This window comes from Salmonella sp. NW884 (assembly GCF_051700745.1).
In the GTDB taxonomy this organism is placed as follows: domain Bacteria; phylum Pseudomonadota; class Gammaproteobacteria; order Enterobacterales; family Enterobacteriaceae; genus Salmonella; species Salmonella enterica.
Window position 1 is genome coordinate 1 of record NZ_JAMMDE010000011.1, and the last position, 115343, is coordinate 115343.

The following is a 115343-nucleotide window of genomic DNA, read 5'->3' on the forward strand; positions in this document are numbered from 1 at the left end:
TAACGAAGTTTGATGCAAATGTCAGATCGTATGCGCCTGTTAGGGCGCGGCTGGTAAGAGAGCCTTACAGGCGCATCAGAAAAACCTCCGGCTATGCCGGAGGATATTTATTTATTTCGGCTGTTTCTGGATGACGACGATGGGACGGCGTCTCAACGGGATTTATACGGCGGTTTCTGTGGTCACGCAGGTGATGACCGGGCGAGTAAAAGACGTATAAAAAATGCCGGAATATCCCCGGCATGAGCGACTGATGAGTAACCCGGCGCTTGATGGCGCTACGCTTATCAGGCCTACAGGATATAGTGGCAACCTGGTGATATTGCATAACCTGTAGGCCCGGTAAGGCGTGAAAGGTTACCGCATAAATGCCGGTTGTTTATTTTCGTACTCGGCAATCGCGTCTTCGTGCTGCAGCGTCAGCCCAATGCTGTCCAGACCGTTCAACATGCAGTGGCGGCGGAAGCCGTCGATTTTAAAGCTATAGGTTTTATCGCCTGCTTTCACCACCTGTGCTTCCAGATCCACTTCAAAATGAATCCCCGGATTGGCTTTCACCAGAGCAAACAGCTCATCGACCTGTGCGTCGCTCAGGGTTACCGGCAGCAGTTGGTTATTGAAACTGTTGCCGTAGAAAATGTCGGCGAAGCTTGGCGCGATCACCACTTTAAAGCCGTAATCGGTCAGCGCCCACGGCGCGTGTTCGCGTGACGAGCCGCAGCCAAAGTTTTCCCGCGCCAACAGTATCGACGCGCCTTGATATTCCGGAAAGTTCAACACGAATTCCGGATTTGGCTGTTGACCCTTTTCGTCCAGGAAACGCCAGTCGTTAAACAGATGGGCGCCAAAACCGGTGCGCGTAACCTTCTGCAAAAACTGTTTAGGGATAATTGCATCGGTATCGACGTTGGCGGCATCCAGTGGGACAACCAGGCCGGTATGCTGGGTAAATTTCTCTGCCATGGTAGTTTCCTTATTTGATGCTGCGAATATCGGCGAAGTGGCCGGTAACGGCGGCAGCGGCGGCCATCGCCGGGCTGACTAAATGCGTGCGACCCCCGCGGCCCTGACGACCTTCAAAGTTACGGTTGCTGGTGGAGGCGCAGCGCTCGCCCGGGTTCAGGCGGTCATTATTCATGGCCAGGCACATGGAACAGCCTGGTAAGCGCCATTCAAATCCTGCTTCGATAAAGATCTTGTCCAGACCTTCCGCTTCCGCCTGCGCTTTCACCGGACCTGAACCCGGCACCACCAGCGCCTGCACGCCAGGCGCAACTTTGCGCCCTTTGGCGACTTCCGCCGCCGCGCGCAAATCTTCAATACGCGAATTGGTACAAGAGCCGATAAAGACTTTATCAATAGCAACGTCTGTTAACGGTACGCCCGGCTGTAAGCCCATATAAGCCAGCGCTTTTTCGGCGCTGGCGCGCTCAACCGGATCGCTAAAAGAGGCGGGATCGGGGATGATGTCGGTGACGGAAATCACCTGGCCCGGATTAGTGCCCCAGGTCACCTGCGGCGCGATCTCTTCTGCTCGCAGGGTGACGACAGTATCAAAGGTCGCGCCGTCATCGGTTTTCAGCGTTTTCCAGTACTCGACGGCTTCGTCAAAATCGCGGCCCTTCGGCGCGTGCAAACGCCCTTTTACGTAGTTGAAAGTGGTTTCATCCGGGGCGACCAGACCGGCTTTGGCGCCCATCTCAATCGCCATATTGCACAGCGTCATGCGGCCTTCCATACTCAGCGCGCGGATAGCGTCGCCGCAAAATTCAACCACGTGTCCGGTGCCGCCGGCGCTACCGGTTTTACCGATGATCGCCAGCACGATGTCTTTGGCGGTAATGCCCGGCGCGGCGTTGCCCGTGACTTCAATCTTCATGGTTTTAGCGCGCCCCTGTTTCAGGGTTTGCGTCGCCAGTACATGTTCTACCTCAGAAGTGCCGATGCCGAAGGCCAACGCGCCAAACGCGCCGTGGGTAGCGGTGTGGGAGTCGCCGCAGACGATGGTCATACCCGGCAGGGTAACGCCCTGTTCCGGCCCCATCACATGGACGATGCCCTGATATGGGTGATTCAGGTCATACAGCTCGACGCCGAACTCGTTACAGTTCTTAATCAGCTCCTGCATCTGGATACGCGCCATTTCACCGGAAGCATTAATGTCTTTAGTCTGCGTCGAGACGTTGTGATCCATCGTGGCGAAGGTTTTCCCCGGCTGACGTACCGGACGATGGTGCGCGCGCAGACCGTCAAACGCCTGCGGCGAGGTCACTTCGTGTACCAGGTGGCGATCGATGTACAGCAGCGGCGTTTCGTTTGGCGCCTCAAAGACCACGTGGGCATCAAATAATTTTTCGTATAACGTTTTGGCCATGATTACACCCCTTCTGCGACATAGCGGGCGATAATATCGCCCATCTCATCGGTACTGACTGCGGCAGCGCCCCTGGCTAAATCGCCGGTGCGAACGCCCTCTTCTAATGCGCGATTGATCGCCTGTTCAATGGCTGTTGCCGCATCGTTGGCATCCAGGCTGTAGCGCAGCAGCAGCGCCAGCGACAGGATCTGCGCAATTGGATTGGCGATATTTTTCCCGGCGATATCCGGCGCGGAGCCGCCAGCCGGTTCATACAGGCCAAATCCTTGCTCGTTCAGGCTGGCGGAGGGCAACATCCCCATTGAGCCGGTGATCATGGCGCATTCGTCGGACAGAATGTCGCCGAACAGGTTAGAGCACAGCAGTACGTCAAACTGCGACGGGTCTTTAATCAACTGCATGGTGGCGTTATCGATATACATGTGCGCGAGTTCCACATCGGGATACGTTTTCGCGACATCGTTGACGATCTCACGCCACAGGATAGAGCTTTGCAGTACGTTGGCTTTATCAATAGAGGTGACTTTACGGCGGCGTTTACGCGCCGATTCAAAGGCGATACGGGCAATGCGCTCGATCTCAAAGCGGTGATAAACTTCGGTATCAAAGGCTTTTTCGTACTGACCGCTGCCTTCACGGCCTTTTGGCTGTCCGAAATAGATCCCGCCGGTCAGCTCGCGCACGCACAGGATATCGAAACCGTTAGCGGCGATATCGGCGCGCAACGGGCAAAATGCTTCCAGTCCCTGATACAGTTTCGCCGGACGCAGGTTACTGAATAATTTGAAATGTTTGCGCAGCGGCAGCAGGGCGCCGCGCTCTGGCTGGCTTTCCGGGGGCAAATTTTCCCATTTCGGGCCGCCGACGGAGCCAAACAGAATGGCATCCGCCTGCTCGCACCCTTCAACGGTGGCTTTCGGCAGTGGATGACCATGATTGTCGATAGCAATACCGCCGACGTCATAGCGGCTGGTGGTGATACGCATATCAAAACGGCTGCGTACCGCATCCATAACTTTCAGGGCTTGCGCCATGACTTCCGGGCCGATACCGTCGCCCGGCAGTACGGCAATATGATAGTTCTTCGACATTACACGGTTTCCTTGTTGTTCTCTTTATTTTGAGCTTTGCGTTGCAATTCTTTTTCAACTTCGGCGGCGCGCCAGATATTGTTCAGTACGTGCACCATCGCTTTGGCGGAGGATTCGACGATATCCGTCGCCAGCCCGACGCCGTGGAAGCGGCGACCATGATGGTTTACGACGATATCGACCTGACCCAGCGCGTCTTTGCCCTGGCCTTTGGCGTTCAGGTCGTATTTAACCAACTCAACGTCGTAGCCAGTGATGCGGTTAATCGCCTGATAGATGGCGTCGACCGGGCCGTTGCCGTTCGCCGCCTCGGCCTTGATCTCTTCACCACAGGCCAGCTTCACGGAAGCGGTGGCGATATCGCTGGAGCCGGACTGCACGCTGAAGTAATCCAGACGGAAATGCTCTGGTTCTTCTTGCTGTTTATTAATAAACGCCAGCGCTTCCAGGTCATAGTCGAACACCTGGCCTTTTTTGTCCGCCAGCTTCAGGAACGCGTCGTACAGGTGGTCCATGTTGTAGTCTGTGTCCTTGTAACCCATCTCTTCCATGCGATGTTTCACGGCGGCACGGCCAGAGCGGGAGGTCAGGTTCAGCTGTATCTGGTTCAGACCGATGGACTCTGGCGTCATGATTTCATAGTTTTCGCGGTTCTTGAGGACGCCATCCTGGTGTATGCCGGAAGAGTGGGCGAAAGCGCCGCTGCCGACAATCGCTTTGTTGGCCGGGATCGGCATGTTACAGATCTGGCTGACGGTCTGGCTGGTGCGCCAGATTTCGTGGTGATTGATGTTGGTGTGTACGTTCATGATGTCTTTGCGCACTTTAATCGCCATGATCACCTCTTCCAGCGCGCAGTTACCGGCACGTTCTCCGATACCGTTCATCGCGCCTTCAACCTGACGCGCGCCCGCATGTACTGCCGCCAGCGAGTTGCCTACCGCTATCCCTAAATCGTCGTGGGTATGAACGGAGATGATAGCTTTGTCGATATTGGGGACACGTTCATACAGACCGGAAATGATTCCCGCGAACTCAAACGGCATGGTATAGCCCACGGTATCGGGAATATTAATGGTTCTCGCGCCGGCGTTTATAGCGGCTTCCACCACGCGCGCCAGATCGTCAACAGGCGTCCGGCCAGCATCTTCGCAGGAGAACTCCACGTCATCAGTGTAATTACGCGCCCGCTTAACCATGTATACCGCGCGTTCGATGACCTCATCCAGCGTGCTGCGCAGCTTGGTGGCGATGTGCATTGGCGAGGTGGCGATAAAAGTATGGATACGAAACGCGTCGGCGACCTTCAGCGCCTGTGCCGCGACGTCGATGTCTTTTTCTACACAACGCGCCAGGGCGCAAACGCGGCTGTTTTTGATGGTGCGGGCGATGGTTTGGACAGATTCAAAATCACCCGGAGAAGAGACCGGGAAGCCCACTTCCATGACATCAACACCCATGCGCTCAAGGGCCAGGGCAATCTGCAGCTTCTCTTTCGCGCTCAGGCTGGCCTGTAACGCTTGTTCGCCGTCGCGTAAGGTCGTATCAAAAATAATGACTTGCTGGCTCATGATGTGGTCCTTGTCTCCAGGGGCGCCTTGCGTCAGGCATAAAAAAACCCGCGCAACGGCGCGGGTTTTGTTTGACTTCGAGCTGACTTAATGTTGAATGCCGCCCACCGGTCTACCGCGCACAATAAATGCGTTGAGTAGTAGTAGCCCAGTGAAACGAACGATATGTGACATTAATTCAGCTCCAGCGAATGCGATATGCTTTTAGTGGTACTGGATATGCCGTTTAATGTCAACTCTGATTTCTGTCGCCATTGCATTTTGTTGACGATATCCGGATACGTACTTTAGCTAATTGTGCTGGGCTGCGTGTCCAATAAAGGATAAAAGAACGAGTAGACATTCATACTTTTCATTGTTTGAAATATTTAGGCATTTTTGTTTGCAAATTGGTTAGGGGAATGGCCTGCTAAAGGTATGCAAAAGGTTTGGTTTATCTTTTTGATTTGTTTTATATTTTAACAAATAACCTTGTTTACTTAATGGATAAGGATAAAGTTATTGATAAATTAATGTTAACTTTTTAGCTATTAATAATATAAACATTTAATTAAAACTTAAATGATCATTCACTTGGTGTATGATTGTGTATTCGCCACAGTTATGGTTATATTGCTTGCGTAATTTAAACATTATGAATCGCAATGGTGTGACTCAGGACACATTACGCTTGCGCTGGCATTCTATTTGTCTCTGTCAGCGTCTTTATGTTTTCCGAATTTTAACGCTTTCCCTTTTTCTTATTTTATATGCATGGTAAATCATATTTTCAGGAATTATTTCTGCCTTCAGCCAGAAAAAGGGAGTTAAGCGTGACAGTGGAGTTAAATATGCCAGAGGTCAAAACCGAAAAGCCGCATCTTTTAGATATGGGCAAACCACAGCTTCGCATGGTTGATTTGAACCTATTGACCGTGTTCGATGCGGTAATGCAAGAGCAGAATATTACGCGCGCCGCCCACACGCTGGGAATGTCGCAGCCTGCGGTCAGTAACGCCGTAGCGCGTCTGAAGGTTATGTTTAATGACGAACTTTTTGTTCGATATGGACGAGGAATTCAGCCGACTGCCCGTGCATTTCAGTTATTTGGTTCAGTCCGTCAGGCGTTGCAATTGGTACAAAATGAATTGCCGGGATCGGGGTTTGAGCCGACCAGCAGCGAACGTGTATTCAATCTTTGCGTGTGCAGTCCGCTGGATAATATCCTGACGTCACAGATTTATAATCGTGTAGAAAAAATTGCGCCAAATATTCATGTCGTTTTTAAAGCGTCGTTGAATCAGAATACTGAGCATCAGCTACGCTATCAGGAAACCGAGTTCGTTATTAGTTATGAAGAATTCCGTCGTCCTGAGTTTACCAGCGTACCGCTATTTAAAGATGAAATGGTTTTAGTCGCCAGCCGAAAACACCCGCGTATTAGCGGCCCGCTACTGGAAGGCGATGTTTATAATGAACAACATGCGGTGGTTTCTCTCGATCGTTATGCGTCATTTAGTCAGCCGTGGTATGACACGCCGGATAAACAGTCGAGCGTGGCTTATCAGGGCATGGCGCTTATCAGCGTTCTGAACGTGGTTTCGCAGACGCATTTGGTCGCTATTGCCCCGCGCTGGCTGGCGGAAGAGTTTGCGGAGTCGCTGGAGCTACAAATACTACCGTTGCCTTTAAAACTGAATAGCCGGACATGCTACCTTTCCTGGCATGAAGCGGCTGGGCGTGATAAAGGGCATCAATGGATGGAAGATTTATTAGTTTCTGTTTGTAAGCGATAAAACCGGGCAGAATAAATCAGAAACAAATTCTGGTTTATTCTGCTTTTTAGCGTATATCAAAAATTTTATGCTGAATTAACGGTGAGCGATTCTTTTCGTCGTTGTGAAAAATAGATGAATTGCTGTAAGTCTGCATTTATAAGCGATTATTTATTACCTGGTGTGATTCAGACGGAGTATTTCTCCATTTCTTCTCTTCTTGCCTCCTGATTATTCTAACCTTCCCCATCTTTACGTCATTCCACCCAATTGCCAGGCGTGATAGCGAGCGGTTAAGGTGTCCGTCAAACCGTGATGACAGGTATAAAGTGGAGGCAAGCCGTGGAGATGTTGTCTGGAGCCGAGATGGTCGTCCGATCGCTTATCGATCAAGGCGTAAAGCAGGTGTTCGGCTATCCTGGAGGCGCAGTGCTTGATATTTATGATGCGCTACATACCGTTGGAGGGATCGATCATGTGCTGGTGCGTCATGAGCAGGCCGCGGTGCATATGGCGGATGGCCTGGCGCGAGCCACTGGCGACGTTGGCGTGGTGCTGGTGACTTCCGGACCGGGAGCGACCAATGCGATTACCGGGATTGCTACGGCCTATATGGATTCCATTCCGCTGGTGATTCTTTCCGGCCAGGTCGCCACCTCATTGATTGGCTATGATGCCTTTCAGGAGTGCGACATGGTGGGGATTTCCCGACCGGTGGTCAAACATAGCTTCCTGGTCAAACAGACGGAAGATATACCCCAGGTGCTTAAAAAGGCCTTCTGGCTGGCGGCAAGCGGACGTCCTGGGCCGGTGGTCGTGGATTTGCCGAAAGATATTTTGAATCCGGCGAAAAAAATGCCGTATGCCTGGCCGGAGACAGTCAGTATGCGCTCTTACAATCCCACAACATCAGGACATAAAGGACAAATTAAGCGTGCCTTGCAAACGCTGGCGTCGGCAAAAAAGCCGGTGGTCTACGTTGGGGGAGGGGCGATAAGCGCGGCCTGCTATGCGCCGCTGCGCCACATCATTGAAACCTTTAACCTGCCGGTGGTCTCTTCATTAATGGGACTGGGCGCGTTTCCTGCTACTCATCGCCAGTCGTTAGGAATGCTGGGAATGCATGGCACTTATGAAGCCAATATGACCATGCATAACGCCGACGTGATTTTCGCTGTTGGCGTACGATTTGACGACCGCACGACGAATAATCTCGCTAAATATTGTCCGAACGCGACGGTATTACACATCGACATTGACCCGACGTCCATATCCAAAACGGTTAACGCTGATATCCCGGTGGTGGGCGATGCCCGCCTGGTACTGGAACAAATGCTGGAGCTACTGGCGCAGGATGCGCCGTCTCAGCCGCAGGATGATATTCGCGACTGGTGGCAGCAGATAGAGAGCTGGCGCGCCCGTCAGTGCCTGAAATATGACGCGGAAAGCGAAAGCATTAAACCCCAGGCGGTGATTGAAACCCTCTGGCGTCTGACGAAGGGCGACGCGTACGTGACGTCCGATGTAGGACAACATCAGATGTTTGCCGCCCTCTATTACCCGTTCGATAAACCACGTCGCTGGATTAATTCCGGCGGGCTCGGCACGATGGGTTTTGGCCTACCGGCTGCGCTGGGCGTTAAAATGGCCCTGCCGAAAGAAATGGTGGTCTGCGTGACCGGCGATGGCAGCATACAGATGAACATTCAGGAGCTGTCGACAGCCTTACAGTATGAACTGCCGGTACTGGTTTTGAACCTGAACAACCGTTATCTGGGGATGGTGAAACAGTGGCAGGATATGATCTATTCCGGTCGCCATTCTCAGTCTTATATGCAGTCGTTACCGGATTTTGTGCGCCTGGCGGAAGCATATGGTCATGTCGGGCTGCAGATTAACCGTCCGGATGAGCTGGAAAGTAAACTCAGCGAAGCCCTTGAGCATGTGCGTAATAACCGACTGGTGTTCGTCGATGTCACCGTTGATGGCAGCGAGCATGTCTATCCGATGCAGATTCGCGGGGGCGGGATGGACGAAATGTGGTTAAGCAAAACGGAGAGGACCTGATGATGCGCCGGATTTTATCGGTATTACTGGAAAACGAATCTGGGGCGTTATCGCGGGTTATCGGCCTCTTTTCGCAACGCGGATATAATATTGAAAGCCTGACCGTCGCGCCGACAGACGATCCGACGTTGTCGCGCATGACTATCCAGACGGTAGGCGATGAAAAAGTGCTTGAGCAAATTGAAAAGCAACTGCACAAGCTGGTTGATGTGCTGCGCGTCAGCGAGCTGGGTCAGGGAGCGCACGTTGAGCGGGAAATCATGCTGGTGAAAATCCAGGCCAGCGGCTACGGACGGGAAGAGGTGAAGCGTAATACGGAAATTTTCCGTGGTCAGATTATTGACGTTACGCCAACGTTGTATACCGTTCAACTGGCGGGCACCAGCGATAAACTGGATGCTTTTCTGGCCTCGCTGCGCGACGTGGCGAAAATTGTTGAAGTGGCGCGTTCAGGCGTCGTCGGGCTTTCGCGCGGCGATAAGATTATGCGCTGAGCAGATTCGCCGGATGACGACGCGCTTGCGTTTTATCCGGTCTACAGGCTGATATCTGGCCCAGGTCCGATAAGCGTAGCGCCATCAGGCAGGTTTGCCGGATATCAGCCAACAGGAATTATCGCCCAACCCAATATCACCGGTTGGGCTTTTTTTTGCGAAATCCGTGGTAACCCGGAATAAAAGCGGTTGCCGGAGTGATCAAACTGCGCTTAGATGTTAACGATTTTAACCCATGCCGACATAAAGGTTATGGTTTGTACAATTTACACAAGGGGCAATTGTGAAACTGGATGAAATCGCTCGGCTGGCCGGTGTCTCGCGCACAACTGCAAGCTACGTTATAAACGGTAAAGCAAAGCAATACCGCGTGAGCGACAAAACCGTAGAAAAAGTCATGGCGGTAGTGCGTGAGCACAATTACCATCCTAACGCTGTGGCTGCCGGGCTGCGTGCTGGACGCACACGTTCCATTGGTCTGGTGATCCCGGACCTTGAAAACACGAGCTACACCCGTATCGCAAACTATCTTGAGCGCCAGGCACGCCAGCGTGGCTACCAACTGCTGATCGCCTGTTCTGAAGATCAGCCGGATAACGAAATGCGCTGCATTGAGCACCTTTTGCAACGCCAGGTGGATGCAATCATTGTTTCAACTTCGTTACCGCCGGAGCATCCCTTCTATCAGCGCTGGGCCAACGATCCGTTCCCCATCGTCGCGCTCGACCGCGCGCTGGATCGCGAACATTTCACCAGCGTGGTCGGCGCCGATCAGGATGATGCCGAGATGTTGGCGGAAGAGCTGCGTAAATTCCCGGCGGAAACGGTGCTTTATTTGGGCGCGCTGCCGGAGTTGTCCGTCAGTTTCCTGCGCGAGCAGGGGTTCCGCACCGCATGGAAAGACGATCCGCGGGAGGTGAATTTCTTATATGCCAACAGCTATGAGCGCGAAGCCGCCGCGCAGTTGTTTGAGAAATGGCTGGAAACGCATCCTATGCCGCAGGCGCTCTTTACGACATCGTTCGCGCTATTACAGGGCGTGATGGACGTAACGCTGCGGCGCGATGGAAAACTGCCTTCGGATTTAGCGATTGCGACCTTCGGCGATCATGAGCTGCTGGATTTTCTGCAATGCCCGGTACTGGCGGTGGCGCAGCGTCATCGTGATGTCGCGGAACGCGTGCTGGAGATTGTGCTGGCAAGTCTTGATGAACCGCGTAAACCGAAACCCGGCTTAACGCGTATTCGGCGAAACCTGTATCGTCGCGGCATTCTGAGCCGTAGCTAAAGGACCGGCGGTAAAAGACTCTCTCTTCTGCCGCCGTCAAACAAATGCGTATCAGTAAAAATATCCCTTAAATAATTAAGATTATTCCTTAAAATTATCCGAAAATTCTTTTTTATTACCTTTCTTTTGTCCGAAATCGTCCACATTCCACTAATTAAGACGTAACGAGTCTTTTCCTTTGTATTGTTTTGTTACAAGCAGGCAAGAAATCGTCGAATTAACAGCCACTTTTTGTCTTTGGCGCGACAGTCGCTCGTAGGCGCTGGTATAGCAGGCACCGCACACGTTAAACAGGCACTGTTAACACGGTGCAATATGTCCTAAAATGCCGCTCGCGTCGCAAACTGACACTTTATATTTTTCTCGGATTATATTGAGTCCGTTTTAAACGGCGGTGGGCCTTTGGTTTTTTTCTTACAAATATTCATAACGTTAATTTGGCTTGCACGCTGGGCGGAAATTAATCAACGCAGATATTCGCCGTAAACATTGGCTTTTTTACTTAGGTAAGCGTTGTGACTTGCTTGACAAGCTTTTCCTCCGCTCCGTAAACTCCTTCGAGTGGGAATTTGTGGGATAAAGTGGTAAGAAGGGGTGAGACTGGCATGTTCCGGGGGGCAACGTTAGTCAATCTCGACAGTAAAGGGCGCCTGACCGTGCCGACCCGTTATCGGGAGCAACTGATCGAGAGCGCTACCGGTCAAATGGTATGTACCATTGACATCCATCACCCATGCCTGCTGCTTTACCCCCTGCCTGAATGGGAAATTATTGAGCAAAAGTTATCTCGTCTGTCGAGCATGAACCCGGTAGAACGTCGCGTACAGCGTTTACTGTTGGGCCATGCCAGCGAATGTCAGATGGATGGTGCAGGTCGATTACTGATCGCGCCAGTTCTGCGGCAACATGCCGGACTGACGAAAGAAGTGATGCTGGTTGGACAGTTCAACAAATTTGAGCTGTGGGATGAAACGACCTGGTATCAACAGGTCAAGGAAGATATCGACGCTGAACAGTCAGCTACCGAAACGTTATCGGAGCGGCTGCAGGACTTGTCTCTATAAGATGATGGAAAATTTTAAACACACTACGGTACTGTTGGATGAAGCCGTTAATGGGCTGAATATTCGTCCGGATGGTATCTATATTGATGGCACATTTGGTCGCGGCGGCCACTCGCGCCTGATCCTCGCGCAGCTGGGCGAAGAGGGGCGCTTGCTGGCGATCGATCGCGATCCGCAGGCGATCGCCGTTGCGCAGTCCATTAATGATCCTCGCTTCTCCATCATTCATGGACCTTTTTCCGCGTTGGCTGATTATGTAGCCGAGCGCGAGCTTACCGGCAAGATTGACGGGATCCTTCTCGATCTTGGCGTCTCTTCTCCGCAGCTTGACGATGCGGAGCGCGGTTTTTCATTTATGCGCGACGGTCCGCTGGATATGCGAATGGACCCGACGCGCGGCCAGTCTGCCGCCGAGTGGTTACAAACGGCGGAGGAGGCGGATATCGCTTGGGTGCTGAAAACATTCGGCGAGGAGCGTTTTGCCAAACGTATTGCTCGCGCCATTGTTGAGCGCAATCGCGAACAGCCGATGACCCGCACCAAAGAGCTGGCGGAGGTGGTTGCGGCGGCGACCCCGGTAAAAGACAAATTCAAACATCCCGCGACCCGTACCTTCCAGGCGGTGCGCATCTGGGTAAACAGTGAACTGGAGGAGATAGAGCAGGCGCTAAAAAGCTCGCTCAGCGTACTGGCCCCAGGCGGGCGGCTTTCAATCATCAGTTTCCACTCGCTGGAAGACCGTATTGTGAAACGCTTTATGCGTGAGCAAAGCCGCGGTCCGCAGGTACCGGCTGGATTACCGATGACGGAAGCGCAGCTCAAAAAACTGGGCGGTCGTGAGTTACGAGCGTTAGGCAAGTTGATGCCGGGTGAAAAAGAGGTCGCTGAAAATCCTCGGGCCCGTAGTTCAGTTCTGCGTATCGCAGAGAGGACGAACGCATGATCAGCAGAGTGACAGAAGCCCTAAGCAAAGTTAAGGGATCGATAGGAAGCAACGAGCGCCATGCCTTGCCTGGCGTGATCGGTGACGATCTTTTGCGGTTCGGGAAGCTGCCACTCTGCTTGTTCATTTGCATCATTTTAACGGCGGTGACGGTGGTCACGACGGCGCACCATACTCGTTTACTCACCGCGCAGCGTGAACAACTGGTTCTGGAGCGCGATGCATTGGACATTGAATGGCGCAACCTGATCCTTGAAGAAAATGCGCTCGGCGATCACAGCCGGGTAGAGCGGATCGCAACGGAAAAGCTGCAAATGCAGCATGTTGATCCGTCCCAAGAAAATATCGTAGTGCAAAAATAAGGATAAACGCGACGCATGAAAGCAGCGGCAAAAACGCAAAAATCGAAACGCCAGGAAGAACAGACCAACTTCATCAGTTGGCGTTTTGCGTTGCTGTGCGGCTGTATTTTACTGGCGCTGGTTTTTTTACTTGGACGCGCGGCGTGGCTACAGATTATCGCCCCGGATATGCTGGTGCGTCAGGGTGATATGCGTTCGCTGCGTGTTCAGGAAGTCTCCACCTCACGCGGTATGATTACCGACCGTTCCGGGCGTCCACTGGCGGTCAGCGTACCGGTTAAGGCGATCTGGGCCGACCCGAAAGAAGTTCATGACGCCGGCGGCATCAGCGTTGGCGATCGCTGGAAAGCGCTTTCTACTGCGCTCAATATTCCGCTCGATCAGCTCTCCGCCCGTATCAACGCCAACCCGAAAGGGCGTTTTATTTATCTGGCGCGCCAGGTAAATCCTGACATGGCGGACTACATCAAAAAACTCAAACTGCCGGGCATTCATTTGCGTGAAGAGTCCCGCCGCTACTACCCGTCAGGAGAAGTAACCGCTCACCTCATCGGTTTTACCAACGTCGACAGTCAGGGGATTGAAGGCGTTGAAAAGAGCTTTGATAAGTGGCTTACCGGTCAGCCTGGCGAGCGAATCGTGCGTAAAGACCGCTATGGCCGCGTGATTGAGGATATCTCCTCCACTGACAGTCAGGCAGCGCACAACCTGGCGTTAAGCATTGATGAACGCTTACAGGCGCTGGTTTACCGCGAACTGAACAACGCGGTGGCGTTTAACAAGGCGGAATCCGGTAGCGCGGTGCTGGTCGATGTCAATACCGGTGAAGTACTGGCGATGGCGAATAGCCCTTCCTATAACCCCAACAACCTTGCCGGTACGCCGAAAGACGCGATGCGTAACCGTACCATCACCGACGTGTTTGAACCGGGTTCTACGGTTAAGCCGATGGTGGTAATGACTGCGCTTCAGCGCGGTATCGTCAACGAAAATACGGTGTTGAATACCGTTCCATACCGAATTAACGGCCACGAAATTAAAGACGTGGCGCGCTACAGCGAATTAACCCTGACCGGGGTTCTACAGAAGTCGAGTAACGTCGGTGTATCCAAACTGGCGTTAGCGATGCCGTCCTCAGCGTTAGTAGATACTTACTCACGTTTTGGGCTAGGAAAGGCGACCAATTTGGGGTTGGTCGGAGAACGCAGTGGCTTATATCCTCAAAAACAACGGTGGTCCGACATAGAGAGGGCCACCTTCTCTTTCGGCTACGGGCTAATGGTAACGCCGTTACAGTTAGCGCGAGTCTATGCAACGATCGGCAGCTATGGCATTTATCGCCCGCTGTCGATTACCAAAGTTGATCCGCCTGTACCCGGCGAACGCATCTTCCCTGAATCCACCGTACGCACCGTGGTGCATATGATGGAAAGCGTGGCGCTGCCGGGCGGCGGCGGCGTGAAGGCGGCAATTAAAGGCTACCGTATCGCGATTAAAACCGGTACGGCGAAAAAAGTGGGGCCGGACGGTCGCTACATCAACAAATACATTGCTTACACCGCAGGCGTCGCGCCTGCGAGTCAGCCGCGCTTCGCGCTGGTGGTTGTCATCAACGATCCGCAGGCGGGTAAATACTACGGCGGCGCCGTTTCCGCGCCGGTATTTGGTGCCATCATGGGCGGCGTTCTGCGCACCATGAACATCGAACCGGACGCGCTGGCAACGGGCGAAAAAAATGAATTCGTAATTAATCAAGGCGAGGGAACAGGTGGCAGATCGTAATTTGCGCGACCTTCTTGCTCCGTGGGTGGCTGGACTACCCGCGCGAGAACTGCGAGAGATGACGCTCGACAGCCGTGTGGCTGCGGCGGGCGATCTCTTTGTGGCAGTGGTGGGTCATCAGGCGGACGGGCGTCGATATATCCCGCAGGCGATAGCGCAAGGCGTAGCTGCCATTATTGCAGAGGCGAAAGACGAGGCGACCGACGGTGAGATTCGCGAAATGCACGGCGTACCGGTCGTCTATCTCAGCCAGCTCAATGAGCGTTTATCTGCGCTGGCGGGCCGCTTTTACCATGAGCCATCTGAAAACATGCGTCTGGTGGCGGTGACCGGCACCAATGGCAAGACCACCACCACCCAACTACTGGCGCAGTGGAGCCAGTTGCTCGGCGAAACCAGCGCAGTGATGGGGACGGTAGGTAACGGACTGTTGGGTAAAGTGATCCCGACGGAGAACACAACCGGTTCCGCAGTGGATGTTCAGCATGTGCTGGCCAATCTGGTTGCGCAGGGCGCGACCTTCGGCGCGATGGAAGTCTCTTCTCACGGCCTGGTGCAGCATCGCGTGGCGGCGCTGAAATTTGCCGCCTCCGTGTTTACTAATTTGAGCCGCGACCATCTCGACTATCATGGCGATATGGCGCATTACGAGGCGGCAAAATGGATGCTTTATTCCACCCACCATCACGGTCAGGCAATCGTCAACGCCGATGATGAAGTTGGACGCCGCTGGCTGGCGTCGCTACCCGATGCGGTCGCAGTATCGATGGAAGGGCATATCAACCCTAACTGTCACGGTCGTTGGCTGAAAGCGGAGGCGGTGGAGTACCACGACCGCGGAGCGACGATTCGTTTTGCTTCAAGTTGGGGTGAAGGCGAAATCGAAAGCCGCCTGATGGGCGCGTTTAACGTCAGCAACTTACTGCTGGCATTGGCGACGCTGCTGGCGCTGGGCTATCCGTTAACGGATTTGCTGAAAACCGCCGCGCGTTTGCAGCCGGTTTGCGGGCGTATGGAAGTGTTCACTGCGCCAGGCAAACCGACGGTGGTGGTGGATTACGCGCACACGCCGGATGCGCTGGAAAAAGCGTTGCAGGCGGCGCGCCTGCACTGCGCCGGAAAATTGTGGTGCGTCTTTGGCTGTGGCGGGGATCGTGACAAAGGTAAGCGCCCACTCATGGGGGCCATTGCCGAAGAATTCGCGGATATCGTCGTGGTGACTGACGATAACCCGCGTACCGAGGAGCCGCGCGCCATTATCAACGATATTCTGGCCGGAATGCTGGACGCCGGGCAGGTCAGGGTAATGGAAGGCCGCGCTGAGGCGGTAACCAATGCCATTATGCAGGCAAAAGACAATGACGTCGTGCTGATTGCAGGTAAAGGGCACGAGGATTACCAGATTGTCGGCACGCAGCGTCTTGATTATTCAGACCGCGTGACCGCAGCGCGTTTGCTGGGGGTGATCGCATGATTAGCGTAACGCTCAGCAAAATTGCCGATGTCCTTGGCGCCGAACACCGCGGGGCGGATCTCACGCTCGATACGGTCATTACCGACACACGGAAAGTGACGCCGGGATGCCTGTTCGTGGCGCTGAAAGGGGAACGCTTTGATGCGCATGATTTTGCTGATAAAGCAAAAGCGAACGGCGCTGGCGCCCTGCTGGTCAGTCGTCCTCTGGATATCGATCTTCCGCAGGTGATTGTAAAAGACACGCGTCAGGCATTTGGCCAACTGGCCGCCTGGGTACGTATGCAGGTACCGGCGCGGGTGGTGGCGTTAACCGGTTCGTCCGGCAAAACCTCGGTCAAAGAGATGACCGCCGCGATTCTTAGCCAGTGCGGAAATACTCTGTATACCGCAGGCAATTTTAACAACGACATCGGCGTGCCGATAACGCTGCTGCGCTTAAACCATGATTATGACTATGCGGTAATCGAGTTAGGCGCTAATCACCAGGGAGAAATCGCCTGGACCGTTAGCCTGACGCGCCCGGAAGCGGCGCTGGTCAATAACCTGGCGGCGGCGCATCTGGAAGGTTTCGGCTCGCTGGCCGGCGTGGCGAAAGCGAAAGGCGAAATCTATACCGGTTTGCCTGAGAACGGTATCGCGATTATGAATGCCGATAATAATGACTGGCTGAACTGGCAAAGCATTATTGGCGATCGTCAGGTGTGGCGCTTTTCGCCGAATGCGGCAAACAGCGACTTTACCGCTGCGAATATTCACGTGACGTCACACGGTACTGAATTTACCCTGCAAACGCCGATGGGCAGCATTGATGTGCTGCTGCCGTTGCCGGGGCGGCACAATATTGCCAACGCGCTGGCGGCCGCTGCTTTATCAATGGCGGTGGGGGCTACGCTGACGGCGATTAAAGCAGGGCTGGCGGCGTTAAAAGCCGTACCCGGGCGTCTGTTCCCGATTCAGCTAAGTGAAAACCAACTGGTACTGGATGACGCTTATAACGCCAACGTCGGTTCGATGACCGCCGCAGTGCAGGTCCTTTCTGAAATGCCCGGCTACCGTGTGCTGGTGGTAGGCGATATGGCCGAGCTGGGCGCAGAAAGCGAAGCGTGCCACATCCAGGTTGGCGAGGCCGCAAAAGCGGCGGGTATTGATCGCGTGTTAAGCACCGGAAAACTCAGTCAGGCTATCAGCCACGCCAGCGGCGTCGGCGAACATTTTGCCGATAAAGCCGCGCTCATTGCGCGTTTACACGCTCTGCTTCAGGAGCAACCAATGATGACTATTTTAGTGAAAGGATCACGCAGCGCCGCGATGGAAGATGTGGTTCATGCGTTACAGGAGAAAGGTTCATGTTAGTTTGGCTGGCCGAGCATTTGGTCAAATATTATTCCGGCTTTAACGTCTTTTCTTATCTGACGTTTCGCGCCATCGTCAGCCTGTTGACCGCGCTGTTCATCTCTTTATGGATGGGCCCGCGTATGATCGCTCGTCTGCAAAAACTCTCTTTTGGCCAGGTGGTACGTAACGATGGCCCGGAATCGCACTTCAGTAAACGCGGTACGCCGACGATGGGCGGCATCATGATCCTGACGGCGATTGTGATTTCCGTTCTGTTATGGGCTTACCCGTCTAATCCGTACGTCTGGTGCGTGCTGGTGGTATTGATTGGCTACGGCATTATCGGTTTTGTCGATGACTACCGCAAAGTGGTGCGGAAAGATACCAAAGGGCTGATTGCGCGCTGGAAATATTTCTGGATGTCGGTTATCGCGCTCGGCGTGGCCTTTGCGCTTTATCTCGTCGGGAAAGACACGCCCGCGACCCAACTGGTGGTGCCGTTCTTTAAAGATGTTATGCCGCAATTGGGGCTGTTTTACATTCTGCTGTCCTACTTTGTCATCGTCGGTACGGGTAACGCCGTGAACCTGACCGACGGGCTTGATGGTCTGGCGATTATGCCGACTGTCTTCGTTGCCGCCGGCTTTGCGCTGGTGGCCTGGGCGACCGGGAACATGAACTTCGCCAATTACCTGCATATTCCGTATTTACGCCATGCGGGCGAGCTGGTGATTGTCTGTACGGCGATTGTCGGCGCGGGATTAGGATTCTTGTGGTTTAACACCTATCCGGCGCAGGTTTTTATGGGCGATGTCGGATCGCTGGCGTTGGGCGGCGCGTTGGGCATTATCGCCGTGCTGCTGCGTCAGGAATTTCTGCTGGTGATCATGGGCGGCGTCTTTGTGGTGGAAACTCTGTCGGTCATCCTGCAGGTGGGTTCCTTTAAACTACGCGGACAGCGTATTTTCCGTATGGCGCCTATCCATCACCACTATGAACTGAAAGGCTGGCCGGAACCGCGCGTGATTGTGCGCTTCTGGATTATTTCGCTGATGCTGGTGCTGATTGGCCTGGCAACGCTGAAGGTACGTTAATCATGGCTGATTACCAGGACAAAAACGTCGTCATTATTGGTCTGGGCTTAACCGGACTCTCTTGCGTGGACTTTTTTCTCGCTCGCGGCGTGACGCCGCGGGTGATGGATACTCGCGTGACGCCGCCGGGTCTGGATAAGCTGCCGCAAGAGGTTGAGCGTCACGTTGGCGGCCTGAACGACGAGTGGCTCTTAGCGGCGGATTTAATCGTCGCCAGCCCTGGTATTGCTCTGGCACATCCCTCTCTTAGCGCTGCCGCCAGCGCTGGAGTGGAAATTGTCGGCGATATCGAACTGTTTTGCCGCGAAGCGCAGGCGCCGATTGTGGCCATCACCGGCTCGAACGGCAAAAGCACCGTGACCACCTTAGTGGGCGAGATGGCGAAAGCGGCGGGCGTCAATGTCGGCGTTGGCGGCAATATCGGTCTTCCGGCGCTGATGCTGCTGGATGCCGATCGCGAATTGTACGTGCTGGAATTATCCAGTTTCCAACTGGAAACTACCTCAAGTTTGCAAGCGGCGGCGGCAACGGTGCTCAACGTCACTGAAGATCATATGGACCGGTATCCGTTTGGTTTGCAACAGTACCGGGCGGCGAAACTGCGCGTCTACGAGAAGGCGAAAGTGTGCGTAGTGAATGCCGATGACGCGTTGACGATGCCGGTACGCGGGGCCGATGAACGATGCGTCAGCTTTGGCGTCAATATGGGCGATTATCACCTTAATCGTCAGCAGGGCGAAACCTGGCTGCGAGTCAAAGGCGAGAAGGTGCTGAACGTGAAAGAGATGAAGCTTTCCGGTCAGCATAACTATACCAATGCGTTAGCGGCGCTGGCGCTGGCGGATGCCGTAGGTCTGCCGCGCGCCAGCAGTTTGAAGGCGTTGACGACATTTACCGGTCTGGCGCATCGCTTCCAGCTGGCGTTGGAGCATAACGGCGTACGTTGGATCAACGACTCGAAAGCGACCAACGTCGGCAGTACCGAAGCGGCGCTAAACGGTTTGCATGTGGACGGTACGCTACATCTGCTGCTGGGCGGCGACGGTAAGTCGGCAGACTTTTCTCCGCTGACACGCTATCTGACCGGCGATCGTATCCGCCTGTATTGCTTTGGGCGCGATGGCGCGCAGCTTGCCGCGCTGCGTCCGGAAATCGCCCAACAGACTGAGACGATGGAAGAGGCGATGCGTTTGCTGGCGCCGCGCGTTCAGCCGGGTGATATGGTGCTGCTGTCGCCCGCCTGCGCCAGCCTCGATCAGTTTAAAAATTTTGAGCAACGGGGCGATGTCTTTACCCGTCTGGCGAAGGAGTTAGGTTGATGCGTTTATCTCTCCCCCGTCTGAGAATGCCGCGCGTACCAGGCTTTGGCCTCCTGGCCTGGCTGTTTGCGGCGCTTAAAGGCTGGGTGATGGCTTCGCGCGATAAAGACGCCGACAGTCTGATCATGTATGACCGCACGCTGCTATGGCTGACCTTCGGGCTGGCGGCGATTGGTTTTGTCATGGTGACGTCGGCCTCCATGCCAGTCGGGCAGCGCCTGGCGAACGATCCGTTTTTGTTTGCCAAACGTGATGCGCTCTATATCTTCCTGGCATTTTGTCTGGCGATGGTCACGCTGCGTTTGCCCATGACCTTCTGGCAAAAATACAGCACGACGATGCTGATTGCGTCGATCATTATGCTGCTTATCGTGCTGGTCGTCGGGAGCTCGGTTAACGGGGCGTCGCGCTGGATTGCGCTGGGGCCGCTGCGTATTCAGCCTGCGGAGTTTACCAAGCTGTCGCTGTTCTGCTACCTCGCGAACTATCTGGTGCGTAAGGTTGATGAAGTGCGAAATAACCTGCGCGGCTTTTTAAAACCAATGGGCGTGATTCTGGTGCTGGCGGTGTTACTGCTGGCGCAGCCTGACCTCGGGACGGTGGTCGTACTGTTTGTCACCACGCTGGCGATGCTGTTTCTTGCCGGGGCGAAATTATGGCAGTTCATCGCCATTATCGGGATGGGCATCTCGGCGGTGATTCTGTTAATCCTCGCCGAACCGTATCGTATTCGCCGCGTTACCTCGTTCTGGAACCCCTGGGAAGATCCGTTCGGCAGCGGTTATCAGCTGACGCAGTCGCTGATGGCTTTTGGTCGCGGTGAGATATGGGGGCAAGGGCTGGGGAATTCGGTGCAGAAACTGGAGTATTTGCCGGAGGCGCACACCGATTTCATCTTCGCCATTATTGGGGAAGAACTGGGTTATATCGGTGTGGTATTGGCGCTTTTAATGGTATTCTTCGTCGCTTTTCGCGCGATGTCGATTGGCCGTAAGGCATTGGAGATTGACCACCGTTTTTCCGGATTTTTAGCGTGTTCTATCGGTATCTGGTTTAGTTTCCAGGCGCTGGTAAACGTTGGCGCGGCCGCGGGGATGCTGCCGACCAAAGGTCTTACGCTGCCGCTGATCAGTTATGGCGGGTCGAGTCTGTTGATTATGTCGACGGCCATTATGTTTTTATTACGTATTGATTATGAAACGCGTCTGGAAAAAGCGCAGGCGTTTACACGAGGTTCTCGATGAATGGTCAACCGAAGCGGTTAATGGTGATGGCGGGCGGTACCGGCGGGCACGTGTTCCCGGGACTGGCCGTTGCGCATCATTTAATGGCCCAGGGCTGGCAGGTTCGCTGGCTGGGTACCGCCGATCGTATGGAAGCGGATTTAGTGCCGAAGCATGGCATCGACATTGACTTTATTCGGATCTCCGGTCTGCGCGGTAAAGGCGTAAAAGCGCTTCTGGCGGCGCCGCTGCGGATTTTTAACGCCTGGCGGCAGGCGCGGGCGATCATGAAGCGGTTTAAGCCGGATGTCGTGCTGGGAATGGGCGGTTATGTTTCCGGCCCCGGCGGTCTTGCCGCCTGGTCATTGGGTATTCCGGTCGTCCTGCATGAGCAAAACGGTATCGCCGGACTAACCAATCAGTGGCTGGCCAAAATCGCGACCACGGTGATGCAGGCGTTTCCCGGTGCGTTTCCGAACGCGGAAGTGGTGGGTAACCCGGTGCGTACCGACGTACTGGCGTTGCCGTTGCCGCAGGTGCGTCTGGCCGGTCGTGACGGCCCGATTCGCGTGTTGGTGGTCGGCGGTTCTCAGGGGGCGCGAGTCCTGAACCAGACGATGCCGCAGGTTGCCGCCAGACTGGGCGATACGGTTACAATCTGGCATCAAAGCGGAAAAGGCGCGCAGCTCACGGTAGAGCAGGCGTATGCCGGGGCGGGACAACCGCAGCATAAGGTGACGGAATTTATCGATGACATGGCCGCCGCCTATGCGTGGGCGGATGTAGTGGTATGTCGTTCCGGCGCTTTAACGGTGAGCGAGATCGCCGCCGCCGGGTTACCGGCGATATTCGTGCCGTTTCAGCATAAAGACAGGCAGCAGTACTGGAATGCGCTGCCGTTAGAAAACGCCGGCGCAGCTAAGATTTTTGAGCAGCCGCAGTTTACTGTAGAGGCTGTCGCCGACACCCTGGCGGGGTGGTCGCGCGAGGCGTTGTTAACCATGGCGGAGCGTGCCCGCGCGGTATCCATTCCGGATGCTACCGAGCGCGTCGCCAGTGAAGTCAGCCGGGTTGCCCGGACATAATTTGTGGCGGTGCCTTTTGCATCGCAGGGTTTTTCTACCCTCAATAATTTGGGTTGCAGGCAAGCCAACGCATCTGCAATTTGAAGTATGGCGGGTATTGGAGTTAATGGCGTAAAGAATGAATACACAACAACTGGCAAAACTGCGTTCCATCGTGCCCGAAATGCGTCGCGTTCGGCACATTCACTTTGTCGGCATCGGTGGTGCTGGTATGGGCGGTATTGCCGAAGTTCTGGCCAATGAAGGGTATCAGATCAGTGGTTCCGATTTAGCGCCGAATCCGGTGACCCAGCAGTTGACGAGCCTGGGGGCGACGATTTTCTTTAATCATCGTCCGGAAAATGTGCGTGATGCCAGCGTGGTCGTTGTTTCCAGCGCAATTTCCGCGGATAACCCGGAAATTGTCGCGGCGCATGAAGCGCGTATTCCGGTTATTCGCCGTGCGGAAATGCTGGCGGAACTGATGCGTTTTCGCCACGGCATCGCCATTGCCGGGACGCACGGAAAAACCACAACGACCGCGATGGTGTCCAGTATTTATGCCGAAGCGGGGCTGGACCCGACTTTCGTGAATGGCGGACTGGTGAAAGCCGCAGGCGTTCATGCGCGTCTGGGCCATAGTCGTTACCTGATTGCCGAGGCAGATGAGAGCGACGCGTCCTTCCTGCATTTGCAGCCGATGGTCGCGATCGTCACCAACATCGAAGCCGACCATATGGATACCTATCATGGCGACTTTGAAAATTTAAAGCAGACGTTTATTAATTTCCTGCATAACCTGCCGTTCTACGGTCGCGCGGTAATGTGCGTCGACGATCCGGTCATCCGCGAGTTGCTGCCGCGGGTGGGGCGTCAGACCACGACGTATGGCTTTAGCGAGGATGCTGACGTCCGCGTAGAAGATTATCAGCAGATAGGGCCGCAGGGGCACTTTACGCTGTTGCGCCAGGGAATGCCGGATCTGCATGTCACGTTGAATGCGCCGGGTCGCCACAATGCCCTGAATGCCGCTGCGGCAGTGGCGGTAGCGACCGAAGAAGGCATCGCCGATGACGCTATCCTGCGCGCGCTGGAAAGCTTCCAGGGGACCGGGCGTCGTTTTGACTTCCTCGGCGAGTTCCCGCTTGAGCCGGTGAATGGTAAAGCCGGGACGGCGATGCTGGTGGATGACTATGGTCATCATCCGACCGAAGTGGACGCCACCATTAAAGCTGCGCGAGCAGGGTGGCCGGATAAAAACCTGGTGATGCTGTTTCAGCCGCATCGTTACACGCGCACGCGCGATCTGTATGACGATTTCGCCAATGTGCTGACCCAGGTTGATGCGCTGCTGATGCTGGACGTTTACCCGGCGGGCGAAGCGCCGATTCCGGGCGCGGATAGCCGTTCTTTATGTCGTACGATTCGTAATCGGGGAAAAATTGACCCGATTCTGGTTTCCGATCCGGCTCAGGTTGCGACAATGTTAGCGCCGGTGCTGACGGGTAACGACTTGATATTAGTGCAAGGCGCAGGAAATGTTGGCAAAATTGCGCGTTACTTATCTGAAATCAAGCTGAAGCCGCAAATCCAGGAGGAAGAGCAACATGGCTGATAAAATCGCGGTCCTGTTGGGCGGAACCTCTGCGGAGCGGGACGTTTCGTTAAATTCCGGCGCGGCAGTGTTGGCCGGGTTACGTGAAGGCGGCATTGATGCGCATCCCGTCGATCCGCAAGAGGTCGATGTCGCGCAGCTTAAAGCAATGGGCTTTCAGAAGGTCTTTATTGCGTTGCATGGCCGTGGCGGTGAAGATGGCACCTTACAGGGAATGCTTGAACTGCTCGGCCTGCCTTATACCGGCAGCGGCGTGATGGCCTCGGCGCTTTCAATGGATAAACTGCGCAGTAAATTGCTGTGGCAGGGCGCAGGCTTACCGGTTGCCCCGTGGGTCGCGCTGACGCGCGCTGAGTTTGAAAAAGGCCTTAGCGAAGAACAAAAAGCGCGAATTTCGGCGCTGGGTTTACCGCTGATCGTCAAACCCAGCCGTGAAGGCTCCAGCGTCGGTATGACGAAAGTAGTAGAAGAAAATGCTTTACAGGGTGCGTTATCATTGGCTTTTCAGCATGATGACGAAATACTGATTGAGAAATGGCTGTGCGGTCCGGAATTTACGGTGGCGATAGTTGGCGAAGAAATTTTACCGTCAATTCGTATCCAACCGGCAGGAACCTTCTATGATTATGAGGCGAAGTATCTCTCTGATGAGACTCAGTATTTCTGCCCTGCCGGTTTAGAAGCGTCCCAGGAAGCCGCGCTACAGTCTCTCGTCCTGCAGGCATGGAAAGCTTTAGGCTGCACGGGATGGGGGCGTATTGACGTCATGCTGGACAGCGATGGTCAGTTTTATCTGCTGGAAGCCAATACTTCTCCGGGGATGACCAGCCATAGTCTGGTGCCGATGGCGGCGCGTCAGGCGGGAATGAGCTTCTCGCAGTTAGTGGTACGAATTCTGGAGTTGGCGGACTGATATGTCGCAGGCTGCGCTGAACACGCGAAACAGTGATGAAGAGACGCCTTCTTCACGCCGCAATAATGGAACGCGTCTTGCAGGAATTTTATTCCTGCTGACGGTACTGTGCACCGTGTTTGTTAGCGGGTGGGTCGTGTTAGGGTGGATGGAAGATGCGCAGCGTTTACCGTTATCAAAGCTGGTATTAACCGGCGAGCGTCACTACACGCGTAACGATGATATCCGTCAGGCGATACTGGCTCTGGGCGCGCCGGGAACCTTCATGACGCAGGATGTGAACATTATCCAGAGCCAGATTGAGCGTTTGCCGTGGATTAAACAGGCCAGCGTCAGAAAACAGTGGCCTGATGAATTGAAGATTCATCTGGTTGAATATGTGCCGATTGCGCGTTGGAATGATCAACATATGGTCGATGCTGAAGGGAATACCTTCAGCGTGCCGTCAGACCGCATCGGCAAACAGGTTTTACCCATGTTGTATGGCCCGGAAGGCAGCGCGAGTGAAGTGTTGCAGGGATACCGCGAGATGGGGCAGGTGCTGGCTAAGGATAAATTCACTCTGAAGGAAGCGGCGATGACCGCACGTCGCTCCTGGCAATTGACGCTTAATAACGGTATTAAGCTCAATCTCGGCAGGGGCGATACGATGAAAAGGTTGGCTCGCTTTGTAGAACTCTATCCGGTTTTACAGCAGCAGGCGCAAACCGATGGCAAACGGATTAGCTACGTTGATTTGCGTTATGACTCAGGTGCGGCAGTTGGCTGGGCGCCGCTCCCCCCTGAGGAATCTAATCAGCAACAGAATCAGGCACAGGCAGAACAACAATGATCAAGGCGACGGACAGAAAACTGGTAGTAGGACTGGAGATTGGCACCGCGAAGGTTGCCGCTTTAGTAGGGGAAGTTCTGCCCGACGGTATGGTCAATATCATTGGCGTGGGCAGTTGCCCATCGCGGGGTATGGATAAAGGCGGGGTGAATGACCTTGAGTCAGTGGTGAAATGCGTTCAGCGCGCCATTGACCAGGCGGAATTGATGGCTGATTGCCAGATCTCCTCGGTATATCTGGCGCTTTCCGGCAAACATATTAGCTGTCAGAATGAAATTGGTATGGTGCCCATTTCCGAAGAGGAAGTGACGCAGGAAGATGTGGAAAACGTCGTGCATACTGCGAAGTCAGTGCGCGTGCGCGATGAACATCGCGTGCTGCATGTGATTCCTCAGGAGTACGCCATTGACTACCAGGAAGGCATTAAAAATCCGGTCGGTCTTTCCGGCGTGCGTATGCAGGCGAAAGTACATTTGATTACCTGCCACAACGATATGGCAAAAAACATTGTCAAAGCTGTTGAACGTTGTGGTCTGAAAGTTGACCAACTGATATTTGCCGGACTGGCGGCCAGTTATTCCGTGTTAACGGAAGATGAACGTGAACTGGGCGTCTGTGTCGTGGATATCGGCGGTGGTACAATGGATATCGCCGTTTATACTGGCGGCGCGCTGCGTCATACCAAAGTGATCCCTTACGCGGGGAACGTGGTGACCAGCGATATCGCTTATGCCTTTGGTACGCCGCCGAGCGATGCTGAAGCCATTAAAGTTCGCCACGGTTGCGCGCTGGGTTCCATTGTCGGTAAAGACGAAAGCGTTGAAGTACCGAGCGTAGGCGGGCGTCCGCCGCGCAGCCTGCAACGTCAGACGCTGGCGGAAGTGATTGAGCCGCGTTACACCGAGCTGCTCAATCTGGTCAACGAAGAGATATTGCAATTACAGGAACAGCTTCGCCAACAAGGGGTAAAACATCACCTGGCGGCGGGGATTGTGTTAACCGGCGGCGCGGCGCAAATCGAAGGGCTTGCTGCTTGCGCTCAGCGCGTGTTTCATACGCAGGTGCGTATCGGCGCGCCGCTGAATATCACCGGTCTGACGGATTATGCCCAGGAGCCGTATTACTCAACGGCGGTGGGATTGCTTCACTACGGGAAAGAGTCCCACTTAAACGGTGAAGCAGAAGTGGAAAAACGTGTTACGGCATCAGTTGGCTCGTGGATCAAGCGACTTAATAGCTGGCTGCGAAAAGAGTTTTAATTTTTATGAGGCCGCCAGATATTACGGCCTCAGGCGACAGGCACATGACGGAGAGAGATTATGTTTGAACCTATGGAACTAACCAACGACGCGGTGATTAAAGTCATCGGCGTCGGTGGTGGCGGCGGTAACGCTGTTGAACACATGGTGCGCGAGCGCATCGAAGGTGTTGAATTCTTCGCGGTGAATACCGACGCTCAGGCGTTGCGTAAAACGGCGGTTGGCCAGACCATTCAAATTGGTAGCGGCATTACCAAAGGTCTGGGCGCTGGCGCTAACCCGGAAGTCGGTCGTAACGCGGCGGACGAAGACCGTGAAGCGCTGCGTGCGGCGCTTGAAGGCGCAGACATGGTATTTATCGCGGCAGGCATGGGCGGCGGTACCGGAACCGGCGCGGCGCCAGTGGTTGCTGAAGTGGCAAAAGATTTAGGTATTCTGACCGTTGCCGTGGTGACTAAGCCTTTCAATTTTGAAGGCAAAAAGCGCATGGCATTTGCGGAGCAGGGTATCACCGAGCTGTCCAAGCATGTGGACTCGTTGATCACCATCCCGAACGACAAGCTGCTGAAAGTGCTGGGCCGTGGTATCTCCCTGCTCGACGCGTTCGGCGCGGCTAACGACGTGCTGAAAGGCGCGGTTCAGGGCATCGCAGAGCTGATCACCCGCCCGGGCCTGATGAACGTCGACTTTGCTGACGTGCGTACCGTGATGTCTGAAATGGGCTACGCAATGATGGGCTCCGGCGTGGCGAGCGGTGAAGACCGTGCGGAAGAAGCGGCTGAAATGGCTATTTCTTCTCCGCTGCTGGAAGATATCGACCTGTCCGGCGCGCGCGGCGTGTTGGTCAACATTACTGCGGGCTTCGACCTGCGTCTGGATGAGTTCGAAACCGTCGGTAACACCATCCGTGCCTTTGCGTCGGATAACGCCACCGTGGTTATCGGTACCTCTCTGGACCCGGATATGAACGACGAACTGCGCGTGACCGTTGTTGCCACTGGAATTGGTATGGACAAGCGTCCTGAAATCACTCTGGTCACCAATAAACAGGTGCAGCAGCCGGTGTTGGATCGTTATCAGCAGCACGGTATGGCGCCGCTGACGCAGGAGCAAAAAACGGTCGCGAAAGTGGTTAATGACAATACACCACAGGCGGCGAAAGAGCCGGATTATCTGGATATCCCCGCATTCCTGCGTAAGCAAGCTGATTAAGAATTAGCTGGAATTTGGGATTCTGGGCTCTTTGTGCTAAACTGGCCCGCCGAATGTATAGTACACTTCGGTTGGATAGGTAATTTGGCGAGATTATACGATGATCAAACAAAGGACACTTAAACGTATCGTTCAGGCGACTGGCGTCGGTTTACACACCGGCAAAAAAGTCACCCTGACATTACGCCCTGCGCCGGCCAATACCGGGGTCATCTATCGTCGCACCGACTTGAATCCACCGGTAGATTTCCCGGCCGATGCCAAATCTGTGCGTGATACCATGCTCTGTACGTGTCTGGTGAATGAGCATGATGTACGGATTTCAACCGTTGAGCACCTGAACGCTGCTCTGGCGGGCTTAGGTATCGATAACATCGTTATTGAGGTTAATGCCCCGGAAATCCCGATCATGGATGGCAGTGCCGCTCCGTTTGTCTACCTGCTGCTTGATGCCGGTATTGATGAACTGAACTGCGCCAAAAAATTCGTACGCATCAAAGAGACTGTTCGGGTTGAAGATGGCGATAAATGGGCTGAATTCAGACCGTACAATGGTTTTACGTTGGATTTCACCATCGACTTTAACCATCCGGCGATCGATTCCAGCAGCCAGCGCTACGCGATGAACTTCTCTGCGGATGCGTTCATGCGCCAGATCAGCCGTGCGCGTACCTTCGGTTTTATGCGTGATATCGAATATCTGCAGTCCCGCGGCCTGTGCCTGGGCGGCAGCTTCGATTGTGCCATCGTTGTTGACGATTATCGCGTATTGAACGAAGACGGCCTGCGTTTTGAAGATGAATTCGTTCGTCACAAAATGCTCGACGCGATCGGTGACTTGTTCATGTGTGGTCACAATATTATTGGTGCGTTTACCGCGTATAAATCCGGTCACGCATTGAATAACAAATTGTTACAGGCAGTCCTGGCAAAACAGGAAGCCTGGGAATTTGTGACCTTCCAGGACGACGCAGAACTGCCGTTGGCTTTCAAAGCGCCTTCGACGGTACTGGCATAACGACATACGCTGTCGTATAAAATTCGACTGGTTAACCTGGCACTCTCTCCGGCCAGGCGAGCCAGTCGTTTTTTTTACTATCCTTTATCTGCGCTTTCCTTAATACAGCCATTTTGACAGGGTTAAATGGAAACACGGCGCGTTCGCTGTTTTCTTAGCCGATTTTCACCTTAGCTTCTCGTCATTACTGCTGTAGCGCGTACGCTTTAATGATAAGATTTGTGCGCAAATTGTTTTGATTCCGTAAGCCCATGAGGGGCATATCAGGTGGCAATGACGTGAGTGGAATACTGACGCGCTGGCGACAGTTAGGCAGACGATACTTCTGGCCGCATCTCTTATTAGGGATGGTCGCGGCGAGTTTTGGTTTGCCCGCGCTCAGTAACGCCGCTGAAACCAATACGCCTGCAAGGACGACCGCCAGCACCGCGTCTAAAGTTAACTTTAGCCATCTTGCGCTGTTAGAAGCCTCTAACCGTCGTCCCAATTTCACCGTAGATTACTGGCATCAGCACGCTATTCGCACGGTGATTCGCCACCTTTCTTTTGCAATGGCGCCGCAAACGCTGCCCGTTGCCGACGCGCCGTCGCCATTACAGGCGCATCATATCGCCTTACTGAATACGCTCAGCGCGATGCTCACGCAGGAGGGCACGCCGCCGGCGATTGTTCGTCGCCTCTCCCTGGCGTATTTTGCGCCACAAACCGCATTTAGCATCCCGGCCTGGATAAGTCAGGCGCAGGGTATCCGCGCCGGTCCGCAACGTCTCAGCTAACGAAAAAAGACCCTTTTACTTTATTTGTAGCTCCGCGGCGCGGGGCATTTGAGACTTTATTATGCTAATCAAATTATTAACCAAAGTATTCGGTAGCCGTAACGATCGTACGCTGCGTCGTATGCGTAAGGCCGTCAGCCTTATTAATGCGATGGAACCGGAGATGGAAAAACTCTCCGATGACGAACTGAAAGCGAAAACCAACGAATTTCGCTCCCGTATTGAAAAAGGCGAAAGCGTAGAGAGCCTGATTCCGGAAGCGTTCGCGGTGGTGCGTGAAGCCAGTAAACGCGTCTTTGGGATGCGTCACTTCGACGTTCAGCTATTGGGTGGTATGGTGCTCAACGATCGCTGTATCGCCGAAATGCGTACTGGTGAAGGTAAAACGCTGACCGCAACGCTGCCAGCCTACCTGAACGCGTTGTCCGGCAAAGGCGTTCATGTGGTAACCGTGAACGACTATCTGGCGCAGCGTGACGCCGAAAACAACCGTCCGCTATTCGAATTCCTCGGTATGTCCGTTGGTATCAACCTGCCAGGTATGCCTGCGCCAGCCAAACGTGAAGCTTACGCTGCCGACATCACTTACGGCACTAACAACGAATACGGTTTTGACTACCTGCGCGACAACATGGCGTTCAGCCCGGAAGAGCGCGTGCAGCGTAAACTGCATTATGCGCTGGTGGATGAGGTCGACTCCATCCTGATCGATGAAGCGCGTACGCCGCTGATCATTTCCGGCCCGGCGGAAGATAGCTCGGAAATGTACAAAAAAGTGAACAAAATCATTCCGCACCTGATTCGTCAGGAGAAAGAAGATTCTGACACTTTCCAGGGCGAAGGCCACTTCTCCGTTGATGAGAAAGCGCGCCAGGTTAACCTGACCGAACGCGGTCTGGTGCTGATTGAAGAGCTCTTGGTGCAAGAAGGCATTATGGATGAGGGCGAGTCGCTCTACTCGCCTGGCAATATTATGCTGATGCATCACGTCACTGCCGCGCTGCGCGCGCACGCGCTGTTTACCCGTGACGTGGATTACATTGTGAAAGACGGCGAAGTCATCATTGTTGATGAACATACCGGTCGTACCATGCAGGGGCGTCGCTGGTCTGACGGTCTGCACCAGGCGGTAGAAGCGAAAGAAGGCGTTGAAATTCAGAATGAAAACCAGACGCTGGCCTCTATCACCTTCCAGAACTACTTCCGTCTGTATGAAAAACTGGCCGGTATGACCGGTACGGCGGATACTGAAGCCTTCGAATTTAGCTCTATCTATAAGCTGGACACCGTCGTTGTTCCGACCAACCGTCCGATGATCCGTAAAGATTTGCCGGATCTGGTCTACATGACCGAAGCGGAAAAAATCCAGGCCATTATCGAAGATATTAAAGAACGTACCGCGAACGGTCAGCCAGTGCTGGTCGGGACGATTTCTATCGAGAAATCTGAAGTGGTCTCCAGAGAGCTGACCAAAGCGGGCATCAAACATAACGTCCTGAACGCAAAATTCCACGCCAACGAAGCAGGCATCGTTGCGCAGGCTGGTTATCCAGCGGCGGTCACTATCGCTACTAACATGGCGGGTCGTGGTACCGATATTATGCTGGGCGGTAGCTGGCAGGCGGAAGTCGCCGCGCTGGAAGCGCCGACGGAAGAACAGATTGCGCAGATTAAAGCAGACTGGCAGGTACGCCATGACGCGGTTCTGGCTGCCGGCGGTCTGCATATCATTGGCACCGAGCGCCATGAATCCCGCCGTATCGACAACCAGCTGCGTGGCCGTTCCGGTCGCCAGGGCGATCCGGGTTCTTCCCGTTTCTACCTGTCGATGGAAGATGCGCTGATGCGTATTTTCGCCTCCGATCGTGTCTCCGGTATGATGCGTAAACTGGGGATGAAGCCGGGCGAAGCGATTGAGCACCCGTGGGTGACGAAAGCTATCGCTAACGCGCAGCGTAAAGTAGAAAGCCGTAACTTCGATATTCGTAAGCAACTGCTGGAATATGATGATGTGGCGAACGATCAGCGCCGTGCAATTTATACCCAGCGTAACGAACTGCTGGATGTGTCTGACGTGAGCGACACCATTAACAGCATTCGCGAAGATGTCTTTAAGGCGACTATCGACGCCTACATTCCGCCGCAGTCGCTGGAAGAGATGTGGGATATCCCGGGTTTGCAGGAACGCCTGAAAAACGACTTCGACCTGGAGATGCCGATTGCCGAATGGCTGGATAAAGAGCCGGAGCTGCATGAGGAGACGCTGCGTGAGCGCATCCTGGCGCAGTCCATCGAGGTGTATCAGCGTAAAGAAGAGGTGGTTGGCGCTGAAATGATGCGTCATTTCGAAAAAGGCGTGATGCTGCAAACGCTCGATTCCCTGTGGAAAGAGCACCTGGCGGCGATGGATTACCTGCGTCAGGGTATTCATCTGCGCGGCTATGCGCAAAAAGATCCGAAGCAGGAATACAAGCGCGAATCCTTCGCTATGTTCGCCGCGATGCTGGAATCGCTGAAATATGAAGTGATCAGTACCCTGAGCAAAGTCCAGGTACGTATGCCGGAAGAGGTCGAAGCGATGGAAATGCAGCGTCGCGAAGAGGCGGAGCGCCTGGCGCAGATGCAGCAGCTAAGCCATCAGGATGACGATGCCGCCGTGGCTGCCGATCTGGCCGCCCAAACCGGCGAACGTAAGATTGGACGTAACGATCCTTGCCCTTGTGGTTCCGGTAAGAAATACAAACAGTGTCACGGTCGCCTGAGCTAATGCGATAACCTTACCGGCCTGATAAGACATAATGTGTTGCCATCAGGTCGGTGCTGGCATTATTGCCGAAGGGCGCTACGCTTATTCGGCCTGGCATTGAACACAGATAAAAAGGCGCAGGCGACTGCGCCTTTTTTATGGATGCAACAAGATGAAAAAACTGCAAATCGCGGTTGGGATTATCCGCAACCCGAACGACGAAATTTTTATTACCCGACGCGCCGCTGATGCGCATATGGCGAACAAGCTGGAATTTCCCGGCGGAAAAATTGAAGCCGACGAAACACCAGAGCAGGCGTTGATCCGGGAGCTACAGGAAGAGGTGGGGATTACGCCAACACAGGTGACATTATTCGACACTCTGGAATATCAATTCCCGGATAGACACATTACGCTGTGGTTTTGGCTGGTTGAACGCTGGGAGGGCGAACCGTGGGGGAAAGAAGGACAGCCGGGACGGTGGATCGCGCAAAACGCGTTGAATACGGACGATTTTCCGCCGGCCAATGAACCGATTATTCGTAAATTACGCCAATTTGCGCCTTAGTGGGGGATCGCAACACGATCCCCATCGATCTTATTAGCGATTTAATGTCGACATAATTTCCGGCCAGTAGCGGGGGCCGGCCGCGGCGTCGTGAGGAAAAACCGCCTCAATTGCCGCCAGCTCCTGCGGGCTTAGGGTCAGTGATAACGCGCCGAGGTTTTCATCCACCCTGGCGCAGTGGCGGGTGCCGGGAATGGGAACGATGTGCCTGTTGCGGGCCAGCAGCCAGGCCAGCGCTAATTGTGCGGGGGTACACTCTTTTTCGCGTGCCATTTGTTTTATTGCTTCAGCCAGACGTAAATTGCGCGAGAAGTTCTCACCCATGAACCTGGGATTTGTGCGACGGAAGTCATTCGCAGCAAAATCTTCTGGCGTTTTAATCGTACCGGTCAGAAATCCGCGTCCCAGCGGGCTGTAAGCGACGAATCCTATACCCAACCGTTCACAGGTGGAAAGTGCTGAAATTTCCGCTTCGCGGGACCAAAGCGAATACTCACTTTGCAGCGCGGTAATAGGGTGAACGTTATGGGCGCGTTCCAGCGTTTGCGTTGATGCTTCGGATAGCCCGAGATAACGCACTTTTCCCTCGCGCACCAGGTCCGCCATTGCACCGACAGTCTCTTCTATGGGAACTGATGGATCAACGCGATGTTGATAGTACAGATCGATATGATCAACCCCCAGGCGTTGCAGGCTTTGCTCACAACTACGGCGAACGTACTCCGGTCTGCCATTGACGCCACGCGCCATAGGGTTAGCAGGGTCGAGAACGATACCAAATTTCGTCGCTAAAAATACCCGATCGCGACGATCGGCGATGGCTCTTCCGACTAACCTTTCATTGGTATAAGGGCCATACATATCTGCGGTATCGAGCAGTGTTACCCCCTGATCTAACGCATAATGTAGCGTCTTAATTGAGGTGCTGTCGTCATGAGCGCCGTAAAATGCGCTCATGCCCATACATCCCAGTCCGATGGCTGACACTCGCGGTCCGTTTGCGCCTAATGTACGATATTGCATACTACCTCCATGAGGTTATTTTGAGCATGGCAGGCAGTCTATACCTGGCGTATAAGATGAAAAATAGGGGGAATAAGCATGGTTTATGAAGGCTGGCTTAATAATGCGTCATGATGTGATGTCCATATTGCATGCTTTTTGCATGATTGCTGAAAACCATAGCTTCACGCGGGCAGCGGCGCAGTTACATATTTCCACGTCGGCGTTAAGTCAGAATATGCGTCAACTGGAGGATGAACTTGGCGTGAAATTGTTGAACCGAACCACCCGGCGTGTCGGTTTGACAGAAGCAGGACATGCCTTTCTTGCCAGTATCAGGCCCGCATTGAACCATATTGATGAGGCGATGGAACATGCCCGCCAGAGCCGCGATATACCCGGAGGGACATTACGCCTGACCGTACCGCGCACGGCGGCTACGCTTCTGTTACAACCTAATCTCGCCGGTTTCATGCGCGATTATCCCGATATTCGGCTGGATATCGATGTGAATGACGGTTTTGTGGATTTAATTAACGAACGCTTTGATGCCGGTATTCGCTTTGGCGATGCGGTACAACTTGATATGAATGTCGTTCCGCTCGGTGATGTTTTACGCCCGGCGATCGTAGCATCCCCTGCATACCTTGCGCGTTTTGGCACGCCGCTGCACCCTCAGGAACTCATCAATCACCGCTGCCTTTGCCATCGTTTTACGCGTGAGAGCGGGCTATATCGGTGGGAGTTTGTTCATGGAGCGCAACGGCTGGAAATTACGCCGGAAGCCGCGTTAATGGTGAATGATAAAGCGTTGCGTCTCTCCGCCGCGCGTGATGGGGCAGGGCTAACCTATGTTTTTGAACAGGATGTCCATGAAGACTTACAGGATGGGCGGTTGTGTTCCGTACTTGAGGAGTGGCTGCCTGCGGCGGACCGGTTTTATTTGTATTATCCCGGCCGCGCGCATATGGCGCCAAAACTACGCGTATTTATTGATTATTTTTGTCATAAGGCGATATTGCCGTCTCAACAGAGCCATCACCGTTAGCGCTCTTCGCTCCAGTCGTCGCTATCAGACTGATCGCCGCTGCTGGCGATTCGTTTCTCTTCGGCGGCCCATTCGCCCAAATCAATTAACTGACAGCGTTTAGAACAAAATGGGCGGAAGGGGCTAATTTCCCCCCAGACGACCGGTTTACCGCAGGTCGGACAGTTTACGACGGTCACGTCAGACATTTTTACTCCTTAGCAACAGGCCAGTTCAAAATCAAGACGCTCCGGCACCAGACCATTTTCACTATCCAGCGGCATAAAGCGAATGGCAAAACGGCTCTTATGGCCGGAAATTTGCGGATAAAGTTGTGAATCGAGCGTCAGCATAAGACGCAGCAAATCGGCGTCGTCCCCGTTATCCTGATAAAAACCGTTCAGGCTGGTTTGCTTACGGAAAGGCGCTGAATTTCGGATCAGATCAAGCACCAAAGTCAGCGCCTGGGTGAGGGGATTCAGGCTGGCAAGCCAGCTTTCAATCTGGGCGTCGCGCTGCGCCTGTTGTAGGTGCAACCAGATATGCAGAGTGGGTAAATCGAAACTGCAACAGCCGCCAGGAATACTTAAGCGTTGACGCACAAGGGCAATCAAGCGATCTTCGCGTAGCTGCTGGCCAATCCTCGGGGCGGAGATCAGCACGCTGCCCGCCGATTTTAACTGCTGGCGCAGGGCTTCAATACGGTCTTGATCGACGCCGGGAACCTCAACCCAGGCCTGTAATTTACGCTGCTGGCGCTCCAGTTCTTTCAGCAGTTCGGTACGGACTTCACCCCGTTCGAACACATCCAGTAGATCGCTGATGTTACGGAAAAAATGCAGTGCGCCAGCATGGTCTGCAATTGGCAGGTTGATGGAGAGCTGTTGGATCAAAAACTCTATGCGCAGCCACGTACGCATCTTCTCATTGAGAGGGTGTTCAAATAGGACCTGGGTGTGCATTACGGTTTTTCCTGTGAGACAAACTGCGACGCGAGCTTAAGATAACTGGCGTGCAGGCGGGCCACATCTGATGCGATAGCATCCGGTGCGCCGTTATTATCAATAACATCGTCCGCCACGGCAAGGCGCGCTTCACGCGTCGCCTGCGCAGCGAGAATGTGTTCAACATGCTCGCGCGTAACATCATCACGCTGCATTGTGCGTATGAGCTGCGTTTCGGGCGTCACGTCAACCACCAGTACGCGGTTGGCTTTTTGATACAGCCTGTTTTCAACCAGCAGAGGCACAACCCATAACACATAGGGCGACGTAGCCTGTTGAAACTGTCGTTGGGTTTCCTGCTGAATTAAGGGATGAAGCAGAGCGTTAAGCCAGGCTTTTTCTTCCGGATGCGAAAAAATACGCTCACGCAGCGCCCGGCGACGTAACGTGCCGTCGGCGGCGATAAGTTCACAACCAAAATGTTCCGCTATTGCGTTCAGGGCGGGCTGCCCTGGCTCAACCATCTGGCGCGCGATAATATCCGCGTCGATGACGGTTATTCCGAGGTCAGCGAAGGCATCAGCGACGGTACTTTTACCGCTGCCAATACCGCCGGTTAAGGCTACGGTATACCTCATATCTCCAGCTTCCGGAATTTTAGTTTGACAATCAAAAGGTTAAATTTTAAGCATACAAAGACGATACGCTCTGAGCATTAACCTACTATTCGCCAGGTAAATTTATGGGATTGTAACGTAAAAAAAGAGAATTTCGCAGTCTTGTACGGCCATGATTAGTGCGTATGATAGCGTCACTGGAGTTGTGAGTTTCGATTTTTCGCCATTAACCCCAGGAATCCGCACATGCGTATTGAAGAAGATCTGAAGTTAGGTTTCAAAGACGTTCTTATCCGTCCTAAGCGTTCTACCCTCAAAAGCCGTTCCGATGTCGAACTGGAACGTCAATTCACCTTTAAACACTCAGGTCAGACCTGGTCTGGCGTACCGATTATTGCGGCCAATATGGATACCGTCGGGACGTTTGAAATGGCGCAAGCATTGGCCGGGTTTGATATTCTGACTGCTGTACATAAACATTATACCGTTGAAGAGTGGGCAGCTTTTATCAACACGGCTTCGGCTGATGTTCTGAAGCATGTGATGGTTTCCACCGGGACCTCTGATGCTGATTTCGAAAAAACCGTGCAGATTCTGGCGCTGAATCCTGCGCTGAACTTTGTCTGTATTGATGTGGCCAATGGCTATTCAGAACATTTTGTGCAGTTCGTCGCGAAAGCACGTGAAGCATGGCCGACAAAAACAATCTGCGCAGGCAATGTGGTAACGGGCGAGATGTGCGAAGAGCTTATCCTCTCCGGCGCCGATATCGTGAAAGTGGGAATTGGTCCCGGCTCCGTATGCACGACGCGTGTAAAAACCGGCGTTGGTTATCCGCAACTGTCGGCGGTTATCGAATGCGCTGACGCGGCGCATGGCCTGGGCGGCATGATCGTCAGCGATGGCGGCTGCACTATGCCAGGCGACGTAGCAAAAGCCTTCGGCGGCGGCGCGGATTTCGTTATGTTGGGCGGCATGCTGGCGGGGCACGAAGAGAGCGGCGGCAGCGTGGTAGAAGAGAACGGCGAGAAATTTATGCTGTTCTACGGCATGAGTTCGGAGTCTGCGATGAACCGTCATGTCGGCGGCGTTGCGAAATACCGCGCGGCAGAAGGTAAAACGGTTAAATTGCCGCTGCGTGGGCCGGTGGGCAATACCGCCCGCGATATCCTGGGCGGCCTACGCTCAGCCTGCACTTATGTCGGCGCGTCTCGCCTGAAAGAGTTGACCAAACGCACCACCTTTATTCGGGTGCAGGAACAAGAAAACCGCATTTTCAATAGCCTCTAATATTCTGGCTGGCGTAAATGTGCGCCAGCCTTATCCCATCCCGCTCATCGCGTCTCCCAGATGAAAAATCGGCAAATACATCGCCACCACCAGCGTACCGATAATTAAGCCGGTGATGATCAATAACGCCGGTTCCAACAGCGACGCCAGATTATCGGCCAGCGCCAGCGTAGTTTCACTGTGGTGACGGGCAAGGTTATGCAGCATGATATCGAGTGAACCGGACGCTTCGCCCGTTCTGACCAGTTGCAGGCATAGCGGACTAAATTCCTGGGTATTTTTTAGCGCCAACCAGACCGGATTGCCCGCGGCGATCTCCTGATGTACCTGCGTTAAACGCTGTGACCAGTAAGGGCAGCCGAGACTATCGATAGCGCTTTCCAGTCCCTGAAGAAAAGGAATGCCTGCGCTTTGGGTCAATGCCAGTACGGTGAATATTTGCGCTAGTTTCTGGCCTCTTATCAGGCGACCCATAACGGGAAGCCGTAGCAGAAGACGCTGCCGCTGCGCTTGCCAGGACGGCTTTTGTTTTACCCTGCGGTGAGCGATAGCAATGAGCATCGTCAGGAACAAGATGAGCCAACCCCATGCCGACCCCCATTGCGCTATCGCGATAATACCGCGCGTCAGAAGAGGGAGCGGGGTATTGAAGCTACGGTAAATGGCGGCAAATTCCGGCAGGACAAAGTGCAGCATGGCGAAAACGACCAGGGCGGCCATTGTCAGAATAATGGCGGGATAGCGCAGAGCCTTTTTCACGCTAACCGTAATCTGCCGTTGCGCTTTTTGCTGACGGGCCAGTTCAAAGCAGCAGTCGGCCAGTTTGCCGGTCAGTTCTCCGGTGCGGATCATCGTCTGGTAGAGCGGCGGAAATACCTGCGGCCAGGAGACTAATGCGCTGGAAAAAGGGACGCCCTGTTCAAGCTCGTGAGCCAGCGTGCGCAACAGCGCTTGCCATTGTCGGTGGGGATGCTGTTTCGCAAGGAGTTCCAGCCCTTCAGAAAGCGTCAGTCCGGCATGAATGAGCGTGGCCAACTGATGAATAATTTCAGCGCTTTGCTCTTCTTTCCACAGTGCGGCGTTAACGCCCATGCGCTTGATGCGAAGCGGCATAATGCGCTGATGTTGCAGGGTGATGATCAGCGCCAGACGATTGTCCACCCATACAACGTCTTGTTCCAGTTGACCTTTATCGTTAACGCCTTGCCAGCGCCAGAGCTGTTTAACGCTCATGGGGCATTCCCAGAACGCGCAGTATCTCTTCAAAGGACGTCATGCCTTGCTCAACGGCGCGACAGCCATTTTCAAAAAGCGTCCCTGTACCGGTCTGTTGGAGGTGGGCTTCCAGTGCTTGCGCCGATGCGCCGCTCGCAATTAACTGACGTAATGCCGGGGTAACGGTTAACACTTCGAATAACGCGGTTCGGCCATAAAAGCCGTGGTAGCAATGCTGACAGCCGTTTGCCTGCCAGCGCGGTAGCGCGCTGGGCCAAAGATTGGGCGATAGCACTACGGGATCGCTCAGGCGCTGTTTGCAGTGCGGGCAAAGCTTCCTTACCAGGCGTTGCGCTACCACCAGCGTAAGCGCCGATGAGATCATCCAGCGTGCTACGCCCATTTGCTGCAAACGTATCAGGGTTTCACTGGTGGAGTTCGTATGGAGCGTTGAAAGTACCAGATGGCCCGTTTGTGCCGCCTTAATGGCGATTTCTGCAGTGTCGCCGTCACGAATTTCACCTACCATGATGATGTCAGGGTCCTGGCGTAAAAGCGCACGCAGCACATTTTGAAAGGTGAGCCCGGCGCGGGGATGGATCTGCGTCTGGTTAATCCCATCCAGTGGAATTTCTATCGGATCCTCAACGCTACAGAGGTTGATACCCGGCGTATTCCGGGTTTGTAGCGCGCTGTATAGCGTGACCGTTTTTCCGCTACCGGTGGGGCCAGTCACCAGTACCAGCCCCTGAGGTTGCTGTAGGGCTTGTCTAAAAGCGGTAAGTTGTGCCCCGTACATGCCCAGCGTGTCCAGATCCAGCGTTTGTTCAACCTGATGCAATAACCGTAAGACGACTTTTTCGCCTTCTTTACAGGGAAGCGTGGCGATACGAAAAGAGACGCTGTCGCCCGTCAGGTCAACGGTAAATTGCCCGTCCTGCGGCAGTCGATGTTCAGCGATGTCCAAATTTCCCAGGACTTTCAATCTGGCCGTCAGCGCAAGCCCCGTCTCTTTGGCGATGTCCTGCAGAATATGAAGAACGCCATCGATGCGGAGCCTTATCCGGTAGCGGCTGGCGCCGGGTTCGAGATGGATATCAGAGGCGCGTTTCGCCATCGCCGAGCGTAATGTCTGATTGAGAAGCTGGGCCGCGGTTTCTCCGCCTTTCGCGGCGTTTGTCGAGGGAGCCTGATCCGGCTTATGCCGATGATTTTCCATTTGCTGGCGAGTCCAGCACACAATATCAATCTGTTTTTGCGTGGCGAAATGCAGAGCGTCCAGTAACGCATGAGAGGGCGCGTCGACCACCGCAACAGTGATACTGTTGCTGGCGCTATTGATCAGTACAGCCTGATGACGTTGACACAAGGTGTTGAGCTGAGCGTCTTTCATCTTGTCTCCTTAGTTGGCGTCAAAACGGAAGACATCTTCACAAGCCTGTTGTAACGCGCTGTCGCTTTGAATATTGCAGTTACGCGTCCAACCAGTAATGCCGTTAGCATTGTCCCAGGCGGGCGTCATGATGACGTTAAGCCCGCTCAGACTCTCCTGGCCGGTAAGCGTGATGACGCCTTTTTCCACGCTCATGCCCGAAACATAACGGGTGATGACGGGCGAGGGGATACCGTTGACGCCCGCATCGCATGTGCTCGTCCCACCATGTTCCAGAGCGCAGAGTTCGACGGCGGTACGGTAGGGGACAAACGTTTGCAACATATCCGTCAGCGCCGCTTTACGCAGATAGTTCTGGTAAGCCGGAATGCCAATGGCGCTTAAAATGGCGATGATGCCAATAACGACCATCAGTTCGATAAGCGTGAAACCGCGTTGTTTTTCCATTGTTCGCTCCTTGAGTTAGCTGGCGCTACTGTGGCAAACGAGGAAAGAGCGGGCGAGCGGCAAAAGGTAAAACGGGAAGGCGGATTCTGAAGATTTTCGCTGCGTTACATGACACGGCAACGTTATTGCGAGGCGCTACGAATATTTTACCGAATCACGACGCGGATCTACGGACAGGTGATTTATAGACCCGACGGCGCAGCGCCATCGGGCGGAGAGGATCAGCGAAAACGCATGGAGAGATCGAGCGCGCGTACGTGCTTGGTCAGCGCGCCAACGGAGATGAAATCCACCCCGGTTTCAGCAAATTCGCGTAAGGTTTCCGCGGTGACGTTGCCGGATACTTCCAGCCGCGCCTGGCCGTTGACGCGTTTCACCGCCTCGCGCATCTGGTCGGTGTTGAAATTATCCAGCATGATAATATCCGCGCCTGCTTTCAGCGCATCGTCCAGTTCATCCAGATTTTCGACCTCGACTTCTACCGGCACGTCCGGATGTAGCCAGAACGCTTTTTCCACCGCCTGACGAACAGAACCGGAGGCGATGATATGGTTTTCTTTAATCAGGAACGCGTCAGTGAGGCCCAGACGATGATTGGCGCCGCCGCCGCATAAAACTGCATATTTGAGCGCGGTGCGCAGACCCGGCAGCGTTTTACGCGTGTCGAGCAACTGGGTTTGGGTGCCAGCCAGCAGTCCAACGTAGCGGCGTACTTCACTGGCGACGCCGGAAAGGGTCTGGACAAAGTTTAGCGCCGTGCGCTCGCCGGTCAGCAATACGCGAGCCGGGCCGTTCAGTTCAAACACTGTTTGGTTGGCGTGAATGGCGTCGCCGTCATCGACATGCCAGGTGAGGCGCACATCATCGCCCGCCAGTTGGATGAAGACCTCTTCAACCCAGCGCTTGCCGCAGAAAACGCCGTCTTCACGAGTGATCACCGTGGCATGGGCTTGCGTATCTGCCGGCAAAAGTTGCGCGGTGATATCGTTGCCAGCATCGACTTCTCCACCTAAATCTTCACGCAGCGCCTGAGCAACGGCGGCAGGGATATCGAGATTAATGCGTTCCAGTAGCGCGTCACGTCGGTCGTCTGGGTTATAACGGCGAGGCGGCATGATAAAACTCCAAATTGCTAACGAATCATAAGGTAGAAACATGCTACTCTGAAGCAGCTATAAGCACCACTCAAAAGGAGACTACGCATGTTGCCAGATAAGGGTTGGTTGGTAGAGGCGCGACGCGTCCCTTCTCCGCATTACGATTGCCGTCCGGATGACGAAAAACCGTCCTTGCTGGTGGTGCATAATATTAGCCTGCCCCCCGGCGAGTTTGGCGGTCCGTGGATCGATGCATTATTCACCGGAACGATAGATCCAGACGCCCATCCTTTTTTTGCAGAAATCGCTCATCTTCGTGTTTCGGCCCATTGTCTGATTCGTCGCGACGGTGAAATCGTCCAGTATGTGCCTTTTGATAAGCGTGCGTGGCATGCGGGCGTATCAAACTATCAGGGGCGGGAACGTTGTAATGATTTCTCCATTGGTATTGAGCTGGAGGGGACGGATACGCTGGCTTATACCGATGCGCAGTATCAGCAGCTAGCCGCCGTGACGCGCACGCTTATCGCTTGCTATCCGGCGATCGCCGACAATATGACCGGACACTGCAACATTGCGCCTGACCGCAAAACGGACCCTGGCCCTGCCTTTGACTGGCCGCGCTTTCGCGCTTTGGTAGCCCTCTCGTCGCACAAGGAGATGACATGACGCTGTTTACGACATTACTGGTGCTGATTGTCGAGCGCCTGTTTAAGCTGGGCGAGCACTGGCAGCTCGATCATCGGCTGGAGGCGCTATTCCGTCGGATTACGCATTTTTCGATGTTGCGCACGATGGGAATGACGGCGATCGCGATGGTGGTGACTTTTCTACTGCTCCAGGCGTTAAAAGGGCTGCTATTTAACGTGCCGACGCTGGTGGTGTGGATTCTCCTGGGCGTGCTGTGTATCGGCGCGGGCAAAGTGCGAGTACATTATCACGCCTGGCTGAAAGCGGCGTCCCGTAACGATCCGCATCCTTGCGAGGCGATGGCCAGCGAGCTTACGCTGATTCACGGCGTGCCGCCGGATTGTAATGAGCGTGAGTTTTTGCGTGAGCTGCAAAATGCGTTGTTATGGATAAATTTCCGTTTTTACCTCGCACCGCTATTTTGGTTTATCGTTGGCGGTCCATGGGGGCCGGTAACGCTGGTGGGCTATGCGTTTTTACGGGCCTGGCAGACCTGGCTGGCGCGCTATCAGACGCCGCACCAACGTTTGCAATCCGGCATTGACGCTATTCTTCATGTGCTGGACTGGATTCCGGTACGTCTGGCGGGCGTAGTGTATGCATTACTGGGGCATGGCGAGAAAGCGTTGCCGGCCTGGTTTGCCTCGCTGGCGGATCTGCATACTTCGCAATATCAGGTGCTCACACGTCTGGCGCAGTTCTCACTGGCGCGCGAACCGCATACTGACAAAGTAGAAACCCCCAAAGCGGCGGTGTCGATGGCGAAGAAGGCCTCGTTTGTGGTGGTGGTGATTATTGCGTTGCTCACCATTTATGGGGCATTAGTGTAATGTTGTGCCGATAGCGCTAACGCTTATGCTGCCTACAATGGAAAAATCTGTAGGCCCGGTAAGCGTTAGCGCCACCGGGCAGTGCAACGGCTTAGATCGTATCGGCTGGCGGCACGCCAAAATCAGGCATCCCGTTTTCGTCCCAGCGCACCCGTTTCAGACGCGTATGGCGGTTGGGATCGTACAACGGATCGCCTTCAATTTCGGTGTAATTTCTCGCGTGGTACACCAGTACATCTTCACCTTCCGGCGTTTGCGTAAAGCTGTTGTGTCCCGGCCCATACTGGCGATTTTCATAGCTGGTGGTAAAGACCGGGCGCGGTGATTTATGCCAGTTGGCCGGATCGCGCGGATCGTCGTTTACGTTAATCCACAGTAACCCCATACAGTAGTTTTCATCGGTGGCGCTGGCTGAATAGCTGATAAACAGCTTGTCGCCGTGCGCCAGTACGGCCGGACCTTCGTTAACCCAAAAACCCCGACACTCCCAGTCGTACTCTGGCTTACTGAGTCTTACCGGCTCGCCTTTAATCGTCCACGGATTTTCCAGTTCAGCCAGATAAATATTTGAGTTACCGGCAATATCCGGCGCTTTTTGCGCCCACAGATACCACTGCTTTCCCTGATGATAAAAAGTGGTGGCATCGAGGGCGAAGGTATCAAACGGTGTTTTAATTTGACCTTTCTCCGTCCACTTGCCGGTGAGTGGGTCGGCATCGGCGCACTCCAGGGCAAACATGCGGTGCTGGAACATTCCCAGCTTATCAAGCGCTTGAGTATGGGTAGCGGCAAAATAGATGTACCACTTGCCGTTGATGCGGTGCATTTCCGGTGCCCAGATGAGCTGGCTCATCGGGCCACTTTCCGGTTTGCGCCAGACGACAACGGGGTCGGCGGCGCGCAACCCTTCCAGCGAATCAGCCCGGCGGATTTCCAGCCTGTCATATTCCGGTACGGAGGCAATAAAGTAGTAATCGCTGCCGTCGCGTAAAATAAACGGATCGGCACGTTGTTCAATAAACGGGTTTGGCCAGTTTGCCATCAGGCTTTCCTTACGCTTTCAGCGGCTTTGAGCTCCTGCAACTCACTCAATTCGCGGTAATTAGTGCGACGTTTTTCCAAATCGTCCTGGATTTTTTTCATCAGTTCACGGTCAACTTTCAGCAGACGTACCACGCCTGCGGTAATCAGATAGCCAACGCCGGGGATAACGGTAAACAACAGCATAATACCGTTCATCGCCGAGGCGCTTTGCGCTTTGGCGCTGGCGTCATAACCGTACCAGGAGAGCAAAAAGCCGACCATCGCCCCGGCAATCGCCAGGCCCAGTTTGAGGAAGAACAGGTTACCGGAGAAGCTAATACCGGTAATGCGTTTGCCGGTTTTCCATTCGCCGTAATCATCGACGTCCGCCATCAGCGACCAGTGCAACGGGGAAGGGATCTGATGCAGAATATTGAGCAGGAAGTAGAGCGCCACTATCATCACGGTAGCTTTCGGATCAAAGAAATAGAACGCGCAGGAGAAAATCGCCAGCGCGATATTGGTCCAGAAAAATACCTTCAATTTACACCAGCGATCGGTTAAGACTTTTGCCAGCATACTGCCGATCATCATACCGACCACGCCAAGGCTAATAAAAAGCGTAGCGAAATGGGTGCTTTGTCCCATCACCCAGGTGACGTAATACATGGTCGCCGCCATACGGATAAACCCCGGGCAGACGTTACATAAGGTCAATAGCAGAATGCGTACCCATTGATCGTTTTTCCACACGTCTTTGAAATCATTCTTCATATCATCGTGCGTCGGAACGGCAGGGCGAACGCGTTCGCGGACGCTGGCAAAGCAGAACAGAAACATACCCATGCCGATAATCGCCAGCACGGTCATCGCCAACTGATAGCCTTTGGCTTTGTCGCCGCCGCCAAACCAGTCCACCATCGGCAATAGCGTTAACGATAGCAACAGCGTCGCGATGCCGACTAACACGAAGCGATAAGCCTGACAGGCCACGCGCTCTTTTGGATCGTTGGTGATCACGCCGCCCAGTGAGCAATAGGGAATATTGATGGCGGTGTAGGTCACGGAAAGCAGAAAATAGGTGACGAAAGCATAGACAACTTTGCTGTTATAGCCCCAGTCCGGCGTCGTGAACATCAGCACGCTGAACAGCGCGTAGGGAAATGCAATCCACAGTAGCCAGGGGCGGAAACGACCATATTTACTTTGGGTACGATCGGCAAGCGCGCCCATCACCGGATCGGTAACGGCATCGATAACGCGTACTGAAAGGAGTAAAACACCGACTAACGCCGGGGCAAGACCAAAAATATCCGTATAAAAGTAATTAACAAACAGCATGATAGCGCCAAAAATAATGTTACATCCGGCGTCACCCATGCCATACCCGATTTTCTCTCTTACCGAAAGTCTGCCCTTATCCATTGAGACTTCTCCCCATCAGATGATGGCGGTAATTATTCGCCTGCGAGCTTTTTTTTGCGTAGCAGGATCACGCCGCTGATATGGATAAAATGGTTATACGTGGGAAACTGTGAGGCAGATAACACCCTCCCCGGACGGGGAGGGCGGAAAAGTAACGCCACGATCAGTGGGCTTTCACCGTTTTTGCCGTTTTTTCTTTACACAGGTAGCCGACGCCCAGGATGAGCAGCCATACCGGAATCAGCCACACGGAGATCGCCATACCTGGCGTCATCAGCATAATGATCAATACCGCCGCCATAAACAGCAGGCAGAGAACATTGCCGAACGGATAAAACAGGGCCGGGAAGCGGGTTTTCACGCCCTGCTGCTGTTTCGCGCGACGGAACATCATATGGGCAAGGCTAATCATCGCCCAGTTAATGACCAGCGCGGAGACCACCAGCGCCATCAGCAGTCCGAATGCGGACTCTGGGGCCAGGTAGTTGAGCAGCACGCACAACGCCGTCACGACGGCGGAAACCAAAATGGAGCTCACCGGCACGCCGCGTTTGTCGACGTTCAGCAGCGCTTTCGGCGCATTTCCCTGCTGGGCCAGACCGAACAGCATACGGCTGTTGCAGTAAACGCAGCTGTTATAAACCGATAGCGCGGCGGTGAGAACCACGATATTCAGCGCATTGGCGACAAACGTATCGCCCAGCTCATGGAAGATAAGGACAAATGGGCTGGTATCGGCGGTGACGCGAGTCCATGGCAGCAGCGAAAGCAGAACCGCCAGCGAGCCGATATAAAAAATCAGGATGCGATAGATAACCTGATTAGTGGCTTTGGGGATGCTCTGTTCCGGGTTATCGGCTTCAGCGGCGGTGATCCCTACCAGCTCCAGTCCGCCGAACGAAAACATAATAATGGCCATCATCATCACCAGCCCGGTCCAGCCATGCGGCAGAAAGCCGCCCTGTTCCCACAGGTTGCGCACGGTGGCCTGCGGACCAGCGGTATCGCTGAAGAGTAACCACGCGCCGAACAGAATCATAGCGATGACGGCGATCACTTTAATAATGGCGAACCAAAACTCCATCTCACCGAACACTTTAACGTTGGTCAGGTTGATGGCGTTGATAATCACAAAGAAGGCTGCCGCAGAAGCCCAGGTGGGGATCTCCGGATACCAGAACTGGATATATTTACCCACTGCGGTCAGTTCCGCCATGGCAACTAATACGTACAGCACCCAGTAGTTCCAGCCGGAAGCGAATCCGGCAAAGCCGCCCCAGTATTTATAGGCGAAGTGGCTAAAAGAGCCGGCGACCGGTTCTTCAACCACCATCTCCCCCAGCTGGCGCATAATCAGAAAGGCAATAAAGCCTGCAATCGCATAGCCCAGGATAATTCCTGGCCCCGCCGACTGAATAACGGAGGCGCTTCCCAGGAACAAGCCTGTCCCTATCGCGCCGCCCAATGCGATAAGCTGAATATGGCGGTTTTTCAGGCCGCGCTTGAGCTGCTCGCCGTGCTGCTGACTGTCCATTATAAAACCTCGTGTATCGGGCGCGGTTTATTCATAACGCGCTTATTTTGAACGATGCAGTAGTGCGTGTGTAAGTTTGCAATTCCGATTTTTGTATTGATTTATTTACAAGCTCGTTTTTTAAAATGTCACTTCAACTCTTTCGTCTTGATCAGAATAATGGTATGTGGCCGCGAATGCACCTGCTTTGTGCAGGGGTGATGACGAGTTGCGTAAAAAGAAAGCACTTGTAAATACCTCCTTTTATTTTCCCTTACAGATGTTAATTTGTTTTTATTCATTATTTATGCATAAAAATGCATTTAATCTACTGTTGAATCGGTTCAGATGAGATTTTTTATCGTTTCAAATACGTTAAATCTACCTCCAGGTGGGTAAATTTAACATTTGTGCACAGTTACAGTTTTGAAACATGATTTCTGTAAAATTGTTAAAATGTGCCTCCTTTACTGATTTCAATCAAAACCTGTATGGACAGAAGGTGAATACTTTGTTACTTTAGCGTCACAGACATGAAATTGGTAAGACCAATTGACTCCGGGCAAATGGCTTAAGACAGGAAATCATGGCCTACAGCAAAATCCGCCAACCAAAACTCTCCGATGTGATCGAGCAGCAGCTGGAGTTTTTAATCCTTGAGGGAACATTGCGTCCCGGAGAAAAACTCCCACCGGAACGTGAACTGGCAAAACAGTTCGACGTCTCCCGTCCCTCCTTGCGCGAGGCGATTCAACGTCTCGAAGCGAAGGGATTGTTGCTTCGTCGCCAGGGCGGCGGAACCTTCGTGCAGAGCAGCCTGTGGCAGAGCTTTAGCGACCCGCTGGTGGAACTGCTCTCCGATCACCCTGAATCCCAGTTTGACCTGCTCGAAACGCGCCATGCTCTGGAAGGCATTGCGGCTTATTACGCGGCGCTGCGCAGCACCGATGAAGATAAAGACCGTATTCGCGAGCTGCACCATGCTATTGAGCTGGCGCAAGAGTCCGGCGATCTGGATGCCGAGTCCGAAGCCGTGCTCCAGTATCAAATCGCCGTCACCGAAGCGGCGCACAACGTGGTATTGCTTCATCTGCTAAGGTGTATGGAGCCGATGCTGGCGCAAAACGTGCGGCAGAACTTCGAATTGCTGTATGCGCGTCGGGAGATGCTGCCGCTGGTGAGTACGCATCGCACCCGTATATTTGAAGCCATTATGGCCGGAAAACCAGAAGAAGCGCGTGAAGCGTCACACCGCCATCTGGCGTTTATCGAAGAGATTATGCTGGACAGAAGCCGTGAGGAGAGCCGTCGTGAACGCGCTTTACGCCGCCTGGAACAGCGCAAGAATTAGTTTTTTCTGGCAGAACGTTAACCAGAAGATGTTGTGAATAAAGCGCAAAAATGTGCGCGGCAACTAAATGCCAGGCCCATAAGGCTATTTTATTTGCCATTTTGGTCCTGGGCAGTGCTCACAATCCTCACGTACTACGTGTACGTTCCGGTTGTTCCGCGCTGTCCGTGACCAAACTGGCTGCAACAATTACACCTTATGGGCCAGGCAATAAACGCAGAACCTGTCTTATTAAGCTTTCTGACGAAAGTTTAATGGGACAGGTTCCAGATAACTCAACGTATTAGATAGATAAGGAATACCCCCATGTCAGAACGTTTCCAAAATGACGTGGATCCGATCGAAACTCGCGACTGGCTACAGGCGATCGAATCGGTCATCCGTGAAGAAGGTGTTGAGCGCGCTCAGTATCTGATTGACCAACTGCTTTCTGAAGCTCGTAAAGGCGGCGTGAAAGTCGCGGCAGGCGCAGGGGCCAGTAATTACATCAACACTATTGCCGTTGAAGACGAACCGGAATACCCGGGTAATCTGGAGCTGGAACGTCGCATTCGTTCTGCGATCCGCTGGAACGCCATCATGACCGTGCTGCGCGCGTCTAAAAAAGACCTTGAGTTGGGCGGCCACATGGCGTCCTTCCAGTCTTCCGCCACGATCTATGATGTCTGTTTTAACCATTTCTTCCGTGCGCGCAACGAACAGGATGGCGGCGACCTGGTGTACTTCCAGGGCCACATCTCTCCGGGCATCTACGCTCGCGCGTTCCTGGAAGGTCGTCTGACCCAGGAACAGATGGATAACTTCCGTCAGGAAGTTCACGGCAATGGCCTCTCTTCCTATCCGCACCCGAAACTGATGCCGGAATTCTGGCAGTTCCCGACCGTCTCTATGGGTCTGGGCCCAATCGGTGCTATCTACCAGGCGAAATTCCTGAAATATCTGGAACACCGCGGCCTGAAAGATACCTCTAAACAAACCGTTTACGCCTTCCTCGGCGACGGCGAGATGGATGAGCCGGAATCCAAAGGCGCGATCACCATCGCCACCCGTGAAAAACTGGACAACCTGGTCTTTGTTATCAACTGTAACCTGCAGCGTCTTGACGGCCCGGTCACCGGTAACGGCAAGATTGTTAACGAACTGGAAGGCATCTTTGCAGGTGCTGGCTGGAACGTTATCAAAGTCATGTGGGGCGGTCGTTGGGATGAACTGCTGCGTAAAGACACCAGCGGTAAGCTTATCCAGCTGATGAACGAAACCGTTGACGGCGACTACCAGACCTTCAAATCCAAAGACGGCGCTTACGTACGTGAGCACTTCTTCGGTAAATACCCGGAAACCGCCGCGCTGGTGGCCGACTGGACCGATGAGCAGATTTGGGCGCTGAACCGCGGTGGTCACGATCCGAAGAAAGTCTATGCTGCACTGAAAAAAGCGCAGGAAACCAAAGGCAAAGCGACGGTAATCCTGGCCCATACCATTAAAGGTTACGGCATGGGCGACACCGCGGAAGGTAAAAACATCGCTCACCAGGTTAAGAAAATGAACATGGACGGCGTGCGTTACGTCCGCGATCGTTTCAACGTGCCGGTTGCCGATGCTGATCTCGAAAAACTGCCGTACATTACCTTCCCGGAAGGTTCTGAAGAACACAAGTACCTGCATGAACGCCGTCAGGCGCTGCATGGCTACCTGCCAAGCCGTCAGCCGAACTTCACCGAGAAGTTAGAGCTGCCTCAACTTTCAGATTTCGGCGCGCTGCTGGAAGAGCAAAGCAAAGAGATTTCCACTACGATCGCTTTCGTGCGTGCCCTGAACGTGATGCTGAAGAACAAGTCGATCAAAGATCGCCTGGTACCGATCATCGCCGACGAAGCGCGTACTTTCGGTATGGAAGGTCTGTTCCGTCAGATTGGTATCTACAGCCCGAACGGCCAGCAGTACACCCCGCAGGACCGTGAGCAGGTTGCTTACTACAAAGAAGACGAGAAAGGCCAGATTCTGCAGGAAGGGATCAACGAGCTGGGCGCAGGCGCATCCTGGCTGGCTGCGGCGACCTCTTATAGCACCAACGATCTGCCGATGATCCCGTTCTATATTTACTACTCTATGTTCGGGTTCCAGCGTATCGGCGACCTGTGCTGGCAGGCTGGCGACCAGCAGGCTCGCGGCTTCCTGATCGGCGGGACTTCCGGTCGTACAACGCTGAACGGCGAAGGTCTGCAGCACGAAGATGGTCACAGCCACATTCAGTCGCTGACTATCCCGAACTGTATCTCTTACGACCCGGCTTACGCCTATGAAGTGGCTGTCATCATGCATGATGGTCTGGAGCGTATGTACGGTGAGAAACAAGAGAACGTTTACTACTACATCACCACCCTGAACGAAAACTACCACATGCCGGCCATGCCAGCAGGTGCCGAGGAAGGTATCCGTAAAGGTATCTACAAACTCGAAACCCTTGAAGGTAGCAAAGGTAAAGTTCAGCTGCTGGGCTCCGGTTCTATCCTGCGTCACGTGCGTGAAGCGGCAGAGATCCTGGCGAAAGACTACGGCGTAGGTTCTGACGTGTACAGCGTAACCTCCTTCACCGAACTGGCGCGTGATGGTCAGGATTGTGAGCGCTGGAACATGCTGCACCCGCTGGAAACCCCGCGCGTACCGTACATCGCTCAGGTGATGAACGACGCTCCGGCAGTGGCATCTACTGACTATATGAAACTGTTCGCCGAGCAGGTTCGTACTTACGTACCGGCTGACGACTATCGCGTACTGGGTACGGATGGCTTCGGTCGTTCCGACAGCCGTGAGAACCTGCGTCACCACTTCGAAGTTGATGCTTCTTATGTGGTTGTTGCAGCGCTGGGCGAACTGGCTAAACGTGGCGAAATCGACAAGAAAGTGGTAGCGGATGCGATTACCAAATTCAACATCGATGCAGATAAAGTTAACCCGCGTCTGGCGTAAGAGGTAAAAGAATAATGGCTATCGAAATCAAAGTACCGGACATCGGGACAGATGAAGTTGAAATCACCGAGATTCTGGTCAAAGTGGGCGACAAAGTGGAAGCTGAACAGTCGCTGATCACCGTAGAAGGCGACAAAGCCTCTATGGAAGTCCCGTCTCCGCAGGCTGGCGTCGTGAAAGAGATCAAAGTCTCTGTCGGCGACAAAACTGAGACCGGTGCACTTATCATGATTTTCGATTCCGCCGACGGTGCAGCTGACGCTGCGCCTGCTAAGGCAGAAGAGAAGAAAGAAGCGGCTCCGGCAGCAGCACCTGCTGCGGCAGCGGCGAAAGACGTTCACGTACCGGATATCGGCAGTGACGAAGTTGAAGTGACTGAAGTGATGGTGAAAGTGGGCGACACCGTAGAAGCTGAACAGTCGCTGATCACCGTCGAAGGCGACAAGGCCTCTATGGAAGTGCCGGCGCCGTTCGCGGGCACCGTGAAAGAGATCAAAGTGAACACCGGTGATAAAGTGTCTACCGGCTCACTGATTATGGTCTTCGAAGTGGCGGGCGCAGCGCCTGCCGCAGCAGCACCAGCGAAAGCGGAAGCCGCTCCGGCTGCGGCTGCTCCAGCAGCAGCGACGGGCGTGAAAGACGTTAACGTACCGGACATCGGCGGCGACGAAGTTGAAGTCACCGAAGTGATGGTCAAAGTCGGCGATAAAGTTACCGCTGAACAATCACTGATCACCGTAGAAGGCGACAAAGCCTCTATGGAAGTTCCGGCTCCGTTCGCGGGTACCGTGAAAGAAATCAAGATCAGCACCGGCGATAAAGTGAAAACCGGTTCTCTGATTATGGTCTTCGAAGTAGAAGGCGCAGCGCCTGCGGCCGCTCCGGCTAAACAGGAAGCGGCGGCGCCGGCTCCGGCGGCGAAAGCTGAGAAGCCTGCTGCCCCGGCTGCCAAAGCGGAAGGCAAATCTGAGTTCGCTGAAAACGACGCGTACGTTCACGCTACTCCGCTGATTCGCCGCCTGGCGCGCGAGTTTGGCGTCAACCTGGCGAAAGTGAAAGGCACCGGTCGTAAAGGCCGTATTCTGCGCGAAGACGTTCAGGCTTACGTGAAAGACGCTATCAAACGCGCGGAAGCTGCGCCGGCTGCTGCGGGCGGTGGTATCCCGGGTATGCTGCCGTGGCCGAAAGTGGACTTCAGCAAGTTTGGTGAAGTTGAAGAAGTGGAACTGGGCCGTATCCAGAAAATCTCTGGCGCGAACCTGAGCCGTAACTGGGTGATGATCCCGCACGTTACGCACTTCGACAAAACCGATATCACCGATCTGGAAGCGTTCCGTAAACAGCAGAACGCCGAAGCTGAGAAGCGCAAACTGGATGTGAAATACACGCCAGTGGTCTTCATCATGAAAGCGGTTGCCGCGGCTCTGGAACAGATGCCGCGCTTCAACAGCTCTCTGTCCGAAGACGGTCAGCGTCTGACCCTGAAAAAATACATCAACATCGGCGTGGCGGTTGATACCCCGAATGGCCTGGTGGTTCCGGTCTTTAAAGACGTGAATAAGAAGAGCGTGACCGAGCTGTCTCGTGAACTGACCACCATCTCCAAAAAAGCGCGTGATGGTAAGCTGACCGCTGGTGAAATGCAGGGTGGTTGCTTCACTATCTCCAGCATCGGCGGCCTGGGAACTACCCATTTTGCGCCGATTGTTAACGCGCCGGAAGTGGCTATCCTCGGCGTTTCTAAGTCGGCGATGGAGCCGGTGTGGAATGGGAAAGAGTTTGTGCCGCGTCTGATGATGCCTATCTCTCTTTCCTTCGACCACCGTGTGATCGATGGTGCTGATGGTGCGCGTTTCATTACCATTATCAACAATATGTTGTCTGACATTCGCCGTCTGGTGATGTAAGCGAAAAAGCCGGCCCGACGGCCGGCTTTTTTTTGATAATCTCATGTGTTTTGTGAGGTTATTAGCGAAAGCGATAATTCGTGATCCGTTTGTTGTTTCAAAATTGTTAACAATTTTGTAAGATACGGGCGGATAGAACGACCCGGTGGATGATGGGCGATCAAGTACCCCGGACCGCCGGATACAAATAAAGAGGTCATGATGAGTACTGAAATCAAAACTCAGGTCGTGGTACTTGGGGCGGGCCCGGCAGGCTATTCTGCCGCTTTCCGTTGCGCTGATTTAGGTCTGGAAACCGTAATTGTAGAACGCTACAACACCCTTGGCGGTGTTTGTCTGAACGTCGGCTGTATCCCTTCTAAAGCGCTGCTGCACGTAGCAAAAGTTATCGAAGAAGCCAAAGCGCTGGCTGAACACGGTATCGTCTTCGGCGAGCCGAAAACCGATATCGACAAGATTCGTACCTGGAAAGAGAAAGTGATCACGCAGCTGACCGGCGGTCTGGCGGGTATGGCCAAAGGCCGTAAAGTGAAAGTGGTCAACGGTCTGGGTAAATTCACCGGGGCGAACACCCTGGAAGTGGAAGGCGAAAATGGCAAAACCGTGATCAACTTCGACAACGCGATCATCGCGGCGGGTTCTCGTCCGATCCAATTACCGTTTATTCCGCATGAAGACCCGCGCGTATGGGATTCTACCGACGCTCTGGAACTGAAAGAAGTACCGAAGCGTATGCTGGTCATGGGCGGCGGTATCATCGGTCTGGAAATGGGTACCGTATACCACGCGCTGGGTTCAGAGATCGACGTGGTTGAAATGTTCGACCAGGTTATCCCGGCGGCTGATAAAGATATCGTTAAAGTCTTCACCAAGCGCATCAGCAAGAAATTCAACCTGATGCTGGAAACCAAAGTGACTGCCGTTGAAGCGAAAGAAGACGGTATCTACGTTTCGATGGAAGGCAAAAAAGCCCCGGCTGAAGCGCAGCGTTATGATGCGGTTCTGGTGGCGATCGGTCGTGTGCCGAACGGTAAAAACCTCGACGCGGGCAAAGCAGGCGTGGAAGTTGACGACCGTGGCTTTATCCGCGTGGACAAACAGCTGCGCACCAACGTGCCGCACATCTTCGCTATCGGCGATATCGTCGGTCAGCCGATGCTGGCGCACAAAGGCGTTCACGAAGGTCACGTTGCCGCTGAAGTTATCGCCGGGAAGAAACACTACTTCGATCCGAAAGTTATCCCGTCTATCGCGTACACCGAGCCAGAAGTGGCATGGGTTGGCCTGACCGAGAAAGAAGCGAAAGAAAAAGGCATCAGCTATGAAACCGCCACCTTCCCGTGGGCAGCTTCTGGCCGTGCTATCGCTTCTGACTGCGCAGACGGTATGACCAAACTGATTTTCGACAAAGAATCTCACCGCGTGATCGGCGGGGCGATTGTCGGTACCAACGGCGGCGAGCTGCTGGGTGAAATCGGTCTGGCGATCGAAATGGGCTGTGACGCGGAAGACATCGCGCTGACCATTCATGCGCACCCGACGTTGCACGAGTCCGTCGGTCTGGCTGCTGAAGTGTTCGAAGGTAGTATTACCGACCTGCCGAACCCGAAAGCGAAGAAGAAATAATCTTCTGTAGGTGGCAATGCGCCACCCGATACAAAAAAGCGGCTTTACAGCCGCTTTTTTTATGCATGGCAAATCAGATGTGTCAAATGATGGCGAAGGATAACGAAACCGCAAAATTTATCTTTTCCGCAGCAGTACGTTTTTCAAAGCTTATGCCGTCGGTAGTGCCTTTGTCTGTCATTTTCGACCAACTAATTGTTTCATAAGAAATACCTCTCCTTACTTTGTCATCATCCTGAAATTGGTAACGCTATAAAATAATAGCGAGCTAATTATGAGGTTTGATATATGAAACTTTTTCTGACAACAGCAGCGCTAACTGCGACGTTGATTTCCGGCATGGCATTTGCCAGCGATCCCGTCATCCCCTGGGCGACTAACAGCGGCGGTACGGAAAGCACGCATATTGCGGCAATGGGCGAGGATTTGAATGCGCAGCATCAGCAGATCACCCACACGCATGAAGGCGTATGGGCGGCTAATTCCGGCAGCATTCAGGCTGATGAAGCCGCGCTGACCAGCAACAAGCCGCCGGTACAAGGCCACCCGGAATTAATGCCGCATCAGGGCTAATGATCACGGCCTGGCGATAACGCCAGGCGCTTACGGGTTATTCGGCGACCTGCCATTGCGCGTCTGGCGCAAAACGCGTGATAGCCTGAACTTTACTCTCCGTCTCCTTGCCTAAATCCGCCTGATAAATACGATCGTCCTGGTTGACCATAAAACTCATCACCCCGGTTTCGCCGTAATGCATCGGCCAGGCCAGAAGCGCCGCGCCGTGACCGTCGTTATCGCTGATAGTACGGAAATGGTAGCCGTGATAGCCCTCGTCTGGCGCTGCGGGGCTAAAGTTTGGGCCTAACGGACTGGGGACGTCGCCTGCTTTGGTTGGCCAGTACAGGCCATCTTTTTGGCCTTCGCTACTGATTATCCTGTGCGCCCAGCGATGGTTTTGTAAGTAATAATCCTGCTGCGCATCAACGTAAGCATGCATGGCCTGTAAGGTAGAAAGTTCATTTCGCCCAATAGTACGGGTGAGGATCTCATTCCTGGCTGCCGCCATATCAAAGCGCCAGCCGCCAGTCTCTTTCACCATGGGCACCGGGAGCTGCCAGTCTTCTCGTCCGACATTCAGGTACGCCGTATTGTCTTTTTGTACAATGCGATGGCCTTCGCGCCAGTCACGATTGAAGCGGGCCACGGCCTCGGGATCGGCACCTTCCGGCGGCAGAAATTGCCGCCAGTCATCGCCCAGTAGCGCGGTAAGCTGCGTTTCGTTTTTTCCGGCTACCGCCGCGGCGAAGGCGCTGGCGGCCGCTTCCGGGGAGGGGAACCGTTCCTGCGCGTAGCCCAGCAAGGGTAACGACAGTAACAGAGCGCTTAACATAACCTTTTTCATTATCTGCTCCGGTTAACGGCGATGAAATTCATGATGTTCAGAAAAATGTTCCCGCGCGGCGGCGCGTTGCTCGGTGTTTAAGTGACTGCCGCGACGGCTTTCCAGGCCGCGTAGCTGTTGCGATTGCCATGACGGCGATCGACTGTCGTTCCCGCTAAACACATTGGCGTGCATATTCTGGCGAAATGCCTGACGCTGCTGCGGCGTAGAGGATTCAATACGCTGGCGGGCGGTGTCTCTCTGCTGTTGTGAAACAGGGTGCTGCTGGGCTTTAGCCTTCAGCTCGGAACGATGCTGCTGCGTGGTGGATTTATTCAGTGTCTGCTGCGCCGCCTCGCGACGACTGCTGTTTTGTGTTCCGTCATAGCCACGGTAATTATTACGCTGGGCAATTTGATTTAACTGCTGCGATGCCGCTTTGCGCTGTCTATCGCGGGATGTCTCGCCTGACAGGTTAGCGGGTGATGTATGGCTGCGCTGTTGGAATTGCGTCATGGCCGCCTGGCGCTGACTGTCGCGAGACACTGGCGCTTGCTGCGTTGCGCTTAACCCGCCGCTAACATTGGTGGGATGGAACCGTTGCGCAACGGTATTATTCGGATAGGGGACGCCATTACGCCAGGCGGGATTATGCTGCCAGCCCATCGTTTGGCCCGGCAGGTTTTGCCCGGATATCCGGTTGAAATTATTGACATTGATGTTGATATTATCGCCATTATGTTGATAACCGTTACCACCATGATGGTAATCATCATCATGATGGTCGTCGTCATGGTGGTGATGATCGTCGTCATCCCAGTCTATGCTGCTGAACAACGCATAGGTGGTGGCGACGCCCAGACTATAACCAAAACCTTTAACAAAACTATCGGCAAACTGCTGCCCCGGAGGGGGCGGTAAATACACCGGCGGATAAGCGGTATTGGGCCAGGCGCCATACACCGTCGCGGGGTTATAGTTCGGCACGTACACCACCTGCGGATTCGCGGGTTCAATTTTGATGACGGTCGACGGTGTTGCTGGCGTACTGGCGGATGTGGTGGTGGTTGTTGTCGTGACGGCGGTAGAAGCGCTGGACTTCGGCACGCTGGTGACGGTTTGCTGCGGCGTTGATTTTAGCGAACCGGTTTGTTGAGCGAGCAGACGCAACCTTTGCACCGCATCCATCACATCCTGTGGCTGGGCTAAGAACGCATCGCCCAGGTTTTGCACCCATTGCGGATTCTCGCCCATAAGCGCCATCAACTGGGGAAAGGCGACCAGCGATTTGACGCTGGGGTCCCACGGTTGGCTGGCCACCGCCTGAATAGCGGCATCGCCCTGCAGCGTGGGGTTATCTCGCGACCACTGGACGGCCTGAACCACGTTCGCTGGGTAGGTGGAGGCCATGAGCACCTGAGAAAGCAGGGCATCGGGATAAAGCGCGACAGGCGCGACCCATTGATCAATTTGCGCAGTGGTAAAGGTTGTTTTCGCGACAGGCGCGGGCACAGCGGTCTGCGTTTGCTCAGGGGCGGGAGTCGCCGCCTGCGCGGGCGCTTCGGGAGCGCGGCTTTTAACATACAGTACGCCCGAAGCGGCAAATAACCCGGCACTGCACACAAGGGCAATGAGATGGGGTTTAAAGGGCAACGTCATTTTATCTCTCCCGATTCCCGAGAATCGCTATGGTCATTATGCCTGCCGCCGACGGGGTGCAGTTTCGCGTGAGTATAAAGGGACGATAGTTTAATTTTTAGCTAATGTTGGGATCGGTAACGTTACGTGACGATCTAAGCACGAAATGAGGTAAGCATTTATGGCTGCAGCTCCCGTCTCAGTAGAGCATTAGACCATCCTTAACGATTCAGCCACTTTTTTATGTTGCTTTTTTGTAAACAGATTAACACTTAAAGAAAATCCTGTTATTGTGCCCTATGCGGTACCGGGCATTTACCCTACTAACTACTGTCTCACAGGAGCGTGAAGAGAATCGCCCATCAACAAAAGCGCCGCATTATGACAATGAGAGCGAGGAGATATCGTCGTGCTAGAAGAATACCGTAAGCACGTAGCTGAGCGTGCTGCCCAGGGGATTGTGCCGAAACCTTTAGACGCAACCCAAATGGCTGCGCTTGTCGAGCTGCTGAAGACCCCGCCTGTGGGCGAAGAAGAATTCCTGTTAGACCTGTTGATCAACCGCGTTCCTCCTGGCGTAGATGAAGCCGCTTATGTTAAAGCCGGTTTTCTCGCTGCTGTCGCGAAAGGCGACACCACCTCCCCGCTGGTCTCCCCAGAAAAAGCCATTGAACTGCTGGGCACCATGCAGGGTGGTTACAACATTCATCCGCTGATTGATGCGCTGGACGATGCGAAACTGGCGCCGATTGCTGCCAAAGCGCTGTCCCACACTCTGCTGATGTTCGATAACTTCTACGACGTAGAAGAGAAAGCCAAAGCGGGCAATGAATATGCCAAACAGGTGATGCAATCCTGGGCCGACGCCGAATGGTTCCTGAGCCGTCCGCCGCTGGCGGAAAAAATCACCGTCACCGTTTTCAAAGTGACCGGCGAAACGAATACCGACGATCTCTCTCCGGCGCCGGATGCGTGGTCGAGACCGGATATTCCGTTACATGCGCAGGCGATGTTAAAAAACGCCCGTGAAGGCATTGAGCCGGATCAGCCAGGCGTTGTCGGCCCGATCAAACAAATCGAAGCATTGCAGAAAAAAGGCTACCCGCTGGCTTACGTGGGTGACGTGGTGGGCACCGGTTCTTCCCGTAAATCCGCGACCAACTCCGTGCTATGGTTCATGGGCGATGACATCCCGAACGTGCCGAATAAGCGCGGCGGCGGTTTGTGCCTTGGCGGCAAAATTGCGCCTATCTTCTTTAACACCATGGAAGATGCGGGCGCGCTGCCGATTGAAGTTGACGTTTCTAACCTGAACATGGGCGATGTGATTGACGTCTACCCGTACAAAGGCGAAGTGCGCAATCATGAAACTGGCGAACTGCTGGCAACCTTCGAACTGAAAACCGACGTGCTGATCGACGAAGTGCGTGCCGGTGGTCGTATTCCGCTGATTATCGGCCGTGGCCTGACCACCAAAGCGCGTGAAGCGCTGGGTCTGCCGCACTCTGATGTATTCCGTCAGGCAAAAGACGTGGCAGAAAGCAGCCGTGGCTTCTCTCTGGCGCAGAAAATGGTCGGTCGCGCCTGTGGTGTGAAAGGTATCCGTCCGGGCGCGTACTGCGAACCGAAAATGACCTCCGTCGGTTCTCAGGATACTACCGGCCCGATGACCCGCGACGAGCTGAAAGACCTGGCCTGTCTGGGATTCTCCGCCGATCTGGTCATGCAGTCGTTCTGTCACACCGCAGCCTATCCGAAGCCGGTTGACGTCACCACGCACCACACGCTGCCAGACTTCATTATGAACCGCGGCGGTGTCTCTCTGCGTCCGGGCGACGGCGTGATTCACTCCTGGCTGAACCGTATGCTGCTGCCGGATACCGTCGGTACCGGCGGTGACTCCCATACCCGTTTCCCGATCGGTATCTCCTTCCCGGCGGGCTCAGGCCTGGTGGCGTTTGCCGCCGCGACCGGCGTGATGCCGCTGGATATGCCGGAATCCGTGCTGGTGCGCTTCAAAGGCAAAATGCAGCCGGGCATCACCCTGCGCGATCTGGTACACGCCATCCCGCTGTACGCCATCAAACAGGGCCTGCTGACCGTTGAGAAGAAAGGCAAGAAAAACATCTTCTCTGGCCGCATCCTGGAAATCGAAGGTCTGCCGGATCTGAAAGTCGAGCAGGCGTTTGAGCTGACCGATGCTTCCGCCGAGCGTTCCGCTGCGGGTTGTACCATCAAGTTGAACAAAGAGCCTATCATTGAATACCTGACCTCCAACATCGTCCTGCTGAAGTGGATGATTGCGGAAGGCTACGGCGACCGTCGTACGCTGGAACGCCGTATCCAGGGCATGGAAAAATGGCTGGCGGATCCGCAACTGCTGGAAGCCGATGCTGACGCAGAGTACGCGGCGGTGATCGACATCGATCTGGCGGATATCAAAGAGCCAATCCTCTGTGCGCCGAACGATCCGGACGACGCGCGCCTGCTGTCTGACGTGCAGGGCGAGAAGATCGACGAAGTGTTCATCGGTTCCTGCATGACCAACATCGGCCACTTCCGCGCGGCTGGTAAGCTGCTGGATAGCCACAAAGGCCAGTTGCCAACCCGCCTGTGGGTGGCGCCGCCAACCCGTATGGACGCCGCGCAGCTCACCGAAGAAGGCTACTACAGCGTGTTTGGTAAGAGCGGGGCGCGTATCGAGATCCCGGGCTGTTCCCTGTGTATGGGTAACCAGGCGCGTGTAGCCGACGGTGCGACGGTCGTCTCTACCTCTACCCGTAACTTCCCGAACCGTTTAGGTACCGGTGCGAACGTCTTCCTGGCCTCTGCGGAGCTGGCGGCGGTGGCAGCGCTGATCGGCAAACTGCCGACGCCGGAAGAGTACCAGACCTTTGTGGCGCAGGTGGATAAGACGGCGGTGGATACTTACCGTTACCTGAACTTCGACCAGCTTTCTCAGTACACTGAGAAAGCAGATGGCGTGATTTTCCAGACTGCGGTTTAATTTACATTTTAAGGGGGCTAATTGCCCCCTTTTTATTCATATTATATGTTTCTGTATTTTCTATCTTTTTAAGATGTTGCGTATTTTTATTTTAGCTTCTTCATATTGTAGGTTTTCCTCTCTTAAGTATATATGAACAGCTTTGTGACAATTTGGGCAAAGTAATGCAAAGTCAGTTTTCAATATTCTGTGCTCACCGGTAAAAGTATGTATTGGTATTTTGTGGTGGGCCTCAATATAGTTTTTACCATATTTATCTAAGAATTTAATCTCACAAATATCACAAACCCATTGCGAGTTATCTTTTATTTCATCTATTATTTTTCTATTCCGCTCAGATAACATATGAGTTATGTATTTAATTTTTCCTTCAGTGTGCTCGTTTTTATACAAAATGACGTCATCATTGTCACTATTCTTATCATTTAGACTTGGGAAACTTATCATTTTTTCTAAGATGACTGCTTTTTCTAGTATGTCTATGATTTTAAAGCATCCCTGAAATTCCCATTTGTTAGATGAATCAGTAAATAACAAAATTGGATAGTTGCTTATCGGTTGGTTAATTAGAACCCGGTTCGCAGAATCATTAAAGTTAATGATGCCTTTTGCTGCTTTAAATGAGTAAGAGTATATGGTTTTTTCATTATTTTTCCAGCCATCATCAGCGTAAGAACCATCCTTTGTTTTTATTATTACTGCTTTGATATTGGGATGTTCTCCTATCCAATTTATTCCTTGTTGAGGTGTGTTTTTAATTATCCAATCCTTGCCTTCCCAATTTTCACTGTCATCTTTTTTAGATTTTTGGATGAGCTGGGATAAATTTTGTTTGTTAATTATATCTGAGATAGTTAATGAAAGAAGTTGAGATGGATATTGAATAAGCTTTAAGGTTCCCATTATATTCCTATACTATAAAGTGTATAATAATTATCATTATACATGCTAGCAGTGTAAATTTACTACATTCATAATGATAGCATGGGACGATGCTACTTGTGGAACCAGAATGCAGATAACCCGATCTTCTTATTGATAAATTTACGACAATTAGACGTATCCACTTTTTTTCCTCTACATAGCTGCGATAATTACCCATAGGTACAATGCAGCGGTGACGCATTGCCTTTGTAGAGGAACAGATCATGGATTACGAATTTCTGCGCGACGTTACCGGAGGGGTAAAAGTACGAATGTCGATGGGCCACGAGGTGGTCGGTCACTGGTTTAATGAAGAGGTTAAAGACAATCTCTCGCTACTGGATGAAGTAGAACAAGCCGCGCGTACGGTCAAAGGCAGCGAACGCTCCTGGCAACGAGCAGGGCATGAGTACACGATCTGGATGGACGGCGAAGAAGTGATGATTCGCGCCAATCAGCTGGATTTTTCCGGCGATGAGATGGAAGAGGGGATGAGTTATTACGATGAAGAGAGTTTATCCCTGTGCGGCATGGAGGATTTTCTGCGGGTCGTCGCCGCGTATCGGGAATTCGTCAGTAAAGCCTGACCCTCTCTTCGTTATTGTCCCACAACGCCAGTCGACGGACAGTTGGGGGCGGTAGCGGAAACGAAATCACCACACATTCCAGCCGGGAGTATCCCGGCTTTTTTATAGCAGAATGATTTTTTGATTTTTATTAATCATTTTAAAACTGTGATCTGACGCGTTTTTGATCTTAATTTGATTGAATATAATCGTTATGATTTTATTCAATCACAACAAGCAACAGGCGGTAAGACCATGAACATCAAAAAAGCAATAGAGCGCGTACCCGGCGGCATGATGGTCGTACCGCTCGTTATTGGCGCAGTCATTAACACCTTCGCTCCACAGGCGCTTGAGATCGGCGGTTTTACCACCGCCTTATTTAAAAACGGCGCGGCGCCGCTGATTGGCGCTTTTCTGCTGTGTATGGGAGCCGGTATCAGTGTGAAAGCCGCGCCCCAGGCGTTATTGCAGGGCGGGACGATTACGCTCACTAAGTTGCTTGTCGCCATCGGGATTGGCCTGGGCGTGGAGCATCTTTTCGGCGCGGAGGGTATTTTTGGCCTGAGCGGCGTGGCGATTATCGCGGCGATGAGCAATTCAAATGGCGGACTTTATGCTGCGCTGGTAGGCGAATTCGGCAATGAGCGCGACGTCGGCGCTATCTCTATTTTGTCTCTTAATGATGGCCCTTTCTTTACGATGATTGCGCTGGGCGCGGCAGGGATGGCGAACATTCCCATTATGGCGCTGGTGGCGGTGCTGGTTCCGCTGGTTGTCGGCATGATCCTCGGCAATCTTGATCCTCATATGCGCGATTTTTTGACCAAAGGCGGCCCGCTGCTCATTCCTTTCTTTGCTTTTGCGCTGGGGGCGGGCATCAACCTGGAAATGTTACTGCAAGGCGGACTTGCCGGAATTCTGCTCGGCGTGCTGACAACGTTCGTTGGCGGTTTCTTTAATATTCGCGCAGATCGTCTGGTTGGCGGAACTGGCATTGCCGGGGCGGCGGCCTCCAGCACCGCGGGTAATGCCGTTGCGACGCCGCTGGCTATTGCGCAGGCCGACCCTTCGCTCGCCGAGGTGGCCGCTGCTGCCGCTCCGCTGATTGCCGCCTCGGTGATCACCACGGCAATCCTGACGCCAGTGTTGACCTCCTGGGTTGCGAAAAAACAGGCGCGTCAGGCTTCTTTGGAGAAAAACGCATGAAAATGATAGTTATCGCCGATGATTTTACCGGATCGAATGATACCGGCGTCCAGTTGGCGAAGAAGGGGGCGAGAACGGAAGTTATGTTGAGCGCGTCGCAAAAACCGTCCCGCCGCGCCGATGTGTTAGTCATTAACACCGAAAGCCGGGCGATGCCCGCAGATCAGGCGGCATCTGCCGTTTATGCCGCGCTTTCCCCGTGGTGTGAGACATCGCCAGCGCCGCTGGTGTACAAAAAAATCGACTCCACATTTCGCGGCAATATCGGCGCCGAAGTGACGGCGGCCATGCGCGCCAGTCAGCGAAAACTGGCCGTTATCGCCGCCGCGATCCCTGCGGCCGGACGCACGACGCTTGAAGGAAAATGTCTGGTTAATGGCGTCCCGCTACTGGAAACCGAATTTGCCAGCGATCCGAAAACGCCCATTGTCTCTTCCCGTATTGCCGAGATAGTGGCGTTGCAAAGTGAGATCCCTGTGTATGAAGTCTTTTTGCAGGATGTCCGACGCGGTGGGTTAAGCGCCTTACTTACGGCTTATGCGGCTGAGGGCGAAGGGATTATCGTCGTGGATGCGGTAGAAGAGCGGGACCTGACGTTGATTGCGCAAGCGGCGTGCGAACAACCGTCGATGCCGCTGCTCGTCGGCGCAGCTGGTCTGGCGAATGCGTTGCCGGTTGAACTTTTTATGCAAGACCGGCAGCGGCTACCGGTACTGGTGGTAGCCGGTTCGATGAGCGAAGCCACGCGACGTCAGGTGGATAATGCGCTGTGCCGGGGACGTGCGGAGGTCGTGGATATCGATGCCGCGCGCATGGTGTCGGATAGCGCGGAGCAGGAAATCGCATCTGTCGTAGAGCAGGCCTGCGCGCTGTTAAGTCAGCATCGACATACGATTTTACGCACCAGCCGTCGCGCAGAAGATCGACAGCTAATCGACGCGCTATGCGAAAAATCCGCGATGAGCCGTCAGCAATTGGGCGAGCGACTGAGCCAGCGGCTTGGCGTCGTCACGTTAAACATTATCGAGCAGGCGCGGATTGGCGGGTTGTTTCTGACCGGCGGCGATATCGCTACCGCCGTCGCCGGCGCGCTTGGCGCTGAAGGTTATCGCATTCAGAGCGAGGTGGCGCCCTGTATTCCCTGTGGAACGTTTGTAAACAGCGAAATTGACGATCTGCCGGTCATTACCAAAGCGGGCGGATTCGGTTCAGACAGTACGTTGTGTGACGCGCTTTATTATATTGAGGAGATGTATTGTGGAGACTAAAACCGTTGCCATTACCATGGGCGATCCAGCGGGCATTGGGCCGGAAATTATTGTTAAAGCGCTAAGCGAAGACGGTCTCAACGGCGCGCCGCTGGTGGTTATTGGATGCCTCGCAACGTTGAAACGTTTACAGGCGAAGGGCATCACGCCGAACGTCGAGTTACGGGCCATTGAACGGGTCGCCGAAGCGCGTTTTGCGCCCGGCATCATTCATGTGATTGATGAGCCGCTGGCGCAGCCGGAGGCGCTGGAGGCTGGGAAAGTTCAGGCGCAGGCGGGGGATTTAGCGTATCGCTGCGTGAAGCGCGCCACCGAGTTAGCGTTACGAGGCGACGTACAGGCTATCGCTACCGCGCCGCTGAATAAAGAGGCGCTGCACCTGGCGGGGCACAACTATCCGGGCCATACCGAGCTGCTCGCGACCCTGACCCATAGCCGCGATTACGCGATGGTACTTTACACCGATAAACTAAAAGTGATTCACGTTTCAACGCATATCGCGCTGCGTAAATTCCTTGATACGTTAAGTACAACGCGTGTCGAAACGGTGATTGGTATTGCTGATACTTTCCTCAAGCGTGTGGGTTACGTTAAACCGCGTATCGCCGTGGCAGGCGTGAACCCTCATGCGGGCGAGAATGGCCTGTTTGGCGATGAAGAGACGCGTATCCTGACGCCAGCCATTACCGATGCCCGCGCAAAAGGTATGGACGTTTATGGGCCGTGCCCGCCGGATACTGTATTTCTCCAGGCTTATGAGGGACAGTATGATATGGTGGTGGCGATGTATCATGATCAGGGGCATATTCCGTTGAAATTGCTTGGCTTTTATGATGGCGTGAATATCACCGCAGGGCTGCCGTTTATCCGGACTTCTGCCGATCATGGCACCGCATTTGATATCGCCTGGACGGGAAAAGCAAAATCTGAGAGCATGGCCGTATCGATCAAACTGGCAATGCAACTGGCATAATTCCCTGTTATGAAAGGACAACACCGTCTGGATCTCATTGTGGCGTATCTGAAAAACCATACGCTGGTTACGGTAGAACAGCTGGTTGAGGCGGTTGACGCATCGCCAGCCACTATCCGTCGCGATTTGATCAAGCTGGATGAGCAGGGCGTGATCAGCCGTAGTCATGGCGGCGTGGCGCTGCGGCGTTTTGAACCCGCTCAGCCCACCACCAATGAAAAACAACTGCGATCGCCCGCTGAAAAACGGGCGATCGCACGCGTTGCCGCATCGCTGGTGAATGCTGGCGATGCCGTCGTGCTGGATGCCGGTACGACAATGATGGAGCTGGCGAAATGCTTAACCCATCTTCCGCTGCGGGTCATCACCGTCGATCTGCATATTGCGCTGTTTTTAGCTGAGTTCCGGCAAATTGAAGTGACGATTGTCGGCGGTCGTATCGATGACAGCAGTCAGTCCTGTATCGGTGAGCATGGGCGTAAGCTGTTGCGCAGCGTTTACCCGAACATCGCGTTTATGAGCTGTAATTCATGGGGGGTAAAAACGGGCGTGACGACCCCAACGGAAGATAAGGCCGGGCTTAAACAGGAGATTATTGCTAATGCGCAGCGCAAAGTGTTGCTGGCGGACAGCAGTAAGTATGGCGCGCATTCGCTCTTTAATGTGGTGCCGCTTGAGCGCTTTAATGATGTGATTACTGACGTCAATCTGCCGCCGTCAGCGCAGGTTGAACTGAAAGGGCGCGCTTTTGCGCTAATGCTGGTGCAGCCGGAGTGACAGCGCCGTCAGGCGCTGCCAGTGGTGAATCAGACCGCAGAAATATTGCGGCCGTAGTAAATCTCGCGCATCTCTTTCCACAGCGCGGCGGTGATCTCCTGGCGTTCGGTTTCAGTGAGATCTTCCGGTTTGGTGTGAAACATGTAGTGCTTAAGATCGAACTCTTTAAGCAGCATCTTGGTATGGAAAATATTTTCCTGATACACGTTTACATCCACCATGTCATACAGCGACTTCATATCTTCCGACATAAAATTCTGAATGGAATTAATCTCATGATCGATAAAGTGTTTCATACCGTTGACATCGCGCGTAAAGCCGCGCACGCGGTAATCGATGGTGACGATATCAGACTCTAGCTGGTGGATCAGGTAATTGAGCGCTTTTAGCGGTGAAATCACCCCGCAGGTTGACACTTCGATGTCGGCGCGAAAGGTGCAAAGCCCGCCTTCCGGATGGCTTTCCGGATAGGTATGCACACAGATATGGCTCTTATCGAGGTGCGCCACCACGGTTTCCGGCAGCGGGCCGGGATGTTCGGTTTGATCGATAAGTTTCGGGTCGACTGGCTCTTCGCTCACCAGAATCGTGACGCTGGCGCCCTGGGGTTCATAATCCTGACGGGCGATGTTCAGGATGTTCGCGCCGATAATGGAGCATGTCTCCGACAGGATCTCGGTCAGTCGGTTGGCGTTATAGAGTTCATCGATATAGGCGATATAGCCATCGCGCTCTTCTGCGGTTTTGGCGTAGCAGATATCGTAAATACAAAAACTCAGGCTTTTCGTCAGATTGTTAAAGCCATGCAGTTTCAGCTTTTTCAATTTTTATCACCTCCTTAACGTCACTGTGCGGACAGTGCGTCATGTAGATATTGCGGTAGCGCAAATGCAGCGGCATGAATAGCCGGGTTGTAATAGCGGCATTTGAGGCCAGCGGCATGAAAACGCGCCTGAATAATTTCGCTCGACAGGTGGCGAAGAGCGTCGTTGTCCGTCGCCCAGGCGAAGGTCATAATGCCGCCGTAATAGGTCGGAATCGCCGCCTGGTAGAAGCCGACATCGCTGAAGTAATGACTCAGCTTGCGGTGGCTGTCGAGCGCTTCATCCTGTTGCAGGAAGCACACGCCGTTCTGGGAGACAAAAATGCCGCCCGGATTCAGGCAACGCTTACAGCCTTCATAAAAGGCGGAGGTAAACAGGCTTTCGCCGGGGCCTATCGGATCGGTACAGTCGGAAATGATCACATCAAAGGTCTGATGGGTCTGATTGACGAAATTCACGCCGTCGTCGATCACCAGCGTAAAGCGCGGATCGTCGTAGCTGCCGGCATTGTGGTTGGGTAAATACTGGCGGCAAAACGAGACTACGCCAGCGTCTATCTCTACCATGGTGATGGTTTCGACGTTTTTATGCCGGGTAACTTCACGTAGCATTGCGCCGTCGCCGCCGCCGATAATCAGAACGTGTTTCGCATGACCGTGCGCCAGCAGCGGGACGTGGGTCATCATTTCATGATAAATAAACTCGTCGCGTTCGGTGGTCTGTACCACGCCGTCCAGCGCCATCACGCGGCCAAAAGCGGCGTTTTCAAAGATGATTAAATCCTGGTGATCGGTTTTTTCATGATACAGAACGTTGTCTACGGCAAAGTACTGACCAAACTGGTCGTGTAGCGTTTCATGCCACATCGTATTTTCGGCCATTGGCTGATACCTCCATTGTTAACACCCGTAAAAAAAGGGCGCAACATCATAGCTAACAATGACCGTGGATGCACGGTCATTATTTCAGCAATAGGATCGCGGAGGATTATTTAACGTAGGCTAACAGGCTCAGAGAATCGCGGGCCAGAGCTTTGCATTTTTTAGCGACCGGAATACCGATGCCGCTAAGATCGCGGTAGCTGTCTTCGCCCAACGATTTCATATCGAAGGTGTCGTAGTTACTCAGGTCCCACTGATTTTGCTGGGCAAAAAAGACCAGCGCACGGCGAATCTGACTGTTGGGTAAATTTTGGTAACCACAGTCATTTTTCAGAAAAACGAAAACCGCCGTTAAATCGGCCATATCTTCAGCTTCGGATTCAGTAAGCGCATAGCTATTTGCGCATAAGGCCATCAGGCTGCCAAACAACACGGGTCTGAAAAACGTCTTCATTGCTTCTACCACGGCATCAGGGAAAGTCAACGTTAGCATACTGAGAACGTAGCGACGACTTTTATTATCAGGATTGGTCGCGGCGTTTTCATTCTTATTGTATTGCTGTCAGGAATGGTAAAGACGTGTTGCTGGCTTGACCTTCCCGTTAGGGCAGGGTCTAAGCTTAGACACCCGCCTGTTCATTATAAGGAAATGATTATGTTACGCCGTGATTTCTTAAAATATTCAGTGGCGCTGGGGGTTGCATCAGCGCTGCCGCTGTGGAGCCGCGCCGCTTTTGCCGCCGAACGTCCCGCGTTGCCTATTCCTGACCTGTTAACGGCAGATGCGAGCAACCGTATGCAGTTAATTGTTAAAGCCGGACAGTCGACATTCGCCGGTAAGAACGCAACAACCTGGGGCTACAACGGTAATTTGCTGGGGCCAGCGGTACAGCTTCACAAAGGAAAAAGCGTGACCGTTGATATCCATAACCAACTGGCCGAAGACACGACGCTTCACTGGCATGGTCTGGAGATTCCAGGCATCGTCGACGGCGGTCCGCAGGGGATTATTCCCGCAGGCGGAACCCGCACGGTGACGTTTACGCCGCAGCAACGCGCCGCGACCTGCTGGATTCATCCGCACAAACACGGCAAAACCGGGCGCCAGGTGGCGATGGGCCTTGCCGGACTGGTGCTGATTGAAGATGACGAGATTCGCAAATTGCGCCTGCCGAAACAGTGGGGCATCGACGATGTACCGGTGATCATTCAGGACAAACGTTTCTCCGCCGATGGCCAGATTGATTATCAACTGGATATTATGACCGCCGCCGTCGGCTGGTTTGGCGATACGCTGCTGACCAATGGCGCTATCTATCCGCAGCATTCCGCGCCGAAAGGCTGGCTACGTCTGCGCTTGCTAAATGGCTGTAATGCGCGTTCTCTGAATATCGCCGCCAGCGATAATCGCCCGCTTTATGTGATCGCCAGCGACGGCGGCCTGCTGGCGGAGCCGGTGAAAGTCACCGAACTGCCGTTATTAATGGGCGAGCGTTTTGAAGTGCTGGTGGATATCAGTGACGGGAAAGCCTTTGATCTGGTGACCCTGCCGGTCAGCCAGATGGGAATGGCGATCGCTCCGTTTGATAAACCGCATCCGGTAATGCGTATCCAGCCGCTGCGGATTACCGCCTCCGGTACGCTGCCGGATACGTTGACGAAGATGCCGGCGTTGCCGTTGCTGGAAGGGCTGACGGTGCGCAACCTGAAACTGTCGATGGACCCGCGTCTTGATATGATGGGGATGCAAATGCTGATGAAGAAATATGGCGCTCAGGCGATGAGCGGCATGGATCATGACAGCATGAACGCGCATATGCAGGACGGCAATATGGGGCATGGCGAAATGGATCATGGCAACATGGATCACAGCGGGATGAATCATGGCGCGATGGGCAATATGAATCACGGCGGAAAATTCGACTTCCATAACGCTAACTTTATCAACGGCCAGGTCTTCGATATGAACAAACCGATGTTCGCGGCGCAAAAAGGCCGACATGAACGTTGGGTGATTTCCGGCGTGGGTGACATGATGCTGCATCCTTTCCATATTCACGGCACCCAGTTCCGTATTTTGTCAGAGAACGGCAAAGCGCCAGCGGCGCACAGAACGGGCTGGAAGGATACGGTACGCGTTGAGGGGGGGATCAGCGAAGTGCTGGTCAAGTTCGATCACGACGCGCCGAAGGAACATGCCTATATGGCGCACTGTCATCTGTTAGAACATGAAGATACGGGAATGATGTTAGGATTTACGGTCTGACCGATGTCTGCGACGCAGGCCGGGTAAGGCGAAACCGCCACCCGGCACAATGCCCGGCATACGCCGGGCATTAATGGTTATTTCGCGTCGTCAGGCAAAGCATAGGCCACGATATAGTCGCCCATCTTCGTACCAAACGAACCGTGGCCTCCGGCAGAAACGACCACGTACTGCTTACCGTTTACCTCATAGGTCATCGGCGTTGCCTGGCCTCCGGCGGGTAAACGTCCCTGCCACAGTTTTTCCCCGTTGCTCATGTTATAAGCGCGCAGGTAGTTGTCGGCGGTCGCGGCGATAAACAACACGTTACCGGCGGTTGAGATTGGCCCGCCCAGCATTGGCATCCCCATGTTGAACGGCACCGGAACCGGCATCGGGAACGGCATACTGTCGCGCGGCGTCCCTATACGTTTCTTCCACACGATTTCATTGGTCTTCAGATCCAACGCGGAAATATAGCCCCAGGCCGGTTGTTTACACGGCAGGCCAAACGGCGAAAGGAACGGATTCAGCGTGACGCCGAATGGTACGCCGTACTGTGGCTGAATACCCGCTTCTGTACCAGTACCTTTCGCGTCTTTCGGCGGCTCCATCGGATTACCCGGGCCGCGTGGGATCAGCTTCGAGACAAACGGCAGCGCCATCGGGTTAGCGATAGCGACCTGACGGTCTGGATCGACGGAAATACCGCCCCATTCAAACATCCCCAGGTTGCCAGGGAATACCAATGTTCCCTGCTCGGACGGCGGGGTGAAGATACCTTCATAGCGCAACTGGTGGAACATGACGCGGCACACCAGTTGGTCGAACATGGTCGCGCCCCACATATCCGCGCCGGAGAGATCTTTTTTCGGGCGGAAGGTTAAATCAGAGAACGGCTGAGTTTTGGCGACGTAATCGCCTTTTGCCGCGCCCTGCGGGACCGGTTTTTCCGGGGCGGGCACGACCAGCTCGCCATTACGTCTGTCCAGCACAAAGATATTACCGGTTTTCGCTGGCGCATAGATAACCGGAACGGTAGTACCGTCAACGGTAATATCCGCCAGCGTCGGCTGTGCCGGCAGGTCCATATCCCACAGATCGTGATGGACGGTCTGATAACTCCAGGCCAGTTTCCCGGTGGTGGCATTCAGCGCCAGGATGGAGCTGGCATAACGTTCCTGCTCCGGCGTGCGGTTACCGCCCCAGATATCCGGCGTGGTCACGCCCATCGGCAGATAGACCAGATCCAGTTTCGCATCATAGGCGGCAGGCGCCCAGGAGTTCGGCGAGTTAAAGGTAAAAGCGTGCTCATCGGCTGGAATCGCGTTCGGATCTTTCGCCCCAGGATCGAAGGCCCACAGTAGTTTACCGCTATTAACATCAAAACCACGGATAACGCCGGACGTTTCGCGGGTAGAGAAGTTATCCGTGACCGAACCGGCAATGACAATTGTTTTATCGGTGATAATCGGCGGCGACGTCGGTTCATACAGTCCCGGCGTGGTATCCGGCATATTGGTTTGCAGATTCAGGACGCCTTTGTTGGCGAAGGTTTCACACAGCTTGCCGGTTTCGGCATTCACCGCGAAAAGGCGACCGTCGTTGACCGGGAGGATAATACGGCGCGGACAGTCGGCGATGACCTCCGGCGAGGCGGTATCCGCTTTGGCCTCATGATAAGAGACGCCGCGGCAGGTCACATGCTGGAAAGACGAATCGGTCTTCAACTGAGGATCAAAATGCCACTTCTCTTTACCGCTGGCGGCGTCCAGCGCGAACAGACGCTGGTGAGCTGTACACAGATAAAGCGTATCGCCGACTTTAATCGGGGTCACTTCGTTGGTGATTTCACCCGGATCGTTGGGTTGTTTCAGATCGCCGGTGCGGAAGACCCACGCTTCTTTCAGTTGGTGAACGTTATCCGCAGTGATCTGTTTCAGCGGTGAATAGCGTTGGCCTTCCTGATTGCGCCCATAGGCCGGCCAGTCTTCGTCGGCGATCGACGAGCTTGTTGCGGCGGGTGTGGCGTCGGCGCGAAGCGTACCGTTGATCTCCTGCGGGTCGTTGAAGCCGGCCCAGGTCAGAATGCCGCCGCTAATCAGCAGCGCCACGACCAGCGCCGCCACTGCGCCGCTGGAAGGAACCACCAGCCGATGCCAGACAAACGGCAATATTAGCCAGATGCCGAAAAACACCAGAATATCGCTACGCGGCGTGAGCGCCCAGAAGTCGAACCCGACTTCCCACACGCCCCAAATCATTGTCGCCAGCAGCAGGGCGGCATACAGCCACAGTGCGGCACGTTTACTGCGCCATAGCAATCCGGCCACAACCAGCATCACGAGGCCCGCGATGGGGTAGTACCAGGAACCGCCAATAGCAACCAGCCAGACACCTCCGATAAGAAGATACAGCCCACAAAGTGCTGCAAAGAGGGCCGTCAGCGTCACGAGTAATCGTGGCGATCGTGCGTTATTTTCTGCCATAAAAAGACACCATCCCAAATTGTTAATTTTTTAGTAGCAATTAAGTATAGGAATTAACATGTGTGATCGTCATCACAAAATGAGCTTTCTTATCAAATGCCGCGAATGAATACGTTTGCTGTTATACTGCGTGCCTTGCGCGTCAATGCGGCGTTATTAGTCACCGGCATTGAGTGATTTGTTTTTAAATCATATGGTTATAAATATGAAACATACTGTTGAAGTCATGATCCCCGAAGCGGAGATCAAAGCACGTATTGCCGAGCTGGGTCGTCAGATTACCGAACGTTATAAAGACAGCGGCAGTGAAATGGTGCTGGTAGGTCTGTTGCGTGGCTCATTTATGTTTATGGCGGACCTGTGCCGTGAAGTTCAGGTTCCTCATGAAGTCGATTTTATGACCGCCTCCAGCTATGGTAGCGGCATGTCCACCACCCGCGACGTGAAAATCCTCAAAGATCTGGATGAGGATATTCGTGGTAAAGACGTGCTGATTGTCGAAGACATTATTGATTCCGGTAATACGCTGTCGAAGGTCCGTGAAATCCTGGGCCTGCGCGAGCCGAAATCGCTGGCGATTTGTACGCTGCTGGATAAACCTTCTCGCCGCGAAGTGGACGTGCCGGTTGAGTTCGTTGGCTTTTCGATTCCGGACGAATTTGTAGTCGGTTACGGTATCGACTACGCTCAGCGTTATCGCCATCTACCGTATGTTGGTAAAGTGGTGCTGCTGGACGAGTAAGCGCAGAAATGCCGGATGGCGTCGCTAAAGCGACTTATCCGGCCTATAGCTAATGGCTTATTGGTGGGGAATGTATTTCAGACTTAGGGCGGAAATACCCTTATGATAGCCGTTCTCCAGCGTTTCTCTGTTGGTGGCGGTGACGTCAAGATCGCGCAGCAGGCCATCATTGATACTGTACGCCCAGCCGTGAATGGTCACATTCTGCCCGCGTTTCCACGCTGACTGCATAATGGTGGAATGCCCCAGGTTATAGACCTGCTCCATGACGTTCAATTCATAGAGCGCGTCCAGACGTTGCTCTTCGGGCATTTTTCCCAACAGCGAGCTATGTTTAAGCCAGATGTCGCGGATATGCAGCAGCCAGTTATTAATCAAGCCCAGCTCAGGGTTTTCTACCGCAGCCTTGATACCGCCGCAACCGGAGTGGCCGCAAATGATAATATGCTCAACTTCCAGAACATCTACCGCATACTGAACCACGGAGAGACAGTTCAGATCGGTGTGAATAACCAGGTTAGCCACATTACGGTGAACAAACAATTCGCCCGGTTCAAGCCCGGTTAAACGCTCTGCGGGAACGCGGCTGTCGGAACATCCAATCCATAGAAAGCGCGGTTTTTGCGCTTGCGCCAGTTTCTCAAAAAATCCGGGGTCCTCTTCCACCAGCATTTTTGACCATAGTGCATTGTTGCTGATGAGTGTATCTATGTCTTTCATGGAAGTTAACGACCTGTAACCAAATAAGTGCGTTGGGCTAATATAGGGCAACTCCGTAATTATTTAAACCATATATAAAGTGTAAGAACGTAAAGTAAGTGAGAATTTATGACCATTGCGCTGGAACTTCAACAACTTAAAAAAACCTATCCCGGCGGCGTTCAGGCGCTGCGCGGCATAGATTTGCAGGTCGAAGCGGGGGATTTTTACGCGCTTCTGGGGCCAAATGGAGCAGGGAAATCGACCACCATCGGTATTATCAGCTCATTGGTTAATAAAACGTCCGGGCGCGTTAACATTTTTGGTTACGACCTGGAAAAAGACGTGGTTAACGCCAAGCGACAGCTTGGACTGGTGCCACAGGAGTTTAACTTTAACCCGTTTGAAACGGTGCAACAGATCGTAGTGAATCAGGCCGGTTATTACGGCGTGGAGCATAAAGAGGCGGTTTTACGTAGCGAAAAGTATTTAAAACAGCTCGATCTGTGGGAAAAACGTCATGAACGCGCGCGGATGCTCTCCGGTGGGATGAAGCGCCGCCTGATGATCGCCCGCGCATTGATGCATGAGCCTAAACTATTGATTCTCGACGAGCCGACGGCGGGCGTCGATATCGAATTGCGTCGCTCGATGTGGGGGTTCCTGAAAGACTTAAACGCCAAAGGCACCACGATTATTCTTACCACCCACTATCTGGAAGAGGCAGAAATGCTGTGCCGCAATATCGGTATTATTCAGCACGGCGAGCTGGTGGAAAATACTTCCATGAAAAATCTGCTTTCAAAGCTGAAATCGGAGACATTTATTCTGGATTTAGCGCCAAAAAGCCCGCTACCTAAGCTTGCAGGTTATCAATATCGTCTGGTGGATACCTCGACTCTGGAGGTGGAAGTGTTACGCGAGCAGGGGGTTAACAGTGTCTTTAGCCAACTGAGCGAGCAGGGGGTTCAGGTATTAAGTATGCGTAATAAAGCCAACCGTCTGGAAGAACTGTTTGTGTCGCTGGTGCATGAAAAACAAGGAGATCGCGCATGATGCAGCTTTACTGGGTTGCCCTTAAAAGCATCTGGGCGAAAGAGATCCACCGCTTTATGCGGATCTGGGTGCAAACGCTGGTGCCGCCTGTCATCACCATGACGCTCTATTTTATTATTTTCGGTAACCTGATCGGTTCGCGCATCGGCGAAATGCATGGCTTTAGCTATATGCAATTTATTGTGCCGGGCCTGATTATGATGGCGGTCATTACTAACTCCTACGCCAATGTGGCCTCCTCGTTCTTTAGCGCCAAGTTTCAGCGCAATATTGAGGAACTGCTGGTCGCGCCGGTGCCAACGCACGTGATCATCGCCGGATTTGTCGGCGGCGGCGTGGCGCGCGGGCTGTGCGTGGGGATTCTGGTGACGGCGATTTCGCTCTTTTTCGTGCCTTTCCAGGTGCATTCCTGGGTATTTGTCGCGCTAACGCTGATTCTGACCGCGATTCTGTTCTCGCTGGCCGGACTGCTGAACGCCGTGTTTGCGAAAACCTTTGACGATATCAGTCTGATCCCGACCTTTGTGCTGACGCCGCTGACCTACCTCGGCGGGGTATTTTACTCGCTGACGCTGCTGCCGCCGTTCTGGCAAGGGTTGTCGCACCTGAACCCGATCGTCTACATGATCAGCGGTTTCCGTTATGGTTTTCTGGGTATCCATGATGTGCCGCTGGTGACAACGTTTGGCGTACTGGTGATCTTTATCGCTGCTTTCTATCTGCTGTGTTGGTCGCTGATCCAGCGCGGACGCGGTTTGCGTAGCTGATACGATTCTCCTCTTCTCCTGGAGGGAAGAGGAGACTTTTGACGGCTGTCATCATTCCTGATTGGTAACCCTGATAAACTACTTGCCTGCTAAGGAGGTAGGCTATGTTAGGTTGGGTGATTACCTGCCATGACGATCGTGCACAGGATATGCTTGATCGCCTGGAGAGAAAAAATGGTCCGCTGGCGCAATGCCGGGCGGTCAATTTTTGGCGCGGTCTGAGCTCAAACATGCTGAGCCGCATGATGTGTGATGCCCTCCATGCCACCGATTCCGGTGAAGGCGTGATATTTTTAACCGACATTTCCGGCGCGGCGCCTTATCGTGTAGCGTCGCTGATGAGCCATAAACATCCTCAATGTGAAGTTATTTCAGGCATTAGCTATTCATTGATAGAGGAAATGATTCCTTTGCGAGAGTCGATGAGCAGTTCAGCATTTCGCGACCAGATTGTCGCGCTTGGCGCGCCGGATGTCACCAGTCTCTGGCATCAGCAGCAGAAAAATCCGCCTTTTGTATTGCTGCATGATTTGTATGAGTTTTGATCAATACCATTGACGACGCTTTTGCTACAATAACGGCGTTTTTTCGCCTCGGTTATGATATATGGTTATGCGCGTTGTTCTTATCTTGCTGTTCTTTTTCGCCGGTAATGTGTTGGCTGCCTTGCCCGCTCGTTATATGCAAACGACGAAAGATGCCGCCATCTGGTCGCAGATTGGCGACAAAATGGTGACCGTAGGGAATATCCGCGCCGGACAAATTCTTTCCGTAACGCCTGTTGCGGTTGATTATTATGCCTTTAAATTTGGCTTCGGTGTGGGGTTTATCGATAAAGGCCATCTGGAACCCGTGCAGGGAAAACAAAAAGTGGAAGATGGGCTGGGCGATCTTAACAAGCCGCTCAGCAATCAGAATCTGGTGACCTGGAAGGACACGCCGGTGTATAACGCGCCGGACATCAGTAGCGCCCCGTTTGGCGTATTGGTGGATAATTTGCGTTACCCCATTATTAGCAAGCTGAAAGGCCGGCTACATCAAACCTGGTATCAGATCCGTATTGGCGACAGGCTGGCTTATGTCAACGCCATGGATGCGCAGGAAGACAACGGCATTCCGATTTTGACCTATCATCACATTTTACGTGATGAAGAGAATACCCGTTTTCGCCATACCTCCACCACGACTTCGGTTCGGGCATTCAGCAACCAAATGACCTGGCTTCGCGATCGCGGCTATGCCACGTTGACGATGTACCAACTGGAGGATTACATCTATAACCGCGCTAATTTTCCGGCGCGCGCGGTGGCTATCACCTTTGATGATGGCCTTAAATCGGTGAGTCGCTATGCGTATCCGGTATTAAAGCAGTACGATATGAAAGCGACGGCATTTATTATCTCATCGCGTATTAAGCGCCATCCGCAAAAATGGAATCCCAGGTCGCTGCAATTTATGAGCGTGTCCGAATTGCGCAAGATAAGCGATGTTTTTGATTTTCAGTCGCATACCCATTTTTTACACCGGGTAGATGGGCATCGCCGCCCGATTTTATATAGCCGCAGCTACCATAATATTCTGTTTGATTTTGAACGCTCGCGGCGGGCGCTCACACAGTTTACTCCGCACGTATTTTATCTTTCTTATCCCTTTGGCGGCTATAACGCGACCGCGATCAAAGCAGCAAAAGACGCCGGGTTCCATCTGGCGGTCACCACGGTGAGAGGGAAGGTGAAGCCGGGAGATAATCCGATGCTGCTCAAAAGATTGTATATTTTACGCACGGATTCGCTGGAAACGATGTCGCGGCTGATAGTCAATCAGCCGCAGGGGTAAGGACTATCAGGCAACCTGGACCGGAATGGCTTTCGCGGTGCGCTTCATTTCGTTGTCGCCTTCAAAGTAGGCCACTTTCGGACGCCATGTCCGGGCTTCTTCATCAGACATGGTGACGAAGCTGGCGATAATCACAATGTCGCCAACTTCAGCGCAGTGCGCCGCCGCACCGTTCACCGAGATGATTCTGGAGCCGCGTTCAGCCGCAATCGCATAGGTTGAGAAACGTTTCCCATTGGTCACGTTCCAGATATCAATCGCTTCGTTTTCCAGAATACCGGAGGCATCAAGGAAATCCTGGTCAATGGCGCAGGAGCCTTCGTAGTGCAGGTCCGCCTGCGTGACTTTTACGCGGTGGAGCTTGCCTTGCAGCATGGTGCGAATCATAACTTCTATACCCTGTCGTTTATCTTGGCTAAGCAGGCGCTTGTAGCCTGCTTTGGAAATTCTCAGGCAGTATTGCCCGATTTTTAACCCCTGTCTACTGGGCTAATGTAACGCTTTGATTATCGATCAGACGCGCCTGTCCCAGCCAGGCGGCAGCCAGAATCACTGCGCGTTTGCTGGTTTCCGTCAGCTCCAGCAGCGTGTCGGCATCACGGATTTGAATGTCGTCGGCACGGAAGCCTTTTTCATTCAGTTCCTGTTCGGCAATGGCAATAATCTCTTGCAGCTCACGATTACCCGCAATCAGTTTTTCAGCGATGCTATTCATCACGTTGTATAGACCCGGCGCAATTTTGCGCTGCTCTGCGGTCAGATAAGCGTTACGTGAGCTGAGCGCCAGCCCGTCTTTGGCGCGAATAATCGGCACGCCGACGATCTCAATGTCATAACTCATATCCGCCACCATTTTGCGGATCAGCGCCAGTTGCTGGAAATCCTTCTCGCCAAAGCAGGCGATATCCGGCTGGATCAGGTTGAACAGCTTGCTGACGATAGTCGAGACGCCGCGGAAATGACCTGGACGGCTGGCGCCTTCCAGCATGGTAGAGAGGCCGGGAACATCAACGTACGTCTGGCCTTCCAGCCCATGCGGGTAGATTTCCTCAACGGCTGGCGCAAAGACATAATCGACTTTGCGTTTGTTCAGCTTTTCACAATCTTCCTGCAGCGTGCGCGGATAACGCACCAAATCGTCCGGCCGGTCAAACTGCATCGGATTGACGAAAATGCTGGCGATCACCACATCAGCCCGGGCTTTTGCCTCATCGACCAGCTTCATATGGCCGTCATGCAGGTTGCCCATGGTGGGAACCAGTGCGACGCGTTTACCTTCCTGACGCAGACGACGAATATGCTGGCGCAGCAGCGGCAGGGTTTCAATGATTAGCACAACAAAACTCCTTGAGTTGCTTGATGATCCAGCCCGATGGCGCTGCGCTTATCAGGCCTACATCCGTTGAGGATCTGTAGGCCTGATAAGACGCGTCGCGTCGCCATCCGGCACGGTCAGAAAAATTAGTGAAAGCTGTGTTCTTCGCCCGGATAAACGCCGGACTCCACTTCTGCCATATACTGCCGTACGGCGGCGCGCATGTCGCCCGCCTCGGCAAGGAAATTTTTCGCGAATTTTGGAATATGACCGCCGGTGATGCCAAACGCATCGTGCATCACCAGGATCTGACCGTCGGTGACGTTGCCCGCGCCGATGCCGATCACCGGAATCGACAGCGCTTCCGTGACGCGCTTCGCCAGTTCAACCGGCACGCACTCGAGTACCAGCAACTGAGCGCCCGCGGCTTCTAAAGCCAGCGCATCATCCAGCAGTATCTGCCCGGCGTCGCCGCGGCCCTGAATTTTATAGCCGCCGAAGATATTCACCGACTGGGGAGTTAATCCCAGATGACCGCAAACCGGCACGGCGCGTTCGGTGAGCATTTTCACCGTATCAACCAACCATGCGCCGCCTTCGATTTTGACCATGTTGGCCCCCGCACGCATCACGATAGCCGCGTTTTCAAACGCCTGTTCCGGCGTGGCGTAAGCCATAAACGGCAGGTCGGAGAGCAGCAGGCAGTTCGGCGCACCGCGGCGTACCGCGCGGGTGTGGTAGGCGATATCTTCCACGGTGACAGGCAGAGTGGAGTCATGCCCCTGAATCGTCATGCCCAGTGAGTCGCCAACCAGCATCACATTGATACCTTCGTCGGCGAAGAGTTTGGCGAAGCTGTAATCGTACGCGGTAATGGTGGCGAAGCGCTTTTTCTCTTGTTTGCATTTCTGCAGCACAGCGATAGTAGTGGGTTTGCTCATAACCTCTCCGGCCATAATATTGATGAATAGAATGGCCGCATTGTAGGGGAAGAGAACCGCAAGCGTTAGCCCTTTCTGGGCAAATTGCGTTGCGGTTCGTTATAGGATTTTACGGATAGGTGATTGAAAATTGAGCGGTGGCTTTGAAATCACCTGGATTGATTGTTGGATTGTCACCATCGGGCTTTAAGGTTGCCTGGAAATACAACGATTTTGTCGCGCTTCCTACCGGGCTGCCGTCTCCGGTGTTATTGGTGGTGTCTTTATAAATTGAGCTTGAGTCGTTAGGTTTGAGTACCATCTGGGCGCTCGAACTACTTTTCAAACCTTCAATTAAAACGCCAATGCCGCTGGCTTTCGTGTTGCTGGTTGAATTGTTGGTTAGTAGCGAGGTGTTTTTCGTCCCGACATTATTACTGGCCAATTTAACTTCAATATTATTGATGTACTGGCAGGAGGAGAGATTGATCTGGAACTTGGTCGGCGACAGCCCTTCCATAATCTGCTTTGGATAAAAGCTACCCAGCTTAACCGTTGATCCCGAAACATTGGTGCCGCTAATGGTGCTGGCCGAGCAGGTTGGCCAGACGGCCTTAAGTCCTGTGGCGGCGAGGTTAAACTTCATTTTATAGTTTGATAATCCGCTGCCCGGGTTATCAATGTAGAAATCGGAGTCGCCGTTTTTAGACAGCGTAAAGCTTTGAAGCTGGGCTTCCGTCGGCGCGAAGTCAGAGTCGACATAGGCATAGATTTTCAGGCCATACATTAATTTGCCAAGGTTGCTATAAACATTTGTTCTGGAGCAGGCTGACGGAAATTCCGTGAACTCGCTGGTGATCGGCGTTGAGGTCTTATCAAACCAGAAGGTGCTTGAGGTCATATTCTCTGCTGGCTGAAGGAAGGTCATCTCAATGGTGAAATAAAAACCGGGGATTGAGGTTTTATACAGCGGATGTCCATTATAGCTTTTGCCAGCAGAGATATAATTATGGGTCAGTTGAAGGTAGGTGTGGTTGCCGCTGCCGTTACAGAACATCTCCATAACGTACTGGATGCCGGACCAGTTAAAAACGGTAATCTGGCGCAGCGCCGTTTCCTTATGAATCGCGATGGTCTGCCCAAAATTGTGGCTGTTATCAGTGAATACCGAATCCCCGCTTGGGCCATCATGTTCACTGGAGGCGTAGTCGCCAACGACCAGGGTAGTATTTATGGCATAACAGTTGGACATGATAGCCATCATCAGGAAAAAGGCGGCAAACCATGTTGTGTTTTTTAAAAGCATATTAACGATATCCTTTCGTTTAATAAAATCTCCTGATTATTCATAGGAGACATTCACCAGTACACGGCTGCTAAGTTCACCGGTCGTCACTTTTTCGGCACTGCGTATTTTTTGCATTCTGGAGTAAAAGGTCCAGACGGTGTCGCTGTAGGTGCTGGCAGCAAAAGTCGCCCGCGATGAACCATCCGTATTAAGCACGTTGGTGCGTGGTGAATCGGTGGTGAAAATCACCACGCCGACATTGTCTACGCCACCAGCATCGGTAGCGATGTCATTAGGAAAAACTTGTTGATTCTCAGGTGAGAACTGCCCGTTTAGTGGTGCGAAATTAAAGGTAACATTGGTTATTTTACCATCACTGATCGGGCAAGAAATAAGCTTAATGGTGAACTCTTTCCCCCCCTCATAATCGGTTTCCGCGGTAATGCCATCGGCAAAATAGGCGGGCGCTATGGTGGCGAAGTTTACCGTTCCATTGCCATCTATCTTTATCTGGCAGGTGTCCTTCTGCACGCTGGCGGTGAAATTCACATTGGTATCGGCGTACAGCGTCGCGCTAAACAGGGCTGTTGCCAGCCCTGAAAATAACGTGGCGAGCGTGGGTTCGCGCAAACGTCTCATTGGTATCACCATTACTGGTAAGTGATGGTGAAGGTGGTGGGCGAGTAGAAATCTCCCGCTGTCATATTTTGAAGCGTACCGCCGCTTTGAGCGACCATCATAGCGCTTAAAGGAAAATCAACAGGCGTTGTTACACTTGCACCAGATAAATCCACGGTTTGTTCTGGTTTCGACCAGCAGTGAAGTTTTACCGCGCCAGTGCCTCCAGGGGTTTCTGTCGTCCATACTTCCATGGCGACCATTGCTGCCTTTGTTGTTGAAGTCGAGGCATTTGCGAATTGCCCATCAGTGCCGCTGCTCCCCGGGCATGCTACATTATTTGGGGCTAGTCTGAACTTAGCTTTTTTATCTTTGAGACCGACACAATCACTGAACCGTAACTTAAAGGGTTTTATTTTACTTTTTGCATATACTTCAGAAATGTAAACGTTGCCAAAAGCGATAGTATCGGTAATGGTATCACCTTCAACCACGGATGCAGAACACGTACCCGCAGTGATATTGGCGTTCACGGTCAGGTCCAGACTGTTGGTTCCATCGGCATATGTCATCGTTGATATGCCAGCTCCCGTGGCAATCAGCGAGCTAAAAATCACGACGCGCAATATTTGCTTTTTCATTATCATCGTCCTTGTTATTGATAAGTGAAGTTAAACGTAGCGGTTGAGCTGAAAGCACCTGTGGTACCCGCGCCGTCGGTCAGTTCACGCAGCGCGACCGTCATTTCCACTTCGTTTGCTGCGCGCTCGTCGGAAGTCCAGCTAAATGAGCCTGAGCCGGGCGTGAAATAGGTTTCATCGGTAGTGCTTTTGCGCTTAAAGCCCATGCCAACATTGGTGGCAGCGCCGCTTGCCGCTGATTGGTTTTTGATAAAATTGCCGCTGGCATCTGTGGAGCTGGCAAGCGTGGTGGTGATTTTGGTCAGAGCGGCACTGCAATCCTTCGCGACAAACTTAAAGTTTTTCTGCGATTCCGCTGATTTTTTTATAATTTTATCCAACCCGACATCGCCGACGTTCAGCGTATAGCCGCTGGTGGCATCACCCGATAAGTTCGAGCCATCTAACGCCGCAATTGACATGCTGCAGGTCGTGGCTAACACGGTGGCGGTAAAGTCGACGTTGATATTTTCCGCCTGACTGGTAAGCGGAAATATCACGGCGAGCACAGAGGCTGCCAAAAGGTATTTATTCCTTTTCATTGTCTATTCCATTTGATTTAAGGTTATTAACACGACAGGTTATGTGGTCTAACAGTAAGGTCTGGCTGGACCCTACCGTTTGTTGCGTTGCCGGCAACGCAAAGGTTGCTAAACAAGTTGCTGGCTGGTTTTCTTCAAACCAGCGTACTGAGAGTTCGCCTGCATCGCTGATGCCGCGAACAAAAGCCTGACCGCCCTGGCCCATGTTGCCGATCTGCACATCGTTCTCGTAGACTTCTGCGCCAAATGGTAGGGCTTTTCCGTCATTACGGGACATGTTGAGAATGACCGAGCGTCCCTGGTCAGTTTCGAAACTGGCTAAGACTACCGCGCCATCACGCGGTATCAGGGTTGTACTGGTGCTCTTTAGTTCGACATCGTTTTCCAGCGTGTCGATATCAATATTGACCTGGTTTTCTCTGTAGGCGGAAAGCGAGTTCGTCGCGCCGTAGCCCCAGCGATCGATGGTGCTGTTGCCGCCATTGATGCGCGCGCCTTTCGCGCCGGGGGCTTTTACCAGCACGATGGCATCGCTATTACCGAAGTTATCGTTAGTGAACGTCACTCCACCGCCATGCAGGACAAAGCCTCCGGTTGTGGCGAGCGAATATTGTCGGCTGCTGTCATTATTGGCAGAGGCTGAAGCAGTAACATCTCCCCAGGGGGACTGATAGCTGGCGTAGCCGCCGACATCGGTGATGTTCTTTTCATTTTTCTGCATGGTGTAGCCGGTGTTAACGCTGTAGTTCAGCGTATGGTCTTCACTGCTGCCGTTGCTGTTCATGCTCAACTGGTGCCCGCCGTCAAAATCAGTGCGCATTTGCGCCGTCAGTGAGCTGAAACCCGACTTACGGCGACCGCCGCCCAGCAGATTCTCCAGCGGAACGTTGAAGTTGATATAGAGCGAATCATCTTTTTCGCCATCTTCATCCCAGGATCTCTGGAGGTTGATACTGAGGCTGCCCCACGAAAAACCTCTTCCGTAGCCGAGGCTATAGTCGGTACGGCTTTCATTGGTAGCCCAGTAGTCGGTCCAGGAGCCTGAGAGGAAAAAGGAACCGTAGTCGACTTCCTTAAACCTCAACGGTTGGTTTATGCTGACCGTGACCTGGTTTTTCATGCGCGAATAGTTAAGCATGGTGTTGCGATCGTCCGCGTCTTTATGTTTCGCGTCATCAATCAGCTGTAGCGCATCATTCAGGCCCAGGTAGTCCTGCGTTGAATAACGATATGCCGCTACGTTAAAGGAGGTTGCCGTCGGTTCAATCAGCTTGTTCCACGTCAGTCGGTAGCTCTGGCCCTTATAGGTTTTATCCTCAGGGATCTCTGTACGAGACTGAGTGACATCAAGTGCAAATGCGCCAAGAGGGGTGTTGAGGCCGACACCCAGCAACCCGGCAAGATAGTTATTATCTGTTCCCTGAACACCTGTATAGAGGGTCAAAAAGTTATTAAGGCCGTAGTAATATGAACCTTGCGCCATATAGGGCTTGTCATGAAGCTCATCGTCATTCACTTCACCGGCGCTGAAATCCCAACGTCCGACGCCCGGGCGCTGCATCTGCATAACCGAGGAGAATGGCTGGCTAAAGGTGCGTTTACTGCCGTCGGCCTCCTCAACGGTGACGATGAGGTCGCTACCGTAGCCGGAAGGACTGATGTCGCTGATTTCAAAGGGGCCTGGCGGTACCGTGGACTCATAAATTTTGTAGCCGCCCTGGGTTATGCTGACCTTGGCGTTACTGTTTGCTACGCCGCGAATAATCGGCGCATAGTTGGCAAGCTGCGAAGGTAGCATTCGGTTGTCGCTATACAGACGAGCCCCGCGAATGCTTACGGAGTCAAATGTTTCGCCCGTGGTATAGGTTTCACCGACAACAAGTTGAGAGCGCATTGAAGGCAGATCGCGCTGCAAGTAGCGATTCTGGTAGTCAAAGGAGCTTCCTGAGTCTTTCGTCCAGTTATAGTTGCCGTTGGCGCGAAAACGCCATGCGCCGAGGTTAATACCGGTGTTAAACGCCGCATACATACTGTCATTATCGGCGTTGCCATTGGTGCTGTGATAGCCGTTCGCCGAGTAGGACAGAAGCGCTGCCGGAATACCATCTTCCCACAGCGAAGGCTCAACATAGCCGTCATAACCTTCAATGAGCCACGCCTGAGGTACGGTAATATCCAGACGCTGTTCGCCCATATCAAAATTGACCTCTGAATGCGCGATGGCGATGGGAAGGTTCAGACAATCTTGATCTTCTTCCTCCCCTTTTTTCAGAATTTGATTGGTCGCATTGATTTCTGGCTGTTTGATATGCAACTGCGCCAGATTTTTTTGTGTCAGGCAGGCTTCTGCACTGACCTTGCCGATATCGATAAAGGGTATGGACAGGCTTGATACGGGGTTTTCGTTGACGAAAACTTTTACGCTATACGTTCCGACAGGCGTTGGGTTGCCGTCGGAGTATTTGCTGATATCGATTGTGGAGGCGCTACTCCCCATTAAAAAGGAACTGTCGTATTCAACGCTTTCAGCGGAAATACTGCTCTGGCTATAAAATAGCGCACAGCAAACTGCGAGCATCGTTTTCTTCGGCATGGCCTTGGAATGTGGAAAGTTTTGCACCGATTTCTTCATCCTGATTCTTGGTTAATCCGTTACAGCGATACGGAACCTTCAATCAAACCGCCAAAATCATTAATGGCGTGATACTCCAGTTTTCCGGCGCTAGCGCCTGACAAGCCTTTCACGGTGAAGGATGATTTACTGAAAGGCGCAACCATGGTGGCTTCAACGTCATAACGTTTACCGCCTGCAGTGTAGGTAGCGTCATTAAATGAGACGAAATACGGAGTTGAGTTATCAGCACGTAGTACCGCGTGGCCTTGTTCGCTCGCTATTTGCCACTTCAGTTGTTTTGCCGCTTCAGCAGGCTGGCCCTTTAGTCCTGTTGGGCGATAGAACAGTTTGATACGGGTACGAAAAGCCAGTTGCAGTAAGCTTTTATTCTCTTCTTTGCTGGTATCCGCTTTTGGCGGTACTTCCAGTACGTTAAACCAGAAGACGCTTTCCCGGTCTTTCGGCAGCGCGCTGGCCTGGGTATACATAATTTTTACCGATTGCCCACGTTTAGGCTCAACGCGTGAAACCGGGGGGGTAGAAACGAAAGGCGCTTTAATACTCCCGGGATCGTCGTTATCGTTACCCAGGTCTATCCAGTTTTGGACTAATAATGGGCGGGTACCCTTATTTTCCAGTCTTATACTGACGTCTTTTTTATTTTCGTCATAAACGATTCGGGTGCCCGAGATAATAATATCCGCATAGCTAAAGGTACTAAATACAGCACTGGCTAATACGATGGCGGTCAGGCTTTTTTTTACATACAACATAAGCGTTCCTTGCCTGTAGAAGATAATGAAATCAACTTTGAATTTAATTAAATTGAATGAACCCCCGGAATCGTTGAAATAATTCCTGGACCCCGAAGGTTATATGAGATCAATAACTGATAAGCACGCTAACTCAAGGAAAGGTACGAGTACTTATTAGTGATAACCGTATGTCCTGTTACTGGTAAGTAAAGGTATACATTGCGTTCGTGGTTACATGACCGGTAGTCACTTCTTTAGAAGCATCGGCACGAACGTAAGACGCCATAAAGTTATAGGTTGCAACTTTGTTTTTGAAGGACGCTTCATGAATTTCAGCGCCATCGATTTTAACCTGAGTTTTGGTATCGGCATCATGGATGGCGATATTCACGTTTTCAGCCCCAGTTTCACCAGCCACGGACAGTGTGGTGTCATTGTCAAGAGTGCCGGTAGTGTTAGAGAATGACGAATCCATTACCAGAGAAGCCTTAGTGGCATCAGTTACATCAGCCGCCCCTGAGCAATCCAGGATGATAGAGAACGGAGCCGGAAGCGCGCCGTATGCGTTAGCAGCAACGCCTTCAGTGATATCGCCTGGGGCTGCTGTAGTCAGATATACGTCACCATCAGTCGCTTGATTACCGCGTGAAGAGGAAACTACTTTAGAACAGGTTGTTGCGCTCACTAAACCGTGGAATTCGATCTGGCCGCCTTCAACTGCCATTGCGGAAGTAGAACCCATAGCCATAACCATTGCGGCAGCTAAAATCGCTTTTTTCATTGCTGTATCCTTACAGGATTGAAATGTTAATAAATTAAATATCTACTAATTTATATTAAATAGCAGGGCTTGGATTTTAGCGTTTGAGGATAACTTTTGTATAATATTTGTTATTTATTGTTTTTTGCGATGAATTACATCTGATTATATTTAAGGATATTCTGACATTTTATTCATTGTGTTATTAATAGTGTTATTTATGGTGTGTATGTTTAATTGCATTAAGTGGCTGTTTTTTAAACGGATAGCTGAAATATATGGTTTATTGTTATGTTATATAATGTACGACTGGTTCCATGATTATTTCTAACAAGAGTATTTAATTTATCTAATTATACGGAATAACAGCATAGAAACTATTTGTTGAATTGATAATAGGGGTATTTCTTACCAACGATCGGGACAGGGAGACATTTGGGACATCAGCTCGATCAGCAGACCTTTATCGTCGGGAAACATCAGCTCCGGAGCGATTTCGAATAACGGCCACAGCATAAAACCGCGGTTTTTCATGTCGTAGTGCGGCACGGTCAGACGGTCGGTGTTAATGACTTCATCGCCAAACAGCATAATGTCGAGATCCAGCGTGCGCGGCCCCCAGCGTTCGGCCTTGCGCACCCGGCCCTGTTGCAGCTCAATGCGCTGGGTATGGTTAAGCAATTCTTCGGGGGCGAGAGCGGTATCCAGCGCCACCGCAGCGTTCAGGTAATCGGGCTGATCCTGTGGGCCAAGCGGCGGCGTGCGGTAAAACGAAGAAACCGCGACGATACGGCTATCGGGAATGTCGGCGATAGCCTTCAGGGCGGCATTGACCTGCTCCAGCGGAGAGGCCAGATTACTGCCAAGCGCGATATACGCGATCGTCATACGGTGCCCTCGCGGCGCGGCGCGCGTTTGCGCGGACGTGAACGACGGCGGCGTGGAGCAGGATCGTCGTCCAGCTCGTTGAGCATCCCTTTTTGTTCCGGCGGCGCGGAAGCCTGAAACTCGGCCCACCACTGCGCCAGACGTTGCAGTTCAGTATTATTTTCCACCTGAGCGCGCAGCTCCAGCAAATCAAACGCGGCGCGGAATTTGGGATGTTCCATCAGCTTCCAGGCGCGTTTGCCCTGGCGTCGCGACATCCGTAACTGAAGCTGCCAAATATCACGGGTAAGCGTGGTAAGGCGTTTCGGGATCGCCAGTGAACGGCAGGCTTCATCCAGCACGTCATTCATGGCCAGCGCGAAAGCATCGTAATAGGCAAGGCCGCTCTCCTGAGCGATTTTTTGCGCCATCTCCAGCAGCGGATACCAGAACATGGCGGCAAACAAAAATGCCGGATTAACGCGCATCTCGTTACGGATGCGGTTATCCGTATTCTTCAACACCTGCGCAATGATACGTTCCATTGCGCTGTCGCCGTTTTCGGTGAAATAACGCGTAATGGTAGGAAACAACGGCTGGAAGAGGTGGTATTCCCGCAGTTGTTGATAGGTTTCATAACCGTTCCCCGCCTGCAACAGCTTCAGCGACTCTTCGAACAGGCGCGCGGGAGGAATGTCGTTTAGCAAGGTTGCCAGACGCGGGATTGGCTCAGCCGTTTCAGGGCTGATACGCATATTGAGCTTCGCAGCGAAACGCACGGCGCGCAGCATTCGAACCGGATCTTCGCGGTAGCGCGTTTCCGGATTGCCGATCAGGCGAATCACGCCTTCTTTCAGATCCTGCATCCCGCCGACGTAATCGCGCACGGTAAAATCCGCTACGCTGTAGTAAAGGCTATTGATGGTGAAATCGCGGCGCTGGGCATCTTCTTCGATAGAGCCGAAGATATTATCGCGCAGCAGCATACCGTTTTGCCCACGCTGGGAGGTCGTACGGTCGCTTTCACTGCCTTCATGATGACCACGAAACGTTGCCACTTCGATAATTTCCGGGCCAAACATCACGTGAGCCAGGCGGAAACGACGCCCCACCAGACGGCAATTGCGGAATAATTTCCGTACCTGATCCGGTGTTGCGTTGGTGGTCACGTCGAAATCCTTCGGCTTTTTGCCGAGCAGGAGATCGCGGACGCCGCCGCCGACCAGGTAGGCTTCATAGCCCGCTTTGTTCAGCCTGTACAGTACCTTGAGGGCATTTTCACTGATATCTTTGCGGGAGATAGCGTGCTGTTCACGCGGGATAATCGTCATATGTGGACGGGCGACGGCTTGTTCTGCCTCGCTCTCCTCGCGGCTTAACACCTTACGGCAAAAATTAGCGACTCGGGTAAAAATAGCGCACCTCGGTAGTGTCATACATTAATAAGATCAACTTACTCTATGTCTTTCGCATTACGGCAGACGGGCGTAAGAGAGCAACGCGACCTGGGCTGTAAGCATCATTAACGCCGCAGCAATGCGAAAGACGATGAGCAAAAATAGCGGCTAATCATAGCTCAGCGAGACGCATTTGAGAATGCCGGATTTACATTAGCCGATGTGGGTACGGCTGTAAGCCTCCAGTGCGCCACTGCAAAGCGCAGCAACTCCTCAACAGACATCTCCTGCCACGCTACGACGTCGCGTTGGCCTAAAAAGCGCAATGCCTGGACCAGTACCGGGCGCGGATCGCCTGTCGCAAGCGCAGGGGCATGATTTTGCTTGGAAAGTTTAGCGCCTTGTTCGTTGAGCGCCAGCGGAAGGTGCACGTAGCCTGGCGCACGCCAGCCAAACTGTTTATACAGCGAAAGTTGTCGGACAGTGGGTTCGATTAAATCTGCGCCGCGGACGATCTCCGTCACCCCCTGAAAATGATCGTCGACCACCACGGCCAGATTATAAGCAAACAGTCCGTCGCGGCGGTGGATAATAAAATCTTCGCTCGCCAGCTGTGGGTCAGCCTGGATGTCGCCGCGCAAGGCATCATGGAAATGCATCACCGGATGCTGCTGTTTAATTCTGACGGCGGCATTCTCCGGCCCGTGGCATAACGTCCGACAATGGCCGTCGTAAATACCGCCCAGACGCTGAATGCGCGAGCGGGGGCAAGTGCAGTAGTAGCTCAGTCCCTGCTCGTGAAGCCAGGCCAGCGCCTCGCGATAAGCCTCATGACGCTGTGATTGCCATAAGACCTCGCCATCCCAGTGCAGGCCGTAATGTTCCAGCTGGCGCAGAATGGTCGCTGCGGCACCGGGAACTTCACGTGGGGGATCGATATCCTCGATGCGAACGCGCCAAATTCCGCGTTGCGCACGGGCCTGTAGATAGCTGCCGAGGGCGGCGATTAACGAGCCGAAATGCAGTTCGCCGGATGGCGACGGCGCGAAACGGCCAATATAGAGTGAGTCAGTCATGCTGCGGGCAATAAAGAATAAGGCGGGAAAACTCCCGCCTGTCATAAATAGGGTAGAAACGTACGGGATTAACCCGCCATCTGTTTTTCGCGAATTTCAGCCAGCGTTTTGCAGTCGATGCACAGATCGGCTGTTGGACGCGCTTCCAGGCGGCGGATACCAATCTCCACCCCGCAGGACTCGCAATAACCGAAGTCTTCATCTTCCACTTTCTTCAGCGTCTTCTCGATCTTTTTGATCAGTTTGCGCTCACGGTCACGATTACGTAACTCCAGGCTAAACTCCTCTTCCTGCGCGGCGCGATCGACCGGATCGGGGAAGTTGGCGGCTTCGTCCTGCATGTGCGTCACAGTGCGATCGACTTCATCCCGGAGTTGATTACGCCATGCTTCAAGAATACGCTTGAAGTGCGATAGCTGGGCTTCGTTCATATACTCTTCGCCCGGTTTCTCCTGGTACGGCTCCACCCCAGCGATGGCGAGAATACTCAGGGACGATGTTTTACGGTTTTGCCCTTCTTGCATGTTGCTTCTCCTTAACACGCACTATCGATCCCCATGTTCGGGGGAAAATCAGGTCGCTATAAATAGCAGATGCTTTTCCGGATAGCAATTATCTAAACGTAACACTTGACAACCCTGTGAGGAAAAGCGTATTTACGCACGCGGCCAGAATACTTAATAATCAGGCTGTTATTCCACTACAACGTTATGGGTACTGGTTCGTTCAGTTCCATTTTTTGGGCTGAAAGTGCTGCTTTATAAGCTAAAACTTCCACGCCTTTATTCTGAGCCTCGCTCAATAGCTGCGCGTATTTTATATCGATATGACGTGCGGGTGAAAAACGTGTAATGGCGGAGTGCAGCACCGCGAACACCACCACTGCGCGATGACCTGCCGCCGCAACGCCCATCAACTCCCGAAGATGTTTTTGCCCTCGTTCGGTGATGGCGTCGGGAAAATAACCGTTTTCTTTTTCCGCTAACGTGACCGATTTCACTTCAATATAGCAGTCCGGGCGGAAATCTGCCTGTAACATAAAATCTATACGGCTGCGCTCGGCGCCATATTTGACTTCACTTTTCAGAATATTGTACCCCGCCAGCGCCGGCAGGCGATTCTCCTGAATTGCTTCTTTCGTTAGCTGGTTCGCCCGCAGCGTATTCACGCAAATGAATGCGCCGGATTGCGTTTCAGTCAATTCCCAGGTATGCGGATATTTGCGTTTAGTATTTTCTGATGTCGAATACCAGACGGTATCGCCAGGCGTGGCGCAGCCGGTCATCGCGCCGGTATTAGGACAGTGCAGCGTAAGCGTTGTACCGTCAGGGGTGATCACATCGGCTAAAAAACGTTTATAGCGCTGAATCAGCGTAGCGCGTTGTAAAGGGGGTGAGAATAGCATCGACATTCCTTCATTATTATTCGCCCAGCGTCCAGCGCTGCAGCTCGGCATAGCGGGTACGGCCTTGCCCATACGAAGAGGCGTAAAGCGCAAACGATGTGACCGGAAATGACCAGCAAAAGCCCGGCGGCGGGATAGCCACCGTATGGCTGGCGTCGCGCAGCAGCGTAATATGCGGGTGAAAAGGCTGCGGGCTTTGGTAACAACCGCTGCGGGCGGCCTGCGCGCGCAACATATTAGCCAACTGCAACAACCCGCGCGGCGGCTGGCGCATCCCCAGCCACACTACGCGCGAACGCAGCCACTGACCGGCGTCATCCAGATGTAGCGTAAAGCCCGGCTGGCGAATTCGTCCGGCCAGTTGCGCAAGCGCGCGCTGCTTATCGTTACTGACGTCGCCTAAAAAGGCCAGCGTCAGATGTAGGTTCGCCGCTGCCACGGGGCGTCCGTCTTCAGACGCAAAATGGGCGGCGCGCCAGGCGATAATTTGTGCGCGCGCGTCGTCGGGTAAGTCAATCGCAAAAAACAGCCGTTTTGGCTCAGACATAGGGATACTCGGTTATGGATTAACACGATGCTACAATGCGGCGCAAAGAAAGTTAACCCCGTGGAGCCGTTTGTGACGTCATTGCCCGTTGCCGCCGTATTGCCTGAATTGTTGACAGCCCTAAAAACCGCGCCGCAGGTTTTGTTGTCCGCGCCTACCGGGGCGGGGAAATCCACCTGGCTGCCGTTGCAACTCCTGCAACAGGGGCCGGTTGCTGGAAAAATCCTCCTGCTTGAACCGCGTCGTCTGGCGGCGCGTAATGTCGCGCAGCGTCTGGCGGAAGCGTTGAATGAAAAGCCTGGCGAAACGGTAGGTTACCGGATGCGCGCGCAAAGCTGCGTGGGGCCGCGTACCCGGCTGGAAGTGGTGACCGAAGGCGTATTGACCAGAATGATTCAGCGCGATCCCGAATTACGCGGCGTGGGGCTGGTGATACTGGATGAATTTCATGAGCGCAGTTTACAGGCGGATTTAGCGTTAGCGCTGTTGCTGGATATCCAGCAAGGGCTCCGTGACGATCTCAGGCTGTTAATTATGTCTGCGACGCTGGATAACGACAGGCTTTGTCAGCGACTGCCTGATGCGCCGACGATCGTCTCGGAGGGGCGCGCGTTCCCGGTGGAGCGACGTTATCAGCCGCTCGCGGCGCATTTGCGTTTTGATGAAGCCGTCGCGATGGCGACAGCGGAACTGTTGCGCAATGAAAACGGTTCGCTGCTGCTATTTTTACCCGGCGTAGGCGAAATACAGCGCGTTCATGAACATCTGGCGTCGCGGGTAGGGAGCGATGTCCTGCTTTGTCCTCTGTATGGCGCATTGTCTTTGGAGGCGCAACGCAAAGCGATTGTTCCCGCCCCCGCCGGGATGCGTAAAGTGGTGTTGGCGACTAACATTGCCGAAACCAGTTTGACGATTGAAGGGATTCGTCTGGTCGTCGATAGCGCTCAGGAGCGCGTGGCGCGATTCGACGCGCGAACGGGACTGACGCGGCTGGTTACGCAGCGTATCAGTCAGGCGTCAATGACGCAGCGCGCGGGGCGCGCCGGACGACTGGCGCCGGGGATCTGTTTACATCTGCTGGCCAAAGAACAGGCGGAGCGGGCGGCGGCGCAAAGCGATCCGGAAATCTTACACAGCGACCTCTCCGGTTTGTTGATGGAAGTGTTGCAGTGGGGATGTCACGATCCGGCATCGCTTTTCTGGCTGGACAGGCCGCCGGAAGTGAATCTTCAGGCCGCCCGCCGTTTATTATTGATGTTAGGCGCGCTGGAGGGCGAGCGATTAAGCGCGCGGGGGCAGAAAATGGCGGCAACAGGTAACGATCCGCGCCTGGCGGCGATGTTAGTCAACGCTGGCGAGGGCGATAGCGCCGCCACCGCCGCCATGCTCGCGGCCATCCTTGAGGACCCGCCGCGCGGCGGCGGTACGGATTTAAGCGTGCTATTTTCGCGGCGACAGCCGGGCTGGCAGCAGCGTAGCCAGCAGCTTTTAAAACGGCTGCAGGTGCGTAATGGCGAGCCGGATAGCGCGCTTATTATGCCGCTATTGGCCAGAGCGTTTAGCGACCGCATCGCGCGGCGTCGTGGTCAGGAAGGGCGCTATCAGTTAGCCAATGGTATGGGCGCGATGCTAGATGCGGATGACGCGTTGGGACGTCATGAATGGCTGATCGCGCCGCTGTTGCTGCAAGGTAGCGCCTCGCCGGACGCCCGAATATTGTTGGCGCAGCCGCTGGATATGGCCTCGCTGATTCAGGCGTGCCCTGATTTACTGCGCCAGTCCGACACGGTTGAATGGGACGAGGCGCAGGGAACGTTGAAAGCATGGCGCAGAATGCGTATTGGACAGTTGACGGTTAGCGTTCAGCCACTGGCGAAGCCGTCTGAAGAGGAGCTTCATCAGGCGATGCTGAACGGCATCCGCGATAAAGGTCTGTCCGTCCTTAACTGGACGCCGGAAGCGGAGCAGTTCCGTCTGCGTCTGCACTGTGCGGCGAAATGGCTGCCGGAATATGACTGGCCTGCCGTGGATGAGGCGTCGCTGCTGGCGACTCTGGAAAACTGGTTGCTGCCGCACATGACAGGCGTACAGTCGTTACGGAGTCTGAAATCTCTGAATGTGACTCAGGCGTTACGGGGACTGCTTGACTATGCCATGCTGCAACGTCTGGATAGTGAACTGCCTGGGCATTACACTGTGCCGACGGGAAGCCGAATAACGATTCGTTATCATGAAGATAACCCGCCCGCACTGGCGGTCAGAATGCAGGAAATGTTTGGCGAAGCGAAGACCCCAACCATCGCTCAGGGCCGCGTGCCGCTGGTGCTGGAACTGCTTTCGCCAGCGCAGCGACCGCTACAGATTACGCGCGATTTAAGCGCTTTCTGGCAGGGGGCGTATCGCGAAGTGCAAAAAGAGATGAAGGGCCGTTACCCCAAACATGTCTGGCCGGACGATCCGGCGAATACGGCCCCAACGCGGCGCACGAAGAAGTATTCGTGACGTGTTATACGTTGCCTCCTGGCCGGATAAGGCGTTAATCGCCATCCGGCAAAGGGTAAATTGAGAGATTTCTTCTTCTGTCGTCTGGCGGAAGAATAGAGAATCGGGCCTTTGCGCCTGTATGTTGCGGAGAAAAAGCATGGCGGGGAATGACCGCGAGCCGATTGGACGTAAGGGGAAACCGTCACGTCCTGTGAAACAAAAGGTGAGCCGTCGTCGGCAGCATGACGACGATTATGATGATGACTATGAGGATGAAGAACCGATGCCGCGTAAAGGTAAGGGCAAAGGGCGTAAGCCTCGTGGCAAGCGCGGCTGGCTGTGGCTATTGCTAAAACTGTTTATCGTTTTTGTGGTGCTGTTCGCCATTTACGGCGTCTATCTGGATCAAAAAATCCGCAGCCGTATTGATGGCAAGGTCTGGCAGCTTCCGGCGGCGGTATATGGCCGGATGGTGAACCTTGAGCCAGACATGCCTGTCAGCAAAAACGAGATGGTGAAATTGCTGGAAGCGACGCAGTATCGTCTGGTGACGAAGATGACCCGTCCCGGCGAATTTACCGTGCAGGCCAATAGCATTGAGATGATCCGTCGTCCGTTTGACTTCCCGGACAGCAAAGAAGGGCAGGTGCGCGCGCGGCTGACGTTCAGTGACGGGCGTCTGGAAACCATCGTCAATCTGGATAACAACCGCCAGTTTGGCTTCTTCCGTCTCGATCCGCGGCTTATCACCATGCTTTCTTCGCCAAATGGCGAGCAGCGTTTATTCGTCCCGCGCAGCGGTTTCCCGGATCTGCTGGTCGATACGCTGTTGGCGACGGAAGACCGTCATTTCTATGAGCATGATGGCATTAGTCTTTACTCTATCGGGCGTGCGGTACTGGCCAACCTGACGGCGGGACGTACGGTGCAGGGGGCAAGTACGCTAACCCAGCAGCTGGTGAAGAACCTGTTCCTCTCCAGCGAAAGATCATACTGGCGTAAAGCGAATGAAGCCTACATGGCGCTGATCATGGATGCCCGTTACAGTAAAGATCGTATTCTTGAGCTGTACATGAACGAGGTCTACCTCGGTCAAAGCGGGGACAATGAAATTCGCGGTTTTCCGCTGGCGAGCCTGTATTACTTTGGTCGTCCGGTAGAGGAGCTGAGCCTCGATCAGCAGGCGTTACTGGTTGGGATGGTAAAAGGGGCGTCGATTTATAACCCGTGGCGCAATCCGAAACTGGCGCTGGAGCGTCGTAACCTGGTGTTACGCCTGTTACAGCAGCAGAAAATCATCGATCAGGAACTCTATGACATGCTGAGCGCGCGTCCGCTTGGCGTACAGCCGCGCGGCGGCGTTATTTCACCGCAGCCAGCGTTTATGCAGATGGTTCGTCAGGAACTGCAGGCGAAGCTGGGGGATAAAATTAAAGATCTCTCCGGCGTGAAGATCTTCACCACCTTTGACTCCGTGGCGCAGGATGCCGCAGAAAAAGCCGTTGTCGAAGGCATTCCGGCGTTGAAGAAGCAGCGTAAATTGAGCGATCTTGAAACTGCGATGGTGGTAGTGGATCGCTTTAGCGGCGAGGTACGCGCGATGGTTGGCGGGGCGGAGCCGCAGTATGCCGGCTATAACCGTGCCATGCAGGCGCGCCGTTCCATCGGGTCGCTGGCGAAACCGGCGACCTATCTGACCGCGTTAAGTCAGCCGAACTTATACCGTCTGAACACCTGGATTGCCGATGCGCCGATTTCTCTGCGCCAGCCGAATGGTCAGGTCTGGTCGCCGCAGAACGACGATCGTCGCTACAGCGAAAGCGGGAAAGTGATGCTGGTGGATGCGTTAACTCGCTCAATGAACGTACCGACGGTCAATCTGGGGATGGCGTTAGGTTTACCGGCGGTAACCGATACCTGGACGAAGCTCGGCGTGCCGAAAGATCAGCTCAATCCGGTTCCGGCGATGCTGCTAGGGGCGCTGAACCTGACGCCGATCGAAGTGGCGCAGGCGTTCCAGACTATCGCCAGCGGCGGAAATCGCGCGCCGTTATCAGCGCTGCGTTCGGTTATTGCGGAAGATGGTAAGGTGCTGTATCAAAGTTATCCACAAGCTGAACGCGCTGTACCGGCACAGGCGGCTTACCTGACGCTCTGGACAATGCAGCAGGTCGTCCAGCGTGGTACGGGGCGTCAGCTTGGCGCGAAATATCCGGGTCTGCATCTGGCGGGTAAAACCGGGACGACAAACAACAATGTCGATACCTGGTTTGCCGGTATCGACGGCAGCCAGGTGACTATCACCTGGGTAGGCCGTGATAACAACCAGCCGACGAAATTGTACGGCGCCAGCGGCGCGATGGCGATTTACCAGCGCTATCTGGCGAACCAGACGCCGACGCCTTTAGTTCTGACGCCGCCGGAAGATGTGGTGGATATGGGCGTTGATTACGACGGTAATTTTGTCTGTAGCGGCGGTATGCGCACTCTGCCGGTCTGGACGGACGATCCAAATACGCTGTGCCAGCAGGGCGAGATGATGCAGCAACAGCAGCAGCCGTCAGGCAATCCGTTCGATCAGTCGTCTCAGCCGCAGCAGCCTGCGCAGCAACAGCCGCCGAAAGAAGAGAAGAGCGACGGCGTTGCCGGCTGGATTAAGGAGATGTTCGGCGGCAATTAATCACGGTAATAGTGCCGGGTGGCGCTGTGCTTACCCGGTCTACACCGTTACGACCCCATTATGTGCGACGTAGGCCGAATAAGGCGCTTACGTCGCCATCCGGCAAATCCCCTATAAATAACATTTCAGTCTAATTTATTAACCCTTCCTTTTCATCTGGTTATTTCTTAACCCCTTAGTTTTCGTAGGGCCGCGTATCGCTTGCCATTGCGACGATATTTCGCCTATCATGCTGCGGTTATAATAATAATTATCGTTTACGTTATCATTCACTTTCATCAGAGATATACCAATGGCGCGTCTTAAAACTGCTCAGCCAAACTCCTCACTGCGTAAAATCGCAGTTGTAGTAGCCACAGCGGTTAGCGGCATGTCTGTCTATGCACAGGCGGCGGTTCAACCGAAAGAAGAAACCATTACCGTAACCGCAGCGCCTGCGCCGCAGGAAAGTGCCTGGGGACCGGCTCCGACCATCGCCGCGAAGCGTTCCGCCACTACCACCAAAACTGATACACCTATCGAAAAAACGCCACAGTCGGTTTCGGTGGTCACTAACGAAGAGATGCAGATGCATCAATTCCAGTCAGTAAAAGAAGCGTTGGGTTACACGCCGGGCGTAACGGTAAGCAGTCGCGGCGCTTCCAATACCTATGACTTCGTGATTATCCGTGGCTTCTCTTCCGTCGGTCTGAGCCAGAATAACTATCTGGATGGCCTGAAATTGCAGGGTAACTTCTACAACGATGCGGTTATTGATCCCTACATGCTTGAGCGTGTTGAGTTGATGCGTGGCCCAACGTCCGTTCTCTACGGTAAGAGCAACCCGGGCGGTATTATTTCGATGGTTAGCAAGCGGCCGACTACTGAGCCGCTGAAAGAAATTCAATTCAAAATGGGGACGGACAATTTGTTCCAGACCGGTTTTGATTTTAGTGATTCCCTGGATGACAACGGTGAGTTCTCATATCGTCTGACGGGGCTGGCGCGTTCGACAAATGAGCAGCAAAAGAGTTCTGAGTCGCAGCGCTATGCGATTGCGCCCTCTTTTACCTGGCGTCCTGATGAGAAAACGAATTTTACGTTCCTTTCTTATTTCCAGAACGAACCAGAGACCGGCTACTACGGCTGGCTGCCGAAAGAGGGAACGGTTGAACCGTTACCGAATGGTAAACGCTTGCCAACAGATTTCAATGAAGGGGCGTCAAACAACACCTATTCTCGTAACGAGAAAATGGTGGGATACAGTTTCGAGCATGGCTTCAACGACACTTTTACCGTGCGCCAGAATTTACGTTTTGTCGAAATGAAAACCGCGCAAAAAAGCGTCTATGGCACGGGGATTGCGGCGGACGGCCATACGCTTAACCGCGGTACTATCGTTGACAACGAGCGTTTACAGAATTTCAGCGTAGATACACAACTGGAAAGTAAATTCGCGACCGGCGATATTGATCATACGTTGCTGACGGGTGTCGATTTCATGCGTATGCGTAATGATATTAACGCGACGTTTGGTAGCGCGCCGTCAATCGATCTCTATAACAATTACCATCCTGAATACTTTGCTTTCGGCGGCGCTGAGCCGTACCAGATGAACGAAAGTAAACAAACAGGCCTTTATGTTCAGGATCAGGCGGAATGGAATAAGTGGGTATTTACTCTCGGCGGCCGTTATGACTGGTCTAAACAAGCGACAACGGTGCGTCAGAATTCCACTACGCCGACAGAAGGATATATTGAACGTAATGACCACCAGTTCACCTGGCGCGGTGGCGTAAACTACGTATTCGATAATGGAATTTCACCTTACTTCAGCTATAGCCAATCTTTCGAGCCAAGCGCCTTCGATTTGTGGAGCACCCCACGCGTTTCTTACAAGCCGTCAAAAGGCGAGCAATATGAAGCAGGGGTGAAATATGTACCGAAAGACATGCCGGTTGTTGTTACGGGTGCCGTTTATCAGCTGACCAAAACCAATAACCTGACCGCCGATCCAACCAACCCATTAGCGCAGGTGCCGGCAGGCGAAATTCGTGCGCGAGGTGTAGAGCTGGAAGCCAAAGCAGCATTGACGGCTAACATCAATATGACGGCGTCTTACACTTATACTGATGCTGAATACACGAAAGACACTAACCTGAAAGGGAATACGCCAGAGCAGGTGCCTGAACACATGGCGTCGTTGTGGGGCGATTACACCTTCAACGACGGTCCGTTGTCAGGTTTAACGCTGGGAACAGGCGGTCGTTTTATTGGTTCCAGTTACGGCGATCCGGCCAATAGCTTCAAGGTAGGCAGCGCAGCGGTGATGGATGCGGTCGTCAAGTACGATCTGGCGCGTTTTGGTATGGCGGGCTCCAGCATTGCGGTTAACGTTAATAATCTGCTCGACCGCGAATACGTCGCCAGCTGCTTCCAGACCTACGGCTGTTTCTGGGGCGCAGAACGTCAGGTCGTTGCAACGGCAACCTTCCGTTTCTAATTTCTTTTTGGGCACGGCTTGCCGTGCCCGTTTTACAAGTTGGCTGCGATGCAGGAAAACCACATTCATTCCGATACCACCTTTGCGCTGCGAAGCGTCGCCTTTCGTGTGCCGGGCCGCACGCTTTTACACCCCCTCTCGTTAACGTTTCCCGCAGGTCGCGTCACCGGACTTATCGGCCATAATGGTTCCGGTAAATCCACGCTGTTAAAAATGCTGGGCCGCCATCAGCCGCCTTCCGAAGGGGATATTCTGCTCGACAATCAGCCGCTGGCGAGCTGGAGCAGCAAGGCGTTTGCCCGCAAAGTTGCCTATCTGCCTCAACAATTGCCGCAAGCGGAAGGAATGACGGTGCGCGAACTGGTGGCGATTGGCCGCTATCCGTGGCACGGCGCGCTGGGACGCTTTGGCGTCGCGGACCGGGAAAAAGTAGACGAGGCGATTACGCTGGTCGGCTTAAAACCGCTGGCGCATCGTCTGGTCGATAGCCTGTCCGGCGGTGAACGCCAGCGCGCGTGGATTGCCATGCTGGTCGCGCAGGACAGCCGTTGTCTGCTGCTGGATGAGCCGACGTCAGCGCTGGATATCGCCCATCAGGTTGACGTGCTGGCGCTGGTGCATCGTTTAAGCCAGCAGCGCGGGCTGACGGTGGTTGCGGTGCTGCACGATATCAACATGGCGGCCCGCTACTGTGATTATTTAGTAGCGCTACGCGGCGGTGAAATGATTGCGCAAGGAACGCCTGCGGAACTGATGCGCAGTGACACGCTGGAACAGATTTACGGGATCCCGATGGGTATCCTTCCGCATCCGGCGGGCGCGGCACCTGTGAGTTTTGTGTATTAATGCGTGATTTATATCCTCTTACTCGCCGCCGTTTATTAACGGCGATGGCGCTCTCGCCGCTGCTGTGGCAAATGAATACGGCGCAGGCTGCCGCTATCGATCCCCGCCGGATTGTGGCGCTGGAGTGGCTGCCGGTTGAGCTGCTGCTGGCGCTCGGTATTACGCCTTATGGTGTGGCGGACGTGCCAAATTATAAGCTGTGGGTTAGCGAACCGCCGTTGCCGGATTCGGTGATTGATGTGGGGCTTCGCACTGAACCCAATCTCGAACTGCTGACGGAGATGAAGCCGTCGTTTATGGTCTGGTCGGCAGGTTACGGACCCTCGCCGGAGAAACTGGCGCGGATCGCGCCGGGGCGCGGGTTCGATTTTAGCGACGGCAAAAAGCCGCTGGCGGTGGCCCGACGCTCGCTGGTTGAACTGGCGCAGACGCTGAATCTGGAAGCTGCGGCAGAAAAACATCTGGCGCAATACGATCGCTTCATCGCCAGCCAGAAGCCACGTTTTATCCGCCGCGGGGGACGTCCGTTACTGATGACGACGCTTATCGATCCGCGGCATATGCTGGTGCTCGGCCCGAATTGCCTGTTCCAGGAGGTGCTGGACGAGTATGGCATCGTCAATGCCTGGCAGGGTGAAACCAACTTTTGGGGCAGTACGGCGGTCAGCATCGATCGGCTGGCGATGTATAAAGAAGCGGATGTGATCTGCTTCGATCACGGGAATAGCACCGATATGAACGCGCTGATGGCAACGCCGCTGTGGCAGGCCATGCCGTTTGTCCGCGCCGGGCGTTTTCACCGGGTGCCCGCCGTTTGGTTCTATGGCGCGACCCTCTCCACGATGCATTTTGTCCGCATCCTGAATAATGTGTTGGGAGGCAAAGCGTGAGCAGAAAACGTGGAATACCGGATGGCGGTGCGAAAAACGCCTTAACCGACCTACGGTTCGGGCGCTTTGTAGGCCGGATAAGGCGAAGCCGCCATCCGGCGTTGCTGTTATTGGCGCTGTTGGTTGCCGCCTGCTGGCTGACATGGGTTAACTTCTCCGTTGCGCTACCGCGCAGCCAGTGGCAACAGGCTATCTGGTCACCGGATATCGACATCATTGAGCAGATGATTTTTCATTACAGCCTGCTGCCAAGACTGGCGATTTCGCTGCTGGTGGGCGCGGGGCTTGGGCTGGTAGGCGTCCTGTTCCAGCAAGTATTGCGTAACCCGCTGGCGGAACCGACCACGCTGGGCGTGGCGACCGGCGCGCAATTGGGGATCACGGTGACTACGCTATGGGCGATTCCCGGCGCGCTGGCGACGCAGTTTGCCGCCCTGACGGGAGCCTGTATCGTCGGCGCGCTGGTGTTCGGCGTGGCGTGGGGCAAACGTCTGTCGCCAGTGACCCTGATCCTCGCCGGGCTGGTGGTTAGCCTCTATTGTGGCGCAATCAACCAGTTACTGGTGATTTTCCACCACGATCAGTTGCAAAGCATGTTTTTATGGAGCACCGGAACGCTAACGCAAACCGACTGGAGCGGCGTGCAGCGTCTGTGGCCGCAGTTGCTGGGCGGTGTGATGCTCACGTTATTGTTGTTACGCCCGATGACGCTGATGGGGCTGGATGACGGCGTTGCGCGTAATCTGGGTCTGGCGCTGTCGTTAGCGCGTCTGGCGGCGCTGTCGCTGGCGATTGTGTTGAGCGCTCTGCTGGTCAACGCGGTGGGCATTATCGGTTTTATCGGCCTGTTTGCGCCGCTGCTGGCGAAAATGCTTGGCGCAAGACGTCTGCTGGCGCGCCTGATGCTGGCGCCGCTCATTGGGGCGCTTATTTTGTGGCTATCCGATCAGATTATCCTTTGGCTCACCCGCGTATGGATGGAAGTTTCCACCGGGTCAGTGACGGCGTTAATCGGCGCGCCGCTGCTCCTGTGGCTGCTGCCGCGGCTTAAAAGCATGAGCGCGCCGGATATGAACGCCAGCGATCGTGTGGCGGCGGAACGTCGGCACGTTCTTGCTTTTGCCGTTGCCGGTGGCGCGCTCCTGCTGCTGGCAACATGGGGCGCGCTCTCTTTTGGTCGCGACGCGCATGGCTGGACGTGGGCGAGCGGAACGCTGCTTGAAGAACTGATGCCGTGGCGCTGGCCGCGGATACTGGCGGCGTTAATGGCGGGCGTCATGCTGGCGGTGGCGGGCTGCATTATTCAGCGTCTGACCGGTAATCCAATGGCCAGCCCGGAAGTGCTGGGGATCAGTTCCGGAGCCGCGTTTGGCGTGGTGTTGATGCTGTTTTTGGTGCCGGGGAATGCTTTCGGTTGGCTACTGCCTGCCGGAAGCCTGGGCGCGGCGGCGACACTGCTGATTATTATGATAGCCGCCGGGCGCGGCGGTTTCTCGCCGCAACGGATGTTGCTGGCGGGGATGGCGCTCAGCACCGCGTTTACCATGCTGCTAATGATGCTCCAGGCGAGCGGCGATCCGCGGATGGCGGATGTGTTGACCTGGCTCTCAGGATCTACCTATAACGCCACTGGCGGGCAGGTTACGCGAACCGCGATCGTGATGGTGATTTTGCTGGCAATTGTGCCGTTGTGTCGCCGCTGGTTAACGATTTTGCCACTGGGCGGCGATGCCGCGCGCGCGGTGGGCATGGCGCTTACGCCGTCGCGTATCGCGCTGCTGGCGCTGGCGGCGTGTTTGACGGCAACCGCGACGATGACCATTGGGCCGCTGAGTTTCGTTGGACTGATGGCGCCGCATATTGCGCGGATGCTCGGTTTTCGCCGGACGATGCCGCATATGGTCATCTCAGCGCTCGCAGGGGGCGTTCTACTGGTCTTTGCCGACTGGTGCGGCAGGATGGCGCTATTTCCGTATCAGATCCCGGCGGGACTGCTTTCAAGCTTTATTGGCGCGCCGTACTTTATCTATTTGCTACGTAAACAGAGCCGCTGAGTTTGCCGGATGGCGGCATAAATGCCTTATCCGGCCTGCGGTGTAGAATGTAGGCCGGGTAAGCGTAAGCGTCACCCGGCAATTCATCCTTTACAATTTCGCAAACACCCGACGCGCGGCGTCAATGGTATTATTAATGTCGTCCATGCTGTGTGCGACCGACATAAAACCCGCCTCAAACGCCGATGGCGCCAGATACACGCCTTCCTCCAGCATCAGGTGGAAGAAACGCTTAAAGCGTTCCACGTCGCACGCCATCACGTCCTGATAGCAAGTTACGCTCTCAGCGTCGGTGAAGAAAATCCCGAACATGCCGCCGACATGGTTAACCACCAGCGGAATATTCGCTTCTTCGGCAGCTTCCAGCAAACCTTCCGCCAGGCGGGTGGTGAGCTCATCCAGCGTTTCATGAATGCCGGGCTGGGCGACTTCATTCAGGCAGGCGAAACCGGCCGCCATCGCAATCGGGTTGCCGGAAAGGGTGCCCGCCTGGTAAACCGGGCCCGTCGGCGCCAGCGCATCCATTACATCGCGACGACCGCCAAACGCGCCTACCGGCATCCCGCCGCCGATGATTTTACCCAGACAGGTCAGGTCAGGCACGACGCCGTAGTAATCCTGGGCTCCGGCCAGCGCTACGCGAAAACCGGTCATCACTTCGTCGATAATCAGCAGCGCGCCGAACTCATCGCACAAGGCGCGCAGGCCCGGCAGGAATTCCGGCAGCGGCGGGACGCAGTTCATATTGCCCGCCACGGGTTCGACGATGATACAGGCGATTTCCTGCGGATATTGTTCAAACGCCGCGCGCACTGACGCCAGATCGTTATAAGTGCAGGTCAGCGTATGTTTCGCGAAATCCGCCGGCACGCCCGGCGAGTTCGGCTGACCGAGCGTCAGCGCGCCAGAACCGGCTTTGACCAGCAGACAGTCTGCGTGGCCGTGGTAGCAGCCTTCGAATTTGATAATCTTATCGCGGCCAGTAAAACCACGCGCCAGGCGAATCGCGCTCATCGTCGCTTCGGTGCCGGAGTTCACCATGCGCACCATGTCCATGGTCGGCACCAGGTTGGTCACCAGTTCCGCCATTTTTACTTCCATTTCGGTTGGCGCGCCGAAGCTTAAACCGCGCTCCGCAGCTTCGATCACCGCATTGCGGATAGCCGGATGGTTATGCCCCAGTACCATTGGCCCCCAGGAACCGACATAGTCGATATATGCTTTGCCATCGACATCGTACAGATACGCGCCGTCCGCTTTTTCGATAAACAGCGGGGTGCCGCCCACGCCAGTGAAGGCGCGAACAGGGGAGTTCACGCCGCCGGGGATCAGCTCGCGGGCCGCGCTATAGAGATTTTCAGACTTACTCATGGAAAGATTCCTGGTTCGTAGAAAAAGTGAATACCCGCTATTCTAAGTTATTCAGAGAAGGTTATGAAAGTTTTACGCATTTGAAACAATACGATTTGCAGGGGATTTTCACGGCGTTGGCGAGTAGAATGCCGACTTTAGATTTGTATTACCAATTAATGATCTTCTGATGAAAACAGACACTTCCACCTTTTTAGCTCAGCAAATTGTGCGCTTACGGCGCAGAGATCAGATTCGCCGGTTAATGCAGCGGGATAAAACGCCGCTGGCCATCCTGTTCATGGCGGCCGTTGTCGGCACGCTTACCGGACTGGTTGGCGTCGCCTTTGAAAAGACGGTTTCCTGGGTACAAAACATGCGCATTGGCGCGCTGGTTCAGGTCGCGGACCATGCGTTTTTGCTTTGGCCGCTGGCCTTTATCCTTTCGGCGTTACTGGCGATGGTTGGCTACTTTTTGGTGCGAAAATTTGCGCCGGAAGCCGGCGGCTCGGGTATCCCGGAAATTGAAGGCGCGCTGGAGGAGCTACGTCCGGTGCGCTGGTGGCGCGTGTTGCCGGTGAAATTTATCGGCGGGATGGGAACGTTGGGCGCAGGAATGGTATTAGGGCGCGAAGGGCCAACGGTGCAAATCGGGGGCAACCTGGGGCGCATGGTGCTGGATGTTTTTCGTATGCGCAGCGCCGAAGCGCGGCATACGTTGCTGGCGACCGGCGCGGCGGCGGGGCTCTCTGCGGCGTTTAACGCGCCGCTGGCGGGTATCCTGTTTATTATTGAAGAGATGCGCCCGCAGTTTCGCTACAACCTGATTTCGATTAAAGCGGTGTTTACCGGCGTCATCATGTCGAGCATTGTGTTCCGCATATTTAACGGCGAAGCGCCGATTATTGAAGTCGGCAAACTGTCTGATGCGCCGGTTAACACACTGTGGTTATACCTTATCCTCGGCATTATTTTTGGCTGCGTCGGGCCAGTATTTAATTCGTTGGTGCTGCGTACCCAGGATATGTTTCAGCGCTTTCATGGCGGCGAAATTAAAAAATGGGTGCTTATGGGCGGCGCGATCGGCGGCCTGTGCGGTATTCTGGGGTTGATTGAGCCGGAAGCGGCAGGCGGCGGATTTAACCTTATTCCTATCGCCGCGGCAGGTAATTTTAGCGTCGGGCTACTGCTGTTCATCTTTATTGCCCGGGTTGTCACGACGCTGCTTTGCTTTTCTTCCGGCGCGCCGGGGGGCATTTTCGCCCCGATGCTGGCGTTGGGAACGCTGCTTGGTACGGCCTTCGGTATGGCGGCGGCAGTGCTTTTCCCGCAGTATCACCTGGAGGCCGGTACCTTTGCGATTGCCGGGATGGGGGCGCTGATGGCGGCGTCGGTGCGCGCCCCGCTGACGGGGATTGTGCTGGTGCTGGAGATGACCGATAACTACCAGCTCATTTTGCCAATGATTATCACCTGTCTTGGCGCGACACTATTAGCCCAGTTTTTGGGCGGGAAACCGTTATACTCAACTATCCTGGCGCGCACTCTGGCGAAGCAGGATGCGGAACAGGCGGCGAAAAACCAGAATGCGCCTGCGGGCGAGAATACTTGAACGAATTACCAGGGTATTAGATAATGACTGCCAATATTGGGTGAAAATTTATCCAATTACCGATGTCGTTTGGAGCAAAATATGAGTGATGACGTAGCGCTGCCGCTGCAGTTTACCGACGCAGCAGCGAATAAAGTAAAAAGTCTTATCGCTGACGAAGATAACCCGAATCTGAAACTGCGCGTGTATATCACCGGCGGTGGTTGCAGCGGCTTCCAGTATGGTTTTACCTTTGACGATCAGGTTAACGAAGGGGATATGACCATCGAAAAACAGGGCGTTGGCCTGGTGGTTGACCCGATGAGTTTGCAGTATCTGGTGGGGGGTTCGGTAGATTATACCGAAGGTCTGGAAGGTTCCCGCTTCATTGTAACCAACCCGAATGCGAAAAGTACCTGCGGGTGTGGCTCTTCCTTCAGCATTTGATTGTTGTTCGTTGTGCCGGATGGCGACGCGAGCGTCTTATCCGGCCGACAGGAAAGATGTTCCAGGCCCGATAAGCGTAGCGCCATCGGGCAAAACAATATCAACGTCCGTTTTCATCCAGGGCAAACGTCGGCAATTTCAAATGCCAGCGAATGGCCGCCAGCCGAATGAACAGCGTGACCACCATGCCCATCATGCTGGCGCTTTCCAGCGGTACTGAAAACGTATAAAACGCGGTGGCGTGAACAATCCCGCCGATAATACAGGCCGTGGCATAGATTTCGGTGCGTAGGATCATGGGGATCTCGCGTGCCAGAACATCGCGAATAATCCCGCCGCCGACGCCGGTAATCACGCCCATACAGACAGCCACTAATGGCCCCGTTTCAGCGAGGAAGGCTTTATTCACCCCAATGCCGACAAACACCGCCAGCCCGACCGCATCCAGTACCGGCAACATCCATTTCGGTAGACGTCTTGGCTGGCGAACCAGTAGGATGGTCAGCATACTGGTGACCATGGCGACAACCAGATCGGTAGGATCTTTAACCCAGAATACCGGGCCGTTATCCAGCGCCATATCGCGGATTGTCCCGCCGCCGACGGCAGTAACGACGCCGAGCACCAGGACGCCGAACGGGTCCATACGTAATTTCCCGGCCAGCAACACGCCAGAGATAGCAAATACAGCCGTGCCTACAATATCCAGCCAATAGACGAGCATTGTCGAATCCCCACTGGGAGCCTGGTAAGACAGGCTCTAATTCACCTGTGAAAGCGCATTACAGAGTTGTTTTGCGGCGAGGATAATACGCGGGCTTGCGCGTTCAAACCAGTCGCTGTTAAGCGGAATAACCGGAATTTTTAACAGGTTTCCCCAGTATTGTTCAATTTTGAGAATTTCGCCCGCTTTTCCGGCCACGATAATGGCCTGGGGATGCCTTGCCAGCACCTGTTCACGGCTGACTTGCGGCCACGGCACGCGGCTGTCAGCAAAGACGTTTTCTCCGCCGCAGGTCGTCAAAACCTGATGTTGAATAGACCCTTTACCACTGGTAAACAGAGGATTCATGCCAAACTGAAGAAAGACGCGCTTTTTAGCTTTACCGACATACTCGACTTTGAGCGCGGCGTACTCATTTAGCAATGTCTGCGCTGCCTGCTGAGCCTTTTCCGGCTGCGGGCTCCAGGCGGCCAGTTGGCGGAGCGCGTCGGCGATCTGTTCGATGGTTACCGCGTCCACCCACATGACCTTAATACCTAATGACGTCAGTTGGTTTACCTGGCGTTCCGCATTACCGCCGCGCCAGGCGACGACCAGATCCGGCTTCAGCGCCACAATGCGTTCCAGATTCATTCCCTGCCAGGTAGAGACTTGTTCTATTTTTTGCGCTTCGGGCGGGTAGTCGGAATAGCTGCTGACGCCAACGGGCGTAATCCCGGCGGCAAAAGCGAGCTCCGTATTGGCGGGAGAGAGGGTAATGACGCGCGGCGCAGCGTAAAGCCACACCGGGAGCGTAAGCAGCAGGGCGACCAGCGCCCTGAACATTTGCTTAGCCATGCGCCAGTTTCTGTACCAGCGTTTCGACCATCAAAGTCGACTGTTTCGCCGCCACCGCGAGGAATTCGTCAAAGCTGAGGTGCGATTGCTGATCGGCCACGTCAGAAATAGCGCGTACCACCACGAACGGCACGTTGAAGTTATGGCAGACGTGGGCGATAGCGGTGGCTTCCATCTCTACGGCGACCGCGTCGGGGAAGTTATGCCGGATTTTCGCCAGCCCGACGGAACCGTTAATAAACGCGTCGCCGCTAACAATAAGGCCGCGTACCGCGTTCAGATTCAGCTCCCTGATGCAGGATTCCGCGGCGGCGATCAGCTTATCATCGGCCTTAAATCCGGCCGGACAGCCCGGTAATTGCCCGTATTCATAGCCGAAAGCGGTCACATCAGCGTCGTGGTAACGTGCTTCGTCAGAGACGACGATATCGCCGACCTTCAGCGTGGACGCCAGACCGCCTGCGGAACCGGTATTGATGATCACGTCCGGCTTGCAGTGCTCCAGAAGCAACGTTGCGCCCAGCGCCGCCGCGACTTTACCGATACCGGATTTCAGCAACGCCACTTCGGTGCCGTTCAACTGGCCAGTGTAAATTTCGCAGCCGCCCAGCGTAATCGTCTGACGGTTGTCAATTTTGTCACGCAGCAGCGTAACTTCTTCTTCCATTGCGCCAATGATGCCGATTTTCATAGATTTACTCGCGATAAGTCAGTTTTGGGGGCATAGTTTATCATGCGCTTATGGGGAAGCGCATTTCTCAGGCGGGGAGAGGATATGGCATCGATCGATTTCCGAAATAAAATTAACTGGCATCGTCGTTATCGTTCACCGCAGGGCGTAAAGACGGAGCATGAGATCCTGCGGATTTTTGAAAGCGATCGCGGGCGGATTATCAACTCTCCGGCTATACGCCGTTTGCAGCAAAAAACGCAGGTTTTCCCGCTGGAGCGCAATGCCGCGGTGCGTACTCGCCTGACGCATTCAATGGAGGTGCAACAGGTAGGGCGGTATATCGCGAAAGAGATTTTAAGCCGCCTGAAAGAGCAAAACCGACTGGAGGAGTACGGTCTGGATGCGCTGACCGGTCCCTTTGAAAGTATTGTGGAAATGGCCTGCCTGATGCACGACATCGGTAATCCGCCGTTCGGTCATTTTGGCGAGGCGGCGATCAATGACTGGTTTCGTCAGCGGCTGCATCCGGAAGATGCGGAAAGTCAGCCGCTCACGCATGATCGCTGTGTGGTTTCCTCGCTACGGCTACAGGAAGGCGAAGAAAATCTGAACGATATTCGCCGCAAGGTACGTCAGGATATCTGCCATTTTGAAGGCAATGCACAGGGAATTCGTCTGGTACATACGCTCATGCGGATGAATCTTACCTGGGCGCAGGTTGGCGGAATTTTAAAATATACCCGTCCGGCATGGTGGCGAGGGCCGGTGCCGGATTCCCATCGCTATTTAATGAAGAAACCGGGCTATTATCTTTCTGAAGAGAAGTATATTGCGAGGTTACGTAAAGAACTGCAGTTAGCGCCTTACAGTCGCTTTCCATTAACGTGGATTATGGAAGCCGCAGATGATATTTCTTATTGTGTCGCCGATCTTGAAGACGCGGTAGAGAAAAGAATCTTTAGCGTTGAGCAGCTTTATCACCATTTATATCACGCGTGGGGCCACCATGAGAAGGATTCGCTGTTTGAGCTGGTGGTAGGAAATGCGTGGGAAAAATCACGCGCCAATACATTAAGCCGCAGTACCGAAGATCAGTTTTTTATGTATTTACGGGTAAATACATTAAATAAACTGGTGCCCTATGCCGCTCAGCGTTTTATTGATAATTTGCCGCAGATTTTTGCCGGTACCTTCAATCAGGCGTTACTGGAAGATGCCAGCGGTTTTAGCCGCCTGCTTGAACTCTATAAGAATGTGGCGGTTGAACATGTGTTTAGCCATCCGGATGTAGAACAGCTTGAACTACAGGGATACCGGGTGATCAGCGGGTTATTAGATATCTATCAGCCGCTATTAAGCCTGTCGCTTAACGACTTTCGCGAGTTGGTGGAAAAAGAACGGTTGAAACGCTTCCCCATAGAATCGCGCTTATTTCAGAAACTTTCTACGCGCCATCGTTTGGCCTACGTGGAAGTCGTCAGTAAATTACCCACGGATTCGGCGGAGTACCCGGTACTGGAATATTATTATCGCTGTCGGTTGATTCAGGATTATATCAGCGGGATGACTGACCTTTACGCATGGGATGAATATCGGCGTTTGATGGCGGTCGAACAGTAAATGGACTTTTGTAAAGATGGACAATAAATTTTTACTTTTTCCAGAAACTTTGTTCCGGAACTTCGCGTTATAAAATGAATCTGACGTACACAGCAATTTTGCGTTACCTGTTAATCGAGATTGAAACACATGAAAAAAACCACATTAGCAATGAGTGCACTGGCTCTGAGTTTAGGTTTGGCATTGTCGCCTCTGTCTGCCACGGCGGCTGAAACGTCCTCTTCAGCAATGACTGCCCAGCAGATGCCAAGCCTGGCACCGATGCTCGAAAAAGTGATGCCATCGGTGGTCAGTATTAATGTTGAAGGTAGCACCACGGTGAATACGCCGCGTATGCCGCGTAATTTCCAGCAGTTCTTTGGCGATGACTCCCCGTTCTGCCAGGACGGTTCTCCGTTCCAGAATTCTCCGTTCTGCCAGGGCGGCGGTAACGGCGGCAACGGCGGTCAACAACAGAAATTCATGGCGCTGGGCTCCGGCGTAATTATTGACGCCGCGAAGGGCTACGTCGTCACCAACAACCACGTGGTTGATAACGCCAGCGTGATTAAAGTACAGCTTAGCGATGGGCGTAAATTCGATGCTAAAGTGGTGGGCAAAGATCCGCGTTCTGATATCGCGCTGATTCAAATTCAGAATCCGAAGAACCTGACGGCGATTAAGCTGGCGGACTCCGACGCGCTGCGCGTGGGGGATTATACCGTCGCTATTGGTAACCCGTTTGGTCTGGGCGAAACGGTGACGTCAGGTATCGTTTCGGCGCTGGGGCGTAGCGGCCTGAACGTAGAAAATTACGAGAACTTTATTCAGACCGACGCCGCGATTAACCGCGGTAACTCCGGCGGCGCGCTGGTGAACCTGAACGGTGAGCTGATCGGTATTAACACCGCGATTCTGGCGCCGGACGGCGGCAACATCGGTATCGGCTTCGCTATCCCCAGTAACATGGTGAAAAACCTGACGTCGCAGATGGTGGAATACGGCCAGGTGAAACGCGGCGAACTGGGGATCATGGGGACTGAGCTGAATTCCGAATTGGCGAAAGCGATGAAAGTCGACGCCCAGCGAGGCGCGTTCGTCAGCCAAGTGATGCCGAATTCGTCCGCGGCGAAAGCGGGTATCAAAGCCGGGGATGTCATTACCTCGCTGAACGGTAAACCGATCAGCAGCTTTGCGGCGCTGCGCGCTCAGGTCGGCACTATGCCGGTCGGCAGCAAAATCAGCCTCGGTCTGCTGCGTGAAGGTAAAGCGATTACGGTGAATCTGGAACTGCAGCAGAGCAGCCAGAGTCAGGTTGATTCCAGCACCATCTTCAGCGGGATTGAAGGCGCTGAAATGAGCAATAAAGGCCAGGATAAAGGCGTTGTGGTGAGCAGCGTGAAAGCGAACTCACCCGCCGCGCAAATTGGCCTCAAAAAAGGCGATGTGATTATCGGCGCTAACCAGCAGCCGGTGAAAAATATCGCCGAGCTGCGTAAGATTCTCGACAGCAAGCCGTCGGTTCTGGCGCTGAATATTCAGCGTGGTGATAGTTCTATTTATTTGCTGATGCAGTAATCACCTTTGTCCCCCTTCCGCCATGGAAGGGGGCAACACTTTTCTGTGAAACCCCCCACAACTCCATACTTATTTGCACCGTTTTGTGCATTTGCACAATGTCGAGACCTGTCATCTTCCTTATGCTTGTGCTCTGCTCACAGGAGGGATTTATGGCTGGCTGGCATCTTGATACCAAAATGGCGCAGGATATCGTGGCGCGCACTATGCGCATCATCGATACCAATATCAACGTAATGGATGCCCGCGGGCGTATTATCGGCAGCGGCGATCGGGAACGTATTGGTGAATTGCACGAAGGCGCGCTGTTAGTGCTGTCGCAGGGCCGGGTTGTGGATATCGACGACGCCGTGGCGCGACACCTGCACGGGGTGCGTCAGGGGATTAATCTTCCCTTACGTCTTGAGGGCGAAATTGTCGGCGTGATCGGTCTTACCGGCGAACCAGAGCATCTGCGTAAATATGGCGAACTGGTGTGTATGACTGCCGAAATGATGCTGGAGCAGTCGCGGTTAATGCACCTTTTGGCGCAGGATAGCCGTTTGCGCGAAGAGCTGGTGATGAACCTGATTCAGGCCGAAGAAAATACGCCGGCGCTGGTGGAATGGGCGCAGCGTTTGGGGATCGATTTGAACCAGCCGCGTGTGGCGGCGGTGGTGGAAGTCGACAGCGGCCAGCTTGGCGTCGATAGCGCAATGGCGGAACTTCAGCAGTTGCAGAATGCGCTTACCACGCCGGAGCGTAACAACCTGATAGCCATTGTTTCTCTCACCGAGATGGTGGTGCTCAAACCCGCCTTAAACTCGTTTGGTCGCTGGGATGCTGAAGATCATCGTAAGCGCGTAGAGCAGCTTATCTCGCGAATGAAAGAGAATGGTCAGCTACGTTTTCGCGTGGCGCTGGGCAATTACTTTACCGGGCCGGGCAGTATTGCACGCTCATACCGCACGGCGCGCACCACGATGATGGTCGGCAAACAGCGGATGCCAGAAAGCCGCAGCTATTTTTATCAGGATTTGATGCTGCCGGTTCTGTTAGATAGCCTGCGTGGCGGCTGGCAGGCCAATGAGCTGGCGCGCCCGCTGGTAAAACTCAAAGCGATGGATAACAACGGGTTATTACGTCGGACGCTGACGGCGTGGTTTCGCCATAATGTCCAGCCGCTGGCGACCTCTAAGGCGCTGTTTATTCATCGTAACACGCTGGAATATCGGCTAAATCGTATTTCGGAACTGACCGGGCTGGATTTGGGAAATTTTGACGATCGGCTGTTGCTGTATGTGGCGCTACAACTGGATGAACAGCGTTAAGCCCGGCGGCGCTTCGCTTACCAGGCCTACGGGGATATACCTGTAGGCCGGATAAGGCGTAACACGTCGCCATCCGGCAACACACAGCTTACTTACGGGTAAGCTTGTCCAGATCGGCTTCG

The 115343-nt window shown here is 53.7% G+C and carries 100 protein-coding genes (1 of these 100 running past the window's edge); 55 read left to right on the forward strand and 45 right to left on the reverse strand.

What is annotated here, in order from left to right; translation table 11 throughout:
• Nucleotides 1-357: 357 nt before the first annotated feature.
• The 5 genes from leuD to leuL form a co-directional block, all read right to left on the reverse strand.
• On the reverse strand, nt 358-963 hold the full coding sequence (gene leuD / locus NA197_RS19380; RefSeq protein ID WP_064043210.1) for a 3-isopropylmalate dehydratase small subunit: 606 nt from the start codon (nt 961-963) through the stop codon (nt 358-360).
• Between the two features lie 10 nt (nt 964-973).
• Nucleotides 974-2374: a 3-isopropylmalate dehydratase large subunit gene (gene leuC, locus NA197_RS19385; protein ID WP_001140632.1), complete on the reverse strand. Its 1401-nt coding sequence runs from the start codon at nt 2372-2374 to the stop codon at nt 974-976.
• 2 nt (nt 2375-2376) lie between these two features.
• Entirely contained in the window at nt 2377-3468 is a 1092-nt protein-coding gene (gene leuB, locus NA197_RS19390; protein ID WP_000042336.1) for a 3-isopropylmalate dehydrogenase, read from the reverse strand.
• Nucleotides 3468-5039: a 2-isopropylmalate synthase gene (leuA, locus tag NA197_RS19395; protein WP_000082819.1), complete on the reverse strand. Its 1572-nt coding sequence runs from the start codon at nt 5037-5039 to the stop codon at nt 3468-3470. The genes leuB and leuA overlap by 1 nt, the downstream gene beginning before the upstream one ends.
• An 87-nt stretch (nt 5040-5126) precedes the next feature.
• Nucleotides 5127-5213, reverse strand: a complete 87-nt coding sequence (gene leuL / locus NA197_RS19400; protein ID WP_001575587.1) for a leu operon leader peptide — start codon at nt 5211-5213, stop codon at nt 5127-5129.
• Nucleotides 5214-5869: 656 nt separating this feature from the next.
• Between leuL and leuO the strand changes: the two genes are divergently transcribed.
• The 23 genes from leuO (at nt 5870) to mutT (ending at nt 33243) form a co-directional block, all read left to right on the forward strand.
• Nucleotides 5870-6814: a transcriptional regulator LeuO gene (leuO, locus tag NA197_RS19405; RefSeq protein ID WP_001115421.1), complete on the forward strand. Its 945-nt coding sequence runs from the start codon at nt 5870-5872 to the stop codon at nt 6812-6814.
• Nucleotides 6815-7135: 321 nt separating this feature from the next.
• The gene (ilvI, locus tag NA197_RS19410; protein WP_001748923.1) at nt 7136-8860 is read left to right on the forward strand and encodes an acetolactate synthase 3 large subunit; all 1725 of its coding nucleotides are present in this window, start codon (nt 7136-7138) and stop codon (nt 8858-8860) included.
• A gap of 2 nt (nt 8861-8862) precedes the next feature.
• Nucleotides 8863-9354: an acetolactate synthase small subunit gene (gene ilvN / locus NA197_RS19415; protein WP_001563086.1), complete on the forward strand. Its 492-nt coding sequence runs from the start codon at nt 8863-8865 to the stop codon at nt 9352-9354.
• 283 nt (nt 9355-9637) lie between these two features.
• On the forward strand, nt 9638-10642 hold the full coding sequence (gene cra / locus NA197_RS19420) for a catabolite repressor/activator (protein ID WP_000762406.1): 1005 nt from the start codon (nt 9638-9640) through the stop codon (nt 10640-10642).
• 605 nt (nt 10643-11247) lie between these two features.
• Nucleotides 11248-11706: a division/cell wall cluster transcriptional repressor MraZ gene (mraZ, locus tag NA197_RS19425; RefSeq protein WP_000488294.1), complete on the forward strand. Its 459-nt coding sequence runs from the start codon at nt 11248-11250 to the stop codon at nt 11704-11706.
• 1 nt (nt 11707) lies between these two features.
• Nucleotides 11708-12649, forward strand: coding sequence for a 16S rRNA (cytosine(1402)-N(4))-methyltransferase RsmH (gene rsmH / locus NA197_RS19430; RefSeq protein ID WP_064043211.1), 942 nt, complete (start codon nt 11708-11710; stop codon nt 12647-12649).
• Complete coding sequence (gene ftsL / locus NA197_RS19435) at nt 12646-13011, forward strand: cell division protein FtsL (protein WP_000625651.1); 366 nt, start codon at nt 12646-12648, stop codon at nt 13009-13011. Before rsmH ends, ftsL begins: the two co-directional genes overlap by 4 nt.
• Nucleotides 13012-13026: 15 nt before the next feature.
• Nucleotides 13027-14793, forward strand: coding sequence for a peptidoglycan glycosyltransferase FtsI (ftsI, locus tag NA197_RS19440; RefSeq protein ID WP_000642235.1), 1767 nt, complete (start codon nt 13027-13029; stop codon nt 14791-14793).
• Nucleotides 14780-16267, forward strand: coding sequence for a UDP-N-acetylmuramoyl-L-alanyl-D-glutamate--2,6-diaminopimelate ligase (gene murE, locus NA197_RS19445; RefSeq protein ID WP_024146780.1), 1488 nt, complete (start codon nt 14780-14782; stop codon nt 16265-16267). The genes ftsI and murE overlap by 14 nt, the downstream gene beginning before the upstream one ends.
• Nucleotides 16264-17622 (forward strand): UDP-N-acetylmuramoyl-tripeptide--D-alanyl-D-alanine ligase, encoded by a 1359-nt coding sequence (murF, locus tag NA197_RS19450; protein WP_000626636.1) that lies wholly within the window; start codon nt 16264-16266, stop codon nt 17620-17622. Before murE ends, murF begins: the two co-directional genes overlap by 4 nt.
• Nucleotides 17616-18698 (forward strand): phospho-N-acetylmuramoyl-pentapeptide-transferase, encoded by a 1083-nt coding sequence (mraY, locus tag NA197_RS19455; RefSeq protein WP_000964138.1) that lies wholly within the window; start codon nt 17616-17618, stop codon nt 18696-18698. The genes murF and mraY overlap by 7 nt, the downstream gene beginning before the upstream one ends.
• A 2-nt stretch (nt 18699-18700) precedes the next feature.
• A complete protein-coding gene (murD, locus tag NA197_RS19460; RefSeq protein WP_000796445.1) occupies nt 18701-20017 on the forward strand; it encodes a UDP-N-acetylmuramoyl-L-alanine--D-glutamate ligase in 1317 nt (438 codons plus the stop codon).
• The gene (ftsW, locus tag NA197_RS19465) at nt 20017-21261 is read left to right on the forward strand and encodes a cell division protein FtsW (protein WP_001239803.1); all 1245 of its coding nucleotides are present in this window, start codon (nt 20017-20019) and stop codon (nt 21259-21261) included. Before murD ends, ftsW begins: the two co-directional genes overlap by 1 nt.
• Nucleotides 21258-22325: an undecaprenyldiphospho-muramoylpentapeptide beta-N-acetylglucosaminyltransferase gene (gene murG / locus NA197_RS19470; RefSeq protein ID WP_052867545.1), complete on the forward strand. Its 1068-nt coding sequence runs from the start codon at nt 21258-21260 to the stop codon at nt 22323-22325. Before ftsW ends, murG begins: the two co-directional genes overlap by 4 nt.
• Before the next feature lie 118 nt (nt 22326-22443).
• Nucleotides 22444-23919, forward strand: coding sequence for a UDP-N-acetylmuramate--L-alanine ligase (gene murC, locus NA197_RS19475; RefSeq protein WP_001096070.1), 1476 nt, complete (start codon nt 22444-22446; stop codon nt 23917-23919).
• Nucleotides 23912-24832 carry a D-alanine--D-alanine ligase gene (locus NA197_RS19480; protein WP_000763895.1) on the forward strand — a complete coding sequence of 307 codons (921 nt, stop codon included), beginning with the start codon at nt 23912-23914 and terminating at the stop codon, nt 24830-24832. The genes murC and NA197_RS19480 overlap by 8 nt, the downstream gene beginning before the upstream one ends.
• 1 nt (nt 24833) lies before the next feature.
• A complete protein-coding gene (gene ftsQ / locus NA197_RS19485; protein WP_000075728.1) occupies nt 24834-25664 on the forward strand; it encodes a cell division protein FtsQ in 831 nt (276 codons plus the stop codon).
• A complete protein-coding gene (ftsA, locus tag NA197_RS19490; protein ID WP_000588463.1) occupies nt 25661-26923 on the forward strand; it encodes a cell division protein FtsA in 1263 nt (420 codons plus the stop codon). Before ftsQ ends, ftsA begins: the two co-directional genes overlap by 4 nt.
• A gap of 60 nt (nt 26924-26983) precedes the next feature.
• Complete coding sequence (gene ftsZ / locus NA197_RS19495; protein WP_000462785.1) at nt 26984-28135, forward strand: cell division protein FtsZ; 1152 nt, start codon at nt 26984-26986, stop codon at nt 28133-28135.
• Nucleotides 28136-28235: 100 nt separating this feature from the next.
• Nucleotides 28236-29153, forward strand: a complete 918-nt coding sequence (gene lpxC / locus NA197_RS19500) for a UDP-3-O-acyl-N-acetylglucosamine deacetylase (protein ID WP_000595487.1) — start codon at nt 28236-28238, stop codon at nt 29151-29153.
• A gap of 278 nt (nt 29154-29431) precedes the next feature.
• The gene (gene secM, locus NA197_RS19505; RefSeq protein WP_000014336.1) at nt 29432-29929 is read left to right on the forward strand and encodes a secA translation cis-regulator SecM; all 498 of its coding nucleotides are present in this window, start codon (nt 29432-29434) and stop codon (nt 29927-29929) included.
• Between the two features lie 61 nt (nt 29930-29990).
• Nucleotides 29991-32696, forward strand: a complete 2706-nt coding sequence (gene secA / locus NA197_RS19510) for a preprotein translocase subunit SecA (protein ID WP_064043212.1) — start codon at nt 29991-29993, stop codon at nt 32694-32696.
• A gap of 151 nt (nt 32697-32847) precedes the next feature.
• Nucleotides 32848-33243 carry an 8-oxo-dGTP diphosphatase MutT gene (gene mutT / locus NA197_RS19515; protein WP_000736058.1) on the forward strand — a complete coding sequence of 132 codons (396 nt, stop codon included), beginning with the start codon at nt 32848-32850 and terminating at the stop codon, nt 33241-33243.
• Nucleotides 33244-33276: 33 nt separating this feature from the next.
• On the opposite strand, the gene NA197_RS19520 is transcribed toward mutT, so the two are convergent.
• Nucleotides 33277-34266 (reverse strand): aldo/keto reductase, encoded by a 990-nt coding sequence (locus NA197_RS19520; RefSeq protein ID WP_001200034.1) that lies wholly within the window; start codon nt 34264-34266, stop codon nt 33277-33279.
• An 85-nt stretch (nt 34267-34351) separates the two neighbouring features.
• Between NA197_RS19520 and NA197_RS19525 the strand changes: the two genes are divergently transcribed.
• Nucleotides 34352-35293: a LysR family transcriptional regulator gene (locus tag NA197_RS19525; RefSeq protein WP_001538994.1), complete on the forward strand. Its 942-nt coding sequence runs from the start codon at nt 34352-34354 to the stop codon at nt 35291-35293.
• Here the strand turns inward: NA197_RS19525 and yacG are convergent.
• From yacG to coaE, 3 genes are read right to left on the reverse strand one after another with little or no spacing between them, the layout of a single operon-like run.
• Nucleotides 35290-35481: a DNA gyrase inhibitor YacG gene (yacG, locus tag NA197_RS19530; protein ID WP_001286419.1), complete on the reverse strand. Its 192-nt coding sequence runs from the start codon at nt 35479-35481 to the stop codon at nt 35290-35292. The two genes, NA197_RS19525 and yacG, sit on opposite strands and share 4 nt — an antisense overlap.
• A 9-nt stretch (nt 35482-35490) precedes the next feature.
• The gene (zapD, locus tag NA197_RS19535) at nt 35491-36234 is read right to left on the reverse strand and encodes a cell division protein ZapD (protein ID WP_000557441.1); all 744 of its coding nucleotides are present in this window, start codon (nt 36232-36234) and stop codon (nt 35491-35493) included.
• A complete protein-coding gene (coaE, locus tag NA197_RS19540; protein ID WP_001622535.1) occupies nt 36234-36854 on the reverse strand; it encodes a dephospho-CoA kinase in 621 nt (206 codons plus the stop codon). The genes zapD and coaE overlap by 1 nt, the downstream gene beginning before the upstream one ends.
• A 225-nt stretch (nt 36855-37079) precedes the next feature.
• Here coaE and NA197_RS19545 point away from each other — a divergent pair, with 225 nt between their 5' ends.
• Nucleotides 37080-38123: a GMP reductase gene (locus NA197_RS19545; RefSeq protein ID WP_001217365.1), complete on the forward strand. Its 1044-nt coding sequence runs from the start codon at nt 37080-37082 to the stop codon at nt 38121-38123.
• Nucleotides 38124-38153: 30 nt separating this feature from the next.
• On the opposite strand, the gene hofC is transcribed toward NA197_RS19545, so the two are convergent.
• From hofC to nadC, 4 genes are all read right to left on the reverse strand, one after another.
• Entirely contained in the window at nt 38154-39356 is a 1203-nt protein-coding gene (gene hofC / locus NA197_RS19550) for a protein transport protein HofC (protein ID WP_023227646.1), read from the reverse strand.
• Nucleotides 39346-40731: a type II secretion system protein GspE gene (gspE, locus tag NA197_RS19555; protein ID WP_023227645.1), complete on the reverse strand. Its 1386-nt coding sequence runs from the start codon at nt 40729-40731 to the stop codon at nt 39346-39348. The genes hofC and gspE overlap by 11 nt, the downstream gene beginning before the upstream one ends.
• 9 nt (nt 40732-40740) lie before the next feature.
• Nucleotides 40741-41178, reverse strand: a complete 438-nt coding sequence (gene ppdD / locus NA197_RS19560; RefSeq protein WP_000414988.1) for a prepilin peptidase-dependent pilin — start codon at nt 41176-41178, stop codon at nt 40741-40743.
• Nucleotides 41179-41399: 221 nt separating this feature from the next.
• Nucleotides 41400-42293: a carboxylating nicotinate-nucleotide diphosphorylase gene (nadC, locus tag NA197_RS19565; protein ID WP_001135136.1), complete on the reverse strand. Its 894-nt coding sequence runs from the start codon at nt 42291-42293 to the stop codon at nt 41400-41402.
• Nucleotides 42294-42380: 87 nt separating this feature from the next.
• Here nadC and ampD point away from each other — a divergent pair, with 87 nt between their 5' ends.
• A complete protein-coding gene (gene ampD / locus NA197_RS19570) occupies nt 42381-42944 on the forward strand; it encodes a 1,6-anhydro-N-acetylmuramyl-L-alanine amidase AmpD (protein ID WP_000936326.1) in 564 nt (187 codons plus the stop codon).
• Complete coding sequence (ampE, locus tag NA197_RS19575) at nt 42941-43795, forward strand: beta-lactamase regulator AmpE (RefSeq protein ID WP_000172039.1); 855 nt, start codon at nt 42941-42943, stop codon at nt 43793-43795. The genes ampD and ampE overlap by 4 nt, the downstream gene beginning before the upstream one ends.
• A 91-nt stretch (nt 43796-43886) precedes the next feature.
• On the opposite strand, the gene NA197_RS19580 is transcribed toward ampE, so the two are convergent.
• From NA197_RS19580 to aroP, 3 genes are all read right to left on the reverse strand, one after another.
• Entirely contained in the window at nt 43887-44837 is a 951-nt protein-coding gene (locus NA197_RS19580; protein ID WP_001576964.1) for a glycoside hydrolase family 43 protein, read from the reverse strand.
• Nucleotides 44837-46243 (reverse strand): glycoside-pentoside-hexuronide (GPH):cation symporter, encoded by a 1407-nt coding sequence (locus tag NA197_RS19585; protein ID WP_000357539.1) that lies wholly within the window; start codon nt 46241-46243, stop codon nt 44837-44839. Before NA197_RS19585 ends, NA197_RS19580 begins: the two co-directional genes overlap by 1 nt.
• A 163-nt stretch (nt 46244-46406) precedes the next feature.
• Complete coding sequence (gene aroP, locus NA197_RS19590; RefSeq protein WP_000969487.1) at nt 46407-47780, reverse strand: aromatic amino acid transporter AroP; 1374 nt, start codon at nt 47778-47780, stop codon at nt 46407-46409.
• A gap of 562 nt (nt 47781-48342) precedes the next feature.
• Between aroP and pdhR the strand changes: the two genes are divergently transcribed.
• The 5 genes from pdhR (at nt 48343) to NA197_RS19615 (ending at nt 56183) form a co-directional block, all read left to right on the forward strand.
• Nucleotides 48343-49107 carry a pyruvate dehydrogenase complex transcriptional repressor PdhR gene (pdhR, locus tag NA197_RS19595; protein WP_000331771.1) on the forward strand — a complete coding sequence of 255 codons (765 nt, stop codon included), beginning with the start codon at nt 48343-48345 and terminating at the stop codon, nt 49105-49107.
• A gap of 306 nt (nt 49108-49413) precedes the next feature.
• Nucleotides 49414-52077 (forward strand): pyruvate dehydrogenase (acetyl-transferring), homodimeric type, encoded by a 2664-nt coding sequence (gene aceE / locus NA197_RS19600; protein WP_000003851.1) that lies wholly within the window; start codon nt 49414-49416, stop codon nt 52075-52077.
• 14 nt (nt 52078-52091) lie between these two features.
• A complete protein-coding gene (gene aceF / locus NA197_RS19605; protein WP_064043213.1) occupies nt 52092-53984 on the forward strand; it encodes a pyruvate dehydrogenase complex dihydrolipoyllysine-residue acetyltransferase in 1893 nt (630 codons plus the stop codon).
• Nucleotides 53985-54185: 201 nt separating this feature from the next.
• Entirely contained in the window at nt 54186-55610 is a 1425-nt protein-coding gene (gene lpdA / locus NA197_RS19610; RefSeq protein ID WP_001519338.1) for a dihydrolipoyl dehydrogenase, read from the forward strand.
• A gap of 288 nt (nt 55611-55898) precedes the next feature.
• Nucleotides 55899-56183, forward strand: a complete 285-nt coding sequence (locus NA197_RS19615; protein ID WP_000765363.1) for an outer membrane protein — start codon at nt 55899-55901, stop codon at nt 56181-56183.
• Between the two features lie 37 nt (nt 56184-56220).
• Here the strand turns inward: NA197_RS19615 and NA197_RS19620 are convergent, their stop codons facing one another.
• Nucleotides 56221-57012, reverse strand: a complete 792-nt coding sequence (locus NA197_RS19620; RefSeq protein WP_064043214.1) for a DUF2950 family protein — start codon at nt 57010-57012, stop codon at nt 56221-56223.
• 12 nt (nt 57013-57024) lie between these two features.
• Complete coding sequence (locus NA197_RS19625) at nt 57025-58650, reverse strand: DUF3300 domain-containing protein (RefSeq protein ID WP_064043215.1); 1626 nt, start codon at nt 58648-58650, stop codon at nt 57025-57027.
• Between the two features lie 388 nt (nt 58651-59038).
• Between NA197_RS19625 and acnB the strand changes: the two genes are divergently transcribed.
• The gene (gene acnB / locus NA197_RS19630; RefSeq protein WP_000888958.1) at nt 59039-61636 is read left to right on the forward strand and encodes a bifunctional aconitate hydratase 2/2-methylisocitrate dehydratase; all 2598 of its coding nucleotides are present in this window, start codon (nt 59039-59041) and stop codon (nt 61634-61636) included.
• A 60-nt stretch (nt 61637-61696) separates the two neighbouring features.
• On the opposite strand, the gene NA197_RS19635 is transcribed toward acnB, so the two are convergent.
• On the reverse strand, nt 61697-62539 hold the full coding sequence (locus tag NA197_RS19635; RefSeq protein ID WP_000536990.1) for an HNH endonuclease: 843 nt from the start codon (nt 62537-62539) through the stop codon (nt 61697-61699).
• A 245-nt stretch (nt 62540-62784) separates the two neighbouring features.
• Between NA197_RS19635 and yacL the strand changes: the two genes are divergently transcribed.
• From yacL to NA197_RS19660, 5 genes are all read left to right on the forward strand, one after another.
• The gene (yacL, locus tag NA197_RS19640) at nt 62785-63147 is read left to right on the forward strand and encodes a protein YacL (protein ID WP_000384308.1); all 363 of its coding nucleotides are present in this window, start codon (nt 62785-62787) and stop codon (nt 63145-63147) included.
• Between the two features lie 234 nt (nt 63148-63381).
• Nucleotides 63382-64335, forward strand: coding sequence for a 2-keto-3-deoxygluconate permease 1 (locus NA197_RS19645; protein WP_001022089.1), 954 nt, complete (start codon nt 63382-63384; stop codon nt 64333-64335).
• A complete protein-coding gene (gene dtnK / locus NA197_RS19650) occupies nt 64332-65603 on the forward strand; it encodes a D-threonate kinase (protein WP_000782192.1) in 1272 nt (423 codons plus the stop codon). Before NA197_RS19645 ends, dtnK begins: the two co-directional genes overlap by 4 nt.
• Nucleotides 65593-66576 carry a D-threonate 4-phosphate dehydrogenase gene (locus NA197_RS19655; RefSeq protein ID WP_000448749.1) on the forward strand — a complete coding sequence of 328 codons (984 nt, stop codon included), beginning with the start codon at nt 65593-65595 and terminating at the stop codon, nt 66574-66576. The genes dtnK and NA197_RS19655 overlap by 11 nt, the downstream gene beginning before the upstream one ends.
• Before the next feature lie 9 nt (nt 66577-66585).
• The gene (locus NA197_RS19660) at nt 66586-67353 is read left to right on the forward strand and encodes a DeoR/GlpR family DNA-binding transcription regulator (protein WP_000678253.1); all 768 of its coding nucleotides are present in this window, start codon (nt 66586-66588) and stop codon (nt 67351-67353) included.
• Between the two features lie 29 nt (nt 67354-67382).
• Here NA197_RS19660 and speD read toward each other — a convergent pair whose 3' ends face one another.
• From speD to NA197_RS19675, 3 genes are all read right to left on the reverse strand, one after another.
• Nucleotides 67383-68177 (reverse strand): adenosylmethionine decarboxylase, encoded by a 795-nt coding sequence (gene speD, locus NA197_RS19665; protein ID WP_000734293.1) that lies wholly within the window; start codon nt 68175-68177, stop codon nt 67383-67385.
• Between the two features lie 20 nt (nt 68178-68197).
• Nucleotides 68198-69058, reverse strand: coding sequence for a polyamine aminopropyltransferase (speE, locus tag NA197_RS19670; protein ID WP_064043216.1), 861 nt, complete (start codon nt 69056-69058; stop codon nt 68198-68200).
• 106 nt (nt 69059-69164) lie between these two features.
• Complete coding sequence (locus NA197_RS19675; RefSeq protein WP_000846613.1) at nt 69165-69512, reverse strand: YacC family pilotin-like protein; 348 nt, start codon at nt 69510-69512, stop codon at nt 69165-69167.
• Nucleotides 69513-69713: 201 nt separating this feature from the next.
• Here NA197_RS19675 and cueO point away from each other — a divergent pair, with 201 nt between their 5' ends.
• Complete coding sequence (gene cueO, locus NA197_RS19680) at nt 69714-71324, forward strand: multicopper oxidase CueO (protein WP_064043217.1); 1611 nt, start codon at nt 69714-69716, stop codon at nt 71322-71324.
• A 77-nt stretch (nt 71325-71401) separates the two neighbouring features.
• Here the strand turns inward: cueO and NA197_RS19685 are convergent, their stop codons facing one another.
• On the reverse strand, nt 71402-73792 hold the full coding sequence (locus tag NA197_RS19685) for a glucose/quinate/shikimate family membrane-bound PQQ-dependent dehydrogenase (protein ID WP_000829727.1): 2391 nt from the start codon (nt 73790-73792) through the stop codon (nt 71402-71404).
• Between the two features lie 205 nt (nt 73793-73997).
• On the opposite strand from NA197_RS19685, the gene hpt reads away from it, so the two are divergent.
• Nucleotides 73998-74534, forward strand: a complete 537-nt coding sequence (hpt, locus tag NA197_RS19690) for a hypoxanthine phosphoribosyltransferase (RefSeq protein ID WP_000683342.1) — start codon at nt 73998-74000, stop codon at nt 74532-74534.
• A gap of 57 nt (nt 74535-74591) precedes the next feature.
• On the opposite strand, the gene can is transcribed toward hpt, so the two are convergent.
• A complete protein-coding gene (can, locus tag NA197_RS19695; RefSeq protein WP_000651591.1) occupies nt 74592-75254 on the reverse strand; it encodes a carbonate dehydratase in 663 nt (220 codons plus the stop codon).
• Nucleotides 75255-75362: 108 nt separating this feature from the next.
• On the opposite strand from can, the gene NA197_RS19700 reads away from it, so the two are divergent.
• From NA197_RS19700 to NA197_RS19715, 4 genes are all read left to right on the forward strand, one after another.
• The gene (locus NA197_RS19700; RefSeq protein WP_064043218.1) at nt 75363-76289 is read left to right on the forward strand and encodes an ABC transporter ATP-binding protein; all 927 of its coding nucleotides are present in this window, start codon (nt 75363-75365) and stop codon (nt 76287-76289) included.
• Nucleotides 76286-77056, forward strand: coding sequence for an ABC transporter permease (locus tag NA197_RS19705; RefSeq protein WP_000983418.1), 771 nt, complete (start codon nt 76286-76288; stop codon nt 77054-77056). Before NA197_RS19700 ends, NA197_RS19705 begins: the two co-directional genes overlap by 4 nt.
• 104 nt (nt 77057-77160) lie before the next feature.
• A complete protein-coding gene (locus NA197_RS19710; RefSeq protein WP_000901966.1) occupies nt 77161-77601 on the forward strand; it encodes a PTS sugar transporter subunit IIA in 441 nt (146 codons plus the stop codon).
• A gap of 61 nt (nt 77602-77662) precedes the next feature.
• Nucleotides 77663-78892, forward strand: coding sequence for a polysaccharide deacetylase family protein (locus NA197_RS19715; RefSeq protein WP_000245322.1), 1230 nt, complete (start codon nt 77663-77665; stop codon nt 78890-78892).
• A gap of 6 nt (nt 78893-78898) precedes the next feature.
• Here NA197_RS19715 and panD read toward each other — a convergent pair whose 3' ends face one another.
• The 16 genes from panD to thpR form a co-directional block, all read right to left on the reverse strand.
• Nucleotides 78899-79279, reverse strand: a complete 381-nt coding sequence (gene panD / locus NA197_RS19720) for an aspartate 1-decarboxylase (protein ID WP_000621526.1) — start codon at nt 79277-79279, stop codon at nt 78899-78901.
• A gap of 94 nt (nt 79280-79373) precedes the next feature.
• Complete coding sequence (panC, locus tag NA197_RS19725; protein WP_064043219.1) at nt 79374-80228, reverse strand: pantoate--beta-alanine ligase; 855 nt, start codon at nt 80226-80228, stop codon at nt 79374-79376.
• A 125-nt stretch (nt 80229-80353) separates the two neighbouring features.
• The gene (gene panB / locus NA197_RS19730) at nt 80354-81148 is read right to left on the reverse strand and encodes a 3-methyl-2-oxobutanoate hydroxymethyltransferase (protein WP_000043003.1); all 795 of its coding nucleotides are present in this window, start codon (nt 81146-81148) and stop codon (nt 80354-80356) included.
• Nucleotides 81149-81257: 109 nt separating this feature from the next.
• The gene (locus tag NA197_RS19735; RefSeq protein WP_000924984.1) at nt 81258-82433 is read right to left on the reverse strand and encodes a fimbrial-like adhesin; all 1176 of its coding nucleotides are present in this window, start codon (nt 82431-82433) and stop codon (nt 81258-81260) included.
• Nucleotides 82434-82469: 36 nt separating this feature from the next.
• Complete coding sequence (locus NA197_RS19740; protein WP_001253683.1) at nt 82470-83054, reverse strand: fimbrial-like protein; 585 nt, start codon at nt 83052-83054, stop codon at nt 82470-82472.
• Nucleotides 83055-83065: 11 nt separating this feature from the next.
• Nucleotides 83066-83674, reverse strand: coding sequence for a fimbrial protein StaE (staE, locus tag NA197_RS19745; protein ID WP_000744143.1), 609 nt, complete (start codon nt 83672-83674; stop codon nt 83066-83068).
• 14 nt (nt 83675-83688) lie between these two features.
• Nucleotides 83689-84255 carry a fimbrial protein gene (locus NA197_RS19750; RefSeq protein ID WP_000827925.1) on the reverse strand — a complete coding sequence of 189 codons (567 nt, stop codon included), beginning with the start codon at nt 84253-84255 and terminating at the stop codon, nt 83689-83691.
• Nucleotides 84242-86848 (reverse strand): Sta fimbria outer membrane usher protein StaC, encoded by a 2607-nt coding sequence (gene staC, locus NA197_RS19755; RefSeq protein ID WP_064043220.1) that lies wholly within the window; start codon nt 86846-86848, stop codon nt 84242-84244. The genes NA197_RS19750 and staC overlap by 14 nt, the downstream gene beginning before the upstream one ends.
• 59 nt (nt 86849-86907) lie before the next feature.
• The gene (locus NA197_RS19760) at nt 86908-87642 is read right to left on the reverse strand and encodes a fimbrial chaperone (protein WP_000967610.1); all 735 of its coding nucleotides are present in this window, start codon (nt 87640-87642) and stop codon (nt 86908-86910) included.
• A 178-nt stretch (nt 87643-87820) separates the two neighbouring features.
• Complete coding sequence (locus NA197_RS19765; protein ID WP_000709193.1) at nt 87821-88405, reverse strand: fimbrial protein; 585 nt, start codon at nt 88403-88405, stop codon at nt 87821-87823.
• A 387-nt stretch (nt 88406-88792) separates the two neighbouring features.
• Nucleotides 88793-89272 carry a 2-amino-4-hydroxy-6-hydroxymethyldihydropteridine diphosphokinase gene (folK, locus tag NA197_RS19770; protein WP_064043222.1) on the reverse strand — a complete coding sequence of 160 codons (480 nt, stop codon included), beginning with the start codon at nt 89270-89272 and terminating at the stop codon, nt 88793-88795.
• Nucleotides 89269-90666, reverse strand: coding sequence for a polynucleotide adenylyltransferase PcnB (gene pcnB / locus NA197_RS19775; protein WP_204376218.1), 1398 nt, complete (start codon nt 90664-90666; stop codon nt 89269-89271). The genes folK and pcnB overlap by 4 nt, the downstream gene beginning before the upstream one ends.
• Before the next feature lie 161 nt (nt 90667-90827).
• Nucleotides 90828-91724, reverse strand: a complete 897-nt coding sequence (gene gluQRS / locus NA197_RS19780; protein WP_064043225.1) for a tRNA glutamyl-Q(34) synthetase GluQRS — start codon at nt 91722-91724, stop codon at nt 90828-90830.
• A gap of 68 nt (nt 91725-91792) precedes the next feature.
• Nucleotides 91793-92248: an RNA polymerase-binding protein DksA gene (dksA, locus tag NA197_RS19785; RefSeq protein ID WP_001155232.1), complete on the reverse strand. Its 456-nt coding sequence runs from the start codon at nt 92246-92248 to the stop codon at nt 91793-91795.
• A gap of 176 nt (nt 92249-92424) precedes the next feature.
• The gene (gene sfsA / locus NA197_RS19790) at nt 92425-93129 is read right to left on the reverse strand and encodes a DNA/RNA nuclease SfsA (protein ID WP_064043223.1); all 705 of its coding nucleotides are present in this window, start codon (nt 93127-93129) and stop codon (nt 92425-92427) included.
• 16 nt (nt 93130-93145) lie between these two features.
• Nucleotides 93146-93676, reverse strand: coding sequence for an RNA 2',3'-cyclic phosphodiesterase (gene thpR, locus NA197_RS19795; protein ID WP_001294175.1), 531 nt, complete (start codon nt 93674-93676; stop codon nt 93146-93148).
• Between the two features lie 72 nt (nt 93677-93748).
• On the opposite strand from thpR, the gene hrpB reads away from it, so the two are divergent.
• The 6 genes from hrpB (at nt 93749) to fhuB (ending at nt 105112) form a co-directional block, all read left to right on the forward strand.
• Nucleotides 93749-96178 carry an ATP-dependent helicase HrpB gene (gene hrpB / locus NA197_RS19800; RefSeq protein ID WP_064043226.1) on the forward strand — a complete coding sequence of 810 codons (2430 nt, stop codon included), beginning with the start codon at nt 93749-93751 and terminating at the stop codon, nt 96176-96178.
• A gap of 139 nt (nt 96179-96317) precedes the next feature.
• On the forward strand, nt 96318-98840 hold the full coding sequence (gene mrcB, locus NA197_RS19805) for a bifunctional glycosyl transferase/transpeptidase (RefSeq protein WP_000918127.1): 2523 nt from the start codon (nt 96318-96320) through the stop codon (nt 98838-98840).
• 292 nt (nt 98841-99132) lie between these two features.
• Entirely contained in the window at nt 99133-101322 is a 2190-nt protein-coding gene (gene fhuA / locus NA197_RS19810; RefSeq protein ID WP_000113226.1) for a ferrichrome porin FhuA, read from the forward strand.
• A gap of 48 nt (nt 101323-101370) precedes the next feature.
• Nucleotides 101371-102168: a Fe3+-hydroxamate ABC transporter ATP-binding protein FhuC gene (fhuC, locus tag NA197_RS19815; protein ID WP_001157204.1), complete on the forward strand. Its 798-nt coding sequence runs from the start codon at nt 101371-101373 to the stop codon at nt 102166-102168.
• Complete coding sequence (gene fhuD, locus NA197_RS19820) at nt 102168-103058, forward strand: Fe(3+)-hydroxamate ABC transporter substrate-binding protein FhuD (RefSeq protein WP_024157442.1); 891 nt, start codon at nt 102168-102170, stop codon at nt 103056-103058. The genes fhuC and fhuD overlap by 1 nt, the downstream gene beginning before the upstream one ends.
• A 14-nt stretch (nt 103059-103072) precedes the next feature.
• Nucleotides 103073-105112, forward strand: coding sequence for a Fe(3+)-hydroxamate ABC transporter permease FhuB (fhuB, locus tag NA197_RS19825; protein WP_097363552.1), 2040 nt, complete (start codon nt 103073-103075; stop codon nt 105110-105112).
• A gap of 90 nt (nt 105113-105202) precedes the next feature.
• Here fhuB and hemL read toward each other — a convergent pair whose 3' ends face one another.
• The gene (hemL, locus tag NA197_RS19830; protein ID WP_000045249.1) at nt 105203-106483 is read right to left on the reverse strand and encodes a glutamate-1-semialdehyde 2,1-aminomutase; all 1281 of its coding nucleotides are present in this window, start codon (nt 106481-106483) and stop codon (nt 105203-105205) included.
• A gap of 169 nt (nt 106484-106652) precedes the next feature.
• Here hemL and clcA point away from each other — a divergent pair, with 169 nt between their 5' ends.
• Both clcA and erpA read left to right on the forward strand, forming a co-directional pair.
• Nucleotides 106653-108074 carry a H(+)/Cl(-) exchange transporter ClcA gene (gene clcA, locus NA197_RS19835; protein ID WP_064043177.1) on the forward strand — a complete coding sequence of 474 codons (1422 nt, stop codon included), beginning with the start codon at nt 106653-106655 and terminating at the stop codon, nt 108072-108074.
• 81 nt (nt 108075-108155) lie between these two features.
• Entirely contained in the window at nt 108156-108500 is a 345-nt protein-coding gene (gene erpA, locus NA197_RS19840; protein ID WP_001278668.1) for an iron-sulfur cluster insertion protein ErpA, read from the forward strand.
• Nucleotides 108501-108600: 100 nt separating this feature from the next.
• On the opposite strand, the gene NA197_RS19845 is transcribed toward erpA, so the two are convergent.
• From NA197_RS19845 to mtnN, 3 genes are read right to left on the reverse strand one after another with little or no spacing between them, the layout of a single operon-like run.
• Entirely contained in the window at nt 108601-109224 is a 624-nt protein-coding gene (locus tag NA197_RS19845) for a TRIC cation channel family protein (protein WP_000964234.1), read from the reverse strand.
• 36 nt (nt 109225-109260) lie between these two features.
• Entirely contained in the window at nt 109261-110061 is an 801-nt protein-coding gene (gene btuF / locus NA197_RS19850; protein WP_064043178.1) for a vitamin B12 ABC transporter substrate-binding protein BtuF, read from the reverse strand.
• On the reverse strand, nt 110054-110752 hold the full coding sequence (mtnN, locus tag NA197_RS19855) for a 5'-methylthioadenosine/S-adenosylhomocysteine nucleosidase (protein WP_000689821.1): 699 nt from the start codon (nt 110750-110752) through the stop codon (nt 110054-110056). Before mtnN ends, btuF begins: the two co-directional genes overlap by 8 nt.
• An 84-nt stretch (nt 110753-110836) precedes the next feature.
• Between mtnN and dgt the strand changes: the two genes are divergently transcribed.
• The 3 genes from dgt (at nt 110837) to cdaR (ending at nt 115221) form a co-directional block, all read left to right on the forward strand.
• Complete coding sequence (gene dgt, locus NA197_RS19860; protein ID WP_000146450.1) at nt 110837-112354, forward strand: dGTPase; 1518 nt, start codon at nt 110837-110839, stop codon at nt 112352-112354.
• 129 nt (nt 112355-112483) lie between these two features.
• Nucleotides 112484-113911: a serine endoprotease DegP gene (degP, locus tag NA197_RS19865; protein ID WP_000753958.1), complete on the forward strand. Its 1428-nt coding sequence runs from the start codon at nt 112484-112486 to the stop codon at nt 113909-113911.
• A 152-nt stretch (nt 113912-114063) separates the two neighbouring features.
• Nucleotides 114064-115221 carry a DNA-binding transcriptional regulator CdaR gene (gene cdaR, locus NA197_RS19870; RefSeq protein WP_000929420.1) on the forward strand — a complete coding sequence of 386 codons (1158 nt, stop codon included), beginning with the start codon at nt 114064-114066 and terminating at the stop codon, nt 115219-115221.
• Nucleotides 115222-115309: 88 nt separating this feature from the next.
• Here the strand turns inward: cdaR and NA197_RS19875 are convergent, their stop codons facing one another.
• On the reverse strand, nt 115310-115343 hold the 3' end of the coding sequence (locus tag NA197_RS19875; RefSeq protein ID WP_000272193.1) for a DUF3461 family protein. 353 nt of this gene lie beyond the right edge of the window; only the last 34 of its 387 coding nucleotides appear in the window; the start codon falls outside the window, past its right edge; it ends in the stop codon at nt 115310-115312.

Coding starts and splice junctions, on each gene's coding strand:
- NA197_RS19845 (WP_000964234.1), bottom strand. CDS start 109,224: ATGCTCGTCTATTGGCTGGATATTGTAGGCACGGCTGTATTTGCTATC.
- mraY (WP_000964138.1), top strand. CDS start 17,616: ATGTTAGTTTGGCTGGCCGAGCATTTGGTCAAATATTATTCCGGCTTT.
- NA197_RS19525 (WP_001538994.1), top strand. CDS start 34,352: ATGAAGGCTGGCTTAATAATGCGTCATGATGTGATGTCCATATTGCAT.
- hofC (WP_023227646.1), bottom strand. CDS start 39,356: ATGAGCGTTAAACAGCTCTGGCGCTGGCAAGGCGTTAACGATAAAGGT.
- dtnK (WP_000782192.1), top strand. CDS start 64,332: ATGAAAATGATAGTTATCGCCGATGATTTTACCGGATCGAATGATACC.
- murF (WP_000626636.1), top strand. CDS start 16,264: ATGATTAGCGTAACGCTCAGCAAAATTGCCGATGTCCTTGGCGCCGAA.
- panB (WP_000043003.1), bottom strand. CDS start 81,148: ATGAGCAAACCCACTACTATCGCTGTGCTGCAGAAATGCAAACAAGAG.
- cdaR (WP_000929420.1), top strand. CDS start 114,064: ATGGCTGGCTGGCATCTTGATACCAAAATGGCGCAGGATATCGTGGCG.
- staE (WP_000744143.1), bottom strand. CDS start 83,674: ATGAAAAAGCAAATATTGCGCGTCGTGATTTTTAGCTCGCTGATTGCC.
- zapD (WP_000557441.1), bottom strand. CDS start 36,234: ATGCACACCCAGGTCCTATTTGAACACCCTCTCAATGAGAAGATGCGT.
- NA197_RS19635 (WP_000536990.1), bottom strand. CDS start 62,539: ATGGGAACCTTAAAGCTTATTCAATATCCATCTCAACTTCTTTCATTA.
- NA197_RS19625 (WP_064043215.1), bottom strand. CDS start 58,650: ATGACGTTGCCCTTTAAACCCCATCTCATTGCCCTTGTGTGCAGTGCC.
- leuO (WP_001115421.1), top strand. CDS start 5,870: ATGCCAGAGGTCAAAACCGAAAAGCCGCATCTTTTAGATATGGGCAAA.
- NA197_RS19620 (WP_064043214.1), bottom strand. CDS start 57,012: ATGAAAAAGGTTATGTTAAGCGCTCTGTTACTGTCGTTACCCTTGCTG.
- NA197_RS19480 (WP_000763895.1), top strand. CDS start 23,912: ATGGCTGATAAAATCGCGGTCCTGTTGGGCGGAACCTCTGCGGAGCGG.
- hemL (WP_000045249.1), bottom strand. CDS start 106,483: ATGAGTAAGTCTGAAAATCTCTATAGCGCGGCCCGCGAGCTGATCCCC.
- ampD (WP_000936326.1), top strand. CDS start 42,381: ATGTTGCCAGATAAGGGTTGGTTGGTAGAGGCGCGACGCGTCCCTTCT.
- mutT (WP_000736058.1), top strand. CDS start 32,848: ATGAAAAAACTGCAAATCGCGGTTGGGATTATCCGCAACCCGAACGAC.
- fhuC (WP_001157204.1), top strand. CDS start 101,371: ATGCAGGAAAACCACATTCATTCCGATACCACCTTTGCGCTGCGAAGC.
- mraZ (WP_000488294.1), top strand. CDS start 11,248: ATGTTCCGGGGGGCAACGTTAGTCAATCTCGACAGTAAAGGGCGCCTG.
- secA (WP_064043212.1), top strand. CDS start 29,991: ATGCTAATCAAATTATTAACCAAAGTATTCGGTAGCCGTAACGATCGT.
- staC (WP_064043220.1), bottom strand. CDS start 86,848: ATGCCGAAGAAAACGATGCTCGCAGTTTGCTGTGCGCTATTTTATAGC.
- dksA (WP_001155232.1), bottom strand. CDS start 92,248: ATGCAAGAAGGGCAAAACCGTAAAACATCGTCCCTGAGTATTCTCGCC.
- NA197_RS19660 (WP_000678253.1), top strand. CDS start 66,586: ATGAAAGGACAACACCGTCTGGATCTCATTGTGGCGTATCTGAAAAAC.
- leuD (WP_064043210.1), bottom strand. CDS start 963: ATGGCAGAGAAATTTACCCAGCATACCGGCCTGGTTGTCCCACTGGAT.
- speE (WP_064043216.1), bottom strand. CDS start 69,058: ATGGCCGAAAATACGATGTGGCATGAAACGCTACACGACCAGTTTGGT.
- ampE (WP_000172039.1), top strand. CDS start 42,941: ATGACGCTGTTTACGACATTACTGGTGCTGATTGTCGAGCGCCTGTTT.
- leuL (WP_001575587.1), bottom strand. CDS start 5,213: ATGTCACATATCGTTCGTTTCACTGGGCTACTACTACTCAACGCATTT.
- NA197_RS19585 (WP_000357539.1), bottom strand. CDS start 46,243: ATGGATAAGGGCAGACTTTCGGTAAGAGAGAAAATCGGGTATGGCATG.
- degP (WP_000753958.1), top strand. CDS start 112,484: ATGAAAAAAACCACATTAGCAATGAGTGCACTGGCTCTGAGTTTAGGT.
- nadC (WP_001135136.1), bottom strand. CDS start 42,293: ATGCCGCCTCGCCGTTATAACCCAGACGACCGACGTGACGCGCTACTG.
- NA197_RS19545 (WP_001217365.1), top strand. CDS start 37,080: ATGCGTATTGAAGAAGATCTGAAGTTAGGTTTCAAAGACGTTCTTATC.
- NA197_RS19765 (WP_000709193.1), bottom strand. CDS start 88,405: ATGAAAAAAGCGATTTTAGCTGCCGCAATGGTTATGGCTATGGGTTCT.
- panD (WP_000621526.1), bottom strand. CDS start 79,279: ATGATTCGCACCATGCTGCAAGGCAAGCTCCACCGCGTAAAAGTCACG.
- NA197_RS19750 (WP_000827925.1), bottom strand. CDS start 84,255: ATGAAAAGGAATAAATACCTTTTGGCAGCCTCTGTGCTCGCCGTGATA.
- murC (WP_001096070.1), top strand. CDS start 22,444: ATGAATACACAACAACTGGCAAAACTGCGTTCCATCGTGCCCGAAATG.
- murG (WP_052867545.1), top strand. CDS start 21,258: ATGAATGGTCAACCGAAGCGGTTAATGGTGATGGCGGGCGGTACCGGC.
- leuA (WP_000082819.1), bottom strand. CDS start 5,039: ATGAGCCAGCAAGTCATTATTTTTGATACGACCTTACGCGACGGCGAA.
- NA197_RS19735 (WP_000924984.1), bottom strand. CDS start 82,433: ATGCTTTTAAAAAACACAACATGGTTTGCCGCCTTTTTCCTGATGATG.
- NA197_RS19705 (WP_000983418.1), top strand. CDS start 76,286: ATGATGCAGCTTTACTGGGTTGCCCTTAAAAGCATCTGGGCGAAAGAG.
- fhuA (WP_000113226.1), top strand. CDS start 99,133: ATGGCGCGTCTTAAAACTGCTCAGCCAAACTCCTCACTGCGTAAAATC.
- NA197_RS19580 (WP_001576964.1), bottom strand. CDS start 44,837: ATGGCAAACTGGCCAAACCCGTTTATTGAACAACGTGCCGATCCGTTT.
- ilvN (WP_001563086.1), top strand. CDS start 8,863: ATGCGCCGGATTTTATCGGTATTACTGGAAAACGAATCTGGGGCGTTA.
- NA197_RS19685 (WP_000829727.1), bottom strand. CDS start 73,792: ATGGCAGAAAATAACGCACGATCGCCACGATTACTCGTGACGCTGACG.
- dgt (WP_000146450.1), top strand. CDS start 110,837: ATGGCATCGATCGATTTCCGAAATAAAATTAACTGGCATCGTCGTTAT.
- fhuD (WP_024157442.1), top strand. CDS start 102,168: ATGCGTGATTTATATCCTCTTACTCGCCGCCGTTTATTAACGGCGATG.
- hpt (WP_000683342.1), top strand. CDS start 73,998: ATGAAACATACTGTTGAAGTCATGATCCCCGAAGCGGAGATCAAAGCA.
- gspE (WP_023227645.1), bottom strand. CDS start 40,731: ATGAAAGACGCTCAGCTCAACACCTTGTGTCAACGTCATCAGGCTGTA.
- thpR (WP_001294175.1), bottom strand. CDS start 93,676: ATGTCTGAGCCAAAACGGCTGTTTTTTGCGATTGACTTACCCGACGAC.
- ftsW (WP_001239803.1), top strand. CDS start 20,017: ATGCGTTTATCTCTCCCCCGTCTGAGAATGCCGCGCGTACCAGGCTTT.
- ppdD (WP_000414988.1), bottom strand. CDS start 41,178: ATGGAAAAACAACGCGGTTTCACGCTTATCGAACTGATGGTCGTTATT.
- aceE (WP_000003851.1), top strand. CDS start 49,414: ATGTCAGAACGTTTCCAAAATGACGTGGATCCGATCGAAACTCGCGAC.
- can (WP_000651591.1), bottom strand. CDS start 75,254: ATGAAAGACATAGATACACTCATCAGCAACAATGCACTATGGTCAAAA.
- NA197_RS19760 (WP_000967610.1), bottom strand. CDS start 87,642: ATGTTGTATGTAAAAAAAAGCCTGACCGCCATCGTATTAGCCAGTGCT.
- NA197_RS19615 (WP_000765363.1), top strand. CDS start 55,899: ATGAAACTTTTTCTGACAACAGCAGCGCTAACTGCGACGTTGATTTCC.
- NA197_RS19675 (WP_000846613.1), bottom strand. CDS start 69,512: ATGAAGACGTTTTTCAGACCCGTGTTGTTTGGCAGCCTGATGGCCTTA.
- ftsL (WP_000625651.1), top strand. CDS start 12,646: ATGATCAGCAGAGTGACAGAAGCCCTAAGCAAAGTTAAGGGATCGATA.
- btuF (WP_064043178.1), bottom strand. CDS start 110,061: ATGGCTAAGCAAATGTTCAGGGCGCTGGTCGCCCTGCTGCTTACGCTC.
- coaE (WP_001622535.1), bottom strand. CDS start 36,854: ATGAGGTATACCGTAGCCTTAACCGGCGGTATTGGCAGCGGTAAAAGT.
- NA197_RS19520 (WP_001200034.1), bottom strand. CDS start 34,266: ATGCAATATCGTACATTAGGCGCAAACGGACCGCGAGTGTCAGCCATC.
- leuB (WP_000042336.1), bottom strand. CDS start 3,468: ATGTCGAAGAACTATCATATTGCCGTACTGCCGGGCGACGGTATCGGC.
- cueO (WP_064043217.1), top strand. CDS start 69,714: ATGTTACGCCGTGATTTCTTAAAATATTCAGTGGCGCTGGGGGTTGCA.
- NA197_RS19645 (WP_001022089.1), top strand. CDS start 63,382: ATGAACATCAAAAAAGCAATAGAGCGCGTACCCGGCGGCATGATGGTC.
- NA197_RS19715 (WP_000245322.1), top strand. CDS start 77,663: ATGGTTATGCGCGTTGTTCTTATCTTGCTGTTCTTTTTCGCCGGTAAT.
- yacL (WP_000384308.1), top strand. CDS start 62,785: ATGGATTACGAATTTCTGCGCGACGTTACCGGAGGGGTAAAAGTACGA.
- ftsI (WP_000642235.1), top strand. CDS start 13,027: ATGAAAGCAGCGGCAAAAACGCAAAAATCGAAACGCCAGGAAGAACAG.
- lpdA (WP_001519338.1), top strand. CDS start 54,186: ATGAGTACTGAAATCAAAACTCAGGTCGTGGTACTTGGGGCGGGCCCG.
- ftsQ (WP_000075728.1), top strand. CDS start 24,834: ATGTCGCAGGCTGCGCTGAACACGCGAAACAGTGATGAAGAGACGCCT.
- NA197_RS19700 (WP_064043218.1), top strand. CDS start 75,363: ATGACCATTGCGCTGGAACTTCAACAACTTAAAAAAACCTATCCCGGC.
- sfsA (WP_064043223.1), bottom strand. CDS start 93,129: ATGCTATTCTCACCCCCTTTACAACGCGCTACGCTGATTCAGCGCTAT.
- murD (WP_000796445.1), top strand. CDS start 18,701: ATGGCTGATTACCAGGACAAAAACGTCGTCATTATTGGTCTGGGCTTA.
- NA197_RS19740 (WP_001253683.1), bottom strand. CDS start 83,054: ATGAGACGTTTGCGCGAACCCACGCTCGCCACGTTATTTTCAGGGCTG.
- folK (WP_064043222.1), bottom strand. CDS start 89,272: ATGACGATCGCGTATATCGCGCTTGGCAGTAATCTGGCCTCTCCGCTG.
- mrcB (WP_000918127.1), top strand. CDS start 96,318: ATGGCGGGGAATGACCGCGAGCCGATTGGACGTAAGGGGAAACCGTCA.
- ftsZ (WP_000462785.1), top strand. CDS start 26,984: ATGTTTGAACCTATGGAACTAACCAACGACGCGGTGATTAAAGTCATC.
- ftsA (WP_000588463.1), top strand. CDS start 25,661: ATGATCAAGGCGACGGACAGAAAACTGGTAGTAGGACTGGAGATTGGC.
- erpA (WP_001278668.1), top strand. CDS start 108,156: ATGAGTGATGACGTAGCGCTGCCGCTGCAGTTTACCGACGCAGCAGCG.
- lpxC (WP_000595487.1), top strand. CDS start 28,236: ATGATCAAACAAAGGACACTTAAACGTATCGTTCAGGCGACTGGCGTC.
- rsmH (WP_064043211.1), top strand. CDS start 11,708: ATGATGGAAAATTTTAAACACACTACGGTACTGTTGGATGAAGCCGTT.
- clcA (WP_064043177.1), top strand. CDS start 106,653: ATGAAAACAGACACTTCCACCTTTTTAGCTCAGCAAATTGTGCGCTTA.
- gluQRS (WP_064043225.1), bottom strand. CDS start 91,724: ATGACTGACTCACTCTATATTGGCCGTTTCGCGCCGTCGCCATCCGGC.
- leuC (WP_001140632.1), bottom strand. CDS start 2,374: ATGGCCAAAACGTTATACGAAAAATTATTTGATGCCCACGTGGTCTTT.
- pdhR (WP_000331771.1), top strand. CDS start 48,343: ATGGCCTACAGCAAAATCCGCCAACCAAAACTCTCCGATGTGATCGAG.
- aceF (WP_064043213.1), top strand. CDS start 52,092: ATGGCTATCGAAATCAAAGTACCGGACATCGGGACAGATGAAGTTGAA.
- mtnN (WP_000689821.1), bottom strand. CDS start 110,752: ATGAAAATCGGCATCATTGGCGCAATGGAAGAAGAAGTTACGCTGCTG.
- yacG (WP_001286419.1), bottom strand. CDS start 35,481: ATGTCTGACGTGACCGTCGTAAACTGTCCGACCTGCGGTAAACCGGTC.
- NA197_RS19710 (WP_000901966.1), top strand. CDS start 77,161: ATGTTAGGTTGGGTGATTACCTGCCATGACGATCGTGCACAGGATATG.